The organism is Kosakonia oryzendophytica (assembly GCF_027886705.1).
Lineage (GTDB): Bacteria > Pseudomonadota > Gammaproteobacteria > Enterobacterales > Enterobacteriaceae > Kosakonia > Kosakonia oryzendophytica.
This window is the reverse complement of the sequence record NZ_CP115659.1, coordinates 3,502,356-3,617,366: the sequence shown is the minus strand read 5'-3', so window position 1 is coordinate 3,617,366 and position 115,011 is coordinate 3,502,356. Positions and strand designations below refer to the sequence as shown.

Below are 115,011 nucleotides of genomic sequence, written 5' to 3'. Positions count from 1 at the left end.
GCGTTACGCTCTCCTGGTCGGGACAATTTGAATACCTTGAGCGCGCCACGGCAAAACTGAAAATTGTCTTGCCAGTAACGCTAATGATTATCTTTGTGCTGTTATTTATTACCTTTAAGCGGGTCACCGATGCCCTGCTAATAATGGGGACATTACCCTTCTCGTTGATTGGTGGCGTCTGGTTGCTGTGGTTGTTGGGTTATAATTTGTCCGTAGCGGGGGCGGTCGGGTTTATTGCGCTTGCCGGTGTGGCGGCCGAGTTCGGTGTTATTATGGTGCTCTATCTCAATCATGCGCTGGAGAAATACCGGCGATCTGAACCCGATGAAGGAAATAAGGTTTTGATGCGCGCCATTCATGAAGGGGCCGTGCTGCGCGTCCGTCCGAAAGTGATGACGGTAGCGACCATTATGGCGGGGTTACTGCCTATCATGTGGGGTGGGGGAAGCGGTTCTGAGGTCATGAGCCGTATTGCGGCGCCGATGATAGGCGGTATGGTAACGGCACCGTTATTGTCGATGTTTGTTATTCCGGCAATTTATTTACTGCTGCATCGTCAACGCTGAGGCAATTTTGCGCTCCATATTCGGGGCGCATCTAATTGTATTAGTAGAAAAATATATTATGAATGAAAACAATGCCGCTGCGTTTTCAGAATTAATCTTATTTCGTTAAGGGAATATTCAGATAACCTGTCTGAGAATATACGTCGATGCGTAACATGGAATGAATACGGTGTTTGTAAATAAGAAGATTTTGTGGATTTTATTCTCTTTATTTTGTCAGCTTTTGGTGATTCCCGCACACGCAGCAGAAAACACCTGGTTTTCTGATTTTACTGGCAATGTGAAGCAAACCTGGCAGCAGCCTGAGCATTACGACCTGTATGTGCCCGCTATCACCTGGCATGCGCGTTTTGCTTATGACAAGGAAAAAACTGACCGCTATAACGAGCGTCCCTGGGGCGCGGGGTTTGGTCAGTCTCGCTGGGATGAAAACGGTAACTGGCACGGCCTGTATTTAATGGCGTTTAAAGACTCTTTCAATAAATGGGAGCCGATTGGCGGTTACGGTTGGGAGAAAACCTGGCGCCCGCTGGCGGACGATAATTTCCGGTTGGGGTTGGGGTATACGGCTGGCCTTACCGCGCGGGATAACTGGCATTACATCCCTATCCCGGTGCTGCTGCCGCTGGCGTCGATTGGTTACGGCCCGGCGACGTTCCAGATGACCTATATCCCCGGCACATACAACAACGGTAACGTTTACTTCGCCTGGATGCGTTTTCAGTTCTGAGGGCAGTAAAGGTGGTAAAAGTGGGTTGACGCGGTGCGCAATTTTTATACAGCGTGCAAAATGTGGCATAAACCCGCTACCGAAAAAAAGTTAGCGACATTTATCACTTTTTAGTGAATAACGACTGGACAAAAGTCGCTACAATTGTTGTACTGATACCCGACACAGCATTTGTGTCGTTTTTTCATGTAAAGGTAATTTTGATGTCTAAGATTAAAGGTAACGTTAAGTGGTTTAATGAATCCAAAGGATTCGGTTTCATTACTCCGGAAGATGGCAGCAAAGACGTGTTCGTACACTTCTCTGCAATCCAGAGCAATGGTTTCAAAACTCTGGCTGAAGGTCAGCGCGTTGAGTTTGAAATCACTAACGGTGCCAAAGGCCCATCTGCTGCAAACGTAATGCCTGTCTAATTGAGCTACGTTTAGCAAGAATCCCAAAACCCGCCTCACGGCGGGTTTTTTTATCTTTTCAGTTTGCATTCACTGCGGAAAACAGCCAGAACGCCAGCGCTGTCATCGCAAATGACCCCAGCAGGTTCACTGCCACGTTAACGAGTGCCCATCCTGCACGTCCATCCTGCAACAGAAACACCACTTCCGCCGAAAATGTAGAAAAAGTGGTCAGCCCACCGCAAAACCCGGTGGTAAGCAAGACTTTCCACAGCGGATCGATATGCGTCATGCGGTTGAACCACGCCAGCCCCATACCAATGATAAATGCGCCAAGCAGGTTGGCGGTCAGCGTACCGAGAGGGATAATTTGATGTGTTGGGTTAAGCTTCATACTCAACATCCAGCGCGCCACGCTGCCTGTACCCCCGCCGATAAATACCGCTAAAAGTAGTTGTAACACGGTGAAATCCTGCTATTTGATTTGTTAGAGTGGATGAGTGTAGCGCCGCCGCCATTTTCTGGCTATCGCGGTGAAGCGAGAGGATAAAGAGATGATTGTTGCGGCGGGACAATTTGCAGTGACACCTGACTGGCGCACCAATGCGCAAACCTGCGTAGCGCTGATGGCGCAGGCCGCTTCTCAGCAGGCATCGTTATTGGTGCTGCCAGAGGCTTTACTGGCACGGGATGATAATGACCCTCACCTGTCGGTAAAATCCGCTCAACGGCTCGATGGCGGCTTCCTGACGCTGCTTTGCGAGGAGAGTCGACGCAATACCCTGACGACGGTGCTGACGGTGCATATGCCTTCTACTGAAGGGCGGGCGTTTAATACGCTGGTAGTATTGCGCGGCGGTAAGGTGATCGCGCAGTATGCCAAGCTGCATCTGTACGACGCGTTTAATATTCAGGAATCAGCGCGGGTGGATGCCGGCGATGACGTTGCGCCGTTAATCGACATTGACGGTATAAAAGTTGGTCTGATGACCTGCTACGATTTGCGTTTCCCTGAGCTGGCAATGAAGTTGGCGCTGGATGGCGCGCAACTGCTGGTGCTGCCTTCAGCCTGGGTGCGTGGTCCGCTCAAAGAACAGCACTGGGCAACATTGCTGTCGGCACGGGCGCTCGACACCACATGCTATGTGGTGGCGGCAGGAGAGTGCGGTAACAAAAATATCGGGCAAAGCCGGGTTGTTGACCCACAGGGCGTAACGCTGGCGGCGGCAGCAGAAGCGCCTGCGCTGATCGTTGCAGAGATCAGCGAGGAGCGTGTGGCGCAAACACGGGAAATGTTGCCCGTGTTACGTAACCGCCGTTTCGCTGTGCCACGCTTGCTGTGATGTTTTTTTAAACAACACTTGATCCATCTCGTTACAGATTGCTATTGTGTGCGCGCGTCGAATGACCGTTAATGAAATCGGGTTATAATGACGTTTTATGCAGCCTGTTTTACGAAAGAAGGTATCTATGGGTGAGATTAGTATTACCAAACTGCTGGTCGTGGCCGCACTGGTTGTCCTGCTGTTTGGGACCAAGAAACTGCGCACGTTGGGCGGCGATCTGGGGGCGGCCATCAAAGGCTTTAAAAAAGCGATGAACGATGATGATGCAGCGAAGAAAGAAGCCGAAGGCGAAGTCACTGCAGAGAAACTCTCTCACAAAGAGTAATAGCGCCCCGACAGGCGAAAAAAAACCGGCCACTGAGCCGGTTTTTTTGTGGGTTGTGTAAGGAAGTATTACTTCACTTCAATGCCTTTTGCCTGCAAATCCGCATGATAAGAGGAGCGAACGAACGGACCGCATGCAGCGTGGGTAAAGCCCATCGCCAGTGCTTCTTCTTTCATCTCATCAAATTCATCCGGGCTGACATAACGCTGTACTGGCAGGTGGTGACGGCTAGGTTGCAGATACTGACCCAGCGTTAACATCGTTACGCCGTGGCGGCGCAGATCGCGCATAACATCAATGATTTCGGCATTCGTTTCCCCTAAGCCGACCATCAGGCCGGATTTCGTTGGGATCTCCGGATGCGCCTCTTTAAAACGCTCCAGCAGCTTCAGCGACCAGTTGTAATCTGCACCCGGGCGAACCTGGCGATAAATACGCGGCACGTTCTCCAGGTTGTGGTTAAACACGTCTGGCGGGGTTGCTGTGAGGATATCCAGCGCACGATCCATGCGTCCACGGAAGTCAGGTACCAGCGTTTCGATTTTAATCGTCGGGCTCTTCTCACGAATAGCGGTAATACAATCAGCAAAATGCTGTGCGCCACCATCGCGGAGGTCATCACGGTCAACCGAAGTGATGACCACGTAACGCAATGCCATATCTGCGATAGTTTGCGCCAGTTTTTGCGGTTCGTTAGCGTCCGGCGCCACCGGACGACCGTGAGCCACATCGCAGAACGGGCAGCGGCGGGTGCAGATCGCGCCGAGGATCATAAAGGTGGCGGTTCCGTGGTTGAAACACTCAGCGAGGTTCGGACAGGACGCCTCTTCGCAAACAGAATGCAGGCCGTTTTTACGCATGGCCGCTTTGATACCCTGGATACGGGAAGAGTCAGCCGGCAGTTTGATTTTCATCCATTCCGGTTTTCTCAGCAGGGCTTCGCGCTCTGTGGCCACGTTTTTAACCGGGATAAGAGCCATTTTATCGGCATCGCGGTACTTAACACCGCGTTCCATCACAATGGGTTTACTCATAGCGTGCGTGTTCCAGTTGCGGATAACGAAGTAAGTATTTCAATTCAAGGGAATGTTGTATTTATCAACTATTTTTGAATTAACTTGCGCGCAGTATACCATTGATGGGGGGCAGAAAGCAGCCTGACAACGGGGCTATTTGTAAAATAGTTGTTGTTTTGTGCCATATGCCCGGTAAAGGTTAGCACATTCGCCAGGGGGAAACGGGCTTTAAAAAGCCCGTCGGATAACATTGATAACGTTTTCCAGCACCGGATCTCGCAGGCTCAATTTATTGTAATACAGCGAGATATCCAGTCGCTCGTTGCTGATGGGCGGGTAATCAATTTCCACCAGCGGCCAGCAATCGCTAAACAATTTAAATAAACGCGTTGTCATCAGCCCCAGCAGGTCGGTGTTGCCGATCAGTGCAGCAATAGTAAACATATTGTAACTACTAAAGCTGATCTGGCGCTCTGGAAAGAGATCCTGCACACGCTGACGTAAGCCGCTCAGATTTTGCGCTTCCAGCATCACCATCGTGTGCTCGTATTGCTGCAAAACCTCTTCGTTGATTGGCCCGTTCAGACAAGGATGCCCTTTACGGCACACCAACATCAGGCGATCGGTATACAGCACATGGCTATTGATCGCGCGAGATGAGGGGAGGTGAGTATCGATAATTAAGTCCGTCTGAAACTGACTAAGCTGGCTTTCCCCATCTTTGACCGGAATATTACGCATCATCAGATGCGGAGCGTTGGCCTTTATCGCCTGATAGATAACCGGAAGGGCTAATGCGCCAATAGACGGCGTTGTGCCGACGGTAATCGTGCGCTGTTTATCGTAGCTGCCGGTGAGATCCAACGCACCGAGGATAGATTCCAGCCCCTGACTGATATATTCATGCAGATGAGAGGCATAAGCCGTAGGCGTGACGCCCTGACCTTTTCGAATGAAAAGCGGATCTGGAAATATTGAGCGCAGTTTCTGAATTGACTGGCTAATAGCGGAAGGGGTGAGATTGAGCACTTTTGCCGCGTTAACAATCCCTTTGTGGACATATACCGCCTCAAAAATAGTCAATAAGTTGAGATCAATATTGCGCAGTGTCCGGAAGATTTGCGGCTTGTCGTCCTCGGGGCGCCCGGTTATTCGCTTTTCCGGCAGGTTATTATTCTCCACGCTAGTGCTCCGTAATCATTCGCAATATGAATGATAGTTGAATTTGTTTTTTTTGTTGATTATTAATTTGAGTTAACGTCCTGTCACATATCAGCATTACGTAGATTTTTCATCGCGATGGCGGACAAGCACTCAAAAGACGATTGGCCATAAGCACGAATACGAAGCCCGGGAAAGCATCGTAATGCTTATTAACCCGACAAGGCAGGTAGGTTGAAAATAGAGAATATGACACCTATTGTAAAGCGCTAACAGGTCAAATAAATAACGACCCGCACAAAATGCGGGCCGTAATACATCATATATTAAGCGCTCATATATTGATGCGGTGGATTGTTTAGTAACGCTAAAAATTCCCGGATAAGAATTGTCCTTATTTTATCCATATCCGTTTTTTGTGAAAGTTGACTGATCTGGGTCATTTCCAACCCGGCATAACCGCAGGGATTGATGCGCGTAAAAGGAGCCAGGTCCATGGCGATATTCAGCGCAAGGCCATGAAATGAGCAGCCTTTACGAATGCGCAGGCCCAGCGAACAGATCTTTTTGCCATCGACATACACGCCCGGCGCATCCGCGCGAGCCTGCGCCTGGATATCCAGCGTTGCCAGCGTATTGATGACCGTATTTTCCAGCAATGTAACAAGTTCACGCACGCCAATCTTGCGACGCTTAAGATTAATTAAAACATACATTACTTGCTGACCCGGTCCGTGGTAAGTGACCTGACCACCACGATCGCTCTGGATCACCGGAATATCGCCGGTCGCCAGCAGGTGTTCAGCTTTGCCAGCCTGACCCTGGGTAAAGACCGGCATATGCTCGACCAGCCAGATTTCGTCAGGCGTGGTATCGTCACGGGTATCGGTGAATTCATGCATCGCCCGGGACACGGGATCGTAAGGCTGTAAGCCCAGATTGCGAATGAGGATTGTATCCTGAGACAAAACGGCATCTCCGGGGGAGAAAAGAGTGGGGAGAGTATATCACAGCGAAGACGCTACCCGAATGCTTCCGGGTAACGTCTGCTGGCATTACAGCACCATACGAACAATGTCGATGTTGCCGAGTTCTTCGTAAAGAATCTCAACCTGCTCGATGTGCGTTGCGTTAATGGTGATAGAGACCGAGTGGTAATTGCCTTTGCTGCTCGGTTTTACCTGTGGAGAGTAATCACCTGGCGCATGGCGCTGTACCACTTCAACCACCAGATCAACCAGCTCTGGTTTCGCCAGACCCATCACTTTGTAAGTAAAGGGAGTCGGGAATTCAAGCAGTTCTTTGAGATTGGTTTTCATGTCAGCTCCGGCGTAAAAAAGAACAACTCCTGCCACAGGGGCAGGAGTTTTTTGGATACGTAGTATATGGGGACGAAAATTACACTTTCAAGTGTTCAATTCTTAACCAAACCAGTGATGGAACATCAATTTAATGTAATCAATGATTTTGCCAAAGAAATTGCCTTCCGGGATTTCCTGCAGCACGACCAGCGGGCGCTGTTCGATAGTTTTGCCATCAAGCTGGAAGTTAATGGAACCGACAACCTGATTTTTCTGCAGTGGCGCATGCAGCTCGCTGTTGTTCAGCACATAGCTGGCTTTCAGATCTTTCATGCGGCCACGCGGGATCGTCAGATACACGTCTTTATCCACGCCCAGTGATGCGCGATCGCTGTCGCCGAACCAGGCCGGCTCGGAAGCAAACTCTTTGCCTGCTTTCAGAGGGCTAACAGTTTCGAAGAAGCGGAAACCCCAGGTCAGCAATTTTTTGCTTTCGGTTTCACGGCCTTTAAAGGTACGACCGCCCATCACCGCTGAGATCAACCGCATCTGACCTTCGGTCGCCGAGGCCACCAGGTTGTAACCTGCTTTGTCGGTATGACCGGTTTTAATACCGTCAACGTTCAGGCTATTGTCCCACAGCAGACCGTTACGGTTGGTCTGGCGGATACCATTGAAAGTGAACTCTTTTTCTTTATAGATGGCGTACTCGTTCGGCACATCGCGGATCAGCGCCTGGCCAATCAGCGCCATATCGCGCGCGGAGCTGTACTGACCATCAGCGTCGAGTCCATGTACGGTCTGGAAATGGCTGTTTTGCAGGCCAAGGGCGCGCACATAGTTATTCATCAAGCCCACAAACGCGTCCTGGCTACCGGCGACATAATCCGCCATCGCCACGCACGCATCGTTACCGGATTGCAGGTTAATACCACGGATAAGCTGGGAAACCGGCACCTGCATGCCTGGTTTCAGGAACATCAGTGAAGAACCACGGAATACCGGGTTGCCTGTCGCCCAGGCGTCGTTACCAATCGTCACCAGGTCGCTGTCTTTAAACTTGCCCGCTTTCATCGCCTGACCGATAACATAGCTGGTCATCATTTTGGTCAGACTGGCCGGATCGCGACGCGCGTCTGCGTTTTGTTCTGCCAGCACTTTGCCAGAGTTGTAATCGATCAGGATATAGGACTCCGCATCGATTTGCGGCACGCCAGGGATCATGGTTTTAATATTCAGGTCATCGGCGTGAGCAGCAGAAAGTGTGGCTGCGGTCAGCGCCGTGGTGAGCGCAAGGCGCTGCACAAAACGAACGGAGAGAGTGGTCTTCATGGTCGAACTACGACATCCGTGATGGAGTTAAAAAAAGTGCCTTACTATAGCAAAAGCTATATCGGCAGGCATCTGACTTTCCGCATGACTTTGTGAATGATGCTTACAGAAGTTGACAGAATCAGATGCCTTACCCGGTTACTGCGCGCCAGTAATAAACGATTGTAACTGCGCTTCATTTTGCAAACGCCCCTGCAGGGCGCTGGCATCGGCTTTATTACTGAACGGCCCTAACTGTACTCGCCAGACCGCGCCGTTTTGCACAACACGGCCCGGAACGGAGAATTGCTGCGCCAGGCGCTGCTGATACTGCTGCGCGCGTGCCTGATCGCTTACCGCACCAACCTGCACCATATACCCGCTGGTTGCCGTTGCGGCCGTAGCGGTTGCGGCGCTTGTACTGGTGGTTGCCACATGCCCCTGTACGGAACCCGGTGCAGTAACCGGCGCGGTACGGGTTGCGGCGGGTGCAGTGGTTTGCACTACCGATGTGTTCTGGCTGGCCGACATCATTGACGTCGTGGTCGCGGGTGTTGCAGTGTTTTGTGTTGTTGCGTCGCTCCCCTCAAGCACGCCAGCGGCCAGCGGCGTTTGCGCGCCCAGGAAACCACCGCTTTTTACCGGTGCGGCGGCGGCATCGTCGCTTTTCAACGTATCATTGCTGATGGCCTGCACATTCCCCTGCGGCTGCGCGGCTTGAGGCGCCGATGAGGCGCTGCCCAGCCCGCCGCCGAGATCGGGGCGATCCGGCAGAACGTAGGTCTGCTGAGCAACCTTAGTACAGGCCATGCCAGGGCCGGAAAGTGAACCATCCTGCGCGACAATAATCGGATCGATACGCACTTTGGTGTTATTGGACGTATTCAGGCGATCCGCTGCTGCGCGAGACAGAGAAATAACCCGGTCATTGCCATACGGGCCGCGATCGTTAATACGCACCACAATCATTCGCCCGTTGGCCAGGTTGGTAATACGGGCGTAGCTCGGGATCGGCAGTGTGGGATGCGCTGCGGTCAGTTGCGCCGGGTCGAACGTTTCGCCGGAAGCCGTTAAGTTGCTGCCCGGTTCGGCATCATAAATGGCAGCCAGGCCCGCCTGACTGAAGCGGGAGGGATCCTGAACCACTTTGTAGCTTTTGCCATCACGCTGATAATCCTGATTCGCCGTGGCATTGAGCGGCTCGTAATGAGGCTCAGCACCGCTGATTTCAACGACAGGGCCGTTGCACACGACAGGTTGCGGCGCAACGGTCGTTTGCTGTTGACCATTATCATTTGAACATGCCGCCAGTAATCCTGCTGCTATGCAGACCCCAAGCCATTGCTTACGCATTGCGCACCTCTTATCGTTAGACGCTTTTGGACAACATTTTCCTGTGGGTATGGATCGACATCACGATACCAAACCCGGCCATGAGTACGATCAGGGCGGAGCCCCCGTAACTTATCAATGGCAACGGTACGCCCACTACCGGCAGGATACCACTCACCATACCAATATTTACGAACACATAAACAAACAAAATCAACATCAAACCCCCGGCCATGACCCGACCAAAGGTGGTTTGCGCCCGGGCGGCAATCCATAGCCCACGCATAATTAACAGCAGATAGAGCGCCAGCAAAATCAAAATCCCCACCAGGCCCAGCTCTTCGGCCAGCACGGCAAAAATAAAGTCAGTATGGCGCTCTGGCAAGAATTCTAGCTGCGACTGGGTGCCATGCAACCAGCCTTTGCCGCTTAGCCCACCCGAGCCAATGGCGATTTTCGACTGAATAATATGGTAGCCCGCGCCCAGTGGATCGGTTTCCGGATCGAGCAGCATCATCACGCGCTGGCGTTGATAATCATGCATCAGGAAGAACCACAGCACCGGAATAAAGGCCGCGATCAGCACCACGGCAATACCGATTAATCGCCAGCTCAGGCCGGAAAGAAACAGCACAAACAGCCCGGAAAGCACCACCAGAATCGAGGTGCCCAGGTCTGGCTGTGCGGCGACCAACAGCGTTGGTAGAAAGATTAGCACCAGTGCGATGCCGGTGTTTTTCAACGACGGTGGGCAAACATCGCGGTTAATAAAGCGCGCGACCATTAACGGCACGGCAATTTTCGCGATTTCCGACGGCTGAAAACGCACGACACCCAGATCCAGCCAGCGTTGCGCGCCTTTCGAAATCGCGCCGAAAGCATCTACCGCCACCAGCAGAATAACGCAGAAGATATAGAGATAGGGTGCCCAGCCTTCATACACACGCGGCGGAACCTGCGCCATAACCACCATGATGATCAGGCCCATCGTGATTTGCCCGATTTTGCGTTCGGTCATGCCAATGTCCTGGCCGCTGGCGCTCCAGATAACGATCGCGCTGTAAAACAGCAGCGCGAGAATGATGAGCATCAGTGTCGGATCGATATGGATTTTATCCCAGAACGATTTTTTGTTCGGATTGTCCGTCATAATTATTGGTCCTCCGCCGCCGCCGCTGACGGGTTTTCCGTTGGCAAGTCGGTGTTGTTATCGCCCAGCATAATATGGTCGAGGATTTGGCGCATAATTGTCCCGACGGCCGGGCCAGCGCCGCCGTTCTCCAGGATCATTGCGACGGCGACCTGGGGATTGTCATAAGGCGCAAATGCGGTCATCAGTTTATGGTCGCGCAGGCGTTCTGCAATGCGGTGCGCATTATACGTTTCGTTGGCTTTCAGGCCGAATACCTGCGCAGTACCGGATTTTGCGGCGACTTTGTACGGTGCGTTGGCGAAATATTTGTGGCCGGTACCGTTGGCGCGGTTAGCCACGCCGTACATCCCATCTTTGGCAATTTCCCAGTAACCCGAATGGATGTCGCCTACCGGTGGTTGAGTAGGTTGTTTCCACGGAACCTGCTTGCCATCTTCCACGGTGCTCATCAGCAGATGCGGCACTTTGACGATACCGTCATTAATCAGGGTCATCATGGCCTTGTTCATCTGTAACGGGGTGGCGGTCCAGTAACCCTGGCCAATCCCGACCGGAATGGTATCACCCTGGTACCAGGGTTTTTTAAAGCGTTTCAGTTTCCACTCGCGCGTTGGCATGTTGCCGGAGCGCTCTTCAGAGAGGTCAACGCCGGTATATTGCCCGTAACCAAATTTGCCCATCCATTCAGCAAGACGGTCGATACCCATATCATAGGCAACCTGGTAGAAGAAGGTGTCGGCGGACTCTTCCAGCGATTTGGTGATATTCAGGTGGCCGTGGCCCCATTTTTTCCAGTCACGGTAACGCTTATCTGAGCCGGGCAACTGCCACCAGCCGGGGTCAAACAGACTGGTGTTGCGGTTAATAACGCCTGCACTGAGCGCGGAGACCGCCACGTACGGTTTCACGGTCGAGGCTGGCGGATAGACCCCCTGCGTTGCACGGTTGATCAGCGGCGTATTCGGATCGTTAAGCAACGAGGAGTAGTCTTTGCTGGAGATCCCATCAACGAACAGGTTCGGATCGTAGCTTGGTGTTGAGACGAGGGCGAGAATACTGCCGCTGCGCGGATCGGTGACCACAACGGCGGCGCGACTGCCAGCCAGCAGTGTTTCAATGTACTGCTGCAGTTTTAAATCCAGCGTCAGGTAAATGTCATGGCCGGCCTGCGGCGGCACTTCTTTCAACTGACGGATGACGCGACCGCGGTTGTTAACTTCCACTTCTTCATAACCGGTCTGGCCATGGAGGACGTCTTCGTAATAGCGTTCAATACCGAGTTTGCCGATATCGTGTGTCGCAGCGTAGTTTGCCAGCTTGCCCTCTTTATCCAGTCGGTCAACGTCTTTATCGTTAATCTTCGAGACATAGCCAATGACATGGGTCAGCGCGGAACCATACGGATAGTAACGGCGTTTGTAGCCTTTTACTTCAACGCCGGGAAAGCGGTACTGGTTAACCGCAAAGCGCGCGACCTGGACTTCGGTCAGGTTGGTTTTTACCGGAATAGAGGTGAAACGGTGTGAACGTGAGCGTTCTTTTTTAAAGTTGGCGATATCGTCGTCATTCAGATCGACCACGTCGCGAAGCGCATCCAGCGTTTGCTGCACATCATCCACCTTCTCCGGCATCATTTCGACCTGGTAGATGGTGCGGTTAAGTGCGAGCGGCGTGCCATTGCGGTCGTAAATAATGCCGCGACTTGGCGGAATGGGAACCAGTTTGATGCGGTTTTCGTTGGAGCGGGTCTGGTAGTCCGCAAAACGGACGATTTGCAGATTATAAAGGTTGGCGACCAGCACACCGGAAAGCAGCAAAATCCCCGTAAAGGCGACCACCGCCCTGCGCACAAACAGCGCGGACTCAGCCGTATAGTCGCGAAAAGAATTCTGTAATTTCATCCGCTGCTTAATCTGCCTAAGACTTGTCATTACTCACGATGGTAAGGATGGTTGGTGGTAATACTCCATGCGCGGTAAAGGCTTTCCGCAACCAGCACGCGCACCAGCGGGTGAGGGAGCGTCAGCGCAGAGAGCGACCAACTTTGTTCTGCCGCAGCTTTACAGGCGGGGGATAACCCTTCCGGCCCGCCAATCAGCAGGCTGACGTCACGCCCGTCCTGCTTCCAGCGTTCCAGTTCAATAGCCAGTTGCGGCGTATCCCAGGGTTTGCCGGGGATATCGAGGGTGACGATACGGTTTTTGCCCGCTGCTGCCAGCATCAGTTCACCCTCTTTGTCGAGAATACGCTTGATATCTGCGTTTTTTCCGCGCTTTCCCGCAGGAATTTCCACCAGTTCGAAAGGCATATCCTTGGGAAAACGACGCAGATATTCACTAAAACCTGTCTGTACCCAGTCCGGCATTTTCGTGCCGACGGCGACCAGTTGCAGCTTCACGCATTAGCTCCAGAGTTTTTCCAGTTCATACAGGCGACGGCTCTCTTCCTGCATAACATGGACAATGACATCGCCCAGATCGACCACAACCCAGTCAGCAGCGCTTTCGCCTTCCACACCCAACGGCATCATGCCTGCTGCGCGAGATTCCTGCACCACGTGATCCGCGATGGAGACAACATGGCGTGTGGAGGTGCCGGTGCAGATAATCATGCAATCTGTGATGCTGGATTTACCCTGGACGTCGATGGCGATGATGTCCTGACCTTTCAGGTCATCAATTTTGTCAATAATAAAATCCTGGAGTGCTTTACCCTGCAAGTGTTCCCCCTGAGTGAACAAAAAGTGAGCTATTAATTAGCGGCCTGACATTATACCTGAACTGCGTCGATTGTCGGGATAAATGTCGGGCCCTGGCCATTTCGAAGCGGGCTATCATCCCATCACGGCCGTGGGATTGCATTGTCATTTTTGTAAAACAATTTCTGCGCGCGGAGAATATCAGCCTGTCGTGGCGTGTCAATGACCTAATTACCGCCGTGAATGGGATGATGAAAAAAAATGCTATGTCTCGTCCATCTGCCAGGTGGCGCGGCTATTTAATACGCGAAGCGTGGCGAAATCATCATGAATATCAATTGCACTCCAGCACCCTTGATCAACGCGAAAATGCCACAGCGAGGAAGCCGACATGTTTAACAGCCGGGCAATCAATAAACTCAGCACACCCTGATGGCTGACCACCAGTACATTCTGGTGTTGACGGAGATCGGTAAGCGTGGCGATAAACTGTTCCACGCGCAGGGAGAAAGCCTGAAAACCTTCGCCGTTCGTCGGAATCGCATTCTGCCAGTCCGTACACCACGCAGCATAACTCTCCGGATCTTCGCGCGTTAAATCGCGGTGATGGCGCATCTCCCAATCACCAAAAAACATCTCATTGAGCAGCGCCGTGGTGTGCACCGTGACATCACGATTTTCCAGCACCTGTTGCGCAGTGTGCCGTGCCCGTTCAAGCTCGCTGCATAATACATGATCGAAGGGAACAGCCCGCAGCAAGCCATGAAGTGTCCGTGCCTGGGCAATCCCTTTTGCCGTCAATGGCGTTGGTGAATGGCCGCTGTAGAGCCCTGCAACATTCGCTTCGGTTTCACCATGACGTATCAGCCAGAGTCGCATAATGGTCTCCCGTCTCGATTTCTGCGCAAAGTTTAACACTGCATCCTCAATCCACTCGTCTTTTTCGTTTAAGATTGTCGTTTTTGACCGGAGCGGAAGATGGCTTTGTTTCATAGCGCGCATGGCGGCAATACCCGTGAGGCTGCTGCACTCCTGGGCATTGCCCCGGAGCAACTTCTCGATTTCAGCGCCAATATTAACCCGGCCGGTATGCCGGCATCGCTCAAACACGCCTTGCAAAACAATCTGGCGTTGGCTGAGCGTTACCCGGACGTTGAGTATCAACGCCTACACCAGGCACTGGCTGCGCACCACCAGATACCGACGTCGTGGATCCTGGCAGGCAATGGCGAAACCGACGCTATTTTTATGCTGGTCAAGGCACTGGCTCCGCGCAAAGCGCTGGTCGTGGTGCCCGGTTTTGCCGAATACCGCCGTGCGCTAACGCAGGTAGGGTGCTATGTTGCTGAATTTCACCTGCAGGAAGAAGAGGGCTGGCAACTGACCGGGCGGGTGTTGGACGCATTGACGCCTGATCTCGACTGTCTGTTTCTTTGCACGCCCAATAATCCTACCGGGTTACTGCCGGACGATAGCCTGCTGCATGCCATTGCTGCACGCTGTAAAACGCTCGGTATCGCACTGATTCTCGATGAAGCCTTTATGGATTTTATTCGCGATCGTTCGGGGTTTATTCCGCACCTTGCGGATAACCCACATCTATGGGTGTTGCGTTCGCTAACCAAGTTTTATGCCATTCCTGGCCTGCGTCTTGGCTATGTCGTGGGCAGCGATGTGCAAAAGGTTAACCAGATGCGCGCGATGCAGATGCCGTGGTCAATCAATGCCTTCGCAGCGCTCGCGGGAGAGGTGATTTTACAGGATACGGCCTATCAGCAGGCCAGCTGGCGGTGGCTGGAACAGGCGCGACCGCGTTTAAGGGCTGCACTGGCTGCGTTACCCGCGCTGACCGTCTGGCCCGGTGTGGCAAACTATCTTTTTCTGCGCTGTGATGCGCCGGGTAGTGCGTTGCAGCGCGCGCTGCTGGAGAGGCACATCCTGATCCGCAGTTGTGCCAATTATCCTGGTCTGGACGACCGTTATTATCGTGTGGCGGTGCGCAGTATAGAGGAAAATGACCGTCTTATCGCGGCGATGGACGCGGTGCTTAGCGGTACAGGCCCTGTTCTTTGATATAGGCCAGTACAGGCGCGGGCAGCAGATCGTCACACTGCTCACCTTTTTCCAGCCGCTCGCGGATAAGCGTTGCGGAAATATTGAACCACGGCGTTTCCGCGAGGTAAATTTTCCCGGCGGGTAAGGTATGAAGCATTTCCGCATCGGTGGTGAGGTGGGACTCGAGCCATTGCTGATGCGCTTTCTGCTCCATGGTTAGCGGGTAGCCAGGACGACGGCAGACAATCAGATGGCAATGATTGAGAATGGTGTCGGCATGGTGCCAGCCAGGGAAAGTGAGCAGGGAGTCCTGACCGATGATAAACGCCAGTGAGCGCTGCGGACCTTGCTCTTCGCGCCACTCCAGCAATGTTTGAGCGGTATAAGACGGCGTGTCGCGGCGAAGTTCCCGCTCATCAAGGGTAAACAGGGGCTTGTCGGCAATCGCCAGTTCAACCATGGTTTTACGCTGCTGACTGGTGGCTTCCGGTTGTGGGCGGTGTGGGGGCACATTGTTAGGCATGATAATGACCCGTGAAAGGCCGATCTGATTTGCCAGCGCTTCAACGGGTTTCAGGTGCCCGTAATGAACAGGATCAAACGTACCGCCAAACATGGCCTGCAACTGATTCATATCAACCATCAATAAAAACGTCTGCCAGTGCCTTATGACAGAGTAGCAGAGAAAGGCTTTCCAGCTCGGCCCACACCGATTGACCAAAGTCCTGTTTCACCACCAGCTCAATGCGGCTCAGCAGATGAACGGCCTGACGCAACTGATCGGCGCTCAGGCGATTCAGTGCCTCGCCGGTCACACCGCGACGGTTTTGCCATACACGATGTTTATCAAACAGCGCACGTAGTGGCGTATGCGCGGATTGCCGCTTTAACGTCACCAGCAACAGCAGTTCTCGTTGCACGGTGCGCAGCAGGATCACCGGTTCGCAGGCTTCAAGCCGCAACTGGCTAAGAATATGCAAAGCGCGTTTGCTTTTACCTGCCAGCAGCGCATCCACCCAATGAAATGGCGTAAAGTGCGCCGCATCATTTACCGCCTGTTCTACGCGCGGTAGGGTGAGTTTGCCATCCGGCCACAGCAGAGCCAGCCGCTCCAACGCCTGCGCCAGCGCCAGCAAATTGCCTTCATAGCAATAGCAGAGTAGCTGATTGGCGGCGTCGTCCAGTTCCAGTTTGTTCTGCTTTGCCCGGGCGGCAACCCAGCGGGGAAGATTCGCTTGTTCTGGTGTCTGGCAACTGATCTGCACGGCATGGTTATTCAGTTGGGTTAACCACGCGGCGTTTTCCTGCGCTTTTGTCAGCTTGTTGCCGCGAACAATCAGCAGCAGATCGTCGTGCAGTAACGCCACCAGTTTAGCCAGTTGTTCATTCATGGCTGCATTGGGGCCGTTCTCCGGCAACTGCAACAGCAGGGTCTGACGGCTGGCAAACAGGCTGAGCGCCTGACAGATGGAAAAGATCGCATCCCAGTCAGTGCTGGCATCCAGGGTGAACGTGTGATGTTCGGTGAAGCCCTGCGCCACTGCAATCTGGCGCACGGCGTCCTGACTCTCTTGCAGCAATAACGGATCGTTACCGAGGAGCAGATACGCCGCGCGCAGCCCTTCATTGAGCTGCGCGCGGAGTTGTTCCGGATACAACCTGAGCATCAGCTACCCGGTTTAGCCGAAACGGAGGAGGAGGAAGATGCATTGTCAGCATGCGATTGTGACGCATCTGCGGTATGAACGCTTGGCAGCTTACGAATCAACTGTTCCGCCGCTTTGTCGTACATTTCGCGAATGATTATGTCCTGCTCAGCATCTTTCGCCAGTGCGGTTTGCGGGTTATCAAAGAACGAACGGTACACCTTCGTGCTGATAGGGTAAATGTCATGACCCGGGATCAGCACGCTGGCGTTGACTGTCAGCACCATTTGGTATTCCGCTGTGCGACCATCCTGGAAAATGGATGCCGTGTCACGGGTAAACGTCACGCCACCAAGGCGCAACGAAGGCACATCCTGACGCAGCGACTCTTTTTCCAGCAGTTCAATGCCATTCAAACGCAGCTGGCTGCGAATGGCGCGGCTCAGAGGGCCGTTCGGATCTCCGGAATCGAAGATCATCGTTTTCATCTCAGCAGGCACTTGCGTAGAGCTACGCAGATGCCAGCCGCAACCCGCGGTGATCAACACCGCCAGTGATAACAACAATGTAGCCAGATATCGCACGCTTCCTCCCGCGCTTAGCCAACGACCAGATTGAGCAGTTTACCCGGTACGTAAATCACTTTACGTATCGTAACGCCATCAAGATATTTCGCTACCAGATGCTCCTGGCCTGCGCGTTCACGCACCTGTTCTTCTGTTGCATCGACGGCAACGGTAATTTTACCGCGCACTTTACCGTTCACCTGAACGACGACCAGCGTGGTGTTCTCCACCATAGCCTGCTCATCCGCAACCGGCCATGGCGCGTTGTCGATATCGCCTTCGCCGCCCAGTTCTTGCCACAGGGTGAAGCTTACATGCGGTGTGAACGGGTTCAGCATGCGCACCACTGCCAGCAACGCTTCCTGCATCAGTGCACGGTCTTGTGCGCTCTCTTGCGGTGCTTTCGCCAGTTTATTCATCAGCTCCATAATCGCTGCAATCGCGGTGTTGAAAGTCTGACGGCGACCGATATCATCGGACACTTTGGCGATGGTTTTATGCACGTCGCGACGCAGCGCTTGCTGTTCGTCATTCAGTGCAGCCACATCCAGCGCGGAGACGGCACCCTGTGCGGTGTGCTCGTAAACCAGTTTCCAGACGCGTTTCAGGAAGCGGTTTGCGCCTTCTACGCCGGATTCCTGCCATTCCAGCGTCATGTCCGCCGGGGAGGCAAACATCATAAACAGACGTACGGTGTCTGCGCCGTAACGCTCTACCATTTCCTGCGGGTCGATACCGTTGTTTTTCGACTTGGACATTTTGCTCATGCCGGTATACACCAGTTCATGACCTGCCGGATCTTTGGCACTAACGATGCGGCCTTTCTCGTCGCGTTCAACGATCGCGTCCTTCGGCGACACCCAGTTACGTTCGCCGTTTTCGCCCACGTAATAGAAGGCGTCCGCCAGTACCATCCCCTGACACAGCAGCTGCTTAGCCGGCTCGTCGGAGTTGACCATGCCTGCATCGCGCATCAGTTTGTGGAAGAAGCGGAAGTAGAGCAGGTGCATGATCGCGTGTTCAATACCGCCAATGTAAATGTCTACCGGCAACCAGTAGTTGGCTGCTTTCGGGTCCAGCATGCCTTCGCTGTGCTGTGGGCAGGTATAACGCGCGTAGTACCAGGAGGACTCCATAAAGGTGTCGAAGGTGTCGGTTTCGCGCAGCGCTGGCTGACCGTTAACGGTGGTTTTCGCCCACTCCGGGTCTGCTTTGATCGGGCTGGTAATACCGTCCATCACCACATCTTCCGGCAGGATCACCGGCAACTGGTCTTCCGGCGTTGGCATCACGGTGCCATCTTCCAGGGTGACCATTGGAATCGGCGCGCCCCAGTAACGCTGACGTGAAACACCCCAGTCGCGCAGGCGGAAGTTAACTTTGCGCTCGCCAACGCCTTTGGCCGCCAGTTTATCGGCGATGGCGTTGAAAGCAGCCGTGAAATCAAGACCGTTAAATTCACCGGAGTTAAACAGCACGCCTTTTTCGGTCAGCGCCTGTGCGGAAAGATCCGGTTCACTGCCATCGGCGTTCAGAATAACGGGCTTAATGGTCAGGTTGTATTTGGTGGCGAACTCGTAATCGCGCTGATCGTGGCCCGGAACGGCCATCACCGCGCCAGTACCGTACTCCATCAGCACAAAGTTTGCTGCCCAGACGGGAATGGCTTCGCCAGTCAGCGGATGAATTGCTTTCAGACCGGTGTCGACGCCTTTTTTCTCCATCGTCGCCATATCGGCTTCTGCCACTTTGGTATTGCGGCATTCATCGATAAACGCAGCCAGTTCCGGTTTGTTCGCCGCAGCCTGTTGCGCCAGCGGATGCCCCGCGGCGACCGCCAGGTAAGTGGCACCCATAAAGGTGTCCGGACGGGTCGTGTAGACCGTCAGTTTCTGATCGCTGTCCTGGACGTCAAAGGTGATTTCCACGCCTTCGGAACGGCCAATCCAGTTGCGCTGCATGGTTTTCACGGTATCCGGCCAGTGATCCAGATTGTCCAGATCGTTCAGCAGCTCGTCGGCATAGGCGGTGATTTTGATAAACCACTGCGGGATCTCTTTACGCTCAACTTTGGTGTCGCAGCGCCAGCAGCAGCCGTCGATAACCTGTTCGTTTGCCAGCACGGTCTGGTCGTTCGGGCACCAGTTCACCGCAGAGGTTTTCTTATACACGAGGCCTTTTTTATACAGCTCGGTAAAGAACTTCTGTTCCCAGCGGTAGTATTCCGGGGTACAGGTTGCCAGCTCGCGGCTCCAGTCATAGCCAAAGCCCAGCATTTTGAGCTGGTTTTTCATGTAGGCGATGTTGTCGTAGGTCCACGGCGCTGGTGCGGTGTTATTTTTCACCGCCGCACCTTCTGCAGGCAGGCCAAATGCGTCCCAGCCAATGGGCTGCAGAACGTTTTTACCCAGCATGCGCTGGTAACGGGAAATCACATCGCCAATGGTGTAGTTACGAACGTGGCCCATGTGTAGTCGGCCAGAAGGATAGGGGAGCATTGACAGGCAATAGTATTTTTCTTTGCTCTCGTCTTCAGTAACTTCGAATGTGCGCTTTTCTTCCCAGTGGCGCTGTACGTTGGATTCTATCTCTTCCGGGCGGTATTGCTCTTGCATGGCACCAGTAGTCCTGTTTTTGATACCGCTACGAATGTAGCGTTGTTACGTGGTTTTTCAGATCGGCATAGCATAGCCCAAACGCCCGCCTCAAAACAGCCTTTCCGCGACCCGGTAGCGAAATAGCCACGCCTTTTTTCGGGGGGCTTTTTGTCCGTGCTGTGGGCGAGTCGGCACTGCGGCGGAGAAATAACGTCTACCATTAGAGAGAGTTACTTAACCGGGAGGCGAAGCGATGAACAAGGTTGCTCATTTTTACCGTGAACTGGTTGCAGCGTTAACCGAACGCTTACGCAACGGGGAGCGCGATATTGATGCATTAGTCGGACAGGCGCGTCAGCGCGTCTCGCAGACCGGTGAATTAACCCGTACGGAAGTTGACGAGTTGATGCGTGCCATTCGCCGCGATTTGGAAGAGTTTGCCCGCAGCTACAACGAAAGCCAGAATGAAGTGACCGACAGCGTATTTATGCGGGTGATCAAAGAGAGTCTTTGGCAGGAGCTGGCAGACATCACCGATAAAACGCAACTGGAGTGGCGCGAAGTGTTCCATGATCTCAATCATCACGGCGTCTATCACAGCGGTGAAGTCGTCGGGCTGGGAAATCTGGTGTGTGAGAAATGCCATTTCCATTTGGCTGTTTATACGCCGGACGTGTTACCGCTTTGCCCGAAATGTGGTCATGACCAGTTTCAGCGCCGTCCTTTTGAGCCGTAGCCACAAAACGCCAGCCCCGGTATCGGGGCTGGCATAAACCGGCTTAATGCAGGATTTTCGCGAGAAAATCTTTCGCACGTTCGGATTTCGGGTTGGCGAAGAAAGCCTCTTTTTCAGAGTCCTCGACAATTTTGCCCTCATCCATAAAGATCACGCGATTCGCCACTTTGCGGGCAAAGCCCATTTCGTGGGTGACCACCATCATCGTCATGCCTTCGTTCGCCAGTTCCACCATGACGTCCAGCACCTCGTTGATCATTTCCGGATCGAGCGCTGACGTCGGTTCATCAAACAGCATCGCTACCGGATCCATGCACAGGGCGCGGGCAATCGCAACGCGCTGTTGCTGCCCGCCGGAAAGCTGCGCCGGAAATTTATTGGCATGAGCGGACAAGCCAACGCGATCCAGCAGCTTTAGCCCTTTTTCCCGCGCCGCGGCCTTATCACGCTTCAGCACTTTCACTTGCGCCAGCGTCAGGTTTTCGATAATCGACAGATGGGGGAACAGCTCAAAATGCTGGAACACCATGCCCACGTGCGAGCGCAACTTCGCCAGATCGGTTTTCTTATCATTAACTTTGGTACCGTTAACGATAATGTCGCCTTTCTGTACTGGCTCCAGACCGTTCACGGTTTTAATCAGCGTGGATTTTCCGGAACCAGACGGGCCGCACACGACCACCACTTCACCTTTTTTCACTTCCGTGGAGCACTCAGTCAGCACCTGAAAGTGGCCATACCATTTCGAAACATTTTTCAGGGAAATCATTAAACGGTCCTTTTCTTCAGCCAGCTGACCAACAGCGAAGCACTGAGACTGATAATAAAATAGACAGCGCCGGCAAACAGGATCATTTCAACCTGCGTGCCGTCACGCTCGCCAATGGTAGATGCCGTACGGAAAAAGTCCGCGAGGCTCAGGACATAGACCAGAGAGGTGTCCTGGAATAAGACGATCCCCTGCGTGAGCAGCAACGGGACCATGGCGCGAAACGCCTGCGGCAGGATAATCAATTTCATCGACTGCCAGTGGGTCATCCCCAGCGCCAGTGCGGCACTGGATTGCCCGCGGGAAATGCTCTGGATCCCTGCGCGGATAATCTCTGAATAGTAAGCCGCCTCGAACATGGAGAATGCCACCATCGCGGAGATCAGCCGGATATCGGTTTTCGGCGACAGCCCAAGCACGTTTTGCAGAAAACCGGGCACAATCAGGTAGAACCACAACAGCACCATCACCAGCGGAATGGAGCGGAAGACGTTAACGTAGCCTTTCGCAAACCAGCGCAACGGCCCAAAGGTCGATAAACGCATCACCGCCAGCAGCGTTCCCCAGACGATACCGACCACGATCGCAATAACGGTGATTTTCAGCGTGACGATAAGACCAGCCAGCAAGTACGGGAAAGAAGGGGCGATAGAACTCCAGTCAAATTCGTACATGATTATTTGCCTCCCATATTGCCCGGCAGGCGAATTTTGCGTTCCACCAGGTTCATCACCACCATAATGAAGGCGTTAATCAACACGTACGCTATGGTAATTGCGGTAAAAGATTCCCACGCGTGTGCAGAGTAATCCAGCAGTTTCCCCGCTTGCGCCGCCATATCCACCAGACCGATAGTGGAGGCGATAGCGGAGTTTTTGACTAGGTTCATCATCTCGGAGGTCATTGGCGGCACGATCACGCGATACGCATTGGGTAACAGAACGTAACGGTAAGTCTGCGGCAGCGTTAGTCCCATTGCCAGACCGGCGTTCTTCTGCCCACGTGGCAGTGACTGGATGGCGGCGCGTACCTGCTCGCAAACGCGGGCGGCGGTAAACAGCCCCAGGCAGACCATTGAGGAGACGAAGAACTGAATGTTGGGATCCAGTTCCGACTTAAACCACATGCCGATGTCTTCCGGCAGCAGTTCCGGTACTACCAGATACCAGGTAAAGAACTGCACGATCAGCGGTACGTTACGGAACAGTTCGACATAGCAGGTGCCAATGCCGGACAGGAAACGGTTCGGTACGGTTCGCAGGATGCCAAACAGAGAGCCAACCAGAAAAGCGATGATCCAGGCCGTCACGGAAAGCGCGATGGTGACCTGAAAACCGCTCCATAGCCAGCCAAGATAGGTGGTGTTGCCGAACGGGGCTTGTTGCAGGAATATTCCCCAGTTCCAGTCTATGGACATAAATCTACTCCGGAAAAAAAAGGGTAGCAGCGCTACCCTCGAAGATTGTGTGAAGAGCGAATTTTCGTGCTGAAAGGGGAACGACCCTTCAGCGTATAGTCTGTCCGTGCTACTTCGACAATCGAGAGGGCAGGAAACCCCGCCCCTAATGGTTTTAATTAGTTCAGAGCTTTGTCATTCGGTTCTTTGAACAGCGCTTTCATATCGTCAGAGAGATCGAAGCTGAGGTTCATGTTTTTCGGCGGAATGGGGTTTTTAAACCATTTATCAAAGGATTTTTCCGCTGCACCTGAGGTCTGTAGCTGAGCGATGGTGTCATCCATCAGCTTTTTGAACTCAGGATCGTTTTTACGCAGCATACAGCCGTAGGCTTCTTTTGATTGCGGCGTGCCAACGATCTCCCAGTTGTCCGGTTTCTTCGCTTTGGCGCGCTCACCGGCCAGCAGGGCGTCATCCATCATAAAGGCGACAGCACGACCGCTTTCCAGCGTACGGAACGAGTCGCCGTGGTCTTTGGCGCTGATAATGCGCATATCCATTTTTTTCTCGTCATTCAGCTTGTTCAGCAGAATTTCGGAGGTGGTGCCGGATGTCACCACCACAGCTTTCCCTTTCAGGTCGGCGAAATCTTTGATCGGGCCGCCTTTTTTGGTCAGCAGACGGGTGCCGACGACGAAGATTGTGTCGGAGAACGCGGCTTGTTTCTGGCGCTCAACGTTGTTGGTAGTGGAGCCGCATTCAAAATCGAACGTGCCGTTTTGCAGCAGCGGAATACGGTTCTGAGACGTAATGGGGATCAGTTTCACTGCCAGGTCTGGCTTGTTGAGTTTCTTCTTCACCGCTTCAACGATAGCGTTGGAGTAGTCCTGAGAGTAACCCACCACCTTTTGTTCGTTGTCGTAATAGGAGAACGGTACGGAAGATTCACGGTGACCGACGACGATAACGCCGTTTTTGGCAATTTTGTCCAGCGTCGCTTGCTGTTGTTCCGCCGGGGCTGCTGCCTCCGCCGGTTTAGCATCTTCAGCGTGGACCAGACCGGCTGACAGTCCCATCACCAGCATCGCGGTGGCCAGTTTACGTAATTGCATTTCCAGACTCCTTTATCGTCAGTGCAAAAGCACAGGGATACCCGTTGTGTGTACGTTGTGTTGTTTTTATCTTCTGCGACATAGTCGTGCAGTGTCGTGTGTGTTTGTTACATTCAGTCTGGCTTAATGTAAAGATTTTGCTGTGATATTGTTTATTTTTGCGAGGTGCGCCGCACCGATAAGAGGCAAAAATCTTTCATTGCACCAGTCCGGTGCATCCAATGTTCGCTGCCAGTGCGACCCTCTGGCGCATAAGCAGTTTTCATAGTTGCCTGATATCTATAAGCAAACGGCATGCCAAACCGACAGGGCGTACCTGACAGGTTGGCATTGCGCTGATCTGTCAGACAGAAGGAGGGGGGATGTTTGTCGGCCCGGCAGTCAATACCGCCGGGCAGGAGAGGGGATTAACGACGGCGTTGACGCAGGCTCATCACCAGTGCGCCAAAGCCCAGCAGTGCAGAGATGATCCATACCGGCCAGTTACCCATACGAGCGTACGGCGTTAAACCACGCGTTGGCATGACCTCAGTGGTGAGGACGTCACGAGTGAACTGTGGCAGCATTGCCTGGATATTACCCTGCGGCCCAATCACAGCGGTGATGCCGTTATTGGTGCTACGCAGCAGTGGGCGCGCCAGTTCCAGTGAACGCATCCGCGCCATCTGGAAATGTTGCCGCGGCCCGATGGATTTACCAAACCAGGCATCATTAGAGATAGTCAGCAGGAAATCCGTATCTGGCCGGAAATTATCCCGTACTTGCTGACCAAGGATAATTTCATAGCAGATAGCTGCGGTCAGTTTAAAACCGTGCGCCTGCAACTGCGGTTGCACATAAGGGCCGCGGCTGAATGATGACATTGGCAGATCGAAGAAAGGCGCCAGCGGGCGCAGAATCGACTCCAGCGGTACAAATTCGCCGAACGGCACCAGATGGTTTTTGTTATAGCGATTGCTGGATTGGTAACTGTAGGGGCTGTCTTTACCCAGCGTAATCACGGTGTTGTAGGTGTCGTAGCGGTTCTTTTGGTTCAGCCGCGCATCAACGATCCCGGTGATCAGCGTGCTGTTCTTCGAACGCAGCAGGTCATCCATCATGCCGAGGAAGTGTTGCTGATTGATTTCCAGATCCGGAATGGCAGACTCCGGCCAGATGATCAGTTGCGATTTCCCCATCACCTGCTGTGTAGCATCGAGATAGATTTTCAGCGTGTTGACCAGTTGGTTCTCATCCCACTTCAGCGCCTGCGGAATATTACCCTGTACCAATGAGACTTGCGTGGCCCGTTCTGGCAGCAGTTGATACCACTGGATATAGCGCAGTGGGAAGGGAAGGACAAATAGCACCACTGCGGCAGCCAGTGGGCGCCAGTTACGCGTTATCACTGCCAGCATCAGTAAGCCACTGACCATCATAAGCAGGAAGCTAATGGCCTCCACCCCCATAATGGGCGCCAGGCCTTTCAGCGGCCCGTCAATCTGGCTATAGCCGAATTGCAGCCACGGGAAACCGGTCAGTACCCAGCCGCGCAGAAATTCGGTGATTTGCCATATGACCGGTGCGGCAACCGCCACACGTAGCCAGTGTGTGGCTGGCCACAGGCGCGACAGGATGCCAGCGAATAACCCGGTATACAGCGACATATACGCCGCCAGCAGCACAACGAGGAAGACGTTGACGGGACCGGGCATACCGCCGAATTGCGCGATGCTGACATAGACCCAGTGGATCCCGCTACCGAACAGGCCAAGCCCCCAGAAATAGCCAATCCAGGCGGATTGCACCGGCCGGCGATTGAGGGTTAAGCCCTGTAATCCCATTAGCGAAATGATTGCTGCGGGCCAGATGTCATAAGGAGAAAAAGCCAGCGTTCCGCTGGCTCCGAAAAGTAACGCCAGCAGCAAACGCACGCGCTGGCGCTCAAACAGTGAGGCAAATACCATTTACATTAATCATCCAGTTTCGGTTGCGGCGAATCGTCCGGCATTCTGACATGAACCTGAATAATACGTCGACTGTCGGCCATCGCGACCTTGAATTGGTAACCATCAATTTCAATGGCTTCGCCGCGTGCCGGTAGGTGACCAAACGCCTGCATCACCAGCCCACCAATGGTATCCACCTCTTCATCGCTGAAGTGGGTGCCGAAGGTTTCGTTGAAATCTTCAATTGGCGCCAGCGCGCGTACCGTCCATGTATGGCGGCTGAGCTGGCGGAAGTCGATATCCTCTTCTTCGTCGTACTCATCTTCGATTTCGCCGACGATCAGCTCCAGAATATCTTCAATTGTGACCAGACCAGAGACACCACCGAATTCATCAATAACGATAGCCATATGGTAGCGTTGGGAACGGAACTCTTTCAGCATGCGATCCACTCGCTTGCTTTCCGGTACCACCACTGCCGGGCGTAACACTTTTTCCATGCTGAATGCTTCGGCATCGCTGCGCATAAACGGCAGCAGATCCTTAGCCATCAAAATCCCTTCGATATGATCTTTGTCTTCGCTGATCACCGGGAAACGTGAGTGGGCGGACTCAATGATGACATCGAGGCATTCGTCCAGCGTCTGGTTGCGTTTCAGGGTGATCATTTGGGAACGGGGGATCATGATGTCGCGAACGCGCTGGTCTGCGATGTCCATGACCCCTTCGAGCATATCGCGCGTATCTTCGTCGATAAGCTCGTTCTGTCCGGAGTCTCGGATCAGCGCCAGAAGTTCATCACGGTTTTTGGGTTCGCCGTGAAAAAGCTGGCTCAGTAAAAGGGAGAAGAATCCCTTCTTGCTGTTGGTGTTGTCGCTACTGTGTGGGTTATCGTCGCTCATGGCGTCGTATGGGTTCTCGTGTTGGTTAAATTATCGTTCGTTACGCGTAAACTCAGCGCCTGACGGTATTTTTGGGTACGCGGCCAGGCCGCGCACCGACTACGCTTTCTCGGAAATGTACGGATCCTCATAGCCCAGAGCAAGCATTATCTCTGTCTCGATCCCTTCCATTTCTTCGGCTTCATCATCTGCAATATGATCGTAACCCAGCAGGTGTAAACTCCCGTGCACCACCATGTGCGCCCAGTGGGCATCGAGTGGTTTGCCTTGTTCTTGCGCTTCCTGCTCAACCACCTGGCGGCAGATAATCAAATCGCCCAGCAGCGGCAATTCAATGCCCGGCGGTGCTTCAAACGGGAATGAGAGGACGTTGGTGGGTTTGTCTTTTCCGCGGTAGGTCAGGTTCAGCTCGTGGCTTTCGGCATTATCGACCACCCGGATAGTGACCTCCGCTTCTTCCTGAAACTGCGGGATCACCGCGTCCAGCCATTTCTGGAACTGCGCTTCTTCCGGCAGGCCGCTGTTATCTTCACAGGCCAGTTGTAAATCGAGGATCACCTGACTCATTTTTGCTCCTGCTCCTGGGCTTCGCGTTTACGCTCGGCGGCCAGTTCTGCTTTACGTTTCTGTTCGGCTTCTTCCCAGGCTTCATACGCGATAACGATGCGTGCAACCACCGGATGGCGCACCACGTCTTCGCTGTGGAAGAAGTTAAAGCTGATTTCGTCAACGTTTGCCAGCACTTCAATGGCGTGACGTAAACCGGATTTGGTGTTGCGAGGTAAGTCAATCTGCGTAATGTCGCCGGTGATCACTGCCTTGGAGTTAAAACCAATGCGCGTCAGGAACATCTTCATCTGTTCGATGGTGGTGTTCTGGCTCTCATCAAGGATGATAAACGCATCATTCAGCGTGCGGCCGCGCATATAGGCTAATGGCGCAACTTCAATCACATTACGCTCAATGAGCTTTTCAACGCGTTCAAAACCGAGCATTTCGAACAGTGCGTCATATAACGGGCGCAGGTACGGGTCTACCTTTTGGCTGAGATCGCCGGGCAGGAAACCGAGCTTTTCACCGGCTTCAACCGCCGGGCGGGTCAGCAGAATACGACGAACTTCCTGACGCTCCAGCGCATCCACGGCGGCGGCAACCGCAAGATAGGTTTTACCTGTACCGGCGGGACCCACACCGAAGGTAATGTCATGATCGAGAATATGGGCGATGTACTGCGCCTGGTTAGGCGTGCGCGGTTTTATGACGCCGCGTTTGGTCTTGATATTGATCGCCTTGCCATAGTCCGGCACGCTTTCAGCGCTCTGTTCCAGCACGCGCGCTTCTTTGATCGCCAGGTGGATCTGCTCTGGTTCGATGTCCTGAGTCTGCCCGCGCATCGGGGCGGTGTCGACATACAGGGTGCGCAGAATATCTGCAGCAGCGTTGACGCAAATTTCGCGCCCGGTGAGTTTGAAGTGGTTATCGCGGCGGTTGATTTCGATGCCCAGTCGCCGCTCCAGTTGTTTGATATTGTCATCAAACGGGCCGCACAGACTTAGCAGACGAGCGTTGTCCGCCGGCTCAAGGGTAATTTCACGCGTATCTATGTTCAAACTGTTCCTCTTTTCGGTGTGTCGCCGTAGCGCCCATTAGGGAATTATTCACGGCAGAGAGAGAAGTCGCAAGCATAGCGGTTGATGTTGGGGTGGGTAAGGGGAAAAGCAAGGCCTGCCAGAATGGGCAGGCCTTTCGCATCAGGGCTGATACATGCCGACGCCGATGTCATTCTCTTTGCGGGTACGAGCAATAACGGACTCCGGCGATTCGACAACGCGCAGGCCCATTTCCTCTTCGGTACGCACTACCACGCCACGCAGGGAGTTGGTGTAAACGTCGACAATTTCGACATCAACGAATTTACCGATCATCTCCGGTCTGCCTTCAAAATTCACCACGCGGTTGTTCTCCGTGCGACCGGAGAGCTCCATGATGTTTTTGCGCGAGGTGCCTTCGACCAGAATACGTTGCGTGGTGCCGAGCATGCGGCGGCTCCAGGCCATGGCTTGCTGGTTAATACGCTCTTGCAGAATGTACAGGCGCTGTTTTTTCTCTTCTTCCGGTACATCGTCCACCATATCGGCGGCGGGCGTTCCCGGGCGGGCGGAGAAGATAAAGCTGTAGCTCATGTCGAAATTCACATCGGCAATCAGCTTCATGGTTTTTTCGAAATCCTCGGTGCTTTCGCCAGGGAAGCCGACAATAAAGTCGGAACTGATCTGAATGTCCGGGCGGGCAGCGCGCAGTTTACGAATAATGGCTTTATATTCCAGCGCGGTGTGCGTTCGGCTCATCAGGTTCAGAATGCGGTCAGACCCGCTTTGCACCGGCAGATGCAGGAAGCTCACCAGCTCCGGGGTATCACGGTAAACTTCGATGATGTCATCGGTGAACTCAATCGGATGGCTGGTGGTGAAACGAATGCGGTCGATACCGTCGATAGCCGCCACCAGACGCAGTAACTCAGCGAAAGTGCCGGTACTGCCATCAAAGTTTTCGCCACGCCAGGCGTTAACGTTCTGGCCCAGCAGGTTTACCTCACGCACACCCTGCGCCGCCAGTTGGGCGATTTCAAACAGGATATCGTCGGAAGGGCGGCTCACCTCTTCACCGCGGGTATAAGGCACCACGCAGTAAGTACAATATTTGTTGCAGCCTTCCATAATGGAAACAAACGCGGTTGGGCCTTCGGCGCGCGGTTCCGGCAGGCGGTCGAACTTCTCAATTTCCGGGAAGCTGATATCGACCACCGGGCTGCGGTTGCCGCGTACAGCGTTGATCATTTCTGGCAGACGATGCAGGGTTTGCGGCCCGAAAACAATGTCGACATAGTGTGCGCGCTGGCGAATATGGTCGCCTTCCTGTGAGGCCACGCAGCCACCAACGCCGATGATCAGATCCGGCTTTTTCTCTTTCAGCAACTTCCAGCGGCCTAACTGATGAAACACCTTTTCCTGTGCTTTTTCGCGGATGGAGCAGGTATTAAGCAGCAGCACATCGGCTTCTTCCGCTTCTTCTGTCAACTGATACCCGTGCGTGGCATCCAGCAGATCGGCCATCTTCGATGAATCGTATTCGTTCATCTGACAGCCCCAGGTTTTTATGTGGAGTTTTTTTGTCATCGACTTGCTCTTGCTTAAGTTCGTATACCCTAAAATAACGGATATAAGCCAGGATTGCAGGGCGCGTATTGTAATGCTTTGGTTGCGTGCTGACCAGTCTGACGGATGTCAGTCTCAAGGCGTAAAAAATCCGGTAAACTTAATGGATTCTCGTTTAAGGATAGTTAGCGATGACAAATCAATCCACTGAGGTCGCGGTCGTCGGCGGCGGTATGGTCGGCGGAGCGCTGGCGCTGGGGCTGGCGCAACACGGGTTTGCAGTAACGGTGATTGAGCAGCAGGTGCCGCCGCTGTTTGATGCGACGGCGCAGCCGGATGTGCGGATCTCTGCGATCAGCGCGGCATCGGTGGCGTTGCTGCGCGGGTTGGGCGTGTGGGAGAGCATCCAGCGCATGCGCTGCCACCCGTACCGGCGACTGGAAACCTGGGAGTGGGAAAACGCGCACGTTGAATTCGATGCCCGTGAACTGAAACTGCCGCTACTGGGTTATATGGTTGAAAACGTTGTCCTGCAGCGCGCGCTGTGGGAGGCGCTGGAGGCGCATCCGCAAGTCACGTTGCGCACGCCTGCTGCATTAAGTGCCATGAATGCTCTGAACGAACAACATGAATTGACCTTTGAAGATGGCAGCACATTAACGGCTAAGCTGGTGGTCGGTGCCGACGGGGCGAATTCCCGCGTACGACTGGCTTCCGGCATCGGTATTCATGCATGGCAATATCAGCAATCCTGCATGTTAATTACTGTTAAATGCGAGCAGGACGCTGGAGACAGTACCTGGCAACATTTCACCCCTGACGGCCCGCATGCGTTTTTACCGCTGTTTGACAACTGGGCATCGCTGGTGTGGTACGACACACCCGCGCGTATCCGCCAGTTGCAGGCGATGAGCATGACGCAACTGGAGCAAGAGATTGCCCGACACTTTCCGCCGCGCCTGGGGCATGTTACACCGGTAGCGGCCGCAGCGTTCCCGCTGGCGCGTCGCCATGCGTTGCAGTATGTGCGTCCCGGATTAGCGCTGGTTGGCGATGCTGCGCACACTATCCATCCGCTCGCCGGGCAAGGCGTGAATCTGGGGTATCGTGATGTGGATGCGCTACTGGATGTGCTGGCCAGCGCGCGTACACATGGTGAAGCCTGGGCCAGTCAGCCGATTCTTAAACGCTACCAGATGCGGCGTATGGCGGATAACTTCATTATGCAAAGCGGGATGGATCTTTTTTATGCCGGGTTCAGCAATTCGCTTGGCCCGGTGCGCTTGCTGCGCAATATCGGTCTAATGGCGGCGGATCGCGCCGGTGTGCTGAAACGGCAGGCGCTGAAGTACGCATTAGGGTTGTAAAGGGACGGTGGGCGCTGCGCCCACCGTACTCACATAATAGCCAACAACCTATCCAGTGCGGTGCGCGCGCCTTTTTTGTCGATAAAAAAGGCCTGATATCCCTCCACCCCGTCAACCCGTTGTAGCGCCCATTCGCCAATGTGCACTTTGCGCATCAGCAGCACCGTGCGGTAAAGTGGCACCAGCAGAATAATCAGCGCCACGAAGGCCGCCGCCCCATAGTCAATGGAGAGCGGGTTTGCACTGACCTGTTGCACCAGCATCGCCACTGATGCAACTTGCAGAGCGAGTCTGGCGAACAGTGTCCGCCTAAAGAATTGCTGAAGCCGCTGTGGTGTAGAGAAGCAGGGATTTTTCAGCGATGAACGTGTTTCCTGCACCGGAATGCCCTGTACGTACACCGTCCAGTGAGTGGTCTCCTTCAACAGCAGGGCCTGGCCGCTTTCGCTCAGCGTATGCAGACGCATGGAGAGGACAACCGGGAAGATCAACCCCATACAAAGGCCATAGAAGATCGGCGCGGAGAGGCCCATAAAAGCAAGGCCGAAACCGGTGACCACAAAGAGCACATACAGCGGGGCATAAATTAACAAGGCAGTATTTTGATAGTTCATCATGCTGACTCAGAAGAGAGAGGTGGCTAAATTACCATACGTTTTATGCAGTAATTAACTACCAACATCCGGGGATGTGCAGAAAACAAAAAAGCCCGCCGAAGCGAGCTTTTTTGCATTGTGTGGCTGGGGTACGAGGATTCGAACCTCGGAATGGTGGAATCAGAATCCACTGCCTTACCGCTTGGCGATACCCCAAAAGTGCGTTCGCAAAAGCAAACGTCTTTTAAGATGGCTGGGGTACGAGGATTCGAACCTCGGGATGGTGGAATCAGAATCCACTGCCTTACCGCTTGGCGATACCCCAACAACACGCTTTAAGATTTAACGTTTCTGATAACGTCAGATCTTTAATATGGTGGCTACGACGGGAATCGAACCTGTGACCCCAGCATTATGAGTGCTGTGCTCTAACCAGCTGAGCTACGTAGCCAAATTTTACTGCTTACCCAGTCATCGACTGGCTGGGGTACCTGGATTCGAACCAGGGAATGCCGGTATCAAAAACCGGTGCCTTACCGCTTGGCGATACCCCAACGACTGACGCGAATGAACGCAGGAGTCGAAGAAGAGATGGCTGGGGTACCTGGATTCGAACCAGGGAATGCCGGTATCAAAAACCGGTGCCTTACCGCTTGGCGATACCCCATCCGTGCAACACCTGTCTGGGAATGGTGCGGGAGGCGAGACTTGAACTCGCACACCTTGCGGCGCCAGAACCTAAATCTGGTGCGTCTACCAATTTCGCCACTCCCGCAAAAAAGATGGTGGCTACGACGGGAATCGAACCTGTGACCCCAGCATTATGAGTGCTGTGCTCTAACCAGCTGAGCTACGTAGCCATCTTTTTTCGCGTTACCTTATCGGCGTTGCGGGGCGCATTATGCGTATTGGGCCTTACAGCGTCAATACCTTTTTCATCGAAAATTGCCGGAATGTGACTGTTTGGTTAGGTTGCGAACAGCATGACGCTTTATTCGGCAAAATTCGATTTTATGCGTTAAATCAGAGAGACAAAAAAATACAGGCCCCGCAGGACCTGTAAGAATAACCATGACTTATTAATACGCGGATTGATGAATACCGACAGCGCGACCTGATGGATCGTTCATGGTTTTAAACGCTTCGTCCCACTCAAATGCTTTCGCGGAAGAGCAGGCGACAGACGGGCCGCCAGGTACGCATTCTGCGGCGCTCGGTACCGGGAACAGCTCTTCAAAGATTTCACGGTACAGATAGGCTTCTTTCGATGCTGGTGTGTTGTACGGGAAACGGTAGCTGGCGGTGGCCAGTTGTTGATCCGTCACCTGCTGCGCCGCTACCTCTTTCAGCGTATCAATCCAGCTATAGCCTACGCCGTCGGAGAACTGCTCTTTCTGACGCCATGCCACGCTTGCCGGCAGGTAGGATTCAAAACATTCACGCAGGATATGTTTTTCCATTTTGCCGTTGCTGCCGCACATCTTATCTTCCGGGTTGATGCGCATGGCTACGTCGAGGAATTTCTTATCCAGGAACGGTACGCGCGCTTCCACGCCCCAGGCCGACATTGCTTTGTTCGCACGGGCGCAGTCAAACATATGCAACGCCTGCAGCTTACGCACGGTCTCTTCGTGTAATTCCTTGGCATCCGGCGCTTTATGGAAATAGAGGTAACCGCCAAACACTTCATCAGATCCTTCGCCTGAGAGTACCATCTTGATGCCCATTGCTTTGATCTTACGGGACATCAGGTACATCGGCGTGGAGGCGCGAATAGTAGTCACATCATAGGTTTCGATGTGATAGATCACGTCGCGAATTGCATCCAGACCTTCCTGCACGGTGAAGTGGATTTCATGGTGCACGGTACCAAGATGGTTTGCCACTTCTTGCGCGGCTTTCAGGTCCGGCGCACCTTTCAGTCCAACGGCAAAGGAGTGAAGTTGCGGCCACCAGGCTTCCGAACGCTCCTGATCTTCAACGCGGCGCGCGGCAAATTTCTTGGTAATGGCGGAAATCACCGAGGAGTCCAGACCACCTGAAAGCAGTACGCCGTAAGGCACGTCTGACATCAGGTGACTTTTCACGGCGTCTTCCAGTGCCTGACGCAGTTCTGCTTTGTCTGTCACATTGTCTTTTACGGCGTCGTATTCAAACCAGTCACGCTGGTAGTAGGAGCGGATTTCACCGTCTTTGCTCCACAGATAGCTACCTGCCGGGAACTCTTTAATGGTGCGGCAAACCGGCACCAACGCTTTCATTTCGGATGCGACATAGAAGTTGCCGTGCTCATCATGGCCCATATACAGCGGGATAATACCAATATGGTCGCGGCCAATCAGGTAGGCGTCTTTTTCACTGTCATACAGCACGAAAGCGAACATTCCTTGCAGATCGTCGAGGAAGTCCGGGCCTTTTTCCTGATACAGCGCGAGGATCACTTCGCAATCAGAACCGGTCTGGAAGGCATAGCGGTCACCATATTCTGCGCGCAGCGCCTGGTGGTTATAGATTTCGCCGTTCACAGCCAGTGCATGTGTTTTTTTCTCGTTATACAGCGGTTGAGCACCGGCGTTAACGTCAACGATAGAGAGACGTTCATGGGCCAGGATGGCCTTATCGCTTGCGTAAACGCCGGACCAGTCAGGGCCGCGGTGGCGCATCAGGCGGGATAATTCCAGCGCTTTTTTACGTAACTCGGCCGCGTCGGTTTTAATATCCAGTACGCCAAAAATTGAACACATAGACTTCTCCGTTAACCTTTCAGGGCATGCAATGTTGTGTGTAGTTGCAGACGCTGCGTCATCGCATTGTCTTATCGCGTGCCTTCAAAAATGCCGCAAAGGGCAAAACGGCGCAAGCCTTTTACCGTCGATAAATCAAAAAGCGCAATGGCCATTGCTGAATGCTGAAAAAAGAGTATGTATTGCGCAGCATTATTGATGAATCATCAAAATAATGCAGTTTTTATTGAATGGTGATGTTTTAGGGCAGGGTAAAAATAAAAAACCACGCCCGAAGACGTGGTGATAATCAAATAACGTCGATTTCAGCGACGGAGGGGTAAATCCACGAAGGTCGGAACGGCATGCTGTCGACATCGTCGAGCCGCGATACGCCGGAGAGCACCAGGATTGTTTCCAGACCGGCCTGGAAGCCAGCCAGAATATCGGTACGCAGATTATCGCCAACAATGACGGTTTGCTCTGAGTGCGCTTGCATGGTGTTAAGGGCAGCGCGGATGATCCACGGGCTGGGTTTGCCAACATAAAAAGGCTGACGACCAGAAATTTTTTCAATCCCGGCACAGAGCGCGCCGCAGGCCGGGTAGTAGCCGCGACCGTGGGTGTCCGGGTTAGTCGCGATAAACCGCGCACCGTTTGCCACGAAGAAGGCAGCCTTATGCATCATCTCCCAGTTATAGGATCGGGTTTCACCGACGATAACAAAATCAGGGTTGATGTCGGTAATGGTAAAGCCTGCTTTATACAGTTCGTGGATCAGCGCGCCTTCTCCCACAACATAGGCTTTCTTCCCTTCCTGACGCTTAAGAAAATCGGCAGTCGCCATTGCTGAGGTGTAAAAGGCGCTGGCGGGCACATCAATGCCCGCAGAGGCGAAACGGTTGGCCAGATCCTGACCAGTCTGCGATGGGTAGTTGGTCAGCAGTACCAGCGGCATGCCTTTCTCAAGGATGCGGGTTACAAATTCGGCGGCGCCGGGTACGGCAACATTATCGTGCATCAGCACGCCGTCAATATCACAGATAACATTCTGAATGGTCATGGACTGTCCGGATGAAAAAATAAGTATTAACTATAAACGTTGTTAATTTTCCAGCAAACGTTGCAGCAACAAACCGTTCAGCATGGCGCGCTTCACCAGCGCAAATGCGCCAATAGCGGAGCGGTGATCCAGCGTTGAGCGCACCACCGGCAGATTTTTACGAAACGCTTTCAACACCTGGGTGTTGATGCAGCCTTCAATGGCAGGCAGCAGCACCTTCTCTGCTTCGACGATTTCCCCGGCGATGACCACTTTTTGCGGGTTGAAGAGGTTGATGGCGATGGCAATGGTTTTACCAAGATGGCGACCGACGTGCTCGATCACTTCGCAGGCCAGCGCATCGCCTTTGTTGGCGGCTTTACAGATAGCTTTGATGGTGCAGTCATCCAGCGTCAGGCGACTCTGGTAGCCCTGTTCCAGCAGATGACGAACCCGTTGTTCAATGGCGGCATTGGCGGCAATGGTTTCCAGACAACCGAAGTTGCCGCAGTGGCAGCGCTCACCGAGCGGTTCAACCTGAATATGTCCAATTTCGCCAACGTTGCCGTTACGGCCGATAAAAATGCGCCCGTTGGAGATGATCCCCGCGCCCGTACCGCGATGCACGCGCACCAGAATGGAGTCTTCGCAATCCTGGCTTGCCCCAAAGTAGTGCTCAGCCAGCGCCAGACTCCGGATGTCGTGGCCAACAAAACAGGTAAGCTTAAACCGCTTTTCCAGCGCTTCAACTAACCCCCAATTCTCTACCTGAATATGCGGCATATAACGAATCACGCCGCTTTCCGGATCCACCAGTCCTGGCAGGATCACGGAAATGGCAATCAACTCGCGGATTTTACGCTGGCAGCTTTCGATAAACAGACCGATGGTGTTGAGTAGCGCATGTTCCAGTGTTTCTTGGGTACGCTCCGGTAAGGGATAGTGCTCTTCCGCCAGCACTTTGGCGCTCAGATCGTAGAGCGTCAGGGTGGTGTCGTAGCGGCCAAGCCGTACGCCAATCGCCTGAAAATTGCGGGTTTCGGTGACAATAGAGATGGCGCGGCGGCCTCCGGTAGAGGCCTGCTGATCGACTTCTTTGATTAGCCCGCGTTCAATCAGTTGGCGCGTGATTTTCGTCACGCTGGCAGGTGCAAGCTGGCTCTGTTCGGCAATTTGTATGCGCGAAATGGGTCCATGCTGATCAATCAGGCGGTACACCGCCGCGCTGTTAAGCTGTTTAACGAGGTCAACGTTACCGATTTGAGCTTGTCCGCCTGATGTCATACCGTTTATTTACTCAGTGACGACCTCGTTACCATTAACGATGGTCTTGATGATTTTATAATCGTGCGTGAATGCCGTCAGGTTCGCCACTTTACCGGCGGCGATGCTGCCAAGCGTTGCGGCAACACCGATTGCGCGAGCAGGGTAGAGGGTTGCCATGCGCAGCGCTTCATCCAGCGCGATGCCAACATGTTCCACCAGATTCCTCACCCCTTCGATCATCGTCAGGGCGGAGCCGCTCAGCGTTCCGTTTTCATCCACACACAGTCCATTACGGTAGTATATTGTTTTACCAGCAAAAATGAACTGGTCAATATGTGCACCCGCAGGTGCTGTTGCGTCCGTCACCAGGCAAAGTTTGTCGCCTTTCAGACGCTTAGCGTTACGAATATTAACGTAATCGACATGCAGGCCATCTGCAATAACGCCGCAATAAACATCTGCGTCATCAAGTACCGCGCCAGCCAGTCCCGGTTCGCGACCGGTAATGTACGGCATCGCGTTATAAAGGTGAGTGGCAAACGAGATCCCGGCACGGAAACCGGCTTTGGCTTCTTTCAGCGTAGCGTTCGAATGCCCGGCAGAGACAACAATGCCGGCGTTAGCCAACTGGCGAATGACCGCTTCGCCAGCAACTTCCGGTGCCAGCGTGACCTTGGTTATCACATCGGCGTTCTGACACAGAAAATCCACCAACGCCGCATCCGGCTTACGTACGTAGTCAGGGTTGTGGGTGCCTTTTTTGATGATGTTCAGCCACGGTCCTTCCAGATGAAGACCCAGCGCCTGGTTCGGGTGTTTTGCCAGGTAGTCGCGCATAACCTGCACGCCCTGTTTCATTAATGCATCACTGCTGGTGATAAGCGTTGGCAGGTAACTGGTACAGCCGGACTTTTCATTGGCCTTTTGCATAATTTCCAGCGTTTTCACGGTCACTGCGTCAGCGGTATCGTTGAACTGTACGCCGCCGCAGCCGTTGAGCTGGACATCGATAAAACCGGGGGCAAGCATGGCGCCATTCAACGAGCGTTGTTCGATTCCGGCTGGCAAGTCGGCCAGCGGGCAAAGACGATCAATCAGCCCATTGGCGACCACCAGTGCGTGATTATCCAGGATTTCATGGCCGGTGTAGATCCGGCAATGGGTTAAAGCATACATAACGACCCCCGGTAACAAATGTGCGCCGCTCCGCAGGGCTTCCCTTACGGAGCGGAAACTGAATTACAGACCTTTGATGTTTTCCGCTTCTAACTCGTTGAAGTATTTCAGCGTCTTAACCTTCAGTTCCATGGTAGACGGTTCGTCGCAGACGATCACCGCTTTCGGATGCAGTTGCAGACAACTGATAGTCCACATATGGTTAACGTTGCCTTCAACAGCCGCTTGCAGCGCTTGCGCTTTCACTCCGCCCAGCACCAGAATCATCACTTCTTCTGCATCAAGCAGGGTGCCCACACCGACAGTCAGCGCATATTTCGGCACCTGGTTAACATCACCATCGAAGAAACGTGAGTTCGCCACGCGAGTGTCATGGGTCAGGGTTTTAATGCGCGTACGCGATGCCAGTGAAGAGGCTGGTTCGTTAAAGGCGATATGGCCATCGTTGCCCACGCCGCCCATGAACAGATGAATTTTGCCGTAAGCGCGAATCTTTTCTTCGTAACGGCGGCATTCTGCGTCAATATCCGGCGCGTTGCCATCGAGAAGGTTAATGTTTTCCGCCGGAATATCAACGTGATCAAAGAAATTGCGGTGCATAAAGCTGTAGTAACTTTCCGGATGATCTTTCGGCAGGCCGACATATTCGTCCATGTTGAAGGTGACAACGTGCTGGAAACTAACCTGGCCCGCTTTGTGCATTTCAACTAACGCTTTGTATGCGGTGAGAGGGGTGCCGCCGGTCGGTAGACCAAGAATAAACGGACGGTCCGCAGTAGGTTTGAATGCGTTAATGCGGTTAACGATATGGCGGGCCGCCCATTTGCCGACGTGTTCTGCTGTCGCCAGTGGAATCAGTCTCATTATTCACCTCTGAAAGTTAAATGAAAAACAGTGACGGAGTGCATGCGAGCTCAGCGTTAAGCCTAACCTGGTTTCGTGACAGAGAAGGGAGCAATCCGTCTTGATATTTTGAATCTTAAAATAAGTTTTGATTGTTTGCCAGCGAAAAGGAGGGTTATTGACGATACTTAGTGACTTTTATCACAAAAAGTACGTATTTAATTTGCGAGGCGAATTAATTTTTCACACACTCTGCAGTGTAGTGAGAAAATAGCCGTGATTTCAGGTTAGTTACACAATAAAAAACGACTGTTTCAGTGAGCTCTCGTCGGGTTCATAGGGGGAATAAAAGTGAGTATTCTAGGTTATCTGCAAAAGATTGGTCGCGCACTGATGGTGCCCGTGGCCACGCTGCCTGCAGCAGCGATTTTGATGGGGGTCGGTTACTGGATTGACCCGGTTGGTTGGGGCGGTTCAAACGCGCTGGCGGCGTTCTTTATTCAGTCCGGCTCCGCCATTATCGACAACATGGGTGTGCTGTTTGCGGTCGGTGTCGCTTACGGTATGTCTAAAGATAAAGATGGCGCTGCGGCGCTGGCAGGGTTTGTTGGTTTCCTCGTGTTGACCACGCTCTGTTCACCTGCTGCGGTCGCCATGATTCAGAAAATCCCGGCGGATCAGGTGCCAGCCGCGTTCGGCAAAATCAAAAACCAGTTTGTGGGTATCCTGGTCGGTATTATTGCTGCTGAACTCTATAACCGCTTCAGCAGTGTGGAGCTGCCAAAAGCGCTTTCTTTCTTCAGCGGTCGCCGTCTGGTACCGATCCTCACTTCGTTTGTGATGATCGTGGTGGCATTCATCATGATGTTCATCTGGCCGGTTGTGTTTAGCGGTCTGGTGGGCTTTGGTGAACATATCCAGAAACTCGGCTCCATTGGCGCTGGCGTTTATGCCTTCTTCAACCGTTTGTTGATCCCGGTGGGTCTGCATCACGCGCTGAACTCTGTGTTCTGGTTCGACGTAGCGGGCATTAATGATATTCCTAACTTCCTTGGTGGCGCACAATCCATCGAAGCAGGTAAAGCCGTCGTTGGCGTGACCGGGCGTTATCAGGCGGGCTTCTTCCCGATCATGATGTTCGGTCTGCCTGGCGCTGCGCTGGCGATTTACCACTGCGCACGTCCGGAAAATAAGGCCAAAGTGCTGGGTATCATGATGGCGGGCGCATTTGCCGCCTTCTTCACCGGTATTACTGAGCCGCTGGAATTCTCCTTTATGTTCGTCGCGCCGGTACTGTATGTGATCCATGCGGTGTTAACCGGTATCTCCGTATTTATCGCGGCGAGTATGCAGTGGATTGCAGGTTTCGGTTTCAGCGCCGGTCTGGTAGATATGGTGTTGTCGTCGCGTAACCCGCTGGCGACCCACTGGTGGATGCTGATCCCACAAGGTCTGGTGTTCTTTGTTATCTACTATGCGATCTTCCGTTTCACCATTACCAAATTCAACCTGTTGACGCCGGGCCGTGAACTGGCGGTTGCGGGTGATGAAGCAGACGGTAAGGATGTGAATGTCAGCGCGAATACTGAGCAGGATGTGAGCGGTCTGGCGCGTCAGTACATTGCCGCAATCGGTGGTTCCGCTAACCTGACCGGCATTGATGCCTGTATTACGCGTCTGCGTTTAACGGTGAAAGACTCTTCGCTGGTGAATGAATCCATGGCGAAACGCCTGGGTGCATCAGGTGTGATCCGTCTGAATAAAACCGGCGTACAGATTATCGTTGGCTTTGTGGCAGAAAAAATCGCTGACGCAATGCGTTCCGCAGGCGACGTTCCGGCTGCTGGCCAGGCTGCACCGAATGCGGCTCCGGCGGCTACGGTAAAGCCTCAGGCGGTACCGAACGCGACAACAATCGCTGAGTTGGTATCGCCGGTAACAGGTGAGCTGTTCTCGCTGGATCAGGTGCCGGATGAAGCCTTTGCCAGCAAAGCGGTGGGCGATGGCGTGGCGGTGAAACCGACGGAAAGCGTGGTGGTTTCACCGGCGGCAGGCACCATTGTAAAAATCTTCAACACGAACCATGCGTTCTGCCTGGAAACAGAAAAAGGCGCGGAGATCGTTGTTCATATGGGCATTGATACCGTCGCGCTGGGTGGCCAGGGCTTTACCCGCCTGGTGGAAGAGGGCGCTGAAGTGGCGGCAGGTCAGCCGATCCTTGAAATGGATCTGGCATACCTCAACGCCAATGCGCGTTCGATGATTAGCCCGGTTGTGGTCAGCAATATTGATGACTTCTCTGGTCTGGTCGTTAAAGCGCAGGGTCACGTTGTGGCGGGTCAGACGCCTCTGTATGACATTAAAGGCAAGTAGTTGCTCCTGAGTCAGCATTGATGCCTTAAGCGGCGGGGGAATATAAACCCCGCCGCTTTTTTTTACCTGAATACCAATCAGTGCCATACTCGTGCCTCGCTTTCATGGAGGTGTGCGATGAAACGGATGCTGTTTTCTCTCTGTTTGCTGTTGATGCTGAGCGGTTGTTTGCCGCGCTATGCAATGATTCGCCCTGGTTACGATATTGACGTGCGTAATCGCGAGGGTGAGTCGCTCCCAAATGCCACTTTGTGGGTGCGCACCGGACACTCACCGCCGGGGTATTTCCCGCCGCCGGAATCATTCCAGGCGGACGCGCAGGGGCATATTCATGTCGAAAAAAAATCTCAGTGGGAGAAGAGTATTTTCTTTCTCCATGGCACCCATTTTTATCGCTGGCACTGGTGTATCGAAGCGCCGGGTTATATGCCACGTAGCGGCGATGGTGAGGAGATCCGCAGCCCGCTGATCCTTACGCCGACTGCGCAAACGGAGCGCTGTCGGTATGCGGAGGATTACGCAGACGCTATTTCCAGCGGGCATCGCTGATTTGTATAAGTAAAGGTTGTTTCCTGCGTCCTCTTATTAGATCATGCACCGTTATATGTTGTTTACGCTTTGAGGAACCCGTGATGAGTGAGGCTGAAGCCCGCCCGACTAACTTTATTCGCCAGATCATTGATGAAGATCTGGCCAGTGGTAAACACACCACCGTCCATACCCGTTTTCCGCCTGAGCCGAATGGTTACCTGCATATTGGCCACGCAAAATCCATTTGCCTGAACTTCGGTATTGCCCAGGATTATCAGGGCCAGTGCAACCTGCGTTTCGATGACACTAACCCGGTAAAAGAAGACATCGAGTACGTTGAGTCAATCAAAAACGATGTGCAATGGTTGGGCTTCCACTGGTCCGGCAATATCTGCTACTCCTCTGATTACTTCGATCAATTGCACCAGTATGCGATTGAACTGATCAACAAAGGCCTGGCATATGTTGATGAACTCTCTGCCGATGAGATCCGCGAATACCGCGGTACGCTGACGCAACCGGGTAAAAACAGCCCGTACCGCGATCGCACTGTGGAAGAAAACCTCGCACTGTTCGAAAAAATGCGCAGCGGCGGCTTCGAAGAAGGTAAAGCCTGCCTGCGCGCGAAAATCGATATGGCCTCGCCGTTTATTGTGATGCGCGATCCGGTACTGTATCGCATCAAATTTGCCGAACACCATCAGACCGGCAACAAGTGGTGCATCTACCCGATGTACGACTTTACCCACTGCATCAGCGATGCGCTGGAAGGCATCACCCATTCGCTGTGTACGCTGGAATTCCAGGATAACCGCCGTCTGTATGACTGGGTTCTGGACAACATCACCATCCCGGTTCACCCGCGTCAGTATGAGTTCTCGCGTCTGAATCTGGAGTACACCGTCATGTCCAAGCGTAAGCTGAACCTGCTGGTGACCGACAAGCACGTGGAAGGCTGGGATGATCCGCGTATGCCGACGATTTCCGGTTTACGTCGCCGCGGTTATACCGCTGCTTCCGTGCGTGAGTTCTGTAAACGCATCGGCGTAACCAAGCAAGACAACACCATTGAGATGGCGTCTCTGGAATCCTGCATTCGTGAAGATCTGAATGAAAACGCCCCGCGCGCGATGGCGGTGATCGATCCGGTGAAACTGGTTATCGAAAACTACCCGCAGGGCGGCAGCGAAATCGTCTCCATGCCAAATCATCCGAACAAACCGGAAATGGGCACCCGCGAAGTGCCGTTCAGCGGAGAGATTTGGATCGATCGCGCAGATTTCCGCGAAGAAGCCAATAAGCAGTACAAGCGTCTGGTGCTGGGCAAAGAAGTTCGTCTGCGTAACGCGTATGTGATCAAAGCAGAGCGTGTGGAGAAAGACGCCGAAGGCAATATCACCACAATTTTCTGTTCATACGATGCAGAAACCCTGAGCAAAGATCCGGCAGACGGCCGCAAAGTGAAAGGCGTGATCCACTGGGTCAGCGCTCCGCATGCGATGCCGGTGGAAATTCGTCTGTACGACCGCTTGTTCAGCATTCCGAACCCGGGCGCTGCGGAAGATTTCCTGGCGACCATCAACCCGGAATCGCTGATCATTAAACAGGGGTATGCCGAGCCTTCGCTGAAAGAGGCGGAAGCAGGCAAAGCCTACCAGTTTGAGCGTGAGGGCTATTTCTGCCTCGATAGCCGCCATGCAAGCGCTACCAAAGCGGTGTTTAACCGTACCGTTGGTCTGCGCGACACCTGGGCTAAAATCGGCGACTGATCCGGTCAACCCTGAACAATCCCTCCAAACGCCGCGTCCAGCGGCGTTTTTTTTTGCTTATCGATTAGCTGGTTACCACTCATTAACATTCGCGTCGCGAATTAATGTATCGTCTTATTGACCTTCCATTTATCAGAAAAAAGATAACAGCACACCATTTTGCTGCTGTAAACGTTATCATTTTCAAGTTAACTACTGAAAATATAAGTAATTTTTATTCATTCTTAAAAATTAAGCACTCTGTTACAAAATGCGTCTGATTATGTGCACTTCGTCATAATCTTGCGTTTTGCTCACTTAAAGACATTGATAATTCGCGTCGCGAAAAATACTCTTATGACGGTAGTTACTTCGGGGGTATTTATAACTGCCTGTAATTATTGGTGTTTCATTTTCTCGCCATCGCGGCGATTTTCTATTCGTCAATAAGGAATCACACATGCGTACATTTAGTGGCAAACGCAGTACGCTGGCGCTGGCTATCGCCGGTATCACAGCAATGTCGGGTTGGGTTGCATCTTCAGATGTTCATGCAGCAGGCTTTATCGATGATTCCACGCTCACAGGCGGTATTTATTACTGGCAGCGTGAACGTGACCGTAAAGATGTGCTGGATAGCAAATACAAAACCAATCTTTCTCACTCAACGTGGAATGGCAGCCTGGATTTCCAGTCGGGTTATGCCGCCGATATGTTCGGCCTGGATATTGCCGCCTTCACTGCGATTGAAATGGCGGAAAATGGCGACAGCGCACACCCTAATGAAATTGCTTTCTCTTCCAGCAATAAAGCTTACAAAGAAGACTGGTCGGGAGATAAGAGCGGGGTCAGCTTGTATAAAGCCGCTGCGAAATTTAAATACGGCCCGGTTTGGGCGCGGGCCGGTTATATTCAGCCTACAGGGCAAACATTATTAGCGCCGCACTGGAGCTTTATGCCAGGGACTTACCAGGGGGCGGAAGCAGGCGCGGTGTTTGATTACGGCAACGCGGGGGCGCTGAGCTTCTCATACATGTGGACCAACGAGTACAAGTCGCCGTGGCATATCGAAATGGACAAATTTTATCAGAACGATAAAAAGACCAAAGTCGACTACCTCCACTCCGTTGGCGCGAAATATGACTTCAAAAACGATCTGATTCTGGAAGCTGCATTCGGTCAGGCACAAGGGTATGTGGATCAGTACTTCGCCAAAGCCAGCTACAAATTCAATGTGGTCGGCAACCCGCTGACCACCAGCTACCAGTTCTACGGCACCCGCGATAAAGTCAGCGATGGGGGCGTGAATGATATCTATGATGGCGCCGCCTGGCTGCAGGCATTGACCTTCGGTTATAAAGTTGGCCCGGTCGATCTCCGCCTTGAAGGCACATGGGTTAAAGCCGATGGGCAACAGGGCTACTTCCTGCAACGTATGACCCCAACTTATGCTTCCTCTAATGGTCGTCTGGATGTGTGGTGGGACAACCGTTCTGACTTTAACGCCAACGGCGAAAAGGCCATTTTCTTCGGCGCGATGTATGACCTGAAAGACTGGAATCTGCCTGGTTTTGCGGTCGGCGCGTCTTATGCCTACGCCTGGGATGCGAAACCCGCCGATATGGCCACTCCGGACGCATATTACGATCCAAACTACCGTCTGAAAGAGTCCGCTTACAGCCTGGATGCCATCTATACCGTTCAGGATGGTCGGGCAAAGGGCACCATGTTCAAACTGCACTTCACTCAGTACGACAACCATTCCGATATCCCGAGTTATGCCGGCGGTTACGGCAACATCTTCCAGGATGAGCGCGACGTGAAGTTTATGGTTATCGCCCCGTTCACCATTTTTTGATGCGTTATTTGCCGGGGGAGCCCGGCAAAATACAAGGAATAAGTCATGAAAAACGTACGCGTAACGATACTGGCCAGTGCGGTACTGGGGATCCTAAGCAGCCCGGCGGCGCAGGCGAATCAACGCACCGTGGATGCCATCAGTCAGTTCCATCTTAACTACGCCATTACGGATAACCACGCGGCGCAGAATGGGGTGGATTGCGCCAAACTGGGTGCCGACTGGGCATCATGTAACAAAGCTGTGGTCACCCTCACGAATAACGGCGATGCGGTGACGGACAAAGACTGGACGATTTATTTTCACAGCATTCGGCAGATCCTCAATGTTGCGAATGATCAGTTTAAAGTCACTCACATTATGGGCGATCTGCACAAGCTGGAACCGACGGATAAATTCACCGGTTTTCCGGCAAAACAGTCGGTAGAGATCCCGATTATCAACGAGTACTGGCAGTTGTTTATGACTGATGTGATCCCGCGTTGGTACGTAGCCTCCGACGGGGCAACAGCCAAAGTGATTGCCAATACCGACACCGAAGCATTGTCGCAGTTTGTCAGTCCGCTGGGTGAGCAGTGGAAGCGCACGGCGGATGATAAAAACGTCCTGATGACGGCAGAAGCGCGCTTTGAGAAAAACAGCGATGTAAAAACGCTGAATTTGCAAACGCTGCGCGGACAGATTGTCCCCACGCCACGGGCGGTGAAAATCCACGGGCAGGATGTGGATCTGAGCAGCGGTGTGAAGCTGGATCTCTCTGCGTTGAGTCGTGATGCGCAGGACGCGGTGAAAACCCGTTTTGCACTGCTGGGCGTGAAAGCGGGGAGCTATCCTGTTCGCAGCGTAATTGCGAGCCGTGATTTCAGCGGTGACGAGGCGGTATCTGGCGCTTATACCTTGCATATTGGCGCGAAAGAAGCCGTGGTAACCGGTTACGATCAGGCTGGGGTGTTCTACGGTTTGCAATCACTGCTGTCACTGATCCCAACGACAGGTGCAATGAAAATTGCGGCGCTGGACGCCAAAGATGCGCCGCGCTTTGACTACCGTGCCATTCAGTTGGATGTCGGTCGTAACTTCCACAGTAAGGATGCGGTGTTGCGTCTGCTGGATCAGATGGCTGCCTATAAACTGAATAAATTCCACTTTCATCTCAGCGATGATGAAGGCTGGCGTATTGAGATCCCAGGCTTGCCGGAGCTGACCGATATTGGCAGCAAACGTTGTCACGATCTGAGCGAAAAAACCTGCCTGTTGCCGCAACTGGGTTCTGGCCCGGATAGCAACAACAACGGAAGTGGTTTCTTTACCCGCGCGGATTACATCGACATTCTGAAGTATGCGAAAGCCCGGCAGATCGAGGTTATTCCGGAAATTGACATGCCTGCCCATGCGCGTGCAGCCGTGATCTCTATGGAAGCCCGTTACGATCGACTGATGAAAGAGGGCAAAGCGCAGGACGCGGCGCAGTTCCGCTTGCTGGATCCAACGGATACCTCCAACACTACCGGGGTACAATTTTATAACCGTACCGGCTACCTTAACCCTTGCCTCGACTCATCACGCAATTTCGTCGACAAAGTGATCGGTGAAATCCAGCAGATGCATAAAGAGGCGGGCCTGCCGCTGCAAACCTGGCATTTTGGCGGTGATGAGGCAAAAAATATTTACCTGGGCGTTGGGTATACCGATCAGAAGAACCCGGAAGCAGGTAAGGGCATCATCGATAAAAGCAAGCAGGACAAGCCGTGGGCGAAGTCGCAGGCGTGCCAGGCGATAATTAAAGAGGGAAAAGTAACGGATGTTGAGCATCTTTCCAGCTATTTTGGTATTGAAGTCAGCAAACAGGTGAAAGCCCGCGGCATTACTACAATGCAAGCCTGGCAGGATGGTCTGAAAGATGCCAAAGACGCATCGGTATTCGCCACCGATCATGTCAACGTGAACTTCTGGGATACGCTCTACTGGGGCGGTTTTGACTCGGTTAATGACTGGGCGAACAAAGGGTTCCGCGTTATCGTTTCCAACCCGGATTATGTCTATCTTGATTTTCCGTATGAAGTAAACCCGCAAGAGAGCGGTTATTACTGGGGCACGCGCTTTAGCGACGAACGTAAGATCTTCAGTTTCGCGCCGGACAATATGCCGCAAAACGCCGAAACTTCTGTTGACCGTGATGGCAACCCCTTTAGCGCGAAGTCTGATAAAACATGGCCTGGGGCGTATGGTCTCTCCGCGCAGTTGTGGAGCGAGGTGGTGCGTACCGATAACCAGATGGAGTATATGATCTATCCGCGTCTGGTTGCGGTGGCGGAGCGCGCATGGCATCGGGCGGCCTGGGAGCAGGACTACAAAGCCGGTCGTGAGTATAAAGGTGGTGAAACGCACCTCGTCAATGTTCGTGCCCTGGATAAAGACTGGACACGCTTTGCCAACGTGTTAGGCAGCCGCGAGCTGGCGAAACTCGATAAAGCGGGTATTCACTACCGCTTGCCAGTGCCAGGCGCTCGCGTGGTGGGGGGCGTGCTTGAAGCCAACACCAGCTTCCCTGGCATGGTGGTGGAGTACTCTACCGACGGCGGCAAACACTGGCAGCGTTATGACGATAGCGCCCGCCCGAAGGTGAGTGGTGAAGTGCAGGTGCGTACCGCCAGCCCGGACGGGAAACGCGTAAGTCGTGTGGACAGTGTAAAGGCGTGATCGCTGTGTAAGCCGGATAAGGCGCAGTCTGCTGCAGTTATCCGGCAACCAAAAAAAGCCAACCGTCAGGTTGGCTTTTGGCATATCAGAATGGATTATTTCGCGTCGTGCGCGCTTTCATCTTCGCGGCAGTCACCTTCAGCGCAGTGGCCATACAGGTAGAGACTGTGGTTCGTCAGACGAATGCCGTGTTTGGCGGCGATTTCACGCTGACGCGCTTCAATAGAATCATCACTGAATTCGATCACTTTGCCACAATCGAGGCAAATCAGGTGATCGTGGTGATGTTGCTGGGTCAGTTCAAAAACGGACTTGCCGCCTTCGAAGTTATGACGGGTCACAATGCCGGCGTCATCGAACTGGTTCAATACACGGTAAACCGTAGCCAAGCCGATCTCTTCGCCCATGTCGATCAGTCGCTTGTATAAATCTTCCGCACTGACATGATGGTTATCCGGCTCCTGAAGCACTTCCAGGATTTTTAACCGAGGAAGCGTGACTTTCAGGCCGGCCTTCTTTAATGCGGTATTGTTGTCAGTCATGCGGAATCTGTCCTGTTGCTATACGATTCACTTCCTTAGGGGAAGTTATAGGAATGCACCTGGGATAATGCGTCTCATTATAGAACTGCCATGTCTAAATGAAAACTGCAAGCCCTCAAGTAAAGTAAGCTTATAAAACGTGGGGTCGCCGACAAAGTCCTGTGCGGCAGCCCAAGTTTAGCAGGGCTTATTGTACAGTGATGAAGAAAAAAGTTAAAAATTTGTAGCAATTATTTCCATCGCTTATACCTATTAATACGGCGCAACCCACAGGCTACGCCGTAAATATCAGGCATTAATGATGTCGTCCAGGTGCAGCTCTTCCGACACCTGCTTAACCCATTTCTTCACGCGTTCCGCGGTCAGTTCCGGCTGACGATCTTCATCAATCGCCAGACCCACAAAGTGGTCATCATCCACCAGACCTTTAGACGCTTCAAAATGGTAACCAGCGGTCGGCCAGTGGCCCACGATAGTCGCACCGCGCGGTTCAATGATGTCACGGAGAGTTCCCAGGGCATCACAGAAATACTCTGCGTAATCTTCCTGATCGCCACAGCCGAACAGGGCGACTAATTTACCGTTGAAGTCTACTTCTTCCAGCGTCGGGAAAAAGTCATCCCAGTCGCACTGCGCTTCGCCATAATACCAGGTTGGAATGCCGAGCAGCAGAATGTCATAGCCTTCGAGATCTTCTTTGCTGCTCTTGGCAATGTCATGTACATCGGCAACGTCTTTACCAAGCTGACTTTGAATCATTTTCGCGATATTTTCGGTGTTACCGGTGTCGCTGCCGAAGAAAATGCCTGTAATTGCCATGAGTAAAATAACCTCTTGAAACTTAATGAGATGGTGGTGGCGTTTAGCCCACAGATAAGGGCAATCATAGCAGAACAGGGAAGCACGCGGAAACAGCTATCGCGCCGGACTGCACTCTATGACACATGAAAAGAGGCGTAAAAGCGGTGATTCGGAGGATTCGCTATCCGCGTAAGGCGTTGAGCTGGGCCAGCAGCATCTCTTCAATAAGCTCGCTACGGCTCATTTCACGGGCGTCCGCCAGCTCATTTAGTGCCTCTACCGCTTCAACATTCAGTTTTAATTCAACGCGTTTGAGCCCGCGAACTTTATCGCGTTTGAGCTGATTACGTTTGTTGATGCGCAACTGTTCATCGCGCGCGAGCGGGTTGGTCTTGGGCCTTCCCGGACGACGCTCATTCGCGAACAGATCTAGTGTCGTACGGTCCGTTTGTTCTTTAGCCATGGTTTAAGCAGCATACTACGGGAAAGACAAGCAATCGGGACGTCGCCCCGGGCTGAATAGCGCGCCATCATACATCAGCACAACGGGCGCGCCAACGACCGGGCGCGATCAAACGACCGGTCGCCGTCTTTTTAATCAGTTTGCCTTTTCAGAGAGATAACGACGGATAGCGCGCATTACCGCTTCCGGTTTCTCGGCGTGCACCCAGTGGCCCGCTCCGGCTATGACATGTGCCCGCGCTTGTGGAAATTGTGCCAGCAGGGTGTCACGGTATGCTTCCGTCACATAGGGCGAGTTACCGCCGCGGACGAACAGCGCGGGTTTATCCCATGCCGGGACATTTTCCCAGCCAACGATGTGCGCATACTGATCCCACAATACCGGGACATTAAAGCGCCAGTCGCCATCAACAAACGATTTCAGCAGAAACTGGATCACGCCTTCTTCTTTTATCTCTTCGCGCATCAGTGCGGCGGCTTGTTGGCGCGTGGTGGCGTGTGCGTGGCTCACGGCGTTGATGGCGGCGAAAATCTCATCGTGGCGGCGCACGTGGTAATCCACCGGCGCGATATCGATCGCCACCAGTTGGTCGATCCGCTCTGGCGCCAACGCGGTGAGTGCCATGACAGCTTTCCCTCCCATGGAGTGGCCGATAAACGTCGCTTTTCCGATGTCGTGGGCATCAAGCGTGTCCAGCAGATCCTGTGCCATCGCCGGGTAGTTCATCTCCGGAGAGCGGGGAGAAAGGCCGTGGTTGCGCATATCCACTTGCAGTACGTCATGATCCTGCGTCAGGTCACGGGCGAGCACGCCGAGGTTGTCCAGACTGCCAAACAGGCCGTGAACAAGGACGACCGGAGAATTGTTGTGCGGATGTTGCGCAGATTGCGCGCGCGTATTCAATTTCATGGCAAAGTTCTTTTTTTCACTCTATCGGGTTAGGTTATTATGTTGAACATTCTGCCGCCCTGCTGCAAGGTTCAGAATTACTCTGAGTTTTGCCGCGACCCTGGTTTGACGCTATCCGCTGTTGAGATTTCACTTTATAATCCCAACACTTGTATTCAGATAAGATACTGCACTGGATTAAGATGAAAACGATCGAAGTTGATGATGAGCTCTACTCCTATATCGCCAGCCACACGAAGCATATCGGCGAGAGCGCATCCGACATTTTACGGCGCATGCTGAAATTTTCCGCCGTATCACAGTCACCACCTGCCGCTTCCCTCACGCCGGTAAAAGAGACGCGTACTGTGAGTACCGTTGAAGGGGTTAAACCGGCGAACACCGCCAAAGACAAAGTTCGCGCCGTCCGCGAACTGCTGCTGTCTGATGAATACGCTGAGCAGAAAAAGGCCGTTAATCGTTTCCTGCTGGTGCTGTCTACACTTTATTCACTCGATGACAAAGGGTTTACGGAATCCACCGAGTCTCTGCACGGGCGTACGCGCGTATACTTTGCTGCGAATGAGCAAACGTTGTTGCAGAGCGGCAACCAGACCAAGCCGAAACAGGTGCCGAACACCCCTTACTGGGTCATCACCAACACCAATACGGGTCGTAAATGCAGCATGATCGAGCACATCATGCAGTCGATGCAGTTCCCTGCGGAATTGATTGAAAAAGTTTGCGGCACAATTTAAATCCTTGCATTGAAAGGACCAGGCAATGGCAAACCATCCACGTGCGGGGCAACCTGCACAACAGAGTGATTTGATTAACGTCGCTCAGCTTACTGCGCAGTATTATGTGCTGAAACCGGAAGTCGGTAATTCAGAACATGCGGTGAAATTCGGTACCTCCGGGCACCGGGGTAGCGCAGGTCGCCACAGCTTTAACGAGCCGCATATTCTGGCCATCGCTCAGGCGATTGCAGAAGAGCGCGCTAAAAACGGAATTACCGGGCCGTGCTATGTGGGGAAAGATACTCACGCGCTGTCTGAACCGGCGTTTATCTCCGTACTGGAAGTGCTGACAGCGAACGGCGTTGACGTCATTGTGCAGGAGAATAATGGCTTTACGCCAACGCCTGCGATTTCAAACGCGATTCTGGTGCACAACAAAAACGGCGGCGCACAGGCTGATGGCATCGTGATTACGCCATCGCATAATCCGCCGGAAGATGGTGGCATTAAATACAACCCACCTAATGGCGGCCCGGCGGACACCAACGTGACCAAAGTGGTTGAAGATCGCGCTAACGCTCTGCTGGCCGATGGTCTGAAAGGCGTTAAACGCATCACGCTGGATGCTGCACTGGCCTCAGGCCATGTTGTGGAAAAAGACCTGGTGCAGCCGTTTATTGAAGGGCTGGCGGATATCGTCGATATGGCGGCTATCCAGAAAGCAGGGCTGAAACTTGGCGTCGATCCGCTCGGTGGTTCCGGTATTGAGTACTGGAAACGCATTGCCGAGTATTACAAGCTGGACCTGACCCTTGTTAACGATCAGGTCGATCAAACTTTCCGCTTTATGCATCTTGATAAAGATGGCGTGATCCGCATGGATTGCTCTTCTGAGTCTGCAATGGCGGGGCTGTTGGCGCTGCGTGACAAATTCGATCTGGCCTTTGCTAACGATCCGGATTATGACCGTCACGGCATCGTGACCCCGGCGGGTCTGATGAACCCGAACCACTACCTGGCGGTGGCAATTAACTATCTGTTCCAGCATCGTCCACAGTGGGGTAAAGACGTTGCCGTAGGTAAAACGCTGGTCTCTTCTGCGATGATTGACCGCGTGGTGAACGACCTGGGCCGTAAGCTGGTGGAAGTGCCGGTTGGCTTCAAATGGTTTGTTGATGGCCTGTTCGACGGCAGCTTTGGTTTCGGCGGCGAAGAGAGCGCAGGGGCCTCTTTCCTGCGTTTCGACGGTACGCCGTGGTCAACGGATAAGGACGGTATCATCATGTGTCTGCTGGCGGCGGAAATTACCGCTGTCACCGGGAAAAACCCACAGCAGCATTATGATGAACTGGCTGCACGCTTCGGTGCACCGAGCTACAACCGTCTGGGCGCCAGCGCCACCTCCGCACAGAAAGCGGCACTCTCTAAGCTTTCTCCGGATATGGTCAGCGCCAGTACACTGGCGGGTGACCCGATCACCGCACGTCTGACGGCAGCGCCGGGCAACGGTGCATCTATCGGCGGCCTGAAAGTGATGACTGACAATGGCTGGTTCGCTGCACGTCCGTCCGGCACAGAAGACGCCTACAAAATCTACTGTGAAAGCTTCCTCGGTGCTGAACACCGTAAGCAGATTGAGAAAGAAGCGGTAGAGATTGTCAGCGAAGTGCTGAAAAACGCATAAGCGCTTAAAAAATGCTTAAAAGGAAAAGGCTCCTGCGGGAGCCTTTTTACGTTGGATGGCGTAGTGACACGTTTGCATTTACCCCAGCGCTACCATCAGCGCCCCGGCAGTAATTAACGCGACACCCGCTGCGGCAACCAGCGACACTTTCTCGCCGAACAGCACCAACGCCAGGATCACCGCAAACACCACGCTTAATTTATCGATGGGCGCAACGCGTGACACATTGCCGCTTTTAATCGCCATAAAGTAGAACAGCCACGACAGCGCACCTGCCACACCGCTTAATACCACAAACAGCAGGGCTTTTTTATCGGCAAGCACGGTAGCTACCAGCGAGAGCTTGCCCTGAACCACGACCACTCCTACCAAAAATAGCGCCATCACCACCGCACGAATAGCGGTAGCGGTATTGGCATCGAGATGCTGCAAACCAATTTTGCCGAAAATAGCCACCAGTGCGGCGGTGACAGCCGATAGCAGGGCGTATATTAACCAGGCGCTCATCATTCTCCTCCAAAAAATCAGAAGGATACGCCGTCAGAGCATAAACCGGTAGCCGATACCTGTTTCCGTAAGTAAATGGCGGGGGCGGGCCGGATCGACTTCCAGTTTTTGGCGCAGGTGGCCCATATAGATGCGCAGATAGTGGCTGTGCTCCACGGCGTTGGGTCCCCATACCTGGCTGAGCAACTGGCGTTGGGTTAACACTTTGCCGTGATTATTAAGCAGGACCGCCAGCAGACGAAATTCGATAGGCGTCAGGTGGATCTCTTCTTCGCCGCGCTGAATCCGGCGGCTGGCAAGATCGACGCGAATGTCGGAAAAGACGATTACCGGTTCATCCGGACTGCTGGCGGCATGGCGGCGCAGCGCCACGCGCAGGCGGGCCTGAAGTTCGCCGATGCCGAAAGGTTTACTGAGATAATCATCCGCACCGGCATCCAGCGCGGCGATTTTATCGCTCTCTTCCGCGCGGGCGGAGAGAACGATCACCGGCATCTGGCTCCACTGGCGCAGATCGCGAATAAAATCGAGCCCGTCGCCATCCGGCAGACCCAGATCGAGGATCACAAGGTCGGGTTTACGCGTTGCCGCCTCGATTAAGCCACGTTGTAGTGTCTCCGCTTCGTGCACACGCAGGCCTTCCGCTTCCAGCGCAGTGCGCAGAAAACGGCGGATGGCTTGTTCGTCTTCGACAATCAGAACGTTAATCACAGATCCTCTGCCAGTTCATCCAGTTGCGGCGGCGTTTCCAGCGGCAGTGTAACACAAAACAGCGCACCGCCTTGTGGGCGGTTGCGGGCGCTAATGGTACCGCCGTGAACATCCACAATGGCCTGGCAAATTGCCAGACCAAGCCCGACGCCGGGAATGGCTGATTCTTTGCTGCCGCGGGCGAACTTGTCAAATATTGCCTGTTCCTGCCCCGCTGGGATCCCCGGGCCGTTATCCCAGACTTCCAGCGTTAGTTGCTCCGGGGTGCTGTGCGCATTGATACCAATATCCGCCCGCCAGCCGGCATATTTCACCGCATTTTCCAGCAGATTTATCAGCACCCGCTCAAATAACGGACCATCCACGTGGACCAGCATCAACGGATCGGGTAATGCGAGGGCAATATGCCGCCCACCCAGTCCCGGTTCGAGGGTTTTCAACGCGCTACCGACCACTTCTTCTAGCGTCAGCCACTCTTTCTTCAGATTAAAGCCGCCAGACTGAATGCGCGCCATATCCAGCAGATTATTCACCAGACGGGTGGTATTCAGAACATGCTGGCGGATTTCATTGGCTTGCGGCGCGTGTTTAGATCCTTCGCTGGCGAGATCCAGGGTGAGGATTTCCGCCTGACCAAACAGCACCGTCAGCGGCGTGCGTAAATCATGGGAGAGGGCGGCCAGCAACGAGTTGCGGATGCTCTCCCGCTCACTGGCAAGCCTTGCCTGCTCTTCGCTGGTGGCCAGCGCCTGGCGCTCCAGCGCGTTGGCCACCAGCAAGGTAAAGGTTTCCAGCAAACGTTGTTGTTCCGGGATCATCAACTGTCGCAGGTTTGCTGGTTCGACAATCAATAGCCCGTGGGTTTTCTGGTCGCTTTTCAGCGGCAAGATTTGATACGGCACGCCAGGTAGCGTGTCGGTGCCAGCTCCCGCAGGCTGGCCTTTATCAAAACTCCAGCGCGCAATCGCATCGTCCCACGGCGTCATGCCCTGCGCAGGCGTTAATGCTCCAAGATGCCCGGTACTGTCCGGCAGCAACAACTTACTACGGGCATTAAACGTGGAGTGAATAAACGTTTCGCACGTGGTGGCGATATCCCGGTTGCTGCGCCCGACCGCCAGCGCTTTTGACATCTCATACAGATGGCGGGTGCGTTGCTCCCGGTAGCGCGCGACGCGCGCCTGGTAACGCACGCCCGCGGTCAGATTACCGATAACCAACCCGACGGTGAGCATCACACCAAAGGTCAGCAGATATTGCACATCCGACACGGCCAGCGTGCCGCGTGGCGCAATAAAAAACAGGTCGAAACTGAGGACGTTGATCACCGTGGCAAAGGCGGAGGGCCAGCGGCCAAAAAACAGCGCCACCAGCACCACGCCAAGCAGATAAATCATCACCAGGTTGGCGGCATCAAATGCGGTCAGCCACTGCATGGCGATCAGGGTAATGGCGGCGCAAAGGGCAAGGGCGACCGCGCACCCTTTTAGTTGCACTCCCCAGCGCTCCATAAACGGACGCACATCGCCGGCGCGCACGGGGAGGGGGACTGGCGCATCCTCCAGCGCAATGATCACCAGGTCAAGATCCGGAGCTCGGCGGGCAAGGCGATCGGCGAAAGACTCCCGGCTCCAGCGTTGCCGTTTGTTACGGCGACCAATCAGGATCTTGCCAAGATTGTGTTCGCGGGCGTAACGCAAAATGGCTTTATCTTCCGCCGGATCGGAGAGGGTGGCCGTTTCCGCTCCCAGCTCCTGCGCCAGGCGCAGCGTACTCAAGATGGCTCGCCGCTGTGGCTCCGGAAGTTTATGCAGTGTGGGTGTCTCAACATAGACCGCATGCCAGACACTACCCAGTTTGGCCGCCAGTCTTGCCGCCGTGCGGATCAGTTTCTCATTGCCCGCACCGTGGCCAATGCAGAGTAAAATGGCGTCGCGGGTGTGCCAGACTTTTTCTTCGCCCTGGCGATCGCGCCAGGCCCGCATCTGATCGTCCACCCGATCGGCAGTGCGCCGCAGCGCCAGCTCGCGCAGGGCAATCAGGTTGCCTTTGCGGAAGAAGTGTTCAATAGCGCGTTCCGCCTGACCACTGATATACACTTTGCCTTCGTGCAGTCGCTGGCGTAAATCGTCCGGCGGTAAATCCACCAGCACCACTTCATCGGCGCTATCGAAAAAGGGATCCGGCACCGTTTCACGCACCTGGATGCCGGTCACCCCGCTGACCACATCGTTAAGGCTTTCCAGATGCTGAACGTTCACGGTGGTAAAAACGTCGATCCCCGCTTCCAGCAGCTCTTCCACATCCTGCCAGCGTTTCGGGTGGCGTGAACCGGGGGCGTTACTGTGCGCCAGTTCGTCCATCAAAATAAGCGCCGGACGCCGCGCGAGGGCGGCGTCCAGATCAAACTCCTGAATTAACCGACCGCGATGATGGATACGCCGGGCAGGCTGTGTCGCCAGCCCGTCCAGCAGTGCGGCGGTCTCTTTACGACCGTGAGTTTCCACCACCCCAATCAGAATATCCAGCCCTTGCGCCCGCAACCGCTGAGCTTCCTGTAACATGGCAAAGGTTTTACCCACCCCGGCGCAGGCGCCAAAAAAGACTTTCAGCTTGCCACGGTGCGCGGTGGCGGTATGCTCCAGCAGGCGATCAGGGTTGGGGCGCAAAGGCTCATCAGTCATGCTTTATTTGTCCTTGAGCGCATCCAGCGCCAGATTAAGATCAACCACATTTACCACCGGCTGACCGATAAAATTCACCAGCGGCGTTGTTGTGTGCTCAGTCACCAGTTTTGTCACTTCCTGCACCGACAGATTACGCGCCTGAGCAACGCGCGGGATCTGCCAGAGTGCAGCATCCGGCGAGATTTGCCCATCCAGGCCGCTGGCTGAGGTGGTGATCAGATCCACCGGCACATGCGCATCGGCTTGCGGGTTGGCGGCGCGCAGTTGCGCGACACGCTGGGCGACCTCTTTATCCAACTCCGGGTTACTGCCCGCCAGGTTGCTGCCGCCGGAGGCCATGGGATTATAGGGCGCGTCCGCTGTTGCGGAAGGGCGACCGTGAAAATAACCCGGTGCGCTAAAATCCTGCCCTAACAAATGCGATCCGCGTATTGCATCGCCTTCACGGATCAGCGAACCGTTCGCCTGATCGTTAAACCACCATTGCCCCAGGGCGGTGGTGAGCAGCGGGTATAGCCCGCCGGTAATCAGGGTAAAGAGTATCAAAAGCAGAAATGCGGGACGTAATAAAGCCATCTTTTATACCTCTTATACCAGGCCGAACAGTGTGAGGATCAGGTCAATCGCTTTGATGCCGATAAACGGCACGACCAGGCCACCCAGCCCATAGATCCACAGGTTACGGCGCAGCATGGCGGACGCGGTCAGCGGTTTGTAACTTACCCCTTTCAGCGCCAGCGGAATAAGGAACACAATGACCAGTGCGTTAAAGATCACAGCGCTTAAAATTGCCGACGCCGGGGAGTAAAGATGCATGACGTTCAGGGCATTCAGCTGCGGGTACGTTGCGGCAAACGCCGCCGGAATAATAGCGAAGTATTTCGCCACATCGTTCGCGATACTGAAGGTGGTCAGTGAACCGCGCGTCATCAGCATCTGTTTACCGATATGCACCACTTCAATCAACTTGGTGGGGTTGGAATCCAGATCCACCATGTTGCCCGCTTCTTTCGCCGCCTGGGTCCCGGAGTTCATCGCAACAGCCACATCGGCCTGCGCCAGCGCGGGCGCATCGTTGGTACCGTCGCCAGTCATGGCTACCAGTCGGCCTTCCGCTTGGTACTGGCGGATGAGCGCCAGTTTGGCTTCCGGCGTCGCTTCGGCAAGAAAGTCGTCGACTCCCGCTTCCGCGGCAATCGCCGCTGCGGTTAAGCGGTTATCGCCGGTGATCATTACCGTTTTAATGCCCATTTTACGCAACTGAGCAAAACGCTCCTTAATCCCGCCTTTGACGATGTCTTTCAGGGCAATCACGCCAAGCACTTTTGCCCCTTCGGCCACCACCAGCGGGGTTGCGCCCTGACGAGCCACACGTTCAACCAGTGCTTCAACATCCGCCGGGAACTGACCGCCGTTAGCATCAATATGGCGACGAATGGCGTCCACCGAGCCTTTGCGGATCATGCGGTCCTGCACATTGATACCGCTCATGCGGGTCTGCGCAGTAAACGGCACAAAGGTGGCCTGCAAACTTTGCATATCCCGTTCGCGCAAGTTAAAGCGTTGTTTTGCCAGAATAACGATACTGCGGCCTTCCGGTGTTTCATCGGCCAGCGATGAGAGCTGCGCGGCATCGGCGAGGGTTTTCTCATCCACGCCCTGCGCAGGCAGGAAGTCCGACGCCTGGCGGTTTCCGAGCGTGATGGTGCCGGTTTTATCCAGCAGCAGGACGTCGACGTCGCCCGCGGCTTCGACCGCACGGCCGCTGGTGGCTATTACGTTGGCCCCCAGCATGCGGCTCATCCCGGCGACGCCAATCGCTGACAACAATCCGCCGATAGTGGTCGGGATCAGGCACACCAGCAAGGCCACCAGTACGGTCACGCTTACTGCAGTGCCGCCATACACGGAGAAGGGCCACAGGGTGGCGGTTGCCAGCAGGAACACAATTGTCAGTGCCACCAACAGGATAGTCAGGGCGATCTCATTGGGGGTTTTGCGACGCTGTGCGCCCTCCACCATGGCGATCATCCGGTCGAGGAACGTTTCACCCGGGTTTACGCTGCACTGGATCACCAGCCAGTCAGAAAGAATGCGTGTACCGCCGGTCACCGAGGCAAAGTCGCCGCCGGATTCACGGATCACCGGTGCGGATTCGCCGGTAATGGCGCTTTCATCCACCGATGCGCCCCCTTCGATCACTTCGCCATCGCAGGGGATAATATCCCCGGCTTCCACCAGTACCACATCGCCTTTGCGCAGGTCTGCCGCCGGGACGTGATCGATCTGTGCATCGTGTTGCGGTGCGCGCAGTTTGCGGGCGAATGCCGTTTTTTTCACCCCTTTGAGGCTGTTGGCCTGGGCTTTGCTGCGACCTTCCGCCAGCGCTTCGGCAAAGTTAGCGAACAGCACGGTTACCCACAGCCACAGACTGACTGCGCCGGTAAACCAGGCGCTGCCGGTAAGATGGCCGGAGGCCATGGCAATCGCCAGTACGGTGGTTAACACGCTGCCGATCCAGACAATAAACATCACCGGGTTACGCCACTGTACCGTTGGGCTTAACTTGGTCACGGAATCCATGAGCGCCTGACGAACAAGATGCGGTTCGAACAGGGCCAGTTGCTTGCGACTCATATCACGCGTCTCCGCCTGTCTCAAAATAAGAGGTATTCCGCCACCGGACCAAGCGCCAGGGCAGGAATAAAGGTCAATGCGCCAACCAGCAAAATGGTGCCAATCAGCAGGCCGATGAACAGCGCGCCGTACGTCGGCAGCGTACCGGTGCTGGCGGGCTGAATTTTCTTCGCCACCAGCGACCCGGCAATCGCCATTACCGGCACGATCACCCCAAAGCGACCAAAGAACATGCAGAATGCCAGCAGACAGTTCCAGAACGGGGTGTTAGCGCTCAAGCCTGCAAAGGCGCTGCCGTTGTTATTGGCGGCGGAGGAGACGGCATACAGCACTTCGCTGAAACCGTGGATCCCCGGGTTGAACATGCCGCTGCGCCCGGCATCGGTCATCATCGCCAGCGCCGTACCGATCAGCACCAGAGCAGGAGTGACAAGGATGGCCAGCGCGGTCATTTTCATTTCCCGCACGTCGATTTTTTTGCCGAGGTATTCCGGCGTGCGGCCAATCATCAGCCCGGCAATAAATACCGCCAGCAGGACAAACAGCAGCATGCCGTATAACCCGGCACCCACGCCGCCAAACACCACTTCGCCAATCTGCATTAACCACATCGGGATCATGCCGCCCAGCGCGGTAAAGGAGTCATGCATGGCGTTGACCGCACCGCAGGATGCCGCCGTGGTGACGACCGCATAGAGACTGCTGACCAGAATGCCGAAGCGGCTCTCTTTACCTTCCATATTGATGGCGCTGTCGCTGCCAAGCGTCAGGAAGTGTGGGTTACCTTGCAGTTCTGCCCACATCACGAGTGCGGCGCACACCACGAAGATCAGCGACATCGCCCATAGCAGGGCGTGGCCCTGGCGACGATCGCCGACCGCATCGCCAAACGCAAAGCACAGCGCCGCCGGGATCAGGAAGATCGCCAGCATCTGTACGACGTTGGTCAGGGCCGTGGGGTTCTCAAACGGATGGGCGGAGTTGGCATTAAAGAAGCCACCGCCGTTGGTACCGAGCATTTTGATCGCTTCTTGCGAGGCGACCGGGCCCATCGGCAACAGATGCTGCACGCCTTCCAGCGAGGTGTAGGGCTGGTAGGCTAAAACGTTTTGCAACGTACCTTGTTGAATAAAAAACAGCGCGATGATCAGCGACAACGGCAGCAGTACCCACAACGTAATGCGTGTGATATCCACCCAGGCGTTGCCCAGCGTTTCCATACTGCGCCGTGAAAAGGCGCGGATCAGCGCAAACGCAACGGCAATACCGGTTGCGGCAGAGAGGAAGTTTTGCACCGTCAGCCCGACCATCTGGCTGAAATAACTCAGGGTGCTTTCACCGGCATAGGATTGCCAGTTGGTGTTAGAGACAAAACTGACCGCGGTATTGAGCGCCAGATGCCAGGAGAGTCCCGGCAGGTTTTGCGGGTTCAACGGCAGGATGCCTTGCAGCATCAGCAGCAGAAACAGCAATACCAGCCCAAAGATGTTCAGCAGCAATATGGCGAGCAAATAACGCCGCCAGCTCATTTCCCGGGTATCGATCCCGAGTCCACGCCAGAGGATATTTTCCACCACCGCAACGCCGGGTAACGACTGACCGGCGATCATTTTCGCCAGCAGCGTTCCCAGCGGACGCGCGAGAAGAAACAGCACCAGCAAAAAGCTGGCGATCAGAAGAAACGCCTGGCCTGCCATCAGAAAGCCTCCGCGTTAATCAGGGCGTAAACCAGATAGCCCAATAACAGGAAAACCAGCACGATGCCGATTACCACGCCTGCACTCACAATTCACCTCCGGGGTGATTTAAGGATGTGCAGAAAAAGTAGATTTTTTGGCGCAAAGATTTCGCAAAAATCGGCGGGAGGGGTGTAAAAAAAATATAAAGATCTGCTAAGCCACAATTTAACTGATGGTTAGTATTAATTTAACCATTTTGTAACTTAGTTACCGGATGAATGTAAATAAAGCGATTATTGGCAAAAAAAAGTGGTCGGATGAGTAGTAAAATTACCAACAACCCGGTACTATTTTAACCAGATTCCAGCGCAGCCCTGATTTTTCGTTATTGGCTTTCAGCGGCGGTGAATATTTTTCCGGTGAGCGTTACCGGCCTGACAAAGGGGAGAGATTATGAACACATTCAAAGAATTTCCGGCACATATTGTGTTAATGCGTCGCGCTTTCGCCATTGTGGCAGGCGTACTGGCATTACCGGTGATGGTGTTCTGGAAAGATCGCGCACGTTTTTACAGCTATCTGCACCGCGTCTGGGCAAAAACCAGCGACAAACCGGTATGGATGGCGCAGGCCGAAAAAGCGACCTGCGATTTCTACTGATCGGTAATACACAGCAACGACATCATCGATTACACACAGCAAACCGATCGCGCCACCGCTAATGCGGTGGTTTTTTTATTCCGCTTTCGGCGACGCAACCGCGGCTTGCGCCGGTGACACTCCTCAAACACAATAGAACAACATTTCCCGACGTGTATCTGGCCGGGCAACGCTGTTTTGACCCCCAGGCCAGAGGCGCTGCGCTTACATTACGGACACCTGGAGCATTATGACCACCCATCTGGTCTGGTTTCGCGCGGATTTACGCGTACATGATAACCTTGCGCTTGCGGCCGCCTGCCGCAACCCTCAAGCCGCTGTTAAAGCCCTTTTTATCGCCACCCCCGGGCAGTGGCGGCAGCATCATATGGCGCCGCGCCAGGCGGCATACCTCAATGCACATCTGAACGCGCTTCGTCAGGCGCTGGCAGACAAGGGCATTGAACTGATTTATCGCGAAGTGGATGATTTTGCTGCCAGCGTGCAGGAAGTTGTTGCGGTTTGCGCCAGCGAAAATGTCACGCATCTGTTTTACAACTACCAGTATGAATTCAATGAACGTCAGCGGGATGCGGCCGTCGAAAAGGCGCTGCCAGATATTGCCTGCCAGGGCTTTGATGACAGCGTCATGCTGGCGCCAGGTAGCGTAGTAACCGGTAATCACGAAATGTACAAGGTGTTTACGCCGTTCAAAAATGCCTTTCTGCGCCGCCTGAAAGAGGATTTACCTGCCTGCGTCGCTGCGCCATCGGTACGGCAAAGCGGGGCGATCGGCGCGGAACCGATCCTCTTCAACTACCCGCAACAGGATTTTGACAGCACGCTGTTCCCGGCGGATGAGAAGAGCGCGATAGCCCGGCTGCGCCATTTTTGCCAGCACCTGGCGGGGGAGTATGAGCAGCAGCGCGACTTTCCCGCGATTGAAGGCACCAGCCGGTTGTCCGCCTGCCTTGCAATGGGTGCGCTGTCGCCGCGCCAGTGTCTGCACCGTTTGCTGGCGGAACACCCGCAGGCGCTGGAGGGGGGCAAGGGCGCGGTCTGGCTGAACGAATTGATCTGGCGCGAATTTTATCGTCACCTGATCACTTTCCACCCGTCGCTCTGCCAGTACCGTCCCTTTATTCGCTGGACTGACAGAGTGCAGTGGCAGGATAACCCGCAGCACCTGCAAGCCTGGCAGGAGGGGGAAACCGGTTATCCGATTGTTGATGCGGCGATGCGCCAGTTGAATGCCACCGGTTGGATGCATAATCGTTTGCGGATGATTGTCGCCAGTTTCCTCGTCAAAGACTTGCTTATCGACTGGCGTCGCGGAGAGCGTTATTTTATTTCACAGTTGATTGATGGCGATCTGGCGGCGAACAACGGCGGCTGGCAGTGGGCTGCCTCAACGGGTACGGATGCGGCACCCTATTTTCGTATCTTTAACCCGACCACCCAGGGCGAGCGTTTTGATGCCGCCGGGAAATTTATTCGCCAGTGGCTACCGGAGTTGAAAGCGGTGCCGGATAGCGCCCTGCATCAGCCCTGGGCGTGGGCGGATAAACAGGGCCGTCGCCTTGATTACCCCCGTCCGATTGTTGACCATAAACAGGCGCGTACCGTGACTCTGGCGGCCTATGAAGCCGCGCGAAAAGCGTAAAGGAACTTTGATGCAAAATACCGAACTGGAAAAACTGATTAACGAGAAGCTTAACAGTGCGGCTTTCAGCGACTATGGCCCGAACGGGCTACAGGTCGAAGGACGGGAAACCGTACAGAAAATTATTACCGGCGTGACTGCCAGCCAGGCGTTACTGGATGAGGCTGTCCGACAGGAAGCGGATGCCGTGATCGTCCACCACGGTTACTTCTGGAAAAATGAACCCCCCATTATTCGCGGCATGAAGCGTCAACGTCTGAAAACCCTGTTGGCCAATGACATCAACCTCTATGGCTGGCACTTGCCGCTCGATGCGCATCCGGAACTGGGTAATAACGTGCAACTGGCAGAACTGCTCGGGATCACGGTGATGGGGGAGATCGAACAACTTGTGCCGTGGGGGGAATTGTCGATGCCGGTGCCGGGGCTTGAACTGGCGTCGTGGATCGAAGCGCGCCTTGGGCGCAAACCACTGTGGTGCGGCGACACCGGGCCGGAGAAAATCACCCGCGTTGCCTGGTGTACCGGTGGCGGGCAGGGCTTCATTGATAAAGCGGCCAGTTTTGGCGTGGATGCCTTTATTACCGGCGAAGTGTCAGAGCAAACCATTCACTCCGCGCGTGAGCAGGGGCTGCATTTCTACGCGGCAGGCCACCATGCCACTGAACGCGGCGGTATTCGCGCACTGAGCAACTGGTTGACGGAAAATACCTCTCTCGATGTGACGTTTATTGATATCCCTAACCCGGCGTAAGGAGAGGGCAGGTGCAGCGAGCACGTTGTTATTTGTTAGGTGAAACCGCGGTGGTGCTGGAACTGGAACCGCCCGTTACACTGGCCACGCAAAAGCGGATTTGGCGGCTGACGCAGCGTCTGGCTGACATGCCTGATGTGGTGGAAGCCATTCCGGGAATGAATAACATTACGGTGGTATTGCGCGATCCCGACGTGCTGGCGCTGGATGCCCTTGAACGTTTACAGCGCTGGTGGGAAGAGAGTGACGCGCTGGAGCCAGCGTCTCGCGCGGTTGAGATCCCGGTGTTGTACGGCGGCGAGGCCGGGCCGGATCTCGACGCGGTAGCGCGACACTGTGCGATGACGCCAAAGCAGGTAGTCGAACTGCACGCCTCGATTGATTATGTGGTGTGGTTTTTAGGTTTTCAGCCCGGATTCCCATATCTTGGCGGCATGCCGGAAGCACTGGCGACGCCGCGTCGCGCCAATCCTCGTGTGCGAGTGCCGGCCGGTTCTGTGGGGATTGGCGGCGCGCAAACCGGCATTTACCCGCTGGAAACGCCCGGCGGCTGGAACCTGATTGGGCGCACTGATCTGGCACTATTCAATCCGCACTTACCGGAGCCGACATTGTTACGTCCTGGCGATCGGCTCCGCTTTATTCCCCTTAAGGACGGCGTATGTTGAAGGTTATTCGTTCCGGGATTTACACCACGTTGCAGGGCGGCAAACGCACCGGGTTCCGCCAGGCGGGTATCAGCTATTGTGGGGCGCTGGATGAACCGGCGTTGCAGATAGCCAATGCGCTGGTGGGGAATTCGCCGGATGACGCCGCGCTGGAAATCACCCTCGGGCAGTGTGAAGTCGAATTCCGGCGCGATAGCTGGTTTGCACTGACTGGTGCGGGATGCGAGGCAACGTTAGACGGTAAGGCGGTGTGGACCGGTTGGCGTTATGCGGTGAAGCGCGGGCAGCATCTGGTGCTGAAAAGACCGTTGCACGGTGTGCGCAGTTATCTGGCGGTGGCTGGTGGGTTCGCCGTTCCCGACGTCATGGGCTCGCGCAGTACCGATCTGAAAACCGCCATCGGCGGGCTGGAAGGGCGGCTGCTGCGTGATGGGGATACGTTGCCGATTGGCAAACCCCCCCGGCATTTTGCGGGTTCGCGTGGTGTGAAACAGCTTTTGTGGCACAACCGTATCCGTGCACTGCCTGGGCCGGAGTATCAGGAGTTTGATAAAGCCTCGCAAGAGGCGTTCTGGCGTTTGCCGTGGCAACTGAGTCCACAGAGTAACCGCATGGGGTATCGTTTGCAGGGACAACCGCTGGTGCGCACCACCGAGCGTGAACTGTTGTCGCATGGTTTGCTGCCCGGTGTGGTGCAGGTGCCAGCCAATGGTCAGCCTATCGTGTTGATGAATGATGCGCAGACCACCGGCGGCTACCCGCGCATTGCCTGCATTATCGACGCAGATATGTACCATCTGGCGCAAATCGCCCTTGGGCAGCCGGTACATTTCGTTCAGTGTTCGCTGGATGAAGCGCTGGCTGCACGTCGTGAGCAACATCGTTATCTTGAGCAACTGGCATGGCGGCTGAATCATGAAGATTGATCTGAATGCCGACCTCGGGGAAGGCTGTGCGAATGATGCTGCGCTGTTACAACTGGTTTCTTCCGCCAACATTGCCTGCGGTTTCCACGCCGGGGATGCGCAGACGATGCTGACTTGCGTGCGTGAAGCCGTACGTAATGGTGTCGCGGTGGGGGCTCACCCTTCGTTCCCGGACCGGGCGAACTTCGGTCGTACGGAGATGCAGCTCCCGCCGGAAGTGGTTTATGGGCAGATCCTGTACCAGACGGGGGCGCTGGCGGCGATGGTACGCGTCTGCGGGGCACAGCTTCACCATGTTAAACCCCACGGTATGCTGTATAACCAGGCGGTGGACGATGCCGTACTGGCAGATGCCATTGCCCGTGCGGTGTATGATCTTGACCCGGCGTTGGTGCTGGTGGGGCTGGCGGGAAGCGAGCTGATCCGCGCCGGGGAGCGCTACCACCTCGTCACGCGGCAGGAAGTGTTTGCCGACCGGGGGTATCGCCGCGATGGGCGTTTGGTGCCGCGTGGTGAGCCAGGCGCATTGATTGATGATGACGACCAGGCGCTGGAGCAAACCCTGGACATGGTGCTGGACGGTCGCGTGAAAAGCGTCAGTGGCGAGTATGCCCGCGTGCAGGCGCAAACCGTCTGTCTGCATGGCGATGGTGAACACGCATTGCAGTTTGCCCGCCGTTTACAGGCTGAATTCGCGCGGCGCGGCGTCGCCATTTCTGCCCATTAATTCAAGGAGTTTTTATGCCGGAAGGACCGGAGATCCGCCGGGCGGCAGACACGCTTGAAGCCGCCATCCAGGGCAAACCGTTAACCTATGCGTGGTTTGCGCTCCCTGCGCTGCAAACCCGTGCCGCCGGGCTGGTGGGGCAGCGTATCGAACGGATTGAAACGCGTGGCAAAGCGCTGTTGACACATTTTTCCGGTGGACTGACGCTGTACAGCCATAACCAGCTGTATGGTGTCTGGCGCGTGGCGGCGGCGGGAGAAATACCGCAAACGAATCGCGTGCTGCGAGTACGGTTAGAAACGGCGGATCGCGCCATTCTGCTGTACAGCGCATCGGATATCGCCTTACTGACGCCGGAGCAACTGGCGCAGCATCCGTTTTTACTGCGTGTCGGTCCGGATGTGCTCGACATGGCGCTTACCGCAGAGCAGGTGAAAGCGCGTCTTTTGTCGGCGCGTTTTCGCCGTCGCCAGTTTTCCGGTTTGCTGCTCGATCAGGCTTTTCTGGCGGGGCTGGGCAATTACCTGCGGGTGGAGATCCTCTGGGAGTGCGGTTTGGCACCGCAGCATAACGCTGCGCAACTGACCGATGAACAGGTGGATCTTCTGTCGCATACTCTGCTGGCTATTCCGCGCCTGTCATACCACACGCGCGGCGTGGTGGATGAAAATCGTCATCACGGCGCGTTATTCAGCTTTAAGGTGTTTCACCGGGCGGGCGAGCCGTGCGAGCGTTGTGGTGGGGTCATTGAAAAAACGACCTTGTCGTCACGGCCGTTTTACTGGTGTCCGGGATGCCAGCGTTAATTGCAATAAAAAACGCGCCAGTTGGCGCGTTTTTTTATGCGGGATCCCATCACCCTTTTTTCAGGTCTGAGGTGAACTCGCGTTTTTCGTAACCGGTATAGAGCTGACGCGGACGGGCAATTTTGATGCCGTCATCATGCATTTCATTCCAGTGTGCAATCCAACCTACGGTACGCGCCATCGCGAAGATCACGGTAAACATCGACGCCGGGATACCCATCGCTTTCAGGATGATACCGGAGTAGAAGTCAACGTTCGGATAGAGTTTGCGTTCGATAAAGTACGGATCGTTGAGCGCAATATGCTCAAGCTCCATCGCCACTTCCAGCAGATCGTCTTTGGTACCCAGTTCACGCAGCACTTCATGGCAGGTTTCACGCATTACGGTGGCGCGCGGGTCATAGTTTTTATAAACGCGATGACCGAAGCCCATCAGACGGAACGAGTCGTTCTTGTCTTTGGCGCGACGCAGGAATTCCGGAATGTGTTTCACGGAGCTGATCTCTTCCAGCATCCGCAGCGCGGCTTCGTTGGCGCCGCCGTGCGCAGGCCCCCACAGAGACGCAATGCCCGCAGCGATACAAGCGAACGGGTTAGCGCCGGAAGAACCCGCCGTACGGACGGTGGAGGTCGAGGCGTTTTGTTCGTGATCCGCATGCAGGATCAGGATACGGTCCATCGCGCGCTCAAGCACCGGGTTCACTTCATAAGGTTCACACGGCGTGGCAAACATCATATGCAGGAAGTTACCAGCGTAGGAGAGGTCATTGCGCGGATAGATAAAGGGCTGGCCGATGGAATATTTGTAACACATCGCCGCCACGGTAGGCATTTTGGACAGCAGACGGAACGCCGCAATTTCACGGTGGCGCGGATTATTCACATCCAGCGAGTCATGATAGAACGCCGCCAGCGCGCCGGTCACACCACAGAGTACTGCCATCGGATGGGAGTCGCGGCGGAAGCCGTGGAACAGACGGGTAATCTGTTCATGAATCATGGTGTGGCGGGTGACGGTCAGTTTAAATTCGTCGAACTGCGATTGCGTCGGTTTTTCACCGTACAACAGGATGTAGCTAACTTCGAGATAGTTAGATTCGGTAGCCAGTTGATCAATCGGGAAACCACGGTGCAGCAGGATGCCTTCATCACCATCAATAAAGGTGATTTTCGATTCGCATGATGCGGTAGAGGTAAAACCAGGGTCAAAAGTGAACACACCTTTTGAACCAAGACTACGGATATCAATAACATCCTGACCGAGCGTGCCTTTTAGCACATCCAGTTCAATAGCAGCGTCACCATTGTAGGTGATGTTTGCTTTTTTATCAGCCATTTACGGTCTCCTTAGCGCCTTATTGCTTAAGACTACTTCGTCACCGGATCTGCATTCATCTGCGCGTCAACGTTACCCGTTTGTTATTAGCTCGCTGCTCTGCGAAAGAGGAGATACCAGGGTACAGAGCGATGGGCGCGTGCAAGTACACATTGAAAATACAGCGAAACAACAGCAAATCAGTGTCTTAGCAATCCGAATTTATCAAACCTGTATACCACTAATAACTGTCCTGATTACTTCGGTCAATACCGTCACACTGTTACATAACTAAATCTCAGGTGAAAGATAGACCCCATAACTTTTACGAATTATAAGCCCTTTATGGCGTAGTTTGTAACAAGAATGTTTAACTTTTGTCAAATCAGATGATTAAAATTTAAAAAAATGTTGTTATCGTGATGAGCGTCACTGTTCTGCATAAAACCCAACAAACTATATGTAGGTTAATTGTAATGATTTTGTGAACGACCTATACTGCCGCCAGGTCTCCGGAATACCCTGCAATCCCGAGCCACCCAGCGTTGTAACCTGTCGTTTAGCATCTGGAAGCTAATTTTTTGCATGACGAGCAGTTATAGAAAAGGACGCTGTCTGACCCGCACGCAGACCGGAGGAAGGAAACTATAAGAATAGCATGTGGGCGTTATTCATGATAAAAAATGTGAAAAAACAAAGACCTGTCAATCTGGATCTGGCAACAATTCGGTTTCCTGTTACGGCTATAGCTTCCATTCTCCATCGCGTATCTGGCGTCATTACCTTTGTGGCGGTCGGTATTCTGCTGTGGTTGCTGGGCTTGTCGCTCTCATCTCAAGAAGGTTTTCTGACCGCCTCTGCCATTATGGGCAGCTTCTTTGTGAAATTCATTATCTGGGGCATCCTGACTGCGCTGGCTTATCACGCCGTCGGCGGTATTCGTCACATGTTAATGGACCTTGGCTGGCTGGAAGAAACCTTCGAAGCAGGAAAACGTTCCGCAAACCTTTCTTTTGTGATCACTGTCGTGCTTTCAATTCTCGCAGGAGTCCTCGTATGGTAAGCAACGCCTCCGCATTAGGACGCAACGGCGTACATGATTTTATTCTTGTCCGTGCTACCGCCATCGTCCTGACGTTATACATCATCTACATGGTCGGCTTTTTTGCCGTTACCGGCGATCTGACATGGGAAGTCTGGACCGGGTTTTTCTCCTCCGCCTTCACCAAAGTTTTCACCCTGCTGGCACTGTTATCGATTTTGATCCATGCCTGGATTGGCATGTGGCAGGTGTTGACCGACTACGTTAAACCGCTGGCTATTCGCCTGGTGCTGCAACTGGCGATTGTCGTTGCACTTGCGGCTTACGTGATTTATGGATTCGTTGTGGTGTGGGGTGTGTAATGAAACTGCCAGTCAGAGAATTTGATGCTGTTGTTATTGGCGCAGGTGGCGCAGGTATGCGTGCTGCGCTGCAAATTTCCCAGAGCGGGCAAACCTGTGCGCTGCTCTCTAAAGTCTTTCCAACCCGTTCCCACACCGTCTCCGCGCAGGGAGGTATTACCGTTGCGCTGGGCAATACCCATGAAGATAACTGGGAATGGCACATGTATGACACGGTAAAAGGTTCCGACTATATCGGGGACCAGGATGCCATTGAATATATGTGTAAAACCGGCCCGGAAGCGATTCTTGAGCTGGAGCATATGGGGTTGCCATTCTCCCGTCTTGAAGATGGCCGTATTTATCAGCGCCCGTTTGGCGGCCAGTCGAAAAATTTCGGTGGCGAACAAGCGGCACGCACAGCTGCTGCTGCGGACCGTACCGGGCACGCGCTGCTGCATACCCTTTATCAGCAAAACCTCAAAAACCACACGACGATTTTTTCCGAGTGGTATGCGCTGGATCTGGTGAAAAACCAGGATGGCGCCGTGGTCGGCTGTACCGCGCTGTGTATCGAAACCGGTGAAGTGGTTTACTTCAAAGCTCGCGCGACAGTGCTGGCGACCGGTGGCGCAGGCCGTATTTACCAGTCCACCACCAATGCGCATATCAACACCGGCGACGGTGTTGGTATGGCGCTGCGCGCAGGCGTACCGGTGCAGGACATGGAGATGTGGCAGTTCCACCCAACCGGTATCGCGGGCGCTGGTGTGCTGGTGACAGAAGGGTGCCGTGGTGAAGGCGGCTACCTGCTGAATAAACATGGCGAGCGTTTTATGGAACGCTATGCACCGAACGCGAAAGACCTTGCTGGTCGTGATGTGGTCGCACGTTCGATCATGATTGAAATCCGCGAAGGCCGTGGTTGCGATGGCCCGTGGGGACCGCACGCCAAGCTGAAACTCGATCACCTGGGTAAAGAGGTGCTGGAATCGCGTCTGCCGGGGATCCTGGAGCTGTCGCGTACGTTCGCCCATGTGGATCCGGTGAAAGAGCCGATCCCGGTGATCCCGACTTGCCACTATATGATGGGCGGTATTCCGACCAAAGTGACCGGCCAGGCGTTGACGGTGAATGAAAAAGGCGAAGACGTGGTAATCCCGGGGCTGTTCGCGGTGGGTGAGATCGCCTGCGTATCGGTACACGGCGCTAACCGTCTGGGTGGCAACTCACTGCTTGACCTGGTGGTATTTGGTCGTGCGGCGGGTCTGCATTTGCAAGAATCCATCGCCGAGCAGGGCACATTGCGTGATGCGGGCGAATCTGATGTTGAGGCTTCTCTGGAACGCCTTAACCGCTGGAACAACAACCGTGATGGTGAAGATCCGGTCACGATTCGCAAAGCGTTGCAGGAGTGCATGCAGCACAACTTCTCGGTCTTCCGTGAAGGCGATGCGATGGCGAAAGGGCTGGAGCAGTTGAAAGTGATCCGCGAGCGTTTGAAAAATGCCCGTCTGGACGATACCTCCACCGAGTTTAATACCCAGCGCGTAGAGTGCCTGGAGCTGGATAACCTGATGGAAACCGCGTATGCAACGGCGGTCTCTGCAAACTTCCGTACTGAGAGCCGTGGCGCGCATAGCCGCTTCGACTATCCGGATCGTGACGATGAAAACTGGCTGTGTCATTCCCTGTATCTGCCAGAAACGGAGTCTATGACGCGTCGTAGCGTCAATATGGAACCGAAACTGCGTCCGGCGTTCCCGCCGAAGATTCGTACTTATTAATGCGGAGACAGGATAATGAAACTCGAATTTTCAATTTATCGTTATAACCCGGACGTTGATGATGCTCCGCGCATGCAGGATTACACCCTGGAAGGTGAAGAAGGGCGTGACATGATGCTGCTGGATGCATTAATGCAGCTGAAAGAAAAGGATCCTACACTGTCGTTCCGCCGCTCCTGTCGTGAAGGGGTATGCGGTTCCGATGGTCTGAACATGAACGGCAAAAACGGCCTGGCATGTATCACGCCCATTTCCGCGTTGGGTAACGGCAAGCAGAAGATCGTCATTCGCCCGCTGCCGGGGCTGCCGGTGATCCGTGATTTGGTGGTGGACATGGGGCAATTCTATGCCCAATATGAGAAGATTAAGCCTTACTTATTGAATAATGGGCAAAATCCTCCGGCGAGGGAACATCTGCAGGCGCCGGAGCAGCGTGAAAAACTCGATGGTTTGTATGAGTGTATCCTGTGTGCATGCTGTTCTACGTCTTGTCCGTCGTTCTGGTGGAACCCTGATAAGTTTATCGGCCCGGCAGGCTTGCTGGCTGCCTATCGTTTCCTTATCGATAGCCGCGATACCGAAACCGATAGCCGTCTGGAAGGGTTGAGCGATGCTTTCAGCGTATTCCGCTGCCACAGCATCATGAACTGCGTCAGTGTATGTCCTAAAGGGCTGAACCCGACGCGCGCCATCGGCCATATTAAGTCGATGTTGTTGCAACGCAGCGCATAAGTGAACGGTGCCGGATGGCGTTTACGCTTATCCGGCCTACGCTATTTGTAGGCCTGGTAAGCGCAGCGTCATCTGGCGACAGAGTAAGAAGCAGGAAATCTTTAAAAACCGCCACAGTAGACATAATCGAGATGTTTGGTGCGAGACAAGGCGGCAACTGAGCGCATCCCTGGGAGCATAGTCAACTATGTGACCAGGGTAAGCAAAGGCAGCCAACGCAGTCGCAGCCCAAACAGCGAAGATTAGGGCAGTTTTTAAAGGTTCCTTCGCGGGCCACCTAAGAGCCCGCAGTGAACCCTGGGACGTGCGCTAAGAAGTGTACGTCGTAGTTATCCACGGCGAAGTAAGCATAACAATGCTTAAGGGATCACGATGCAGAACGGCGCAATGAAAGCCTGGCTGGACTCTTCTTACCTCTCTGGGTCTAACCAGAGCTGGATAGAACAGCTCTATGAAGACTTCTTAACCGACCCTGACTCGGTAGATGCTAACTGGCGTTCCATGTTCCAGCAATTACCAGGCACCGGAGTCAAACCGGATCAATTCCATTCCAAAACACGTGATTATTTCCGTCAACTGGCGAAGGATGCCTCACGTTACTCTTCCTCTATTTCCGACCCTGACACCAATGCTAAGCAGGTCAAAGTCCTGCAACTGATCAACGCATACCGCTTCCGTGGTCACCAACACGCCAATCTTGATCCGCTGGGATTGTGGCAACAAGAGCGTGTTGCCGATCTCGACCCGGCGTATCACGATCTGACCGAAGCCGATTTCCAAAACACCTTTAATGTCGGTTCGTTTGCCATCGGCAAAGACACGATGCCACTGGGCGAGCTGATCCAGGCGCTGAAAGCGACCTATTGTGGTTCTATCGGCGCGGAATATATGCACATCACCAGCACGGAAGAGAAACGCTGGATCCAGCAGCGTATTGAATCGGCTGCCGGTAAATCCAGTTTCAGTGCGGAAGAGAAAAAACGTTTCTTAAGCGAGCTGACCGCAGCGGAAGGGCTGGAACGCTATCTGGGCGCAAAATTCCCGGGGGCGAAGCGTTTCTCGCTGGAAGGCGGCGATGCGCTGGTGCCGATGCTGAAAGAGATGATCCGCCATGCAGGCAATAGCGGTACGCGCGAAGTGGTGCTGGGTATGGCGCACCGTGGCCGTCTGAACGTGCTGATCAACGTACTGGGTAAGCAACCGCAGGATCTGTTCGACGAATTTGCCGGTAAACATAAAGAACACCTCGGTACGGGCGACGTGAAATACCATATGGGCTTCTCGTCTGACGTGGAAACGGAAGGCGGCCTGGTTCACCTGGCGCTGGCGTTTAACCCGTCTCATCTGGAGATTGTTAGCCCGGTGGTGATTGGCTCCGTACGCGCGCGTCTCGACCGCCTTGATGAACCGAGCAGCAATAAAGTACTGCCGATCACCATTCACGGTGATGCCGCCGTTGCGGGGCAGGGCGTGGTGCAGGAAACCCTGAACATGTCGAAAGCACGTGGCTACGAAGTGGGCGGCACCGTGCGTATCGTGATCAACAACCAGGTGGGTTTCACCACATCGAACCCGCTGGATGCGCGCTCCACACCGTACTGCACGGATATCGGTAAAATGGTACAGGCACCGATCTTCCACGTTAACGCGGACGATCCGGAGGCCGTTGCGTTCGTTACCCGCGTGGCGCTCGACTTCCGTAATACCTTCAAGCGCGATGTGTTTATCGATCTGGTGTGCTATCGCCGTCATGGCCATAACGAAGCCGATGAGCCGAGTGCAACGCAGCCGTTGATGTACCAGAAAATCAAAAAACACCCGACGCCGCGTAAGCTCTACGCTGACCGTCTGGAGCAGGAAAAAACCATCACTCTCGAAGACGCGACCGAGCTGGTTAACCTCTATCGTGACAAGCTGGATGCCGGCGAGTGCGTGGTGGATGAGTGGCGTCCGATGAATATGCACTCCTTTACCTGGTCGCCGTATCTCAACCACGAGTGGGATGAGAGCTACCCGAACAAGGTAGACATGAAGCGTTTACAGGAGCTGGCAAAACGCATCAGCACGGTACCGGATGCGATCGAAATGCAGCCGCGCGTGGCAAAAATTTACAACGATCGTCAGTTGATGGCGAGCGGTGAAAAACTGTTCGACTGGGGCGGTGCGGAGATGCTGGCTTACGCTACGCTCGTGGATGAAGGCATTCCTATCCGTATTTCGGGTGAAGACTCCGGTCGTGGCACCTTCTTCCACCGTCATGCGGTCGTGCATAACCAGGCTAATGGTTCAACCTATACGCCGCTGTGCCACGTTCATAATGGACAAGGCCAGTTCCGCGTCTGGGATTCCGTGTTGTCTGAAGAAGCCGTACTGGCATTTGAATACGGCTACGCTACTGCGGAACCGCGTACTCTGACTATTTGGGAAGCGCAGTTTGGCGATTTCGCTAACGGTGCGCAGGTGGTGATTGACCAGTTCATCAGCTCCGGCGAACAGAAATGGGGCCGTATGTGTGGCCTGGTGATGTTACTGCCGCACGGTTACGAAGGGCAGGGGCCTGAGCACTCCTCCGCACGTCTGGAGCGTTATTTGCAGCTTTGCGCTGAGCAGAACATGCAGGTGTGCGTCCCGTCAACGCCAGCGCAGGTCTACCATATGCTGCGTCGTCAGGCGCTGCGCGGTATGCGCCGTCCGCTGGTGGTCATGTCGCCAAAATCGCTGCTGCGTCATCCGCAAGCGGTGTCTACGCTTGATGAACTGGCGAACGGCACCTTTATGCCAGCGATTGGTGAAGTTGACGATCTTGATCCGCAGGGCGTGAAGCGCGTTATCCTTTGTTCTGGTAAGGTTTATTATGATCTGCTGGAACAGCGTCGTAAAAATGACCAGAAGGATGTCGCGATTGTCCGTATCGAACAGCTTTACCCGTTCCCGCACCAGTCGGTGCAGGAAGCGCTGAAACCTTATGCTCACGTTCATGATTTTGTCTGGTGCCAGGAAGAGCCGCTCAACCAGGGCGCATGGTACTGCAGCCAGCATCATTTCCGTGAAGTGATTCCGTTTGGGGCGGCTCTGCGCTACGCAGGACGCCCGGCCTCCGCCTCTCCGGCGGTGGGATATCTGTCCGTTCACCAGAAACAGCAACAAGCTCTGGTAAATGACGCGCTGAACGTCGATTAAATAAAGGATAAATAATGAGTAGCGTAGATATTCTTGTTCCCGACCTGCCTGAGTCCGTTGCTGATGCGACTGTTGCAACCTGGCACAAAAAACCGGGCGATAGCGTCCAACGCGATGAAGTACTGGTAGAAATCGAGACTGACAAAGTGGTACTGGAAGTACCGGCGTCGGCGGACGGCATCCTGGATGCGGTACTGGAAGATGAGGGAACTACGGTTACCTCGCGTCAGATCCTGGGTCGCCTGCGTGAAGGCAACAGCTCTGGCAAAGAGAGCAGCGCCAAATCGGAAGCCAAAGAGTCTACCCCCGCGCAGCGCCAGCAGGCATCGCTGGAAGAGCAAACTAATGATGCATTGAGCCCGGCCATTCGTCGTCTGCTGGCTGAACACAACCTTGAAGCCAGTGCGATCACCGGCTCCGGCGTGGGCGGCCGTATCACTCGTGAAGATGTGGAAAAACATCTGGCGAAAGCCCCGGCGAAGAAAGAAGAGAGTAAACCGGCTGCTGCTCCGGTCAGCGCTCCGGCACCGCAACTGGCTGGCCGCACCGAAAAACGCGTGCCGATGACCCGTCTGCGTAAACGCGTGGCTGAGCGTCTGCTGGAAGCGAAAAACTCCACCGCGATGCTGACCACCTTTAACGAAGTCAACATGAAACCCATCATGGATCTGCGTAAGCAGTACGGTGACGCGTTCGAGAAACGTCACGGTATCCGTCTGGGCTTTATGTCGTTCTACGTGAAAGCCGTGGTTGAAGCGCTGAAACGCTACCCGGAAGTGAACGCATCCATTGATGGCGATGATGTTGTGTATCACAACTATTTCGACGTCAGTATGGCGGTCTCTACGCCGCGTGGCCTGGTAACGCCGGTGCTGCGTGATGTGGATACGCTGGGTATGGCGGACATCGAGAAGAAAATCAAAGAGCTGGCGGTGAAAGGCCGCGATGGCAAACTGACCGTTGAGGACCTGACTGGCGGTAACTTCACCATTACCAACGGCGGTGTGTTTGGCTCCCTGATGTCTACGCCGATTATCAACCCGCCGCAGAGCGCAATCCTCGGCATGCATGCCATCAAAGATCGCCCGATGGCGGTGGATGGCAAGGTTGAAATCCTGCCAATGATGTACCTGGCGCTCTCTTACGATCACCGCCTGATTGATGGCCGCGAATCCGTTGGCTTCCTGGTGGCGATTAAAGAGTTGCTGGAAGATCCAACGCGTCTGCTGCTGGACGTGTAGTGTCCTTTGCCCGGTGACATGTTCACCGGGTTTATAACGAACACCTGCTTTGTAAGCCGTCATCCGGCGTGACAAATTAAATGAAGGATGGATAGAACACATGAACTTACACGAGTATCAGGCGAAACAGCTTTTTGCCCGGTCAGGCCTGCCGACTCCGGTTGGTTACGCCTGCAATACCCCGCGTGAAGCAGAAGAAGCGGCCTCCAAAATCGGCGCTGGCCCCTGGGTTGTAAAATGCCAGGTCCATGCGGGTGGCCGTGGTAAAGCGGGCGGCGTAAAAGTCGTCAACAGCAAAGAAGATATTCGCGCATTTGCGGAAAACTGGCTGGGTAAACGCCTGGTAACCTACCAAACAGACGCGAATGGCCAGCCGGTCAACCAGATTCTGGTGGAAGCGGCGACCGATATCGGTAAAGAGCTGTATCTGGGTGCGGTTGTTGACCGTAGCTCCCGTCGTGTGGTGTTCATGGCTTCAACAGAAGGTGGCGTGGAAATCGAGAAAGTGGCGGAAGAGACCCCGCACCTGATCCACAAAACGACGATTGATCCGCTGACCGGTCCGATGCCGTATCAGGGCCGTGAGCTGGCGTTCAAACTGGGTCTGGAAGGCAAACAGGTTCAGCAGTTCACCAAAATTTTCATGGGCCTGGCGACCATTTTCCTTGAGCGCGACCTGGCGTTGATTGAAATCAACCCGTTGGTTATCACCAAACAGGGTGACCTGATTTGCCTCGATGGCAAACTGGGTGCTGATGGCAACGCACTGTTCCGCCAGCCGGAACTGCGCGAAATGCGCGACCAGTCGCAGGAAGACCCGCGTGAAGCACAGGCGGCGCACTGGGAACTGAACTACGTCGCGCTGGATGGCAACATCGGCTGCATGGTTAACGGCGCGGGCCTGGCCATGGGCACCATGGATATCGTTAAACTGCACGGCGGCGAACCGGCAAACTTCCTCGACGTGGGTGGCGGTGCGACGAAAGAGCGCGTTACCGAAGCGTTTAAAATCATCCTCTCTGATGAGAACGTAAAAGCGGTGCTGGTGAACATTTTCGGCGGCATTGTGCGTTGCGACCTGATTGCCGACGGCATTATCGGTGCGGTTGAAGAGGTTGGCGTAAATGTACCTGTCGTTGTGCGTCTGGAAGGCAACAACGCTGAGCTGGGCGCAAAACGTCTGGCGGACAGTGGTCTGAATATTATTGCAGCGAAAAGTCTGACGGATGCAGCACAGCAGGTTGTTGCCGCAGTGGAGGGGAAATAATGTCTGTTTTGATTGATAAGAACACCAAAGTGATCTGCCAGGGTTTCACCGGTAGCCAGGGAACTTTCCACTCCGAGCAGGCCATCGCTTATGGTACGCAGATGGTTGGCGGTGTAACGCCGGGTAAAGGCGGCACCACGCATCTGGGGTTACCCGTATTTAACACCGTGCGCGAAGCCGTTGAAGCCACCGGCGCAACCGCGAGTGTGATTTACGTTCCGGCGCCGTTCTGTAAAGACTCGATCCTCGAAGCTATCGATGCGGGCATCAAACTGATCATCACCATTACTGAAGGCATCCCGACGCTGGATATGCTGACGGTGAAAGTGAAACTGGATGAAGCTGGCGTACGTATGATTGGGCCGAACTGCCCGGGTGTGATCACCCCAGGCGAGTGCAAAATCGGCATTATGCCAGGCCACATTCACCAGCCGGGGAAAGTGGGCATTGTTTCCCGCTCCGGTACGCTGACCTATGAAGCGGTAAAACAGACCACAGATTACGGCTTCGGCCAGTCTACCTGTGTCGGCATCGGCGGTGACCCGATCCCGGGCTCCAACTTTATCGATATCCTGAAACTCTTCCAGGACGATCCGCAGACGGAAGCCATCGTTATGATCGGTGAAATCGGTGGTAGTGCGGAAGAAGAAGCGGCTGCGTATATCAAAGATCACGTGACCAAACCGGTTGTTGGCTACATTGCGGGTGTCACCGCGCCGAAAGGCAAGCGTATGGGCCACGCAGGGGCGATCATCGCAGGGGGGAAAGGCACGGCAGATGAGAAATTTGCTGCGCTGGAAGCCGCAGGCGTGAAAACCGTTCGCAGCCTGGCGGACATCGGCGAAGCGCTGAAATCGGTTATTAAGTAAAATCTATAGCTCCCTTTAGGGAGCAGAAAATCCATTTCGACATGGTTGGCCGCTCCCGTAGCGGCCTTTTTTGCATGATAATGACAGTGTGCTTTTTCAAATAATCACTTCGTGTTGTTAAGTATGTTAATTAAATAAGTGAAATAATTGTGAAATCAGCACGAAGGTGAATAAATGGAAGGTTCATTATTCCATGAAATAACACCTGAGATGTTTCATTATCCCTTTCTGACAAACGTTAAATTACCTCGCCAATATTTATCTTTATTCGCCTATTGATAACCATTAATGACGTTAAAATGAACATGTCATTAACATGATTTTTACGGCGCAGACACGATATATACAAAATTAACAGAGCGAGATAATATTGATTTAAATCAATATTTAAAAGCTTGGAAAAAACATCAAAAATCGTTAAATTGTCGCCGATCAAATTGGATGAAAAGTGGTAAATTCGCTATAAATTGATCACTGTCGAAAAACGTAAAACAAAGGCAATAAAAACCTTTTTATTGTAAGGGTTTTGCGGAGTAATATATTCGAGAGATCAATTAGATTTTTTTCTTAACCTGGTTGTAACTTGTTTCATTCATCGTCCACGCTTTTCAGGATGGTGATTAAAAGGGTGCAACAAATTTGTATTGGGGCATGCGTGTGAACCTCACCTTGGGGTTTACTCTCGGAGTCTTCATGCGATGAGCAAGGAGTCATGATGTTAGATATAGTCGAACTGTCGCGCTTACAGTTTGCCTTGACCGCGATGTACCACTTCCTGTTTGTGCCACTGACGCTCGGTATGGCGTTCCTGCTGGCCATTATGGAAACGGTCTACGTCCTTTCCGGCAAACAGATTTATAAAGATATGACCAAGTTCTGGGGCAAGTTGTTTGGTATCAACTTCGCACTGGGCGTGGCAACCGGTCTGACTATGGAGTTCCAGTTCGGGACTAACTGGTCTTACTATTCTCACTATGTTGGGGATATCTTCGGTGCGCCGCTGGCCATTGAAGGTCTGATGGCCTTCTTCCTCGAATCCACATTTGTAGGTCTGTTCTTCTTCGGTTGGGATCGTCTGGGCAAAGTGCAGCATATGGCAGTGACCTGGCTGGTCGCACTTGGCTCCAACTTGTCCGCGTTGTGGATCCTGGTCGCCAACGGCTGGATGCAGAACCCTGTCGCCTCTGATTTCAACTTTGAAACCATGCGCATGGAAATGGTGAGCTTTGCCGAACTGGTGCTTAACCCGGTTGCACAGGTGAAATTTGTTCACACTGTGGCTTCGGGCTACACCTGTGGCGCCATCTTTATCCTGGGTATTAGCTCCTACTACCTGCTGCGTGGTCGCGACATCGCATTTGCTAAGCGCTCCTTTGCTATCGCAGCCAGCTTCGGTATGGCGGCAGTGCTGTCCGTTATCGTACTGGGTGACGAATCCGGTTATGAAATGGGCGACGTGCAGAAAACCAAACTGGCCGCTATCGAAGCTGAATGGGAAACCCAGCCAGCGCCGGCAGCCTTTACGCTGTTTGGTCTTCCTGACCAGGATAAGCAAGAAAACAAATTCGCTATCCAGATCCCTTATGCGTTGGGGATTATTGCCACTCGTTCGGTAGATACCCCGGTCATTGGTCTGAAAGATCTGATGGTGCAGCATGAAGAACGCATCCGTAACGGTATGAAAGCGTACCAGTTGCTGGAGCAACTGCGTGCCGGCACGACCGATCAGGCCGTTCGCGATCAGTTCAATAACGTGAAGAAAGACCTCGGTTATGGTCTGTTACTGAAACGCTATACCCCGAACGTGACTGACGCGACTGATGCGCAGATCCAGCAGGCAACCAAGGATTCTATCCCCCGTGTTGCACCGCTCTATTTCGCCTTCCGCCTGATGGTGGCATGTGGCGTACTGATGCTGCTGATTATCGGTATCTCGTTCTGGACCGTGATTCGTAACCGCATCGGTGAGAAAAAATGGCTCCTGCGCGCGGCGCTGTACGGTATTCCGCTGCCTTGGATCGCCATCGAAGCAGGCTGGTTTGTGGCCGAGTATGGTCGTCAGCCATGGGCGATTGGTGAGGTTCTGCCGACCGCTGTCGCTAACTCGTCGTTAACCGTTGGCGATCTGCTGTTCTCAATGATTCTGATTTGCGGCCTCTATACGCTGTTTATGGTGGCGGAAGTGTTCCTGATGTTCAAATTTGCTCGCCTTGGGCCGAGCAGCCTGAAAACAGGTCGCTATCACTACGAGCAGTCCACCGTGGCTTCTCAGCCGGCACGCTAAGACAGGAGTCGTCAAATGATTGATTATGAAGTATTGCGTTTTATCTGGTGGCTGCTGGTCGGCATTCTGCTGATTGGCTTTGCGGTCACCGACGGCTTCGACATGGGCGTGGGCATGTTGACCCGCATCCTGGGTCGTGGCGACACCGAACGCCGTGTGATGATTAACTCCATTGCACCGCACTGGGACGGCAACCAGGTATGGCTTATCACCGCAGGCGGCGCGCTGTTTGCCGCCTGGCCGATGGTTTACGCTGCGGCTTTCTCCGGTTTCTATGTGGCGATGATCCTCGTACTGGCGTCATTGTTCTTCCGTCCGGTCGGTTTTGATTACCGTTCGAAGATTGAAGACAATCGCTGGCGCGGCATGTGGGACTGGGGCATTTTCATTGGTAGCTTCGTGCCGCCACTGGTGATTGGCGTGGCGTTTGGCAACTTGCTGCAAGGCGTGCCGTTCCACCTCGATAACGATATGCGCCTGTTCTATACCGGTAACTTCTTCCAGCTGCTGAACCCGTTTGGTCTGCTGGCTGGTGTGGTGAGCGTGGCGATGATTCTGACGCAGGGGGCAACCTATCTGCAAATGCGTACCGTGGGCGAACTGCATTTACGTGTGCGCGCAACGTCGCAGATTGCCGCACTGGTTACGCTGGTTTGCTTCGCACTGGCTGGGGTTTGGGTGATTTACGGCATTGACGGTTATGTGGTGACCTCTGCCATCGATCATCATGCCGCCTCTAACCCGCTGAAAAAAGAAGTGGCGTTGCAGGCTGGTGCATGGCTGACCAACTTTAAAGCTGCACCTGTGCTGTGGCTGGTGCCAGCGCTGGGTGTTGTGTTGCCGCTGCTGACGGTGCTGACTGCGCGTCTGGATAAAGCCGCCTGGGCGTTTGTGTTCTCTTCACTGACGCTGGCATGCATCATCCTGACTGCGGGCATTGCGATGTTCCCGTTCATCATGCCGTCAAGCACGATGCTGAATGCGAGCCTGACCATGTGGGATGCGACATCCACTCAGATGACGTTGAACCTGATGACCTATGTGGCGCTGGTGTTCGTGCCGATCGTTCTGCTCTACACCATCTGGTGTTACTGGAAAATGTTCGGTCGTATCACCAAAGAACACATTGAAAGCAATACCCACTCTATGTACTAAGTAAGGAGCAGAATATGTGGTATTTCGCATGGATTTTAGGAACGCTTCTTGCCTGTGCTTTTGGAGTAATTACCGCGCTGGCGCTGGAACACGTTGAAGCGACCAAAGCCGGGAAAGAAGAACATTGATGGATAACATTATCGCAAAACTGTATGCGGTAATGGATAAGGGCCCGTTTCGGGCCCTTTCCTTAGTGATGGCATTACTGCTGGCGGGCTGCATTTTTTGGGATCCTTCACGATTCGCGGCCAAAACCAGCGAACTGGAAATCTGGCACGGGCTGCTATTGATATGGGCAGTGTGCGCCGGGGTGATCCACGGTGTGGGTTTTCGCCCACGCGCGATTCACTGGCAGGGGATTTTCTGCCCGCTGATTGCCGATCTGGTATTACTGGCTGGTTTATTTTTTTTCTTCTTTTGAGTAAGAAATATCCGCTATCCTCATGGGCTTGCAAAAGCCCATAAATTTTTACTCTCCGTTTACTTGAACCCATTCCAAAGCATCTTCCCCGCGCGTATAGTAGCGAAGTTTAAAAGCTCTAACTTTTTTTGCATTACCGGGATGTAAAGTGAATACAACGCTGTTTCGATGGCCGGTTCGGGTCTACTACGAAGACACCGACGCCGGTGGCATGGTTTACCACGCCAGCTACGTTGCTTTTTATGAAAGAGCCCGCACTGAGATGCTGCGCCACCATCACTTTAGCCAACAGGCTCTGCTGGCTGAGCGCGTCGCCTTCGTGGTACGCAAAATGACGCTGGAGTATTTTGCACCCGCCAGACTCGACGACATGCTCGAAGTCCAAACGGAAGTTACATCAATGCGCGGTACCTCAATGGTTTTCGTGCAGCGGATCGTCAACGCAGAGAACAAAGTGCTGAACGAAGCTGAAGTGCTGATTGTCTGTGTTGATCCACTCTTAATGAAGCCTCGTGCGCTTCCCAAGTCTATTGTCGCGGAGTTTAAGCAGTGACTGACATGAACATCCTTGATTTGTTCCTGAAGGCTAGCCTTCTGGTCAAACTTATCATGTTGATTTTGATTGGTTTTTCAATCGCATCCTGGGCTATCATCATCCAGAGAACACGTATCCTCAACGCAGCAGGGCGCGAAGCCGAAGCGTTCGAAGACAAGTTCTGGTCCGGCATTGAATTGTCCCGTCTTTATCAGGAAAGCCAGGGCCGCCGGGATAATCTGAGCGGTTCGGAACAAATCTTCTATAGCGGGTTCAAAGAGTTTGCTCGCTTGCACCGCGCTAACAGTCATGCGCCGGAGGCCATTGTCGAAGGTGCCTCGCGCGCGATGCGTATTTCAATGAACCGCGAGCTGGAAAATCTGGAAAACCACATTCCTTTCCTTGGCACTGTCGGTTCTATCAGCCCTTATATTGGTCTGTTTGGTACCGTGTGGGGGATCATGCACGCCTTTATCGCACTGGGTGCGGTGAAACAGGCGACGTTGCAGATGGTCGCGCCGGGTATCGCCGAAGCATTGATCGCAACGGCTATTGGTCTGTTTGCGGCCATTCCGGCGGTTATGGCGTACAACCGCCTGAACCAGCGCGTGAACAAGCTGGAACTGAATTACGACAACTTTATGGAAGAGTTCACGGCTATTCTGCATCGCCAGGCATTTGCCAGCAGCGACAGCAACAAGGAGTAAGCCATGGCCAGATCGCGTGGACGGGGCAGTCGTGGCCTCAAGTCCGAAATCAACATTGTACCGTTGCTGGACGTGTTGCTGGTGCTGTTGCTGATTTTTATGGCGACGGCACCGATTATCACGCAAAGCGTTGAGGTCGATCTGCCGGATGCGACACAGTCGCAGACGGTCAGCACCAACGATGATCCTCCGGTCATTATTGAGGTTTCCGGTGTCGGGCAATACAGCGTGGTGGTAGAGAAAGATCGTATGGATCAGCTACCGCCAGAGCAGGTGATTGCAGAGGCGCAGCGACGCCTGCAATCCAATCCGAAAACCGTGTTCTTGATCGGCGGCGCTAAAGACGTGCCGTACGATGAAATCATTAAAGCGCTGAACCTGTTACATAGCGCGGGTGTGAAGTCGGTCGGCTTGATGACGCAGCCTATCTGATCACCGGCATAACAGGCGGACAGTTTTTGGGAACCGAGAGTGTCAAAGGCAACCGTACAAAACGACAAGCTTAAGCGAGCGATAATCATTTCTGCAGTGCTACACGTGATTTTGGTGGCGCTGCTGATCTGGAGTTCGTTCGATGAGCATATTGATGCTTCTGCGGGCGGCGGTGGCGGTTCAGCAATAGACGCGGTGATGGTCGATCCGGGCGCTGTTGTTGATAATTACAATCGCCAACAGCAGCAGCAAGCCAGTGCGCAACGAGCCAAAGAACAGCGTGAAAAACAGGCGCAACAGCAGGCGGAAGAGCTGCGTGAAAAGCAGGCCGCCGAGCAGGAGCGTCTGAAACAGCTGGAGCAGGAGCGTTTGCAGGCGCAGGAAGCGGCGCGCGAACAGGCCGAACAGCAGAAGCAGGCTGAGGAAGCCGCGAAGAAAGCGCAGCAGCAGCAGAAACAGGCTGAAGAAGCGGCGGCGAAAGCGGCTGCCGATGCGAAAGCGAAAGCGGAAGCCCAGGCTAAAGCAGCGGAAGAAGCCGCGAAAAAAGCCGCAGCCGACGCACAGAAAAAAGCGGAAGCCGAAGCGGCTAAAGCGGCTGCTGATGCGAAGAAAAAGGCAGAGGCAGAGGCTGCGAAGAAAGCCCAGGCTGACGCCGAGAAGAAAGCGCAGGCGGAAGCGGCTAAACAGGCCGCGGCTGAAAAAGCAGCAGCAGAAAAAGCCGCTGCGGCAGAGAAGGCCGCTGCAGCGAAAGCGGCAGCCGCTGAAAAGGCAGCCGCTGAGAAGAAAGCCGCCGCCGAAAAAGCAGCTGCTGATAAAAAAGCAGCAGCAGAGAAGGCCGCTGCCGCCAAGAAAGCCGCCGCAGAGAAAGCCGCGGCTGCTGAAGGCGTGGACGATCTGTTTGGCGATTTAAGTTCCGGTAAGAATGCGCCGAAAACGGGCGGAGGTGCGAAAGGAAACAGCGCGTCGCCAGCCGGTTCGGGTAACACTAAGAATAACGGCGCTTCCGGCGCGGATATCAGTAACTACGCAGGGCAGATTAAATCGGCGATTGAAAGCCGCTTCTATGATGCTTCCTCCTATGCGGGGAAAACCTGTACATTACGCGTCAAGCTGGCGCCTGATGGCATGCTGTTAGATATTCAGTCGGAAGGTGGCGATCCGGCACTTTGCCAGGCTGCGCTTGCTGCAGCAAAACAGGCAAAAATGCCGAAGCCGCCGAGCCAGGCAGTGTATGAAGTGTTCAAAAATGCGCCGCTGGACTTCAAACCTTAAGGTACACTTTCCCTCGCAGCCTGCGAGGGGAAATCGTGCGAAGGGTGTCCTGACGCGGGTAGTTTTGTCTTATTGAGTTTGTTAAAATTCTGCTAAATTATCGCGGGTTTTCCGCCCGGATAAGGGAGATATGATGAAGCAGGCATTACGTGTTGCATTTGGTTTTCTGATGCTGTGGGCAGCGGTGCTGCATGCAGAAGTACGTATCGAGATCACCCAGGGGGTGGACTCGGCACGCCCGATTGGCGTTGTGCCATTCCAGTGGGCTGGTCCTGGCGCTGCGCCTGAAGATGCAGGCGGCATTGTTGCGGCAGATCTGCGCAACAGCGGCAAATTCAATCCACTCGATCGTTCCCGTCTGCCGCAGCAACCGGGTAGCGCTCAGGAAGTTCAGCCTGCCGCATGGTCGGCGCTGGGCATCGATGCAGTGATCGTTGGTCAGGTAACCCCGAATCCTGACGGCAGCTACAACGTTGCTTATCAGCTGGTTGATACCGGTGGTGCACCGGGTACCGTGCTGGCGCAGAACTCCTTTAAAGTGAACAAACAGTGGCTGCGTTACGCTGCTCATGCTGCCAGCGACGAAGTGTTCGAAAAACTGACAGGCATTAAAGGCGCGTTCCGTACCCGTATCGCTTACGTGGTGCAAACCGCAAACAGCCAGTTCCCCTATGAACTGCGCGTTTCCGACTACGATGGTTACAATCAGTTCCTGGTGCACAAGTCGCCGCAGCCGCTGATGTCTCCGGCGTGGTCTCCGGACGGTTCCAAACTGGCTTACGTAACCTTCGAAAGCGGTCGTTCCGCGCTGGTTATCCAGACTCTGGCGAATGCCAGCATCCGTCAGGTTGCTTCATTCCCGCGTCATAACGGTGCGCCTGCATTCTCTCCGGACGGTTCTAAGCTGGCGTTTGCACTCTCTAAAAGCGGTAGTCTGAATATCTATGTGATGGACGTCGGTTCTGGCCAGATTCGCCAGGTAACGGATGGTCGCAGTAACAACACCGAACCGACCTGGTTCCCGGATAGCCAGAACCTGGCCTTTACGTCTGACCAGGCTGGTCGTCCGCAGGTGTATAAAGTGAGTGTTAACGGTGGTGGCGCGCAGCGTATTTCCTGGCAGGGTTCTCAGAACCAGGATGCTGACGTCAGCAGCGACGGTAAATTTATGGTGATGGTGAGCTCTGAAGGTGGTCAGCAACACATCGCTAAGCAGGATCTGGTAACGGGTGGCGTACAAGTTCTGTCGTCAACGTTCCTGGACGAAACGCCAAGTCTGGCACCAAACGGCACAATGGTAATCTACAGCTCTTCTCAGGGGATGGGATCCGTGCTGAATCTGGTTTCTACAGATGGGCGTTTCAAAGCGCGTCTTCCGGCAACTGATGGACAGGTAAAATTCCCTGCCTGGTCGCCGTATCTGTGATAATAAATAGTTGATTATAAAAGGAATCAAGGAAATGCAACTGAACAAAGTGCTGAAAGGCCTGATGCTGGCTCTGCCTGTTATGGCAATCGCTGCATGTTCTTCTCACAAGAATGCAAGCGACCAGAGCGGCGAAGGCATGATGGGTGCTGGCACTGGCATGAACGGTAACGGCAACATGTCCTCCGAAGAACAAGCTCGTCTGCAGATGCAACAGCTGCAGCAGAACAATATTGTTTACTTCGATCTGGACAAGTATGACATCCGTTCTGACTTCGCTGCGATGTTGGACGCACACGCAAACTTCCTGCGTAGCAACCCGTCCTACAAAGTTACCGTAGAAGGTCATGCTGACGAACGTGGTACTCCGGAATACAACATCTCCCTGGGCGAACGTCGTGCTAACGCCGTTAAAATGTACCTGCAGGGTAAAGGCGTTTCCGCTGACCAGATCTCCATCGTTTCTTACGGTAAAGAAAAACCTGCAGTACTGGGTCACGACGAAGCGGCTTACGCTAAAAACCGTCGCGCCGTACTGGTTTACTAAGAGAATTGCATGAGCAGTAACTTCAGACATCATCTGTTGAGTCTGTCGTTACTGGTTGGCATAGCGGCCCCCTGGGCCGCTAATGCTCAGGCGCCAATCAGTAGTGTCGGCTCAGGCTCGGTCGAAGACCGTGTCACTCAACTCGAGCGTATTTCCAATGCTCACAGCCAGCTTTTAACCCAACTTCAGCAACAACTCTCTGATAATCAGGCCGATATTGATACGCTCCGTGGGCAAATCCAGGAAAGTCAGTATCAGTTGAATCAGATTGTTGAGCAGCAGAAGCAAATTCTGTTGCAAATGAACAATCTTGGTAGCGGTGCTGGCGCGGGTCAGACGCAGCAAGCTTCTGGCGCTCAGGGTGGTTCGGCTCAGGCTCCAGCAGCGGATAGCGGCGCAGCAAATACGGGAGCGGCCACTTCTGGCGCACCTGTGCAGAGCGGCGACGCTAATACCGATTACAATGCTGCGATTGCGCTGGTGCAGGATAAATCCCGCCAGGACGATGCCCTCGTTGCTTTCCAGAATTTCGTCAAAAAATACCCGGATTCAACCTATATCCCGAACGCCAACTATTGGCTCGGTCAGTTGAATTACAACAAGGGTAAAAAAGACGACGCTGCATACTACTTCGCCTCTGTGGTGAAGAACTACCCTAAGTCGCCGAAAGCGCCCGATGCGATGTTTAAAGTCGGTGTAATCATGCAGGACAAAGGGGACAGCGCAAAAGCGAAAGCGGTTTACCAGCAGGTGGTCAGCAAATACCCTGGTACCGATGGCGCCAAACAAGCGCAAAAACGCCTTGGTTCGATGTAATGCATAGCGCATGACCAGAAATCGTGTTTTTTCTGGTCTTGTCGCCTGAATCATAAGCAGTCAGGTGATTTACATCGAAATTGTTGTTGCGCTGAATTCTTAAATCAGTAATATATGCCGCCGTTGCCACGGGATATCACATAAACCGGAAGCAATGCAAAAGTTGGGTCGTTAGCTCAGTTGGTAGAGCAGTTGACTTTTAATCAATTGGTCGCAGGTTCGAATCCTGCACGACCCACCAACTTTTGAACAGTAGTGGTAATGCAGAAGGTAAAGGACAACGTTGCGTAGCAACGCCCCGAAAGACGAAGCGAAAGCTGAATCATCCTGTAAGACCCACCACTTTAAGCAGTATCCAGCGTAGTATCGGGTGATTAGCTCAGCTGGGAGAGCACCTCCCTTACAAGGAGGGGGTCGGCGGTTCGATCCCGTCATCACCCACCACTCGGGTCGTTAGCTCAGTTGGTAGAGCAGTTGACTTTTAATCAATTGGTCGCAGGTTCGAATCCTGCACGACCCACCACGTAATGTGGACCAAAGTAAATTTATCTTCGAAGTCACTACCTGTATGGGTCGTTAGCTCAGTTGGTAGAGCAGTTGACTTTTAATCAATTGGTCGCAGGTTCGAATCCTGCACGACCCACCACTTCGGCTGGTGATGGTTAACTTCGAAGAACAATCCCGTAAGGGGTCGTTAGCTCAGTTGGTAGAGCAGTTGACTTTTAATCAATTGGTCGCAGGTTCGAATCCTGCACGACCCACCAATGTAAAAAAGCGCCCTAAAGGCGCTTTTTTGCTTTCTGTTTTCCGATTCGGATAGAGGCAACCACTAACCACCATCCAAAGGGAATGCTCTGCATTTAGCACACCTGGATGCCACAGGTATATCTCGCCGGATCATAACCGCGCACTTTTGAAAATTCCCCACGACATTTTTTGCGTAATCGGCTATCTTGTTTAGTATACAAAACACGCGTGGCGCGACGACGCCATTATGAACCGTTGTTCTGGTTATTTAGTTAAGCAAGCAAAACGAGTAAGCATGATGAGCGTAATGTTCGATCCCGAAGCTGCAATCTATCCTTTCCCTCCTAAACCCGCGCCGTTGCGTCAGGATGAAAAAGCGTTTTACCGCGAAAAAATCAAACGCCTGCTGAAAGAGCGTAATGCGGTGATGGTGGCTCACTACTATACCGATCCGGAAATCCAGCAACTGGCGGAAGAGACCGGCGGCTGTATTTCAGACTCTCTGGAAATGGCGCGCTTTGGTGCGAAGCACCCGGCTTCAACGCTGTTGGTCGCGGGTGTGCGTTTTATGGGCGAAACCGCCAAAATTCTCAGCCCGGAAAAAACCATTCTGATGCCAACGCTCAATGCCGAATGTTCGCTGGATCTGGGTTGTCCGATTGATGAATTTACGGCTTTTTGCGATGCGCATCCCGATCGCACGGTGGTGGTTTATGCCAACACCTCGGCGGCGGTCAAAGCCCGCGCAGACTGGGTTGTTACCTCCAGCATTGCGGTTGAATTGATTGAGCACCTCGACAGCCTCGGCGAAAAGATTATCTGGGCACCGGATCGTCATCTGGGAAGCTACGTGCAAAAACAAACGGGCGCAGATGTGTTGTGTTGGCAAGGCGCTTGTATTGTGCATGACGAGTTCAAAACCCAGGCGCTGATGCGGATGAAAGCGCTGTACCCGGACGCCGCTATTCTCGTACACCCCGAATCACCGCAATCTGTGGTTAACCTGGCGGATGCGGTTGGATCGACCAGTCAGTTGATTCATGCCGCTAAAACGCTGCCGCACTCGCAACTGATTGTCGCCACCGACCGCGGTATTTTTTACAAAATGCAGCAGGCCGTGCCGGAGAAAGAGTTGCTCGAAGCGCCAACAGCCGGAGAGGGGGCGACCTGCCGGAGCTGTGCACATTGCCCGTGGATGGCAATGAATGGCCTGAAAGCGATTGCTGAAGGACTGGAAAATGGCGGTGCAGCACACGAGATCCATGTTGATGCCGCCCTACGGGAAGGCGCTCTGCTGCCACTTAACCGCATGCTTGATTTTGCAGCTACACTACGTTCTTAACATGTTGGCCACGCGTAGTATTACGCTCTGGGGAAAGAATGGATTTTTTTAGTACACAGAATATCCTGGTGCATATTCCGATTGGCGCCGGTGGGTACGATCTTTCATGGATTGAAGCGACAGGAACACTGGCGGGCTTGCTCTGTATCTGGCTGGCAAGCCTGGAGAAAATCAGCAATTACGCCTTTGGGCTTATCAACGTAACCTTATTCGCCATTATCTTCTTCCAGATCCAACTCTATGCCAGCCTGCTGCTGCAGCTCTTTTTCTTTGCGGCAAATATTTACGGCTGGTACGCCTGGTCACGGCAAACGTCGCAAAACGAAGCGGCGTTGCAAATCCGCTGGTTGCCATTATCGAAAGCATTAACCTGGCTGGCGATCTGCGTACTGGCCATTGGGTTAATGACCCTTTTTATCGATCCCGTATTTGCTGTGCTGACGAAGATAGCGGTGGCGGCAATGCAAACCCTGGGGATGAATGTTGCAATGCCAACGCTACAGCCGGATGCGTTCCCGTTCTGGGACGCCTGCATGATGGTGCTTTCCATCGTGGCGATGATCCTGATGACCCGCAAATACGTCGAAAACTGGCTGCTGTGGGTCATTATCAACGTGATTAGCGTGGTGATTTTCGCGCTGCAAGGCGTATGGGCCATGTCGCTGGAGTATATGCTGCTGACCTTTATCGCGCTTAATGGCAGTCGAATGTGGATAAACAGCGCGCGTGAGCGCGGGTCTCACGCGTTTTCTCATTAATGGTGGTGTGAATGGTGAGGGTCAGGCTGCGTCTCGCCCAGGTGGCAGTCTGGCCCGTTACAAGCCTGGTACTCCATCTGTATCGTCACATGCTCAATAGCATAATGATGCATCAGGAAATGCTGGATATCGCCGAGCAGTTTGTCATGATCGTGCGGTGGGATAACCTGCACATGCAGAGTCATCAGCGGTTTTTCTCCCACCAGCCAGACATGAACATGATGGACATCGCGCACTTCCGGTATAGCACGATGCAGGTGGCGCTTGAGCGCGCCAATGTCCAGCGAGCCAGGCGCGCCTTCCAGTAACTCATTGACGCTCTCTTTCAGTAGCCGCCATGCGCTACGCAACACCAGTAACGAAACCAGCACTGACAAGATCGGATCGATTGGCGTCCAGTTGGTGAACAGGATAATCAACGCGGCGATGATCGCGCCAACTGACCCGAGCAAATCGCCCAGCACATGCAGCGCAGCGGCGCGAACATTGAGGTTCTTCTCCTCGCTACCGCGATGCAGTAACCAGAATGCCAGCACATTCGCCAGCAGCCCGGCAATGGCGATCACCATCATTGTTGCCCCTGCAACAGGCTGCGGATGTGAAAAGCGTTGAAACGCTTCCCAGACAATCAGGACGGTGATGAACACCAGCGCAAGCGCGTTGACGAAAGCGGCCAGCGTGGTGAGACGAAGCCAACCAAACGTGCGTTTTGCGCTGGGGGGTTGGCGGGCAAAGTGCACGGCCAGTAGAGCAAAAAGCAGGGCCGCAGCATCGGTCAGCATATGACCTGCATCGGCGAGCAGCGCCAGTGAGCCTGAAAAAAGACCGCCTGCAACCTCAATCAGCATAAAAACAGCGGTTACGCCAAAGGCCAGCGATAAGCGGCGGGCGTTGGCATCGGCCGGGGCGTGCGAGTGTGAATGCGCCATCGTTGTGATCCGTCTCCTTGTTACTCTTAGCGACTTACATCATTGCAGATTTTTACGCCGTGGCGACAAAAAAGGAGAGCCGAAGCTCTCCTTTTTTATTCCTTCACGCCTTACTGTGTGGTGCCGTCCGTTTTGGTATTGACGTCATTATTGCTGCCATTACCGGTTTCAACTTTTTTGTTGATGTCCGGGCAGCGACCATCTTTACACATGGAGTTTTTATGCACCTCATCTTTACTCATATGTTGAGTGGATGAGGTGGTGCCGTTGGGATGCTGCATTGTGCCGCTGTTGCTGTTGCTATCACCGGTATTAATTTTGCTGCTATCGGATTCCTTCGGTACAAGGTTTTGATGCGCATCCGGTGCTGGCTGCCCTGCCGCTGCTGCAGCATTCGCCTGCCCGTTACTGCTGTCTGTGGTACCCGAAGTCGTATCCGCAGCCCAGGCGGCACCGCCTGACAGGGCCAGGGTCGTGGTGAGGAAAAGCGTCGCTAATTTATTCATTTTCATCATGATGCTCCTGTTCTGGTCGTTTTTACCACGCCGTAAGGCGGTAAAAGCAGCGCGAACGAGTAATCACGCTCAGTGGTCGAACATGCCAATGCTTACCGTTACGGCAGCATGGAATAGCGATAAAATGCAAAAATAAAGTATTTACAGTTAAAAAGTGTAGCCCCGATATGGAAGCTTGCTACTTTATGACGCCTTTTCGCGCAATTCCAGGAATTATCCGTTCGAAGTGTAAAATCACGTTTACACTTCATGGCTGACGAGATAGATTGGAAAGATTGCATTCATTACAAAAAGTATGGCGACACTGGAAAGATCATGAATTATCAGAACGACGATTTACGCATCAAAGAGATCAATGAGTTATTACCCCCTGTAGCACTCCTTGAAAAATTCCCCGCCACTGAAAAGGCTGCAAACACGGTTTCCCACGCTCGTAAAGCGATTCACAAGATCCTGCGGGGTAATGATGATCGTCTGCTGGTGGTGATTGGCCCTTGTTCAATTCATGATCCCGTTGCCGCGAAGGAGTACGCCTCACGTTTGCTGGCGCTGCGTGAAGAGCTGAAGGGCGAGCTGGAAGTGGTCATGCGCGTCTATTTTGAAAAACCACGCACCACCGTCGGCTGGAAAGGGCTGATTAACGATCCACATATGGACAACAGCTTCCAGATCAACGACGGTCTGCGAATCGCCCGTAAGTTACTGTTGGAAATCAACGATGCAGGTTTGCCGGCGGCAGGCGAGTTCCTGGATATGATCACGCCGCAATACATGGCGGATCTGATGAGCTGGGGGGCGATTGGTGCACGTACGACGGAATCGCAGGTGCACCGTGAACTGGCGTCAGGTCTTTCATGCCCGGTGGGCTTTAAAAACGGAACCGACGGCACCATCAAAGTGGCGATCGACGCGATCAATGCTGCCAGCGCGCCGCACTGCTTCCTGTCTGTGACCAAATGGGGCCACTCTGCCATTGTGAATACGGCGGGTAACAACGACTGCCACATTATTCTGCGCGGCGGCAAAGAGCCGAACTACAGCGCAAAACACGTTGCCGAAGTGAAAACAGGCCTCAGCAAGGCAGGACTGGAACCGCAGGTGATGATTGACTTCAGCCATGCTAATTCCTGCAAGCAGTTTAAAAAGCAGATGGATGTGGGTAGCGATGTTTGTCAGCAAATCGCCGGAGGGGAAAAATCCATTATCGGTGTGATGATTGAAAGCCACCTGGTGGAGGGCAATCAGAGCCTGGAGAGCGGCGAGCCGCTGGTGTACGGTAAAAGCATTACCGATGCGTGTATTGGCTGGGAAGATACCGATGCGCTTCTGCGCCAGTTAGCGGATGCCGTGAAAGCGCGCCGTCGCTAATTGTTACGCCAATAAAAAAGCGTGGAGATATCCACGCTTTTTTTATGGCTGAACACTTACTTCGCTTTACCCTGATTGGCAACAGCAGCAGCTTTCGCGGCGATCTCATCCGCGTTGCCGAGATAGTAATGTTTCAGCGGTTTGAAGTTTTCGTCGAACTCATACACCAGCGGTACGCCGGTCGGGATGTTCAGTTCGAGGATCTCGTCTTCACTCATGTTGTCCAGGTATTTCACCAGCGCGCGTAGTGAGTTACCGTGAGCGGCGATGATCACACGCTCACCGCTTTTCAGACGCGGCAGGATGGTCTCGTTCCAGTAAGGGATCACGCGATCGATGGTCAGCGCCAGACTTTCGGTCTGCGGCAGTTCTGCATCAGTCAGTTTTGCATAACGCGGATCGTGACCCGGGAAACGCTCATCATCTTTGGTCAGCGCAGGCGGGGTAACGGCAAAACCGCGACGCCACTGTTTTACCTGCTCGTCACCGTATTTTTCAGCGGTTTCTGCTTTGTTCAAACCTTGCAGCGCACCGTAGTGACGTTCGTTCAGTTTCCAGCTTTTTTCGACTGGCAGCCATGCCTGATCCAGTTCGTCCAGAACGTTCCAGAGCGTATGGATGGCACGTTTCAGCACAGAGGTATAAGCAAAATCGAAGGTGTAGCCTTCTTCTTTCAGCAGTTTGCCTGCTGCTTTCGCTTCGCCAACGCCTTTCTCTGACAAATCGACATCGTACCAACCGGTGAAGCGGTTTTCGTTGTTCCACTGGCTTTCGCCGTGACGAACCAGAACCAGCTTAGTAACAGCCATACACTTACTCCTGTGAGCCTGATTGAATGATAACAATTCTCATTATATTGCCGGGGAGAGACCCACGGCAACGATTACCCTTAACCATAGCGAAAATAGCCGCTCAGTGTAAGGTGCTTGTGAATCAGGGGTTGCGATTTTGTCGATAACTGGCGGTTATTTCAGCAAGATGATGAAAAAAAGCCCTCCATGGGGAGGGCGGGGGATTAATGCGGAATAAAGTGATATTCCGTCAGACTGGCATAGACATCGCCGGGGAGTAAAACACAATCCGGTTGCGGGAAATCCGGGCGGTTAGGGCTGTCGGGTAAAAATTCGCTTTCCAGCGCCAGACCTTGCCAGGCATTGTAGGTTTTACCGCCGCGTGCGGGGGTGCCGTCGAGATAGTTGCCGGAATAGAACTGCAGCGCAGGCGCACTGGTATAAACCGCCATTTCCAGCTGCTTGTCTGCTGACCAGACACGGGCTGCTGGTTGGCTGACATCACCCCGGGCCTGCAATAAAAATGCGTGATCGTAGCCTTTCACCGCACGCTGATCGTCATCGGCCAGAAAATCGCACGCCACGGTTTTCGGTTCCCGGAAGTCAAAACTGGTTTGCGACACATTTTTCAGACCGTCGGTCGGCAACCCCATGCTGTCTACCGGCAGATAAGCATCGGCCAGAATTTGCAGGGTATGATTGCGCACATCTGACTGCTCGCCATCAAGGTTAAAGTAAGCATGATTGGTGAGGTTTACCGGGCAGGGTTGATCGGTTGTCGCACGGTATTCGATAGCCAGACGGTGATCGTCACCAAGACGGAAATGTGCTCTGGCATGGACATTACCGGGGAACCCCTGATCGCCATCCGGTGAGTTCAGCACGAACACCACTTCGTTATCATTCTGACGTTCGATGCGCCAGCGGCGCTTATCAAAGCCTTCCGGGCCGCCGTGGAGTTGGTTCTCGCCCTGGCTTGGCGTCAGCGCGTAAGTTCGTCCACCCAGTTCGAAGCGGCTTTTCGCGATGCGGTTAGCATAACGGCCCACGGATGCGCCGAGAAACGCCGTCTGTTGAAGGTAGTGCTCCGGCGTCGCGCAACCCAGCAACGCCTCGCGCACCGAACCATCCTGTAAGGGAACGCGCGCGGATAATAGCGTCGCGCCCCAGTCCATCAGTGTCACCACCATCCCCGCGCGATTGCGCAGGGTGATCAGACGAAAGGGCAGCCCATCGGGGGCCGCTGCAGAGGATTCGTTTAGCACTGTCCTGCTCCCTGTGAAGGTTTGCATACATAGAAGGTTTCTTTGATGCCAGTTTTCGCTTCGTACTGACGCTCCACCGCCTCTTTCACTGCTGGCACCAGTGTTTCCGGCACCAGCGCGACAACACAGCCGCCGAAACCGCCGCCGGTCATGCGCACGCCGCCTTTATCGCCGATGGTGGCTTTGACAATCTCCACCAGCGTGTCGATTTGCGGCACGGTGATTTCAAAATCATCGCGCATCGATGCGTGGGATTCCGCCATCAGCACACCCATGCGCTGCAAATCACCTTTCTCCAGCGCGTCTGCCGCTTCTACGGTGCGGGCATTTTCGGTCAACACATGGCGCACGCGTTTGGCCACCAGCGGATCCAGCTCATGCGCAACGGCATTAAACTGATCGAGACTGACATCGCGCAGAGCTTTTTGCTGGAAGAAACGCGCCCCGGTTTCGCACTGTTGGCGACGGGTATTGTATTCACTGCCCACCAGTGTGCGTTTGAAATTACTGTTAATGATTACAATCGCCACGCCTTGCGGCATGGAAACGGCTCTGGTGCCCAGCGTGCGGCAGTCGATCAGCAGCGCGCTGCCTTTTTTCCCCAGCGCGGAGATAAGCTGATCCATGATGCCGCAATTACAGCCGACAAACTGGTTTTCTGCTTCCTGGCCGTTCAGCGCAATCTGCGCGCCATCCAGCGGCAGGTGATAAAGCTGCTGGAACACCGTACCAACCGCCACTTCGAGTGAGGCGGAAGAGCTCAAGCCTGCGCCCTGCGGCACGTTGCCGCTGATCACCAGATCGGCACCGCCAAAGTTCGCATCCCGTTTTTGCAGGTGTTTAACCACGCCGCGCACGTAGTTCGACCACTGTTGGTTGTCATGCGCGACAATCGGTGCATCAAGAGAGAATTCGTCGCTCTGGTTAGCGTAATCGGCGGCAATCACTCGCACTTTGCGATCGGTACGCGTGGCGCAACTGATCACGGTTTGATAATCGATAGCGCAAGGCAGCACAAAGCCATCGTTATAGTCGGTGTGTTCACCGATCAGGTTAACGCGGCCCGGCGCTTGAATCGTGTGGGTGGCAGGGTAGCCGAATTTTTCAGCAAACAGGGCTTGGGTGATCTCTTTCAGACTCATTGTTATTCTCCGGATTCGCGAAAATGGATGTCACTCACGGCGCGCAGGCGCTCGGCGGCTTGTTCTGCTGTCAGATCGCGCTGAGTTTCAGCCAGCATTTCATAGCCGACCATAAATTTACGCACGGTGGCGGAACGCAGCAGCGGCGGGTAGAAATGGGCATGAAGCTGCCAGTGGTGATTCTCCTCGCCGTTAAACGGTGCACCGTGCCAGCCCATGGAGTAAGGGAATGAGCACTGGAACAAGTTGTCATAGCGGCTGGTCAGTTTTTTCAATGCCAGCGCCAGGTCGCTACGCTGTTCATCGCTTAACCCGGTAATGCGTTGCACATGCGCTTTCGGCAGCAGCAGGGTTTCAAATGGCCAGGCCGCCCAGTAAGGCACAACCGCTAACCAGTGCGCCGTTTCCACGACCGTACGGCTGCCATCTTTCAGTTCACGCTGCACATAATCCACCAGCATCGGCGAGTGATGCGCGGCAACGTACTCTTTTTGCAAACGATCTTCGCGTTCGGCTTCGTTGGGCAGGAAGCTGTTTGCCCACACCTGACCGTGCGGATGCGGGTTGGAGCAGCCCATCGCCGCGCCTTTGTTTTCAAATACCTGCACCCACGGATAGGTTTGGCCCAGTTCAGCGGTTTGCTGTTGCCAGGTGGTGACCACCTCTTCCAGGGCGCTGACGCTCAGTTCCGGCAACGTTTTGCTGTGATCCGGAGAGAAACAGATAACCCGGCTGGTGCCGCGCGCGCTCTGGGTGCGCATCAGCGGATCGGTGCTTTCCGGCGCTTCCGGCGTATCGGTCATCAACGCGGCAAAGTCGTTAGTAAACACGTAGGTGCTGGTGTAATCCGGGTTTTTATCGCCGGTTACACGGGTATTTCCCGGACAGAGGAAACAGTCCGGGTCATGGGCGGGCAGGGTCTGTTTCGCTGGCGTTTCCTGCGCCCCCTGCCAGGGGCGCTTAGCGCGATGCGGTGAAACCAGGATCCACTGACCGGTCAACGGGTTATAACGGCGATGCGGATGATCAACCGGGTTAAATTGCGTCATTGCCTTTCCTTTAATCGGGGTAGCCCTGCGGATGGCGGGACTGCCAGCGCCAGGTATCTTCTGCCATTTCGTCAAGGGTGCGGGTGACCCGCCAGTTCAGCTCTTTATCGGCTTTGGAGGCGTCTGCCCAGTAAGCAGGTAAATCGCCTTCCCGGCGTGGTGCATAGTGCCAGGCCACCGGTTTACCGCAGGCTTTACTGAATGCGTTAACCACATCCAGTACGCTACTACCAACGCCTGCGCCGAGGTTATAAATATGCACGCCTTGTTTGCCCGCCAGTTGCTGCATGGCAGCAACGTGACCGTCCGCCAGGTCCATCACGTGAATGTAATCACGCACACCAGTACCGTCCGGCGTCGGATAATCGCTACCGAAAATCGCCAGTGAATCGCGACGGCCTACTGCCACTTGCGCAATGTACGGCATCAGGTTGTTTGGAATGCCCTGCGGATCTTCGCCCATATCGCCTGATGGATGCGCGCCAACCGGGTTGAAGTAACGCAGCAGGGCGATGCTCCAATCCGGTTGTGCTTTTTGCAGGTCGGTGAGGATCTGCTCGACCATCAGTTTGCTTTTGCCATATGGACTTTGCGGTGTGCCGGTCGGGAAGCTTTCAACATAAGGGATCTTCGGCTGGTCGCCGTAGACCGTGGCGGAGGAACTGAAAATAAAGTTTTTCACGTTGGCGGCGCGCATGGCGCTAATCAGACGCAGCGTACCGTTTACGTTGTTGTCGTAATATTCCAGCGGTTTCGCCACGGATTCGCCAACGGCCTTCAGCCCGGCGAAATGGATCACGGCTTCGATGGCGTGGTCGTGGAGAATTTCCGCCAGTAAGGCTTCATCGCGAATATCACCTTCGACAAACAGAGCGGTCTTACCGCCGAAGCGTTCGATCTCTTTCAGTACGCTACGTTTACTGTTGCAGAGGTTGTCGAGAATGACGACATCATGGCCATTTTGTAGCAGTTGGACGCAGGTATGACTGCCAATGTAACCGCTACCACCTGTAACCAAAACTCGCATATTTTACTCCATTAGGCATATGGTATGAACAAACCTTAGCATAACAGAGAGGTGAAAACTGTGACATGGGATAAAATAGTGGAATCGTTTACACTGAGCTCTCTGTTCGCCGGTTTCGTTGGCAACCGCCGGAAAAACCCCGCAATAACTGGCTTTGCCCGATGATTGTGATAAGTCCGAAAAACCCTTTACTGCTGTGCAGCAAAGCAGCCGATATCAGCAAGTGCCGGAAATCGCCTCGTGCAGGTTATAAGTCATCATCGGCAGTCAGGCAATCAGCCAGGGGGACAAAAAGCCATATTCCAGACGTTTGCCAGGGGTGCGCGCACCCCTGCAATCATTGTGCTGAGAGGTGATAACGGTATCCGTCATCCTGCGGTACAAATTCCAGCCGGTGGGTAATACACGACGGAGCATCCGCTGCGTGGTGGGAAACAAATAACAGTTGGGTATCGCCTTCGCTGATGAGCACATCCACAAAGCGGCGAATTAACTGACGATTAAGCGGATCCAGGCCCTGGAGGGGTTCATCCAGGATCAGCAACGTCGGATGTTTCACCAGCGCGCGAACAATCAGCGCCAGTCGCTGTTGTCCCCAGGAGAGACTATGGAATGGCGCGTCTGCGGTGCGGGCATCAAAACCCAGAATATCAAGCCAACGCTGCGCCAGCTTGTGCTGTTTGTCTGACACCGCCTGGTAAATACCGATCGAGTCAAAATAACCCGACAGAATGACATTACGCACGTTGGTGCTCACGCGGTAATCCAGATGCAGGCTGCTGCTCACATAACCAATATGTTTTTTGATGTCCCAGATTGTTTCACCGCTGCCGCGACGGCGGCCAAACAGCGTCAAATCGTTGCTGTAACCCTGTGGGTGATCGCCGGTTACCAGGCTTAACAGCGTTGATTTACCCGCGCCGTTTGGTCCGACAATTTGCCAGTGTTCACCGGGATTCACCGTCCATGAGAGCTGGTTGATAATCGCGCGGTCGTTGTAAGAGACAACCCCATTCCTGAGCACGATCAGCGGTGCGCCGGGCGTCAGTGTGTTGCGGGCTGGTGGTGCATCCGGCTCGGGTAGTGCTATTCCGGTCAGTTTTTCGCTGTGCGCCAGTTGGGCGATGAGGGCCTGTTGCAACAGGGCGGATTTTTCGCCGGTTTCGGTCAGCGTACAGTCAACCAGTACCCCGGCATGTTGGACAAACGCAGGAATTTCATCAAAGCGATTGAGCACCAGTACCACGGTATAGCCATCCGCATTCAGTTGTGCGAGCAGTTCAGCCAGTTGCTGGCGGGAGTGGACATCCAGCCCATCGAAAGGTTCGTCGAGGATCAACAACTCCGGCTCCGCCATCAGCGCCTGGCAGAGCAGGGTTTTGCGGGTTTCCCCGGTTGAGAGGTATTTAAAACGGCGCTCAAGAAGCGGCGTGATGCCAAATTGCGCTGCCAGATGCGCGCAGCGCTGCGGATCTTTCACCTCATCCTGAATAATATCTGCGGTGGTTCGCCCGGTGTCCTCTTCGCCAGGACTGAGCATATCGGTGTTATTCCGTTGCCACTCGTCGCTGACCAGCTTTTGCAGTTGCTCAAAAGAGAGGCGTGTCAGGCGGTCAAACGTGCACCGGCGCTCGCCTTTCAGAAGCGTCAGGTCTCCGGCGAGGGCGCGGGCCAGCGCCGATTTACCACTTCCGTTTGCGCCAACGAATGCCCAGCTTTCACCCGCGCGCAGGGTTAATTGTTCAAGGTACAGCGTGCGGGTATCACTAAGACGAAACGTGCCTTGCGAAATTTGCAATGATGACATGTTGTATCCCATTTTATGCAGCGTAGAAGTTCAGGGATACGTGCAATGCCGCCGTTTGTCAACGCAATCAGCACAACGTGGCGATAATCACGCGATCGGCATTAAAATATGCCGTGACCTGACGCTGTTCCTGCAAATTATCCACATCCTGCGAGGGTACAATGGCGCAGAGCGTCTGGCCATCCGGCAGCGTCATCAACACTTCGCTCTGCTGTTCGCCGCGTTCAATATGGCTGATGTGCCCGGTCAGTTGGTTATCTGCTCGTGCCGCCTGCTGCGCGTCCTGAGTGATGCTGACCCACGGTGCTTTTAACAGCACCAGCACCTCTTTGCCTTCGTCGAGACCCAGACGTTCGGCACTTTGCGCGGTGATCGCCACTTTAAAGCGGGTGGTCCCGTCCGCAAGCAGGACTTCCACATGTTGCTGAACCTGTTGGCGATCGCGTTTGGTAATGGTGCCAAACCACTGATTACGTGCGCTGGTTTGCAAAGAGAAGCGGGAGATCGCCGCCAGCAGGCTGTTTAATGGCAGTACGTCATCGTCGCTCAGCACATCGAAGGCTTTTTGCTGGATTTGCCCCAGCAGATCATAAAGCTGGATCAAACGCTGGCCGTAGCGGGTGACCACTGCGCCACCGCCGCCTTTCCCCCCGGTTGCGCGATCAACCAGCGTATGTTCGCTCAACTGGTTCATCTCATTAATGGCGTCCCAGGCGCTTTTGTAACTGATATTGGCGTTTTTCGCGCCCTGGCTAATGGAGCCGGTCTCTACAATCTGCTTCAGAAGAGCGATACGGCGTGGATCGGCAAAAAGACGCTGCTGGAGTTTGAGAGTAAGGAGAATTTCAGCCTGCATTACGCAATGTCCTGGCAAAAAGACTATTGTGAAGGAAAAGCGCAATTTAGCCTAGCCTGACGCCGGAGATAGATGGCCGCGTTAAGGATGCAATCGCACAAAAGGCGAGTGTTTTTATCTCTGTTCAGGCTAGAATGCATCATCCACAATATCTGGAGTTGACCATGTTAGAGTTATTGAAAAGTCTGGTGTTTGCCATAGTCATGGTCCCCGTGGTGATGGCGATCATCCTGGGATTGATCTATGGTCTGGGTGAAGTGTTTAACCTCTTTTCCGGCGTTGGCAGCCGCGACCGCACCAGCCAGCAGCGCTAATTCATTTGCTAAAACGCCCGCGAAAGTGGGCGTTTTACGCTCAAGATCGTCCCCTCCCTGCCGATAGTTTTTTCATATGTCCCTCATTCTTGATGGGTATTATCTTCTGACCGGTAAACTCTGATACTATCGTTATGTTTAATTTTATATAACGACACTCACAGGAGTTACGAATGGTACGTACAGGGCTACGCCTTTTTGCCGGGGCGACATTAGCGTTTTCCGTTGCTGGACACGCGCTGGCGGAAGAAGGGAAAATTACCGTTTTTGCAGCGGCGTCATTGACTAACGCCATGCAGGATATCGCGGCGGTTTATAAAAAAGAGAAAAACGTTGAGGTCGTCTCCTCGTTTGCTTCTTCGTCGACGCTGGCGCGCCAGATCGAAGCCGGTGCGCCTGCGGATCTGTTTATTTCTGCAGACCAGAAATGGATGGATTACGCCATAGAGAAAAAAACCATCGACACCGCGACGCGTGAAACCTTGCTGGGTAACAGCCTGGTGGTGGTCGCGCCGAAAAACAGCGCGCAGAGCAATATAACAGTGAATGCCAAAACAGACTGGAACAGTCTGTTGAAAGGCGGACGTCTGGCCGTGGGCGACCCGGACCATGTTCCGGCGGGCCTCTATGCGAAAGAAGCGCTGACCAAACTGGGCGCGTGGGAAACGCTGTCGCCGAAACTGGCTCCGGCGGAAGATGTGCGTGGTGCGCTGGCGCTGGTTGAGCGTAATGAAGCGCCTTTAGGCATTGTCTATGGCTCCGATGCCGTCGCCAGCAAAGGGGTTAAAGTGGTCGGGACTTTTCCGGAAGATTCGCACCAAAAAGTGGAATACCCGCTGGCGATTATCGACGGTCATAAAAACGCGACAGTGACCGCGTTTTATGATTACCTGAAAGGCCCGCAGGCTTCTGAAATCTTTAAACGTTACGGATTTACGACGCACGAATGATATTAACGGATCCCGAATGGCAGGCGGTTCTGCTGAGCCTTAAAGTCTCTTCCCTGGCAGTTGTCTTCAGTTTGCCCTTTGGGATCTTTTTTGCCTGGTTACTGGTGCGCTGCACGTTTCCGGGCAAAGCGCTTCTCGATAGTCTTCTTCATCTTCCGTTGGTCTTACCGCCAGTAGTGGTCGGTTACTTATTGTTGATCGTCATGGGACGACGCGGAGTGATTGGCGAATGGCTGTACGACTGGTTCGGGATGACTTTTGCTTTTAGCTGGCGCGGCGCAGTGCTGGCGGCGGCAGTGATGTCGTTTCCGCTGATGGTGCGGGCTATCCGTCTGGCTCTGGAAGGTGTCGACACCAAACTGGAGCAGGCGGCACGAACGCTGGGTGCCGGGCGCTGGCGCGTATTTTTAACCATAACCTTCCCCCTGACGCTGCCGGGGATTATTGTCGGCACAGTGCTGGCATTTGCCCGCTCGCTGGGTGAGTTTGGCGCGACCATTACCTTTGTTTCCAATATCCCGGGCGAAACGCGCACCATCCCTTCTGCGATGTACACCTTGATCCAGATGCCGGGTGGCGAAAGCGCGGCAGCGCGGCTGTGTGTCATCTCTATTGTTCTGGCGCTGGTGTCATTGCTGATTTCTGAGTGGCTGGCGCGTATCAGTCGTGAACGGGCAGGGAGATAAGCCATGCTGGAACTGAATTTCACCCAAACGTTGGGAACCCATCAATTACGCATTGCTGAGAACGTGCCCGCGAGCGGCATTACAGCCATTTTTGGCGTATCCGGCGCGGGAAAAACGTCACTGATTAACGCCATTTGTGGGCTGACTCGCCCGCAAGAGGGGCGGATTGCGCTAAATAATCGCGTGCTGTTCGATACCGCCAGCAAGATTTGCCTGCCGCCTGAGAAACGCCGCGTAGGGTATGTTTTCCAGGATGCGCGCCTGTTCCCGCATTATAAAGTGCGGGGAAACCTGCGTTATGGCATGGCGAAATCGATGGCCGGGCAGTTTGACAAGCTGGTGGCGCTGTTGGGGATTGAACCGCTGCTTGATCGTTTACCCGGTAGCCTCTCGGGAGGCGAGAAGCAGCGTGTTGCCATTGGTCGCGCGTTATTAACCTCGCCGGAACTGTTGTTGCTGGATGAACCGCTGGCGTCGCTCGATATTCCCCGTAAGCGCGAGCTGTTGCCGTACCTGCAACGTCTGGCGCGGGAAATCAATATTCCGATGCTCTATGTCAGCCACTCGCTGGAAGAGATCCTCCATCTGGCGGATAAAGTGATGGTACTGGAAGCGGGGGAGGTGAAAGCATTTGGCAATCTGGAGGATATCTGGGGCAGCAGGGTGATGAACCCGTGGTTGCCGCAGGATCAGCAAAGCAGCATTCTGAAAGTCAGTGTGCTTGAACACCACCCACACTATTCGATGACAGCGCTGGCATTGGGCGATCAGCATATCTGGGTCAATAAAGTGGATAGCCCACTGCAAACCCCGTTGCGTGTTCGTATTCAAGCAACTGATGTTTCACTGGCGCTACAGCCTCTGATGAATACCAGTATCCGTAATAGTCTGCGGGTGAAGGTCGTGGAGTGTTTTGATGTTGATGGACAGGTTGAGGTGCAACTGGATGTGGCTGGCCGCACTTTGTGGGCGCGTATCAGCCCCTGGGCCAGGGACGAACTGAGCATCAAACCTGGCCAGTGGTTGTACGCGCAAATCAAAAGTGTGTCGATTACCGCCTGATCACAACAGCTCTTTATAGATAAATCCGGCAATACTGTCGACGGTATTGTCGCCAATCACCACATTGGCATGGGCTTTGACCTCGTCTGTGGCATTGCCCATGGCCACGCCAACACCTGCTGCTTTTAACATGCTGATGTCATTATAATTATCACCAAATGCCACCACGTTGTGCATCGAGAGTCCCTGCGAGGCGACCCATTCGGCCAGGCGCTTCCCTTTGCTGTTGCCGCTGCGGGCGATATCCACCTGATCGTGCCACGACCACTCACACGCCAGTCCCAGCGTCTGCTCCACGTGAAGGGCAAACGCTTTTAGCTTTTGTGTGTCTTCATCGGTGAGGGCGAATTTCCAGATAGCATCAACGTGCTGTGCGGTTTCCGCTAGAGAGTTCACCTGTTGGAAAGTCGGGCGTTGTTCTGGCGGCAGTGACTGCGCCCAGTTATTGGTGCGCAGGACATGCCCGGTCGGTTTTTCGTAGACCATTGCGTTATCGACATACATCAGACCATGAATATCATGCTCTTCCAGCAGGTGAATAAGCTGTAACGCTTGTGGAACGGGCAACGGGTCCGCTTTTAACACTTTTTTTGCCTGATAATCATACAAATAAGTGCCGTTACAACAAATTGCAGGTGTATCCAGCGCCAGTGCCTGATAAAAAGGATGGATGGCAACATGATGCCGACCGGTCACAATGATGAGCTGATGCCCGGCGGCTTTTGCGCGAGCCAGCGCTTCGAGGGAAGAGGGCAGAAGCGTTTTTTTCGGGGTGAGTAGCGTACCGTCTAAATCCAGTGCAATAACGCGTGCAGTCATGGCGTTTTCCGTGGTCGATATTGAAATTAGCATATCCGGGGATGGTACACCGGGTGGACGGATGCGCAAAATCTCCCGGCGCTTTTCAGCATCAACGCGCAAAAACGGCTATCCTGGTTACTTAACGCAGAAAAAGTTCGAGAGGAAAGGAGTATTCATGAAACAAACCGTTTATACCGCCAGCCCGGAAAGCCAGCAGATCCACGTCTGGCGTTTGGATCCTGAAGGCGCTTTGACGCTTGTCCAGGTGGTCGATGTTCCCGGCCAGGTACAGCCGATGGTCGTCAGCCCGGACAAGCGTTACCTCTACGTGGGCGTGCGCCCGGAGTTTCGCGTTATTGCTTATCGCATCGCACCGGAAAACGGCGCGCTGACATTCGCTGCTGAAGCGCCGCTGCCGGGTAGCCCGACGCATATTTCTACCGATCGCAGCGGGCGTTTCCTGTTTAGCGGCTCCTATAATGCCGGTTGTGTGAGCGTGACTCGCCTGGACGACGGCATTCCGACGCAAACCGTGGACGTGGTGGAAGGGCTGGAAGGCTGTCATTCCGCGAATATCTCCCCGGATAACCGCACCTTGTGGGTTCCGGCGCTGAAACAGGATCGCATCTGCCTGTTTACGCTGGGCGAGGATGGCAATCTGACGGCGCAGGAACCGGCGGAAGTCACCACCGTGGAAGGCGCAGGTCCGCGTCATATGGCTTTCCATCCGAATCAACGTTACGCCTATTGCGTGAATGAACTGAACAGCTCGGTGGATGTGTGGCAACTGAGTGATGCGCACGGCAATATCGACTGCGTGCAGACACTGGATATGATGCCGGCTGATTTCTCCGACACCCGCTGGGCGGCGGATATTCATATCACCCCGGATGGTCGCCACCTGTATACCTGCGATCGGACGTCCAGCCTGTTAACCGTTTTCAGCGTGTCTGAAGACGGTAGCGTACTGGCGATTGAGGGCTTCCAGCCGACGGAAACCCAGCCACGCGGCTTTAACATCGACAACAGTGGTAAGTTCCTTATTGCCGCCGGGCAGAAGTCACACCATATTGCACTGTATGAAATCACCGGTGAGCAGGGTTTGTTGACCGAGAAAAGCCGCTATGCTGTTGGCCAGGGGCCGATGTGGGTGGTGGTAAACGCGTACTGAGTCTGTATATCAGACATAAAAAAACCTCGCCACGGCGAGGTTTTTTATTGTCACCCCTAAACCACCTCCTGGGGAGGTGGTGATTGATCCTGTAAGGCTATAGCCTGAAGAATGCCCATGCCGGAATATCTCTGCTTACTCACCACAAGTAAAAGGAGACAAACCGACATGGGGCTTTACAGGAGTTCATCACATGTATATTGGCGTTGTAAATACCACATAGTCTGGACGCCTAAGTACCGTTTCAGAATCCTGAAAGATAAGTTGGGCAAGGAACTTTACAGGACAATCTACATTCTCTGCGGAATAAAGGATTGTGAGGTTCTGGAGCTAAATGTTCAGCCAGATCATGTACATCTGGTCGTAATAGTCCCGCCGAAAATCTCGATATCAACTCTAATGGGGCATCTGAAAGGTCGCAGCGCAATCAGACTCTACAATCGTTTCCCACACATAAGAAAGAAGCTATGGGGCAACCACTTTTGGTCACGTGGCTACTTTGTAGATACTGTCGTTGTGAACGAGGAAATTATCAGACGATATGTGAGGCATCAGGAGAAAACGGAACAAATACATGAACAGCAAATGGAATTGCTAGAGTAGTAAGCGGAAAGTGACAATAGCCCCCCTTACAGGGGGCATTCTCAAAAGCCACCTTCTAAGAAGGTGGTCTTTTACTGTCACCTCTACACCACCTCTCAGGGAAGTGGTGAGTGATCATCAGCGGCGCATTACTTCTTCGGCACTGCGACCACTTTGCTGCCCACGCCGCGGTTGTTGAACTCCCACATACGGTTGAACTGCGGGTTGTTCAGCTCGCGCTGTACGTTGCCCTTATCGTCTACCGTACCGGTATTGCCCGCGTAAGCGCGACCAGACACGCTGGCATCCGCCCACGGTTTCGCCACGTTAAAGCCTTCGTTGATCACGCTGTCGCGGATCACCACCTGGCCATTGGTGTTGCTGTCCACATCCAGTGAACGGCCCAGCTGCGCAACACCATTACCGGCTGCGTTAAAGCGGCTGTTGACAGCAAGGAAACCGTAATACAGGTTCGACTGCGTTGCCGGAGCAAACACGTAGCCTTCCTGCTGAGTCCGTGAATTCACAACGCGGAAATCGGTGTTATCAAACACCACTGCGCCGCGACCGGCCACGATATCCACATCCCCTTCGAGGTAGCTGTTGGTCACCAGCGTACGGGTCTGACGATCGGTACGCAGGCTGTTATCCACGCTGCTGTTGGTCACAAAGAAGGTGTTCTGGCGACCCAGAATATTCACGTTGTTGATCTGCACCTTGTCGCCATCGCTGCGCAGCGCCACCGCCTGGTGGTTGCCTGCATCAACGCTGTCGCCAAGGGTGTTCTGGATGGTCAGGTTTTGCAGTTGCAGGCCATTGTTCTGTGACCAGAAGACCGCAGAGCACATCACACCGACGGTTGCGCTGCGTTTACTTTGGCAGTTATCGAACATGTACCACGCCGGTTTGCCCGGCATATATTTGCCTGATGGGTTAACCAGACGACGCCAGCTATTCGGATCCATTTCGGAATCGATGGCCTGGCCAATTTTCACATCCAGCGCTTTTTCACCGGTACCGTAAATGGTCACGCTGCCGGACGCCGCAGGGACAAACACCGTACCTGGGTAGTCGCCAGGCATCACAGCGATGTACTGACGATCGCTGGAGTGTTTGTTAATTGCCGCATCAACGGCAGCCTGAATGCTGTTGTGGGTCACGCCGGGCGTACCCGCCGGTCCGACAACGAAGTCCGGTTTTTGCGGCAGGCGAATGGCGAAGGGTTTCCATGACTCGCCATTTTGCGTCATCGCGGTGAAATAGCGCTCCGCCACGAAGTTTTTCGCTTCGCCTGCGCTGAGGATCGGCCGCGCTGAAGTACCAGGCGCAGTTTGTTCAGAAGGGCGTTCTGCCGGCGGGGTTGAGCTACAGGCGGTCAGTGTCACGCCAAAAGCGAGCGCCAGCGCCAGACGGGAAACCGATGATGTGTTCAAGGGGTGCTCCAGACTATGCAAAGTTGAAAAGGTTACGTCAAAGCCTGCTTTTTTATACTAAGTTGAGCGAAACGGGAAGCCGATTTGCACAATCGGCTTCAAAACCCGTGTTTTTTAGCTAAAAAGGGCGGTGATGGTGGCGCTGGACAAGGTGTGGAAATGCACGTTAAAGCCAACCATTGCACCGCTGGCGTTTTCGTCGACATCCAGATGCGCGACATCCAGGGCATGAACGGTGAAGATATAGCGGTGGGTTTCCCCTTTTGGCGGTGCAGCGCCACCGTAGCCGGCTTTACCGAAATCGGTGCGCGTCTGCACAGCGCCATCCGGTAGTGCGGCAAGGCCTGATCCCGCACCCTGCGGCAGAACACGGGTATCCGCAGGGAGATTCGCCACGATCCAGTGCCACCAGCCCGATCCGGTTGGGGCGTCCGGATCATAACAGGTCACCACAAAACTTTTGGTGCCCGCGGGAACATCATCCCACGTCAGATGCGGGGAGATATTGTCACCGTCATAGCCCATACCGTTAAACACATGGCGATGCGGAAGTTTTTCTCCATCGCGTAAGTCGTGGCTGAGTAGTTTCATATGCGCTCCTTTCGTTCGCGATACTGTAACGGGAAGTGTAGTGTATCCCCGCTACTGTAGGGCGAAATGCCTCAGACGAACAGGTCGTTACGTGCGACAGCGGCGTTAACGGCCCGGGTTAAGCGCGAGAGTTGCTCCGGCGAAATGAGGTATGGCGGCATCACATAAATCAGGCGGCCAAAGGGGCGGATCCATACACCGTGTTGCACAAAGAAACGCTGGAGTAAGGCCATATTTACCGGTGCGCGGGTTTCTACTACACCAATCGCGCCCAGCACTCGCACATCCGCCACATTTTCAGCCTCGCGCGCGGGCGCAAGCTCTGCGGTTAACTGCGCTTCGATGGCCGCCACCTGATCCCGCCATGCGCCGCTTTCCAGTATTTCCAGATTGGCCGTTGCCGCCGCACAGGCCAGCGGGTTGCCCATAAATGTTGGCCCGTGCATAAAGCAGCCTGCTTCGCCGTTGCTGATGGTTTCTGCGACGTTGCGGGTCGTTAGCGTGGCGGAGAGTGTCATCGTGCCGCCAGTCAGCGCTTTACCGAGGCACAGAATGTCCGGCGAGATGCCCGCATGCTCACAGGCAAACAGCTTGCCGGTGCGGCCAAAGCCGGTGGCTATCTCATCGGCAATCAACAAAATGCTTTCCCGGTCGCACATTTTACGGATGCGTTTAAGCCACTCAGGATGGTACATACGCATGCCGCCAGCCCCTTGCACAATCGGCTCCAGGATAACCGCGGCGATCTCGTGGCGGTGCGCCGCCATCAAACGGGCGAAAGCCACCATATCCCGCTCATCCCACTCGCCATCAAAGCGGCTTTGCGGTGCCGGGGCGAATAAGTTGTCCGGCAGATAGTCTTTCCACAAACTGTGCATGGAGTTATCCGGATCGCACACCGACATCGCCCCGAAGGTATCGCCGTGATAGCCGTTGCGGAAGGTGAGAAAACGCTGCCGCGCTTCGCCTTTTGCCTGCCAGTATTGCAGCGCCATTTTCATCGCCACTTCAACAGCGACCGAACCGGAATCCGCCAGAAAAACGCACTCCAGCGCATCCGGGGTCATCGCCACCAGTTTACGGCACAACGAGACGGCGGGAGCATGCGTAATACCGCCGAACATCACGTGCGACAGGGTGTCGATTTGCACTTTCATGGCGGCGTTCAGCGCCGGATGACCGTAACCGTGGATGGCTGCCCACCATGACGACATACCGTCCACCAGGCGTTCTCCGCTGTCGAGCGTCAGCTCGCAACCTTGTGCAGAGCGCACCGGGTAAACCGGAAGCGGGGAGGTCATCGAAGTATAAGGGTGCCAGATATGGCGCTGGTCAAATGCTAAATCGTCCGCTGTCATAATCGACTTGTAAACCAAATTAAAAAGTTTTAGGTTTACGAGTCTACACCGAATAACGATTTAACAACACCTTTTGGAGATGCCCGATGGCTCACCACGCACGCTGGACTTTGTCGCAAGTCACCGCTTTGTTCGAAAAGCCCTTGCTGGAATTGCTGTTTGAAGCGCAGCAGGTTCACCGCCAACATTTCGACCCGCGCCAGGTTCAGGTCAGTACGTTACTGTCGATCAAAACCGGCGCCTGCCCGGAAGATTGTAAATACTGCCCGCAAAGCGCCCGTTACAAAACCGGGCTGGAGTCCGAACGCCTGATGGAAGTGGAGCAGGTGCTGGAGTCCGCCCGTAAGGCGAAACTGGCCGGATCCACCCGTTTCTGTATGGGGGCAGCGTGGAAAAACCCGCATGATCGGGATATGCCCTATCTGGAGCAGATGGTCGAAGGGGTGAAAGCCATGGGGCTGGAAGCCTGTATGACGCTCGGTACGTTGAATGAAAGCCAGGCGCAGCGTCTTGCCCGTGCCGGACTGGATTATTACAACCACAACCTCGATACCTCACCGGAATTTTACGGCAATATCATCACCACTCGTACGTATCAGGAGCGTCTCGACACGCTGGATAAGGTCCGTGATGCCGGGATCAAAGTCTGCTCCGGCGGCATTGTCGGTTTAGGGGAAACGGTGAACGATCGTGCCGGGTTGTTACTGCAACTGGCTAACCTGCCGACACCGCCGGAAAGCGTGCCGATCAATATGCTGGTGAAAGTCAAAGGTACACCGCTGGCGGACAATGAGGATGTCGATGCGTTCGACTTTATCCGTACCATTGCCGTGGCCCGGATCATGATGCCGACTTCGTACGTCCGTCTCTCCGCCGGTCGCGAGCAGATGAATGAACAAACCCAGGCGATGTGTTTTATGGCCGGGGCGAACTCTGTGTTCTACGGCTGCAAACTGCTGACCACGCCAAACCCTGAAGAAGACAAAGATTTGCAACTGTTCCGCAAACTGGGAATGAATCCACAGCAAACTGAAGTACGCAACGGCGATAACGAACAGCAACAGCAGCTTGAAGCGCAGCTCCTGCACGCGGATACCGACCAGTACTACAACGCGGCTGCCGTATGACCTGGCAACAACGCATTGATGTCGCGCTGGCTGAACGCCGCGCGGCAGATGCCCTGCGCACACGGTATCCTGTTGCTCAGGGAGCCGGCCGCTGGTTGACGGTCGGTGAACAGCGCTTTTGTAATTTCTCCAGCAATGATTACCTTGGCTTAAGCCAGCATCCGTGGGTGGTTCATGCCTGGCAGCAGGGGGCCGAACGCTATGGCGTCGGCAGTGGCGGCTCAGGCCATGTCAGTGGTCATACCGTGGCGCATCAGGCGCTGGAAAGCGAACTGGCGGACTGGCTCGGCTACGCGCGTGCACTGCTGTTTATCTCTGGTTTTTCTGCCAATCAGGCGGTGATTGCGGCGCTGACCGGCAAAGACGATCGTATCGTCGCGGACAAATTGAGCCACGCCTCGTTGCTGGAAGCCGCCAGCCACAGCCCGGCGCAGCTCCGGCGCTTTACTCATAACGATGGCGATCACCTGGCGGCGTTGCTGGCAAAACCGATTGCCGGGCAACAACTGGTGGTTACCGAAGGCATTTTCAGTATGGATGGCGACACCGCGCCGCTTTGCACTCTCGCTGCTGCTGCCCGGCACGCCCATGCGTGGCTGATGGTGGATGATGCGCACGGAACAGGCGTTGTTGGGGAACAGGGGAGAGGCAGTTGCCATGTTCATGGCATTCAGCCAGAGATCCTGATCGTCACCTTCGGTAAAGGGTTTGGTGTGAGCGGCGCGGCTGTGCTCTGTAGCGATAGCGTTGCCGATTATTTGCTGCAATTTGCCCGCCATCTCATTTACAGCACCTCGATGCCGCCTGCTCAGGCGATGGCACTAAGCGCCGCATTGCAGGTGATCCGCAGTCCGGAGGGGGATAACCGTCGACAACACCTGTCCGCGCTGATAGCCCGCTTTCGCCACGGCGCAGCGCAGTTGGGCATGACTGTGACCGACTCGCAGAGCGCGATTCAGCCGCTGATCGTCGGCGAAAACGCGCGGGCATTACGCCTGGCTGAGCGTTTGCGGCAGCGGGGATGCTGGGTGACGGCGATCCGCCCACCCACGGTACCACCGGGGACGGCACGTCTGCGTTTAACTCTGACGGCGGCGCATCAGGCTGAAGATATTGATCGCTTGCTGGAGGCGCTGGATGGCTGTGAATAAACAGGCTATCGCCGCCGCTTTTGGCCGGGCGGCGCAGAGCTATTGTCAGCACGATGAACTACAACGTTTGAGTGCGGATGTACTGCTTGCGCAACTGGAGAATATCGCGCCATTGCCTGTGCTGGATGCCGGTTGTGGCCCCGGCGGGATGAGCCGTTACTGGCGTGGGCAGGGCAGCGAGGTTACCGCGTTGGATCTCTCGCCAGCGATGCTGGATGAAGCCCGTCGCCAGCACAGTGCGCAGCATTATGTGGCCGGGGATATCGAAGCATTGCCCTTTGAGGATGCCTCTTTTTCACTGGTGTGGAGCAACCTGGCGGTGCAGTGGTGTGATGACTTGCAACAGGCGATTGGCGAACTGTACCGCGTCACGCGCCCTGGCGGACAGGTGGCCTTTACCACGCTGGTGGAGGATTCATTGCCAGAGCTGAATGTGGCCTGGCGCGCGGTTGATCACCATCAACACGCAAACCGTTTTTTACCCTTACCCGCGATCCATCAGGCATTACAGGGCTGGCGGTTGCGCAGCGGCGTGGAGCGCATCACTCTCTGTTTTGAGGATGCCACACAGGCGTTGCGTTCGTTAAAAGGCATTGGCGCTACACATTTACATGCGGGCAGGCAGCAGGGGCTGACGCGCAGCAAACTGCAACGTTTACAACTGGCCTGGCCGCAACAGCAGGGGAAATGTCCTCTGACGTACCATCTTTTTTGGGGAGTGATCACGCGTGAGTGAACGGTATTTTGTCACCGGAACAGACACGGAAGTGGGGAAAACGGTAGCCAGTTGCGCGCTGTTGCAGGCGGCGAATCTGCGTGGTTTACGCAGCGCTGGTTACAAGCCGGTAGCGTCCGGCAGCGAAATGACCGCGGAAGGACTGC

Annotated in this window: 111 protein-coding genes, 12 tRNA genes and 1 pseudogene (2 of these 124 running past the window's edge); 60 read left to right on the top strand and 64 right to left on the bottom strand. The window is 54.1% G+C overall.

Features of this window, described 5'->3' with window-relative positions; genetic code table 11:
- The 3 genes from O9K67_RS17580 to cspE form a co-directional block, all read left to right on the top strand.
- Positions 1-566, top strand: partial view of an efflux RND transporter permease subunit gene (locus O9K67_RS17580; RefSeq protein ID WP_061494427.1) — the final stretch only. The gene continues 2,554 nt to the left of window position 1, outside the view; 566 of the gene's 3,120 nt are visible here — the last part of the coding sequence; its start codon lies off the left edge, out of view; the stop codon is at positions 564-566.
- Between the two features lie 160 nt (positions 567-726).
- Positions 727-1,296, top strand: a complete 570-nt coding sequence (gene pagP / locus O9K67_RS17575) for a lipid IV(A) palmitoyltransferase PagP (RefSeq protein WP_061494428.1) — start codon at positions 727-729, stop codon at positions 1,294-1,296.
- Positions 1,297-1,499: 203 nt separating this feature from the next.
- A complete protein-coding gene (cspE, locus tag O9K67_RS17570) occupies positions 1,500-1,709 on the top strand; it encodes a transcription antiterminator/RNA stability regulator CspE (protein WP_007373839.1) in 210 nt (69 codons plus the stop codon).
- Positions 1,710-1,767: 58 nt separating this feature from the next.
- On the opposite strand, the gene crcB is transcribed toward cspE, so the two are convergent.
- A complete protein-coding gene (crcB, locus tag O9K67_RS17565; RefSeq protein ID WP_061494429.1) occupies positions 1,768-2,151 on the bottom strand; it encodes a fluoride efflux transporter CrcB in 384 nt (127 codons plus the stop codon).
- A gap of 91 nt (positions 2,152-2,242) precedes the next feature.
- Here crcB and O9K67_RS17560 point away from each other — a divergent pair, with 91 nt between their 5' ends.
- Positions 2,243-3,031, top strand: a complete 789-nt coding sequence (locus O9K67_RS17560) for a deaminated glutathione amidase (protein ID WP_061494430.1) — start codon at positions 2,243-2,245, stop codon at positions 3,029-3,031.
- 127 nt (positions 3,032-3,158) lie between these two features.
- Entirely contained in the window at positions 3,159-3,359 is a 201-nt protein-coding gene (gene tatE / locus O9K67_RS17555) for a twin-arginine translocase subunit TatE (RefSeq protein ID WP_061494431.1), read from the top strand.
- Between the two features lie 68 nt (positions 3,360-3,427).
- Here the strand turns inward: tatE and lipA are convergent, their stop codons facing one another.
- The 11 genes from lipA to O9K67_RS17500 all read right to left on the bottom strand — a co-directional run bounded on the left by lipA (position 3,428) and on the right by O9K67_RS17500 (position 14,210).
- Positions 3,428-4,393, bottom strand: coding sequence for a lipoyl synthase (gene lipA, locus O9K67_RS17550; protein WP_061494432.1), 966 nt, complete (start codon positions 4,391-4,393; stop codon positions 3,428-3,430).
- A 210-nt stretch (positions 4,394-4,603) separates the two neighbouring features.
- The gene (locus O9K67_RS17545; RefSeq protein WP_061494433.1) at positions 4,604-5,557 is read right to left on the bottom strand and encodes a YbeF family transcriptional regulator; all 954 of its coding nucleotides are present in this window, start codon (positions 5,555-5,557) and stop codon (positions 4,604-4,606) included.
- Between the two features lie 305 nt (positions 5,558-5,862).
- Positions 5,863-6,504 carry a lipoyl(octanoyl) transferase LipB gene (gene lipB / locus O9K67_RS17540; RefSeq protein ID WP_061494434.1) on the bottom strand — a complete coding sequence of 214 codons (642 nt, stop codon included), beginning with the start codon at positions 6,502-6,504 and terminating at the stop codon, positions 5,863-5,865.
- A gap of 87 nt (positions 6,505-6,591) precedes the next feature.
- The gene (gene ybeD, locus O9K67_RS17535) at positions 6,592-6,855 is read right to left on the bottom strand and encodes a DUF493 family protein YbeD (RefSeq protein ID WP_061494435.1); all 264 of its coding nucleotides are present in this window, start codon (positions 6,853-6,855) and stop codon (positions 6,592-6,594) included.
- A 102-nt stretch (positions 6,856-6,957) separates the two neighbouring features.
- Positions 6,958-8,169, bottom strand: a complete 1,212-nt coding sequence (dacA, locus tag O9K67_RS17530; protein WP_061494436.1) for a D-alanyl-D-alanine carboxypeptidase DacA — start codon at positions 8,167-8,169, stop codon at positions 6,958-6,960.
- 138 nt (positions 8,170-8,307) lie between these two features.
- Complete coding sequence (gene rlpA / locus O9K67_RS17525) at positions 8,308-9,501, bottom strand: endolytic peptidoglycan transglycosylase RlpA (protein WP_061494437.1); 1,194 nt, start codon at positions 9,499-9,501, stop codon at positions 8,308-8,310.
- Between the two features lie 16 nt (positions 9,502-9,517).
- Positions 9,518-10,630 (bottom strand): peptidoglycan glycosyltransferase MrdB, encoded by a 1,113-nt coding sequence (gene mrdB, locus O9K67_RS17520; protein ID WP_061494438.1) that lies wholly within the window; start codon positions 10,628-10,630, stop codon positions 9,518-9,520.
- A gap of 2 nt (positions 10,631-10,632) precedes the next feature.
- Complete coding sequence (mrdA, locus tag O9K67_RS17515; protein ID WP_061494439.1) at positions 10,633-12,534, bottom strand: peptidoglycan DD-transpeptidase MrdA; 1,902 nt, start codon at positions 12,532-12,534, stop codon at positions 10,633-10,635.
- 29 nt (positions 12,535-12,563) lie between these two features.
- The gene (rlmH, locus tag O9K67_RS17510; protein WP_061494440.1) at positions 12,564-13,031 is read right to left on the bottom strand and encodes a 23S rRNA (pseudouridine(1915)-N(3))-methyltransferase RlmH; all 468 of its coding nucleotides are present in this window, start codon (positions 13,029-13,031) and stop codon (positions 12,564-12,566) included.
- Positions 13,032-13,034: 3 nt separating this feature from the next.
- Positions 13,035-13,352, bottom strand: coding sequence for a ribosome silencing factor (gene rsfS / locus O9K67_RS17505; RefSeq protein ID WP_061494441.1), 318 nt, complete (start codon positions 13,350-13,352; stop codon positions 13,035-13,037).
- Positions 13,353-13,595: 243 nt separating this feature from the next.
- A complete protein-coding gene (locus tag O9K67_RS17500) occupies positions 13,596-14,210 on the bottom strand; it encodes an adenosylcobalamin/alpha-ribazole phosphatase (protein WP_061499895.1) in 615 nt (204 codons plus the stop codon).
- Positions 14,211-14,309: 99 nt separating this feature from the next.
- Between O9K67_RS17500 and cobD the strand changes: the two genes are divergently transcribed.
- Positions 14,310-15,404, top strand: a complete 1,095-nt coding sequence (cobD, locus tag O9K67_RS17495; RefSeq protein WP_061494442.1) for a threonine-phosphate decarboxylase CobD — start codon at positions 14,310-14,312, stop codon at positions 15,402-15,404.
- Here cobD and nadD read toward each other — a convergent pair.
- Genes nadD through leuS form a run of 4 tightly spaced genes read right to left on the bottom strand, consistent with a single transcriptional unit; the run spans position 15,379 to position 20,213 of the window.
- Entirely contained in the window at positions 15,379-16,029 is a 651-nt protein-coding gene (nadD, locus tag O9K67_RS17490) for a nicotinate-nucleotide adenylyltransferase (protein ID WP_061494443.1), read from the bottom strand. The genes cobD and nadD overlap by 26 nt on opposite strands.
- Positions 16,022-17,053 (bottom strand): DNA polymerase III subunit delta, encoded by a 1,032-nt coding sequence (gene holA / locus O9K67_RS17485; protein ID WP_061494444.1) that lies wholly within the window; start codon positions 17,051-17,053, stop codon positions 16,022-16,024. The genes nadD and holA overlap by 8 nt, the downstream gene beginning before the upstream one ends.
- Positions 17,053-17,616 carry an LPS assembly lipoprotein LptE gene (gene lptE / locus O9K67_RS17480; protein ID WP_061494445.1) on the bottom strand — a complete coding sequence of 188 codons (564 nt, stop codon included), beginning with the start codon at positions 17,614-17,616 and terminating at the stop codon, positions 17,053-17,055. The genes holA and lptE overlap by 1 nt, the downstream gene beginning before the upstream one ends.
- Before the next feature lie 14 nt (positions 17,617-17,630).
- Positions 17,631-20,213, bottom strand: a complete 2,583-nt coding sequence (leuS, locus tag O9K67_RS17475) for a leucine--tRNA ligase (protein WP_061494446.1) — start codon at positions 20,211-20,213, stop codon at positions 17,631-17,633.
- Between the two features lie 235 nt (positions 20,214-20,448).
- Between leuS and O9K67_RS17470 the strand changes: the two genes are divergently transcribed.
- Entirely contained in the window at positions 20,449-20,931 is a 483-nt protein-coding gene (locus tag O9K67_RS17470; RefSeq protein WP_061494447.1) for a zinc ribbon-containing protein, read from the top strand.
- A gap of 43 nt (positions 20,932-20,974) precedes the next feature.
- Here O9K67_RS17470 and O9K67_RS17465 read toward each other — a convergent pair whose 3' ends face one another.
- The 9 genes from O9K67_RS17465 to miaB all read right to left on the bottom strand — a co-directional run bounded on the left by O9K67_RS17465 (position 20,975) and on the right by miaB (position 30,214).
- Complete coding sequence (locus O9K67_RS17465; protein WP_061494448.1) at positions 20,975-21,700, bottom strand: amino acid ABC transporter ATP-binding protein; 726 nt, start codon at positions 21,698-21,700, stop codon at positions 20,975-20,977.
- Positions 21,700-22,374, bottom strand: coding sequence for a glutamate/aspartate ABC transporter permease GltK (gene gltK, locus O9K67_RS17460; protein WP_061494449.1), 675 nt, complete (start codon positions 22,372-22,374; stop codon positions 21,700-21,702). Before gltK ends, O9K67_RS17465 begins: the two co-directional genes overlap by 1 nt.
- A gap of 2 nt (positions 22,375-22,376) precedes the next feature.
- Complete coding sequence (locus tag O9K67_RS17455; protein ID WP_061494450.1) at positions 22,377-23,117, bottom strand: amino acid ABC transporter permease; 741 nt, start codon at positions 23,115-23,117, stop codon at positions 22,377-22,379.
- 158 nt (positions 23,118-23,275) lie between these two features.
- Positions 23,276-24,208, bottom strand: coding sequence for an amino acid ABC transporter substrate-binding protein (locus O9K67_RS17450; RefSeq protein ID WP_061494451.1), 933 nt, complete (start codon positions 24,206-24,208; stop codon positions 23,276-23,278).
- Between the two features lie 407 nt (positions 24,209-24,615).
- Complete coding sequence (gene lnt / locus O9K67_RS17445) at positions 24,616-26,154, bottom strand: apolipoprotein N-acyltransferase (protein ID WP_061494452.1); 1,539 nt, start codon at positions 26,152-26,154, stop codon at positions 24,616-24,618.
- A gap of 5 nt (positions 26,155-26,159) precedes the next feature.
- The gene (corC, locus tag O9K67_RS17440; protein ID WP_061494453.1) at positions 26,160-27,038 is read right to left on the bottom strand and encodes a CNNM family magnesium/cobalt transport protein CorC; all 879 of its coding nucleotides are present in this window, start codon (positions 27,036-27,038) and stop codon (positions 26,160-26,162) included.
- A 99-nt stretch (positions 27,039-27,137) separates the two neighbouring features.
- Positions 27,138-27,605, bottom strand: a complete 468-nt coding sequence (ybeY, locus tag O9K67_RS17435) for an rRNA maturation RNase YbeY (protein ID WP_061494454.1) — start codon at positions 27,603-27,605, stop codon at positions 27,138-27,140.
- A complete protein-coding gene (locus O9K67_RS17430) occupies positions 27,602-28,648 on the bottom strand; it encodes a PhoH family protein (RefSeq protein ID WP_061494455.1) in 1,047 nt (348 codons plus the stop codon). The genes ybeY and O9K67_RS17430 overlap by 4 nt, the downstream gene beginning before the upstream one ends.
- 141 nt (positions 28,649-28,789) lie before the next feature.
- The gene (miaB, locus tag O9K67_RS17425; RefSeq protein WP_061494456.1) at positions 28,790-30,214 is read right to left on the bottom strand and encodes a tRNA (N6-isopentenyl adenosine(37)-C2)-methylthiotransferase MiaB; all 1,425 of its coding nucleotides are present in this window, start codon (positions 30,212-30,214) and stop codon (positions 28,790-28,792) included.
- Between the two features lie 170 nt (positions 30,215-30,384).
- On the opposite strand from miaB, the gene ubiF reads away from it, so the two are divergent.
- Positions 30,385-31,560: a 3-demethoxyubiquinol 3-hydroxylase gene (ubiF, locus tag O9K67_RS17420; RefSeq protein WP_061494457.1), complete on the top strand. Its 1,176-nt coding sequence runs from the start codon at positions 30,385-30,387 to the stop codon at positions 31,558-31,560.
- A gap of 29 nt (positions 31,561-31,589) precedes the next feature.
- Here the strand turns inward: ubiF and O9K67_RS17415 are convergent, their stop codons facing one another.
- The 13 genes from O9K67_RS17415 to nagB all read right to left on the bottom strand — a co-directional run bounded on the left by O9K67_RS17415 (position 31,590) and on the right by nagB (position 39,227).
- Positions 31,590-32,177, bottom strand: a complete 588-nt coding sequence (locus O9K67_RS17415) for a hypothetical protein (protein ID WP_061494458.1) — start codon at positions 32,175-32,177, stop codon at positions 31,590-31,592.
- 120 nt (positions 32,178-32,297) lie between these two features.
- A tRNA-Gln gene (locus O9K67_RS17410) sits at positions 32,298-32,372 on the bottom strand.
- A 34-nt stretch (positions 32,373-32,406) separates the two neighbouring features.
- Positions 32,407-32,481: transfer RNA gene (locus O9K67_RS17405), tRNA-Gln, on the bottom strand.
- Between the two features lie 49 nt (positions 32,482-32,530).
- Positions 32,531-32,607: transfer RNA gene (locus tag O9K67_RS17400), tRNA-Met, on the bottom strand.
- A 28-nt stretch (positions 32,608-32,635) separates the two neighbouring features.
- Positions 32,636-32,710: transfer RNA gene (locus tag O9K67_RS17395), tRNA-Gln, on the bottom strand.
- A 38-nt stretch (positions 32,711-32,748) separates the two neighbouring features.
- A tRNA-Gln gene (locus tag O9K67_RS17390) sits at positions 32,749-32,823 on the bottom strand.
- Positions 32,824-32,846: 23 nt separating this feature from the next.
- Positions 32,847-32,931 (bottom strand) — tRNA-Leu (locus O9K67_RS17385).
- An 8-nt stretch (positions 32,932-32,939) separates the two neighbouring features.
- Positions 32,940-33,016, bottom strand: a tRNA-Met gene (locus tag O9K67_RS17380).
- A 219-nt stretch (positions 33,017-33,235) separates the two neighbouring features.
- Complete coding sequence (gene asnB, locus O9K67_RS17375; protein ID WP_061494459.1) at positions 33,236-34,900, bottom strand: asparagine synthase B; 1,665 nt, start codon at positions 34,898-34,900, stop codon at positions 33,236-33,238.
- Between the two features lie 289 nt (positions 34,901-35,189).
- On the bottom strand, positions 35,190-35,942 hold the full coding sequence (locus tag O9K67_RS17370; protein WP_061494460.1) for an HAD-IIA family hydrolase: 753 nt from the start codon (positions 35,940-35,942) through the stop codon (positions 35,190-35,192).
- Positions 35,943-35,984: 42 nt separating this feature from the next.
- Positions 35,985-37,205, bottom strand: coding sequence for a DNA-binding transcriptional regulator NagC (nagC, locus tag O9K67_RS17365; protein WP_061494461.1), 1,221 nt, complete (start codon positions 37,203-37,205; stop codon positions 35,985-35,987).
- A gap of 9 nt (positions 37,206-37,214) precedes the next feature.
- A complete protein-coding gene (gene nagA, locus O9K67_RS17360) occupies positions 37,215-38,363 on the bottom strand; it encodes an N-acetylglucosamine-6-phosphate deacetylase (RefSeq protein WP_061494462.1) in 1,149 nt (382 codons plus the stop codon).
- Between the two features lie 63 nt (positions 38,364-38,426).
- Entirely contained in the window at positions 38,427-39,227 is an 801-nt protein-coding gene (gene nagB, locus O9K67_RS17355) for a glucosamine-6-phosphate deaminase (protein WP_061494463.1), read from the bottom strand.
- Between the two features lie 330 nt (positions 39,228-39,557).
- On the opposite strand from nagB, the gene nagE reads away from it, so the two are divergent.
- From nagE to O9K67_RS17330, 5 genes are all read left to right on the top strand, one after another.
- On the top strand, positions 39,558-41,579 hold the full coding sequence (gene nagE, locus O9K67_RS17350) for an N-acetylglucosamine-specific PTS transporter subunit IIBC (RefSeq protein ID WP_071889945.1): 2,022 nt from the start codon (positions 39,558-39,560) through the stop codon (positions 41,577-41,579).
- A 117-nt stretch (positions 41,580-41,696) separates the two neighbouring features.
- Positions 41,697-42,128, top strand: a complete 432-nt coding sequence (locus O9K67_RS17345) for a hypothetical protein (protein ID WP_061494464.1) — start codon at positions 41,697-41,699, stop codon at positions 42,126-42,128.
- Between the two features lie 83 nt (positions 42,129-42,211).
- On the top strand, positions 42,212-43,879 hold the full coding sequence (glnS, locus tag O9K67_RS17340) for a glutamine--tRNA ligase (RefSeq protein ID WP_061494465.1): 1,668 nt from the start codon (positions 42,212-42,214) through the stop codon (positions 43,877-43,879).
- Positions 43,880-44,318: 439 nt separating this feature from the next.
- Positions 44,319-45,716: a chitoporin ChiP gene (chiP, locus tag O9K67_RS17335; protein ID WP_061494466.1), complete on the top strand. Its 1,398-nt coding sequence runs from the start codon at positions 44,319-44,321 to the stop codon at positions 45,714-45,716.
- 45 nt (positions 45,717-45,761) lie between these two features.
- Positions 45,762-48,416, top strand: a complete 2,655-nt coding sequence (locus tag O9K67_RS17330) for a beta-N-acetylhexosaminidase (protein ID WP_061494467.1) — start codon at positions 45,762-45,764, stop codon at positions 48,414-48,416.
- 95 nt (positions 48,417-48,511) lie between these two features.
- Here the strand turns inward: O9K67_RS17330 and fur are convergent, their stop codons facing one another.
- From fur to ybfF, 4 genes are all read right to left on the bottom strand, one after another.
- Complete coding sequence (gene fur, locus O9K67_RS17325; protein WP_061494468.1) at positions 48,512-48,958, bottom strand: ferric iron uptake transcriptional regulator; 447 nt, start codon at positions 48,956-48,958, stop codon at positions 48,512-48,514.
- A gap of 288 nt (positions 48,959-49,246) precedes the next feature.
- Positions 49,247-49,777 carry a flavodoxin FldA gene (fldA, locus tag O9K67_RS17320; protein ID WP_061494469.1) on the bottom strand — a complete coding sequence of 177 codons (531 nt, stop codon included), beginning with the start codon at positions 49,775-49,777 and terminating at the stop codon, positions 49,247-49,249.
- 163 nt (positions 49,778-49,940) lie between these two features.
- Complete coding sequence (gene ybfE / locus O9K67_RS17315) at positions 49,941-50,222, bottom strand: LexA regulated protein (RefSeq protein WP_061494470.1); 282 nt, start codon at positions 50,220-50,222, stop codon at positions 49,941-49,943.
- A 135-nt stretch (positions 50,223-50,357) separates the two neighbouring features.
- Positions 50,358-51,131 carry an esterase gene (gene ybfF / locus O9K67_RS17310; protein WP_061494471.1) on the bottom strand — a complete coding sequence of 258 codons (774 nt, stop codon included), beginning with the start codon at positions 51,129-51,131 and terminating at the stop codon, positions 50,358-50,360.
- 182 nt (positions 51,132-51,313) lie between these two features.
- Between ybfF and seqA the strand changes: the two genes are divergently transcribed.
- The gene (gene seqA, locus O9K67_RS17305) at positions 51,314-51,868 is read left to right on the top strand and encodes a replication initiation negative regulator SeqA (RefSeq protein WP_061494472.1); all 555 of its coding nucleotides are present in this window, start codon (positions 51,314-51,316) and stop codon (positions 51,866-51,868) included.
- A 25-nt stretch (positions 51,869-51,893) separates the two neighbouring features.
- Entirely contained in the window at positions 51,894-53,534 is a 1,641-nt protein-coding gene (gene pgm, locus O9K67_RS17300) for a phosphoglucomutase (alpha-D-glucose-1,6-bisphosphate-dependent) (RefSeq protein WP_061494473.1), read from the top strand.
- A 78-nt stretch (positions 53,535-53,612) separates the two neighbouring features.
- On the opposite strand, the gene O9K67_RS17295 is transcribed toward pgm, so the two are convergent.
- Genes O9K67_RS17295 through kdpF form a run of 7 tightly spaced genes read right to left on the bottom strand, consistent with a single transcriptional unit; the run spans position 53,613 to position 61,862 of the window.
- Complete coding sequence (locus tag O9K67_RS17295) at positions 53,613-54,041, bottom strand: EamA family transporter (protein WP_061494474.1); 429 nt, start codon at positions 54,039-54,041, stop codon at positions 53,613-53,615.
- Between the two features lie 33 nt (positions 54,042-54,074).
- Entirely contained in the window at positions 54,075-54,752 is a 678-nt protein-coding gene (kdpE, locus tag O9K67_RS17290) for a two-component system response regulator KdpE (protein ID WP_061494475.1), read from the bottom strand.
- Positions 54,749-57,436: a two-component system sensor histidine kinase KdpD gene (gene kdpD, locus O9K67_RS17285; RefSeq protein WP_061494476.1), complete on the bottom strand. Its 2,688-nt coding sequence runs from the start codon at positions 57,434-57,436 to the stop codon at positions 54,749-54,751. The genes kdpE and kdpD overlap by 4 nt, the downstream gene beginning before the upstream one ends.
- 3 nt (positions 57,437-57,439) lie before the next feature.
- The gene (gene kdpC / locus O9K67_RS17280) at positions 57,440-58,015 is read right to left on the bottom strand and encodes a potassium-transporting ATPase subunit KdpC (protein WP_061494477.1); all 576 of its coding nucleotides are present in this window, start codon (positions 58,013-58,015) and stop codon (positions 57,440-57,442) included.
- Between the two features lie 12 nt (positions 58,016-58,027).
- Positions 58,028-60,076, bottom strand: coding sequence for a potassium-transporting ATPase subunit KdpB (kdpB, locus tag O9K67_RS17275; protein WP_061494478.1), 2,049 nt, complete (start codon positions 60,074-60,076; stop codon positions 58,028-58,030).
- A gap of 20 nt (positions 60,077-60,096) precedes the next feature.
- A complete protein-coding gene (kdpA, locus tag O9K67_RS17270) occupies positions 60,097-61,773 on the bottom strand; it encodes a potassium-transporting ATPase subunit KdpA (RefSeq protein ID WP_061494479.1) in 1,677 nt (558 codons plus the stop codon).
- Positions 61,773-61,862: a K(+)-transporting ATPase subunit F gene (kdpF, locus tag O9K67_RS17265; RefSeq protein ID WP_020457044.1), complete on the bottom strand. Its 90-nt coding sequence runs from the start codon at positions 61,860-61,862 to the stop codon at positions 61,773-61,775. Before kdpF ends, kdpA begins: the two co-directional genes overlap by 1 nt.
- Positions 61,863-62,208: 346 nt before the next feature.
- Between kdpF and O9K67_RS17260 the strand changes: the two genes are divergently transcribed.
- The 8 genes and pseudogenes from O9K67_RS17260 to nei all read left to right on the top strand — a co-directional run bounded on the left by O9K67_RS17260 (position 62,209) and on the right by nei (position 67,938).
- Complete coding sequence (locus O9K67_RS17260; RefSeq protein WP_061494480.1) at positions 62,209-62,415, top strand: YbfA family protein; 207 nt, start codon at positions 62,209-62,211, stop codon at positions 62,413-62,415.
- Between the two features lie 92 nt (positions 62,416-62,507).
- Positions 62,508-62,691 (top strand): annotated as a pseudogene (locus tag O9K67_RS17255) (hypothetical protein); the annotation flags it as partial.
- Entirely contained in the window at positions 62,645-64,057 is a 1,413-nt protein-coding gene (phrB, locus tag O9K67_RS17250; RefSeq protein ID WP_061494481.1) for a deoxyribodipyrimidine photo-lyase, read from the top strand. The pseudogene O9K67_RS17255 and the gene phrB, both read left to right, overlap by 47 nt.
- Positions 64,058-64,067: 10 nt before the next feature.
- Positions 64,068-64,811 (top strand): type 2 GTP cyclohydrolase I, encoded by a 744-nt coding sequence (locus O9K67_RS17245; protein ID WP_061494482.1) that lies wholly within the window; start codon positions 64,068-64,070, stop codon positions 64,809-64,811.
- 11 nt (positions 64,812-64,822) lie between these two features.
- Positions 64,823-65,479: a 5-oxoprolinase subunit PxpB gene (pxpB, locus tag O9K67_RS17240; protein ID WP_061494483.1), complete on the top strand. Its 657-nt coding sequence runs from the start codon at positions 64,823-64,825 to the stop codon at positions 65,477-65,479.
- Positions 65,473-66,405, top strand: coding sequence for a 5-oxoprolinase subunit PxpC (gene pxpC / locus O9K67_RS17235; protein WP_061494484.1), 933 nt, complete (start codon positions 65,473-65,475; stop codon positions 66,403-66,405). Before pxpB ends, pxpC begins: the two co-directional genes overlap by 7 nt.
- A complete protein-coding gene (pxpA, locus tag O9K67_RS17230; RefSeq protein WP_061494485.1) occupies positions 66,395-67,132 on the top strand; it encodes a 5-oxoprolinase subunit PxpA in 738 nt (245 codons plus the stop codon). The genes pxpC and pxpA overlap by 11 nt, the downstream gene beginning before the upstream one ends.
- A gap of 14 nt (positions 67,133-67,146) precedes the next feature.
- Positions 67,147-67,938 carry an endonuclease VIII gene (nei, locus tag O9K67_RS17225; RefSeq protein WP_061494486.1) on the top strand — a complete coding sequence of 264 codons (792 nt, stop codon included), beginning with the start codon at positions 67,147-67,149 and terminating at the stop codon, positions 67,936-67,938.
- Between the two features lie 49 nt (positions 67,939-67,987).
- On the opposite strand, the gene O9K67_RS17220 is transcribed toward nei, so the two are convergent.
- Both O9K67_RS17220 and O9K67_RS24840 read right to left on the bottom strand, forming a co-directional pair.
- Positions 67,988-69,274 (bottom strand): citrate synthase, encoded by a 1,287-nt coding sequence (locus tag O9K67_RS17220; RefSeq protein WP_061494487.1) that lies wholly within the window; start codon positions 69,272-69,274, stop codon positions 67,988-67,990.
- A 204-nt stretch (positions 69,275-69,478) separates the two neighbouring features.
- Complete coding sequence (locus tag O9K67_RS24840) at positions 69,479-69,532, bottom strand: hypothetical protein (protein WP_456298818.1); 54 nt, start codon at positions 69,530-69,532, stop codon at positions 69,479-69,481.
- 379 nt (positions 69,533-69,911) lie between these two features.
- Here O9K67_RS24840 and sdhC point away from each other — a divergent pair, with 379 nt between their 5' ends.
- From sdhC to pnuC, 26 genes are all read left to right on the top strand, one after another.
- Complete coding sequence (gene sdhC, locus O9K67_RS17215) at positions 69,912-70,316, top strand: succinate dehydrogenase cytochrome b556 subunit (RefSeq protein ID WP_061494488.1); 405 nt, start codon at positions 69,912-69,914, stop codon at positions 70,314-70,316.
- Complete coding sequence (gene sdhD, locus O9K67_RS17210) at positions 70,310-70,657, top strand: succinate dehydrogenase membrane anchor subunit (protein ID WP_061494489.1); 348 nt, start codon at positions 70,310-70,312, stop codon at positions 70,655-70,657. Before sdhC ends, sdhD begins: the two co-directional genes overlap by 7 nt.
- A complete protein-coding gene (gene sdhA / locus O9K67_RS17205) occupies positions 70,657-72,423 on the top strand; it encodes a succinate dehydrogenase flavoprotein subunit (protein ID WP_061494490.1) in 1,767 nt (588 codons plus the stop codon). The genes sdhD and sdhA overlap by 1 nt, the downstream gene beginning before the upstream one ends.
- A 15-nt stretch (positions 72,424-72,438) precedes the next feature.
- Complete coding sequence (gene sdhB, locus O9K67_RS17200; protein WP_061494491.1) at positions 72,439-73,155, top strand: succinate dehydrogenase iron-sulfur subunit SdhB; 717 nt, start codon at positions 72,439-72,441, stop codon at positions 73,153-73,155.
- A gap of 372 nt (positions 73,156-73,527) precedes the next feature.
- A complete protein-coding gene (sucA, locus tag O9K67_RS17195) occupies positions 73,528-76,335 on the top strand; it encodes a 2-oxoglutarate dehydrogenase E1 component (protein WP_061494492.1) in 2,808 nt (935 codons plus the stop codon).
- 14 nt (positions 76,336-76,349) lie between these two features.
- Entirely contained in the window at positions 76,350-77,576 is a 1,227-nt protein-coding gene (gene odhB / locus O9K67_RS17190) for a 2-oxoglutarate dehydrogenase complex dihydrolipoyllysine-residue succinyltransferase (RefSeq protein ID WP_061494493.1), read from the top strand.
- A gap of 100 nt (positions 77,577-77,676) precedes the next feature.
- On the top strand, positions 77,677-78,843 hold the full coding sequence (sucC, locus tag O9K67_RS17185) for an ADP-forming succinate--CoA ligase subunit beta (RefSeq protein WP_061494494.1): 1,167 nt from the start codon (positions 77,677-77,679) through the stop codon (positions 78,841-78,843).
- On the top strand, positions 78,843-79,712 hold the full coding sequence (gene sucD, locus O9K67_RS17180; protein WP_061494495.1) for a succinate--CoA ligase subunit alpha: 870 nt from the start codon (positions 78,843-78,845) through the stop codon (positions 79,710-79,712). Before sucC ends, sucD begins: the two co-directional genes overlap by 1 nt.
- Positions 79,713-80,427: 715 nt before the next feature.
- On the top strand, positions 80,428-81,996 hold the full coding sequence (cydA, locus tag O9K67_RS17175) for a cytochrome ubiquinol oxidase subunit I (protein WP_061494496.1): 1,569 nt from the start codon (positions 80,428-80,430) through the stop codon (positions 81,994-81,996).
- A 15-nt stretch (positions 81,997-82,011) separates the two neighbouring features.
- Positions 82,012-83,151 (top strand): cytochrome d ubiquinol oxidase subunit II, encoded by a 1,140-nt coding sequence (gene cydB, locus O9K67_RS17170; protein WP_061494497.1) that lies wholly within the window; start codon positions 82,012-82,014, stop codon positions 83,149-83,151.
- Between the two features lie 14 nt (positions 83,152-83,165).
- The gene (gene cydX, locus O9K67_RS17165; protein WP_004100325.1) at positions 83,166-83,279 is read left to right on the top strand and encodes a cytochrome bd-I oxidase subunit CydX; all 114 of its coding nucleotides are present in this window, start codon (positions 83,166-83,168) and stop codon (positions 83,277-83,279) included.
- Positions 83,279-83,572: a cyd operon protein YbgE gene (gene ybgE / locus O9K67_RS17160; RefSeq protein ID WP_061494498.1), complete on the top strand. Its 294-nt coding sequence runs from the start codon at positions 83,279-83,281 to the stop codon at positions 83,570-83,572. The genes cydX and ybgE overlap by 1 nt, the downstream gene beginning before the upstream one ends.
- 148 nt (positions 83,573-83,720) lie before the next feature.
- A complete protein-coding gene (ybgC, locus tag O9K67_RS17155; protein ID WP_061494499.1) occupies positions 83,721-84,125 on the top strand; it encodes a tol-pal system-associated acyl-CoA thioesterase in 405 nt (134 codons plus the stop codon).
- Entirely contained in the window at positions 84,122-84,814 is a 693-nt protein-coding gene (gene tolQ / locus O9K67_RS17150; protein ID WP_088237114.1) for a Tol-Pal system protein TolQ, read from the top strand. Before ybgC ends, tolQ begins: the two co-directional genes overlap by 4 nt.
- A 3-nt stretch (positions 84,815-84,817) precedes the next feature.
- Positions 84,818-85,246 carry a colicin uptake protein TolR gene (gene tolR / locus O9K67_RS17145; protein ID WP_061494500.1) on the top strand — a complete coding sequence of 143 codons (429 nt, stop codon included), beginning with the start codon at positions 84,818-84,820 and terminating at the stop codon, positions 85,244-85,246.
- Positions 85,247-85,285: 39 nt separating this feature from the next.
- Positions 85,286-86,518, top strand: coding sequence for a cell envelope integrity protein TolA (tolA, locus tag O9K67_RS17140; protein WP_061494501.1), 1,233 nt, complete (start codon positions 85,286-85,288; stop codon positions 86,516-86,518).
- A gap of 133 nt (positions 86,519-86,651) precedes the next feature.
- Positions 86,652-87,944: a Tol-Pal system beta propeller repeat protein TolB gene (tolB, locus tag O9K67_RS17135; RefSeq protein ID WP_061494502.1), complete on the top strand. Its 1,293-nt coding sequence runs from the start codon at positions 86,652-86,654 to the stop codon at positions 87,942-87,944.
- 34 nt (positions 87,945-87,978) lie between these two features.
- Entirely contained in the window at positions 87,979-88,491 is a 513-nt protein-coding gene (pal, locus tag O9K67_RS17130; RefSeq protein WP_061494503.1) for a peptidoglycan-associated lipoprotein Pal, read from the top strand.
- Positions 88,492-88,500: 9 nt separating this feature from the next.
- On the top strand, positions 88,501-89,307 hold the full coding sequence (gene cpoB, locus O9K67_RS17125) for a cell division protein CpoB (protein WP_061494504.1): 807 nt from the start codon (positions 88,501-88,503) through the stop codon (positions 89,305-89,307).
- Between the two features lie 165 nt (positions 89,308-89,472).
- Positions 89,473-89,548, top strand: a tRNA-Lys gene (locus O9K67_RS17120).
- A gap of 127 nt (positions 89,549-89,675) precedes the next feature.
- Positions 89,676-89,751: transfer RNA gene (locus O9K67_RS17115), tRNA-Val, on the top strand.
- A gap of 3 nt (positions 89,752-89,754) precedes the next feature.
- A tRNA-Lys gene (locus O9K67_RS17110) sits at positions 89,755-89,830 on the top strand.
- A 47-nt stretch (positions 89,831-89,877) separates the two neighbouring features.
- Positions 89,878-89,953, top strand: a tRNA-Lys gene (locus O9K67_RS17105).
- A gap of 42 nt (positions 89,954-89,995) precedes the next feature.
- Positions 89,996-90,071, top strand: a tRNA-Lys gene (locus tag O9K67_RS17100).
- 281 nt (positions 90,072-90,352) lie between these two features.
- Positions 90,353-91,396 carry a quinolinate synthase NadA gene (gene nadA, locus O9K67_RS17095; RefSeq protein WP_061499901.1) on the top strand — a complete coding sequence of 348 codons (1,044 nt, stop codon included), beginning with the start codon at positions 90,353-90,355 and terminating at the stop codon, positions 91,394-91,396.
- Positions 91,397-91,434: 38 nt separating this feature from the next.
- A complete protein-coding gene (gene pnuC / locus O9K67_RS17090; RefSeq protein ID WP_061494505.1) occupies positions 91,435-92,154 on the top strand; it encodes a nicotinamide riboside transporter PnuC in 720 nt (239 codons plus the stop codon).
- Here the strand turns inward: pnuC and zitB are convergent.
- Positions 92,151-93,083, bottom strand: coding sequence for a CDF family zinc transporter ZitB (gene zitB / locus O9K67_RS17085; protein WP_061494506.1), 933 nt, complete (start codon positions 93,081-93,083; stop codon positions 92,151-92,153). The two genes, pnuC and zitB, sit on opposite strands and share 4 nt — an antisense overlap.
- Before the next feature lie 110 nt (positions 93,084-93,193).
- On the bottom strand, positions 93,194-93,595 hold the full coding sequence (locus O9K67_RS17080; RefSeq protein WP_061494507.1) for a protein YbgS: 402 nt from the start codon (positions 93,593-93,595) through the stop codon (positions 93,194-93,196).
- A 318-nt stretch (positions 93,596-93,913) separates the two neighbouring features.
- On the opposite strand from O9K67_RS17080, the gene aroG reads away from it, so the two are divergent.
- Positions 93,914-94,966 carry a 3-deoxy-7-phosphoheptulonate synthase AroG gene (gene aroG / locus O9K67_RS17075; RefSeq protein WP_061494508.1) on the top strand — a complete coding sequence of 351 codons (1,053 nt, stop codon included), beginning with the start codon at positions 93,914-93,916 and terminating at the stop codon, positions 94,964-94,966.
- 56 nt (positions 94,967-95,022) lie between these two features.
- On the opposite strand, the gene gpmA is transcribed toward aroG, so the two are convergent.
- From gpmA to modE, 7 genes are all read right to left on the bottom strand, one after another.
- Positions 95,023-95,775 carry a 2,3-diphosphoglycerate-dependent phosphoglycerate mutase gene (gene gpmA / locus O9K67_RS17070; RefSeq protein ID WP_061494509.1) on the bottom strand — a complete coding sequence of 251 codons (753 nt, stop codon included), beginning with the start codon at positions 95,773-95,775 and terminating at the stop codon, positions 95,023-95,025.
- Positions 95,776-95,981: 206 nt separating this feature from the next.
- A complete protein-coding gene (gene galM, locus O9K67_RS17065; protein ID WP_061494510.1) occupies positions 95,982-97,022 on the bottom strand; it encodes a galactose-1-epimerase in 1,041 nt (346 codons plus the stop codon).
- Entirely contained in the window at positions 97,016-98,164 is a 1,149-nt protein-coding gene (gene galK, locus O9K67_RS17060; RefSeq protein WP_061494511.1) for a galactokinase, read from the bottom strand. The genes galM and galK overlap by 7 nt, the downstream gene beginning before the upstream one ends.
- Before the next feature lie 2 nt (positions 98,165-98,166).
- On the bottom strand, positions 98,167-99,213 hold the full coding sequence (galT, locus tag O9K67_RS17055; RefSeq protein WP_061494512.1) for a galactose-1-phosphate uridylyltransferase: 1,047 nt from the start codon (positions 99,211-99,213) through the stop codon (positions 98,167-98,169).
- 10 nt (positions 99,214-99,223) lie between these two features.
- Positions 99,224-100,240, bottom strand: a complete 1,017-nt coding sequence (gene galE, locus O9K67_RS17050; protein WP_061494513.1) for a UDP-glucose 4-epimerase GalE — start codon at positions 100,238-100,240, stop codon at positions 99,224-99,226.
- Between the two features lie 337 nt (positions 100,241-100,577).
- Positions 100,578-102,047: a molybdate ABC transporter ATP-binding protein ModF gene (gene modF, locus O9K67_RS17045; protein WP_061494514.1), complete on the bottom strand. Its 1,470-nt coding sequence runs from the start codon at positions 102,045-102,047 to the stop codon at positions 100,578-100,580.
- Positions 102,048-102,114: 67 nt separating this feature from the next.
- Positions 102,115-102,903: a molybdenum-dependent transcriptional regulator gene (modE, locus tag O9K67_RS17040; RefSeq protein ID WP_061494515.1), complete on the bottom strand. Its 789-nt coding sequence runs from the start codon at positions 102,901-102,903 to the stop codon at positions 102,115-102,117.
- A 164-nt stretch (positions 102,904-103,067) separates the two neighbouring features.
- On the opposite strand from modE, the gene O9K67_RS17035 reads away from it, so the two are divergent.
- The 4 genes from O9K67_RS17035 (at position 103,068) to modC (ending at position 105,915) form a co-directional block, all read left to right on the top strand.
- Complete coding sequence (locus O9K67_RS17035; RefSeq protein ID WP_071889949.1) at positions 103,068-103,217, top strand: AcrZ family multidrug efflux pump-associated protein; 150 nt, start codon at positions 103,068-103,070, stop codon at positions 103,215-103,217.
- A 173-nt stretch (positions 103,218-103,390) separates the two neighbouring features.
- A complete protein-coding gene (gene modA / locus O9K67_RS17030; protein ID WP_061494516.1) occupies positions 103,391-104,167 on the top strand; it encodes a molybdate ABC transporter substrate-binding protein in 777 nt (258 codons plus the stop codon).
- Positions 104,164-104,853 carry a molybdate ABC transporter permease subunit gene (gene modB / locus O9K67_RS17025; protein ID WP_061494517.1) on the top strand — a complete coding sequence of 230 codons (690 nt, stop codon included), beginning with the start codon at positions 104,164-104,166 and terminating at the stop codon, positions 104,851-104,853. Before modA ends, modB begins: the two co-directional genes overlap by 4 nt.
- A 3-nt stretch (positions 104,854-104,856) precedes the next feature.
- Complete coding sequence (gene modC / locus O9K67_RS17020) at positions 104,857-105,915, top strand: molybdenum ABC transporter ATP-binding protein ModC (RefSeq protein WP_061494518.1); 1,059 nt, start codon at positions 104,857-104,859, stop codon at positions 105,913-105,915.
- Here modC and O9K67_RS17015 read toward each other — a convergent pair whose 3' ends face one another.
- Positions 105,916-106,734 (bottom strand): pyridoxal phosphatase, encoded by an 819-nt coding sequence (locus O9K67_RS17015; RefSeq protein WP_061494519.1) that lies wholly within the window; start codon positions 106,732-106,734, stop codon positions 105,916-105,918. It abuts the gene before it with no gap.
- 157 nt (positions 106,735-106,891) lie between these two features.
- On the opposite strand from O9K67_RS17015, the gene pgl reads away from it, so the two are divergent.
- Both pgl and tnpA read left to right on the top strand, forming a co-directional pair.
- Complete coding sequence (pgl, locus tag O9K67_RS17010; protein WP_061494520.1) at positions 106,892-107,887, top strand: 6-phosphogluconolactonase; 996 nt, start codon at positions 106,892-106,894, stop codon at positions 107,885-107,887.
- Between the two features lie 168 nt (positions 107,888-108,055).
- Positions 108,056-108,490: an IS200/IS605 family transposase gene (gene tnpA / locus O9K67_RS17005; protein WP_061493626.1), complete on the top strand. Its 435-nt coding sequence runs from the start codon at positions 108,056-108,058 to the stop codon at positions 108,488-108,490.
- Between the two features lie 128 nt (positions 108,491-108,618).
- On the opposite strand, the gene O9K67_RS17000 is transcribed toward tnpA, so the two are convergent.
- The 3 genes from O9K67_RS17000 to bioA form a co-directional block, all read right to left on the bottom strand.
- The gene (locus tag O9K67_RS17000; protein ID WP_061494521.1) at positions 108,619-109,902 is read right to left on the bottom strand and encodes a putative acyl-CoA thioester hydrolase; all 1,284 of its coding nucleotides are present in this window, start codon (positions 109,900-109,902) and stop codon (positions 108,619-108,621) included.
- A 114-nt stretch (positions 109,903-110,016) separates the two neighbouring features.
- Positions 110,017-110,493 carry a kinase inhibitor gene (locus O9K67_RS16995; RefSeq protein ID WP_061494522.1) on the bottom strand — a complete coding sequence of 159 codons (477 nt, stop codon included), beginning with the start codon at positions 110,491-110,493 and terminating at the stop codon, positions 110,017-110,019.
- 71 nt (positions 110,494-110,564) lie between these two features.
- On the bottom strand, positions 110,565-111,851 hold the full coding sequence (bioA, locus tag O9K67_RS16990; protein WP_061494523.1) for an adenosylmethionine--8-amino-7-oxononanoate transaminase: 1,287 nt from the start codon (positions 111,849-111,851) through the stop codon (positions 110,565-110,567).
- An 86-nt stretch (positions 111,852-111,937) separates the two neighbouring features.
- Here bioA and bioB point away from each other — a divergent pair, with 86 nt between their 5' ends.
- The 4 genes in view from bioB to bioD are tightly spaced (each overlapping or abutting the next) and all read left to right on the top strand, a layout consistent with a single transcriptional unit that may run on beyond the window.
- Positions 111,938-112,978 carry a biotin synthase BioB gene (gene bioB / locus O9K67_RS16985; RefSeq protein ID WP_061494524.1) on the top strand — a complete coding sequence of 347 codons (1,041 nt, stop codon included), beginning with the start codon at positions 111,938-111,940 and terminating at the stop codon, positions 112,976-112,978.
- Complete coding sequence (gene bioF / locus O9K67_RS16980) at positions 112,975-114,129, top strand: 8-amino-7-oxononanoate synthase (protein ID WP_061494525.1); 1,155 nt, start codon at positions 112,975-112,977, stop codon at positions 114,127-114,129. The genes bioB and bioF overlap by 4 nt, the downstream gene beginning before the upstream one ends.
- On the top strand, positions 114,116-114,865 hold the full coding sequence (bioC, locus tag O9K67_RS16975) for a malonyl-ACP O-methyltransferase BioC (protein ID WP_061494526.1): 750 nt from the start codon (positions 114,116-114,118) through the stop codon (positions 114,863-114,865). Before bioF ends, bioC begins: the two co-directional genes overlap by 14 nt.
- On the top strand, positions 114,858-115,011 hold the beginning of the coding sequence (gene bioD / locus O9K67_RS16970) for a dethiobiotin synthase (RefSeq protein WP_061494527.1). 569 nt of this gene lie beyond the right edge of the window; 154 of the gene's 723 nt are visible here — the first part of the coding sequence; the start codon lies at positions 114,858-114,860; the stop codon falls past the right edge of the window. The genes bioC and bioD overlap by 8 nt, the downstream gene beginning before the upstream one ends.

Excerpts from the sequence above, each read along its gene's own strand:
- kdpC (WP_061494477.1), bottom strand. The coding sequence starts at position 58,015 with ATGGCTTTATTACGTCCCGCATTTCTGCTTTTGATACTCTTTACCCTG.
- sdhD (WP_061494489.1), top strand. The coding sequence starts at position 70,310 with ATGGTAAGCAACGCCTCCGCATTAGGACGCAACGGCGTACATGATTTT.
- O9K67_RS17450 (WP_061494451.1), bottom strand. The coding sequence starts at position 24,208 with ATGCAATTACGTAAACTGGCCACCGCGATGCTGGTGATGGGACTGTCA.
- tolR (WP_061494500.1), top strand. The coding sequence starts at position 84,818 with ATGGCCAGATCGCGTGGACGGGGCAGTCGTGGCCTCAAGTCCGAAATC.
- ybeY (WP_061494454.1), bottom strand. The coding sequence starts at position 27,605 with ATGAGTCAGGTGATCCTCGATTTACAACTGGCCTGTGAAGATAACAGC.
- nagC (WP_061494461.1), bottom strand. The coding sequence starts at position 37,205 with ATGACATCAGGCGGACAAGCTCAAATCGGTAACGTTGACCTCGTTAAA.
- O9K67_RS17455 (WP_061494450.1), bottom strand. The coding sequence starts at position 23,117 with ATGTCCATAGACTGGAACTGGGGAATATTCCTGCAACAAGCCCCGTTC.
- dacA (WP_061494436.1), bottom strand. The coding sequence starts at position 8,169 with ATGAAGACCACTCTCTCCGTTCGTTTTGTGCAGCGCCTTGCGCTCACC.
- O9K67_RS17370 (WP_061494460.1), bottom strand. The coding sequence starts at position 35,942 with ATGACCATTCAGAATGTTATCTGTGATATTGACGGCGTGCTGATGCAC.
- sucD (WP_061494495.1), top strand. The coding sequence starts at position 78,843 with ATGTCTGTTTTGATTGATAAGAACACCAAAGTGATCTGCCAGGGTTTC.
- cobD (WP_061494442.1), top strand. The coding sequence starts at position 14,310 with ATGGCTTTGTTTCATAGCGCGCATGGCGGCAATACCCGTGAGGCTGCT.
- nei (WP_061494486.1), top strand. The coding sequence starts at position 67,147 with ATGCCGGAAGGACCGGAGATCCGCCGGGCGGCAGACACGCTTGAAGCC.
- nagA (WP_061494462.1), bottom strand. The coding sequence starts at position 38,363 with ATGTATGCTTTAACCCATTGCCGGATCTACACCGGCCATGAAATCCTG.
- modB (WP_061494517.1), top strand. The coding sequence starts at position 104,164 with ATGATATTAACGGATCCCGAATGGCAGGCGGTTCTGCTGAGCCTTAAA.
- pxpA (WP_061494485.1), top strand. The coding sequence starts at position 66,395 with ATGAAGATTGATCTGAATGCCGACCTCGGGGAAGGCTGTGCGAATGAT.
- bioB (WP_061494524.1), top strand. The coding sequence starts at position 111,938 with ATGGCTCACCACGCACGCTGGACTTTGTCGCAAGTCACCGCTTTGTTC.
- O9K67_RS17470 (WP_061494447.1), top strand. The coding sequence starts at position 20,449 with ATGAACAAGGTTGCTCATTTTTACCGTGAACTGGTTGCAGCGTTAACC.
- pnuC (WP_061494505.1), top strand. The coding sequence starts at position 91,435 with ATGGATTTTTTTAGTACACAGAATATCCTGGTGCATATTCCGATTGGC.
- rlpA (WP_061494437.1), bottom strand. The coding sequence starts at position 9,501 with ATGCGTAAGCAATGGCTTGGGGTCTGCATAGCAGCAGGATTACTGGCG.
- bioC (WP_061494526.1), top strand. The coding sequence starts at position 114,116 with ATGGCTGTGAATAAACAGGCTATCGCCGCCGCTTTTGGCCGGGCGGCG.
- sucA (WP_061494492.1), top strand. The coding sequence starts at position 73,528 with ATGCAGAACGGCGCAATGAAAGCCTGGCTGGACTCTTCTTACCTCTCT.
- ybfE (WP_061494470.1), bottom strand. The coding sequence starts at position 50,222 with ATGGCTAAAGAACAAACGGACCGTACGACACTAGATCTGTTCGCGAAT.
- lnt (WP_061494452.1), bottom strand. The coding sequence starts at position 26,154 with ATGGTATTTGCCTCACTGTTTGAGCGCCAGCGCGTGCGTTTGCTGCTG.
- O9K67_RS17245 (WP_061494482.1), top strand. The coding sequence starts at position 64,068 with ATGCAAAATACCGAACTGGAAAAACTGATTAACGAGAAGCTTAACAGT.
- nagB (WP_061494463.1), bottom strand. The coding sequence starts at position 39,227 with ATGAGACTGATTCCACTGGCGACAGCAGAACACGTCGGCAAATGGGCG.
- gpmA (WP_061494509.1), bottom strand. The coding sequence starts at position 95,775 with ATGGCTGTTACTAAGCTGGTTCTGGTTCGTCACGGCGAAAGCCAGTGG.
- kdpB (WP_061494478.1), bottom strand. The coding sequence starts at position 60,076 with ATGAGTCGCAAGCAACTGGCCCTGTTCGAACCGCATCTTGTTCGTCAG.
- O9K67_RS17015 (WP_061494519.1), bottom strand. The coding sequence starts at position 106,734 with ATGACTGCACGCGTTATTGCACTGGATTTAGACGGTACGCTACTCACC.
- modA (WP_061494516.1), top strand. The coding sequence starts at position 103,391 with ATGGTACGTACAGGGCTACGCCTTTTTGCCGGGGCGACATTAGCGTTT.
- seqA (WP_061494472.1), top strand. The coding sequence starts at position 51,314 with ATGAAAACGATCGAAGTTGATGATGAGCTCTACTCCTATATCGCCAGC.
- chiP (WP_061494466.1), top strand. The coding sequence starts at position 44,319 with ATGCGTACATTTAGTGGCAAACGCAGTACGCTGGCGCTGGCTATCGCC.
- nadD (WP_061494443.1), bottom strand. The coding sequence starts at position 16,029 with ATGGTTGATATGAATCAGTTGCAGGCCATGTTTGGCGGTACGTTTGAT.
- kdpD (WP_061494476.1), bottom strand. The coding sequence starts at position 57,436 with ATGACTGATGAGCCTTTGCGCCCCAACCCTGATCGCCTGCTGGAGCAT.
- O9K67_RS17080 (WP_061494507.1), bottom strand. The coding sequence starts at position 93,595 with ATGAAAATGAATAAATTAGCGACGCTTTTCCTCACCACGACCCTGGCC.
- cydA (WP_061494496.1), top strand. The coding sequence starts at position 80,428 with ATGTTAGATATAGTCGAACTGTCGCGCTTACAGTTTGCCTTGACCGCG.
- modF (WP_061494514.1), bottom strand. The coding sequence starts at position 102,047 with ATGTCATCATTGCAAATTTCGCAAGGCACGTTTCGTCTTAGTGATACC.
- O9K67_RS17295 (WP_061494474.1), bottom strand. The coding sequence starts at position 54,041 with ATGAGCGCCTGGTTAATATACGCCCTGCTATCGGCTGTCACCGCCGCA.
- modE (WP_061494515.1), bottom strand. The coding sequence starts at position 102,903 with ATGCAGGCTGAAATTCTCCTTACTCTCAAACTCCAGCAGCGTCTTTTT.
- galT (WP_061494512.1), bottom strand. The coding sequence starts at position 99,213 with ATGACGCAATTTAACCCGGTTGATCATCCGCATCGCCGTTATAACCCG.
- sucC (WP_061494494.1), top strand. The coding sequence starts at position 77,677 with ATGAACTTACACGAGTATCAGGCGAAACAGCTTTTTGCCCGGTCAGGC.
- ubiF (WP_061494457.1), top strand. The coding sequence starts at position 30,385 with ATGACAAATCAATCCACTGAGGTCGCGGTCGTCGGCGGCGGTATGGTC.
- modC (WP_061494518.1), top strand. The coding sequence starts at position 104,857 with ATGCTGGAACTGAATTTCACCCAAACGTTGGGAACCCATCAATTACGC.
- glnS (WP_061494465.1), top strand. The coding sequence starts at position 42,212 with ATGAGTGAGGCTGAAGCCCGCCCGACTAACTTTATTCGCCAGATCATT.
- mrdA (WP_061494439.1), bottom strand. The coding sequence starts at position 12,534 with ATGAAATTACAGAATTCTTTTCGCGACTATACGGCTGAGTCCGCGCTG.
- corC (WP_061494453.1), bottom strand. The coding sequence starts at position 27,038 with ATGAGCGACGATAACCCACACAGTAGCGACAACACCAACAGCAAGAAG.
- nadA (WP_061499901.1), top strand. The coding sequence starts at position 90,353 with ATGAGCGTAATGTTCGATCCCGAAGCTGCAATCTATCCTTTCCCTCCT.
- cydB (WP_061494497.1), top strand. The coding sequence starts at position 82,012 with ATGATTGATTATGAAGTATTGCGTTTTATCTGGTGGCTGCTGGTCGGC.
- pal (WP_061494503.1), top strand. The coding sequence starts at position 87,979 with ATGCAACTGAACAAAGTGCTGAAAGGCCTGATGCTGGCTCTGCCTGTT.
- O9K67_RS17465 (WP_061494448.1), bottom strand. The coding sequence starts at position 21,700 with ATGATTTCCCTGAAAAATGTTTCGAAATGGTATGGCCACTTTCAGGTG.
- pxpC (WP_061494484.1), top strand. The coding sequence starts at position 65,473 with ATGTTGAAGGTTATTCGTTCCGGGATTTACACCACGTTGCAGGGCGGC.
- bioA (WP_061494523.1), bottom strand. The coding sequence starts at position 111,851 with ATGACAGCGGACGATTTAGCATTTGACCAGCGCCATATCTGGCACCCT.
- miaB (WP_061494456.1), bottom strand. The coding sequence starts at position 30,214 with ATGACAAAAAAACTCCACATAAAAACCTGGGGCTGTCAGATGAACGAA.
- galE (WP_061494513.1), bottom strand. The coding sequence starts at position 100,240 with ATGCGAGTTTTGGTTACAGGTGGTAGCGGTTACATTGGCAGTCATACC.
- zitB (WP_061494506.1), bottom strand. The coding sequence starts at position 93,083 with ATGGCGCATTCACACTCGCACGCCCCGGCCGATGCCAACGCCCGCCGC.
- pgm (WP_061494473.1), top strand. The coding sequence starts at position 51,894 with ATGGCAAACCATCCACGTGCGGGGCAACCTGCACAACAGAGTGATTTG.
- cpoB (WP_061494504.1), top strand. The coding sequence starts at position 88,501 with ATGAGCAGTAACTTCAGACATCATCTGTTGAGTCTGTCGTTACTGGTT.
- pagP (WP_061494428.1), top strand. The coding sequence starts at position 727 with ATGAATACGGTGTTTGTAAATAAGAAGATTTTGTGGATTTTATTCTCT.
- O9K67_RS16995 (WP_061494522.1), bottom strand. The coding sequence starts at position 110,493 with ATGAAACTACTCAGCCACGACTTACGCGATGGAGAAAAACTTCCGCAT.
- O9K67_RS17035 (WP_071889949.1), top strand. The coding sequence starts at position 103,068 with ATGTTAGAGTTATTGAAAAGTCTGGTGTTTGCCATAGTCATGGTCCCC.
- O9K67_RS17560 (WP_061494430.1), top strand. The coding sequence starts at position 2,243 with ATGATTGTTGCGGCGGGACAATTTGCAGTGACACCTGACTGGCGCACC.
- ybgE (WP_061494498.1), top strand. The coding sequence starts at position 83,279 with ATGGATAACATTATCGCAAAACTGTATGCGGTAATGGATAAGGGCCCG.
- galK (WP_061494511.1), bottom strand. The coding sequence starts at position 98,164 with ATGAGTCTGAAAGAGATCACCCAAGCCCTGTTTGCTGAAAAATTCGGC.
- lipA (WP_061494432.1), bottom strand. The coding sequence starts at position 4,393 with ATGAGTAAACCCATTGTGATGGAACGCGGTGTTAAGTACCGCGATGCC.
- cspE (WP_007373839.1), top strand. The coding sequence starts at position 1,500 with ATGTCTAAGATTAAAGGTAACGTTAAGTGGTTTAATGAATCCAAAGGA.
- kdpA (WP_061494479.1), bottom strand. The coding sequence starts at position 61,773 with ATGGCAGGCCAGGCGTTTCTTCTGATCGCCAGCTTTTTGCTGGTGCTG.
- O9K67_RS17330 (WP_061494467.1), top strand. The coding sequence starts at position 45,762 with ATGAAAAACGTACGCGTAACGATACTGGCCAGTGCGGTACTGGGGATC.
- O9K67_RS17260 (WP_061494480.1), top strand. The coding sequence starts at position 62,209 with ATGAACACATTCAAAGAATTTCCGGCACATATTGTGTTAATGCGTCGC.
- asnB (WP_061494459.1), bottom strand. The coding sequence starts at position 34,900 with ATGTGTTCAATTTTTGGCGTACTGGATATTAAAACCGACGCGGCCGAG.
- phrB (WP_061494481.1), top strand. The coding sequence starts at position 62,645 with ATGACCACCCATCTGGTCTGGTTTCGCGCGGATTTACGCGTACATGAT.
- sdhC (WP_061494488.1), top strand. The coding sequence starts at position 69,912 with ATGTGGGCGTTATTCATGATAAAAAATGTGAAAAAACAAAGACCTGTC.
- bioF (WP_061494525.1), top strand. The coding sequence starts at position 112,975 with ATGACCTGGCAACAACGCATTGATGTCGCGCTGGCTGAACGCCGCGCG.
- gltK (WP_061494449.1), bottom strand. The coding sequence starts at position 22,374 with ATGTACGAATTTGACTGGAGTTCTATCGCCCCTTCTTTCCCGTACTTG.
- O9K67_RS17345 (WP_061494464.1), top strand. The coding sequence starts at position 41,697 with ATGAAACGGATGCTGTTTTCTCTCTGTTTGCTGTTGATGCTGAGCGGT.
- O9K67_RS17220 (WP_061494487.1), bottom strand. The coding sequence starts at position 69,274 with ATGGCTGATAAAAAAGCAAACATCACCTACAATGGTGACGCTGCTATT.
- mrdB (WP_061494438.1), bottom strand. The coding sequence starts at position 10,630 with ATGACGGACAATCCGAACAAAAAATCGTTCTGGGATAAAATCCATATC.
- O9K67_RS17500 (WP_061499895.1), bottom strand. The coding sequence starts at position 14,210 with ATGCGACTCTGGCTGATACGTCATGGTGAAACCGAAGCGAATGTTGCA.
- sdhB (WP_061494491.1), top strand. The coding sequence starts at position 72,439 with ATGAAACTCGAATTTTCAATTTATCGTTATAACCCGGACGTTGATGAT.
- cydX (WP_004100325.1), top strand. The coding sequence starts at position 83,166 with ATGTGGTATTTCGCATGGATTTTAGGAACGCTTCTTGCCTGTGCTTTT.
- fur (WP_061494468.1), bottom strand. The coding sequence starts at position 48,958 with ATGACTGACAACAATACCGCATTAAAGAAGGCCGGCCTGAAAGTCACG.
- tnpA (WP_061493626.1), top strand. The coding sequence starts at position 108,056 with ATGGGGCTTTACAGGAGTTCATCACATGTATATTGGCGTTGTAAATAC.
- fldA (WP_061494469.1), bottom strand. The coding sequence starts at position 49,777 with ATGGCAATTACAGGCATTTTCTTCGGCAGCGACACCGGTAACACCGAA.
- tolB (WP_061494502.1), top strand. The coding sequence starts at position 86,652 with ATGAAGCAGGCATTACGTGTTGCATTTGGTTTTCTGATGCTGTGGGCA.
- sdhA (WP_061494490.1), top strand. The coding sequence starts at position 70,657 with ATGAAACTGCCAGTCAGAGAATTTGATGCTGTTGTTATTGGCGCAGGT.
- leuS (WP_061494446.1), bottom strand. The coding sequence starts at position 20,213 with ATGCAAGAGCAATACCGCCCGGAAGAGATAGAATCCAACGTACAGCGC.
- tatE (WP_061494431.1), top strand. The coding sequence starts at position 3,159 with ATGGGTGAGATTAGTATTACCAAACTGCTGGTCGTGGCCGCACTGGTT.
- aroG (WP_061494508.1), top strand. The coding sequence starts at position 93,914 with ATGAATTATCAGAACGACGATTTACGCATCAAAGAGATCAATGAGTTA.
- pgl (WP_061494520.1), top strand. The coding sequence starts at position 106,892 with ATGAAACAAACCGTTTATACCGCCAGCCCGGAAAGCCAGCAGATCCAC.
- O9K67_RS17415 (WP_061494458.1), bottom strand. The coding sequence starts at position 32,177 with ATGATGAACTATCAAAATACTGCCTTGTTAATTTATGCCCCGCTGTAT.
- holA (WP_061494444.1), bottom strand. The coding sequence starts at position 17,053 with ATGCTCAGGTTGTATCCGGAACAACTCCGCGCGCAGCTCAATGAAGGG.
- ybeD (WP_061494435.1), bottom strand. The coding sequence starts at position 6,855 with ATGAAAACCAATCTCAAAGAACTGCTTGAATTCCCGACTCCCTTTACT.
- odhB (WP_061494493.1), top strand. The coding sequence starts at position 76,350 with ATGAGTAGCGTAGATATTCTTGTTCCCGACCTGCCTGAGTCCGTTGCT.
- ybfF (WP_061494471.1), bottom strand. The coding sequence starts at position 51,131 with ATGAAATTGAATACGCGCGCGCAATCTGCGCAACATCCGCACAACAAT.